This is a genomic window from Candidatus Planktophila sulfonica, assembly GCF_002288065.1.
GTDB classification, from domain to species: domain Bacteria; phylum Actinomycetota; class Actinomycetes; order Nanopelagicales; family Nanopelagicaceae; genus Planktophila; species Planktophila sulfonica.
Genome location: NZ_CP016773.1, coordinates 1,195,617 through 1,307,457 on the forward strand (window position 1 = coordinate 1,195,617; position 111,841 = coordinate 1,307,457).

At 48.0% G+C, this 111,841-nt stretch carries 115 protein-coding genes, 8 tRNA genes and 1 other RNA gene (2 of these 124 only partly in view); 38 read left to right on the top strand and 86 right to left on the bottom strand.

Translation table 11 applies throughout. From position 1 onward, the window contains the following. The 9 genes in view from folB to A1sIA56_RS06150 are tightly spaced (at most 54 nt apart) and all read right to left on the bottom strand, a layout consistent with a single transcriptional unit that may run on beyond the window. Positions 1–176, bottom strand: the start of a protein-coding gene (gene folB / locus A1sIA56_RS06110) for a dihydroneopterin aldolase (protein WP_095674012.1). 181 nt of this gene lie to the left of the window's left edge; the window shows 176 of its 357 coding nt (coding positions 1–176); its start codon is at positions 174–176; its stop codon lies off the left edge, out of view. Then, entirely contained in the window at positions 173–928 is a 756-nt protein-coding gene (gene folP, locus A1sIA56_RS06115; protein WP_095674013.1) for a dihydropteroate synthase, read from the bottom strand. Before folP ends, folB begins: the two co-directional genes overlap by 4 nt. Positions 929–934: 6 nt before the next feature. After that, positions 935–1,546, bottom strand: a complete 612-nt coding sequence (gene folE, locus A1sIA56_RS06120) for a GTP cyclohydrolase I FolE (RefSeq protein ID WP_241389359.1) — start codon at positions 1,544–1,546, stop codon at positions 935–937. After that, positions 1,539–3,629, bottom strand: coding sequence for an ATP-dependent zinc metalloprotease FtsH (gene ftsH / locus A1sIA56_RS06125; protein WP_095674014.1), 2,091 nt, complete (start codon positions 3,627–3,629; stop codon positions 1,539–1,541). The genes folE and ftsH overlap by 8 nt, the downstream gene beginning before the upstream one ends. A gap of 8 nt (positions 3,630–3,637) precedes the next feature. Continuing rightward, the gene (gene hpt / locus A1sIA56_RS06130; protein WP_095674015.1) at positions 3,638–4,189 is read right to left on the bottom strand and encodes a hypoxanthine phosphoribosyltransferase; all 552 of its coding nucleotides are present in this window, start codon (positions 4,187–4,189) and stop codon (positions 3,638–3,640) included. Between the two features lie 19 nt (positions 4,190–4,208). Continuing rightward, the gene (gene tilS, locus A1sIA56_RS06135) at positions 4,209–5,171 is read right to left on the bottom strand and encodes a tRNA lysidine(34) synthetase TilS (protein ID WP_095674016.1); all 963 of its coding nucleotides are present in this window, start codon (positions 5,169–5,171) and stop codon (positions 4,209–4,211) included. 9 nt (positions 5,172–5,180) lie between these two features. Continuing rightward, entirely contained in the window at positions 5,181–6,383 is a 1,203-nt protein-coding gene (locus A1sIA56_RS06140) for a C40 family peptidase (protein ID WP_095674017.1), read from the bottom strand. A 54-nt stretch (positions 6,384–6,437) separates the two neighbouring features. Beyond that, the gene (locus tag A1sIA56_RS06145) at positions 6,438–7,229 is read right to left on the bottom strand and encodes an ABC transporter permease (RefSeq protein ID WP_095674018.1); all 792 of its coding nucleotides are present in this window, start codon (positions 7,227–7,229) and stop codon (positions 6,438–6,440) included. Next, positions 7,226–8,134 carry an ABC transporter ATP-binding protein gene (locus tag A1sIA56_RS06150; protein ID WP_095674019.1) on the bottom strand — a complete coding sequence of 303 codons (909 nt, stop codon included), beginning with the start codon at positions 8,132–8,134 and terminating at the stop codon, positions 7,226–7,228. Before A1sIA56_RS06150 ends, A1sIA56_RS06145 begins: the two co-directional genes overlap by 4 nt. Positions 8,135–8,192: 58 nt before the next feature. Here A1sIA56_RS06150 and metZ point away from each other — a divergent pair, with 58 nt between their 5' ends. Continuing rightward, positions 8,193–9,416 carry an O-succinylhomoserine sulfhydrylase gene (gene metZ / locus A1sIA56_RS06155; RefSeq protein WP_095674020.1) on the top strand — a complete coding sequence of 408 codons (1,224 nt, stop codon included), beginning with the start codon at positions 8,193–8,195 and terminating at the stop codon, positions 9,414–9,416. On the opposite strand, the gene A1sIA56_RS06160 is transcribed toward metZ, so the two are convergent. After that, positions 9,398–10,267 (bottom strand): heme o synthase, encoded by an 870-nt coding sequence (locus A1sIA56_RS06160; protein ID WP_095674205.1) that lies wholly within the window; start codon positions 10,265–10,267, stop codon positions 9,398–9,400. The genes metZ and A1sIA56_RS06160 overlap by 19 nt on opposite strands. 99 nt (positions 10,268–10,366) lie before the next feature. Between A1sIA56_RS06160 and A1sIA56_RS06165 the strand changes: the two genes are divergently transcribed. Beyond that, positions 10,367–10,825, top strand: a complete 459-nt coding sequence (locus A1sIA56_RS06165) for a hypothetical protein (protein WP_150121997.1) — start codon at positions 10,367–10,369, stop codon at positions 10,823–10,825. Here A1sIA56_RS06165 and A1sIA56_RS06170 read toward each other — a convergent pair. Together A1sIA56_RS06170 and A1sIA56_RS06175 are read right to left on the bottom strand one after the other, a co-directional pair. Next, entirely contained in the window at positions 10,822–12,021 is a 1,200-nt protein-coding gene (locus A1sIA56_RS06170; RefSeq protein WP_095674022.1) for a D-alanyl-D-alanine carboxypeptidase, read from the bottom strand. The two genes, A1sIA56_RS06165 and A1sIA56_RS06170, sit on opposite strands and share 4 nt — an antisense overlap. An 8-nt stretch (positions 12,022–12,029) precedes the next feature. Next, positions 12,030–12,374: a hypothetical protein gene (locus tag A1sIA56_RS06175; RefSeq protein ID WP_095674023.1), complete on the bottom strand. Its 345-nt coding sequence runs from the start codon at positions 12,372–12,374 to the stop codon at positions 12,030–12,032. Between the two features lie 48 nt (positions 12,375–12,422). On the opposite strand from A1sIA56_RS06175, the gene A1sIA56_RS06180 reads away from it, so the two are divergent. After that, positions 12,423–13,073, top strand: a complete 651-nt coding sequence (locus A1sIA56_RS06180; RefSeq protein ID WP_095674024.1) for a TrmH family RNA methyltransferase — start codon at positions 12,423–12,425, stop codon at positions 13,071–13,073. Here A1sIA56_RS06180 and A1sIA56_RS06185 read toward each other — a convergent pair. Beyond that, positions 13,070–14,032, bottom strand: coding sequence for a tetratricopeptide repeat protein (locus A1sIA56_RS06185; protein ID WP_095674025.1), 963 nt, complete (start codon positions 14,030–14,032; stop codon positions 13,070–13,072). The genes A1sIA56_RS06180 and A1sIA56_RS06185 overlap by 4 nt on opposite strands. Before the next feature lie 168 nt (positions 14,033–14,200). On the opposite strand from A1sIA56_RS06185, the gene A1sIA56_RS06190 reads away from it, so the two are divergent. The 4 genes from A1sIA56_RS06190 to A1sIA56_RS06205 all read left to right on the top strand — a co-directional run bounded on the left by A1sIA56_RS06190 (position 14,201) and on the right by A1sIA56_RS06205 (position 16,739). Beyond that, positions 14,201–14,878 carry an energy-coupling factor ABC transporter permease gene (locus A1sIA56_RS06190; RefSeq protein WP_095674026.1) on the top strand — a complete coding sequence of 226 codons (678 nt, stop codon included), beginning with the start codon at positions 14,201–14,203 and terminating at the stop codon, positions 14,876–14,878. After that, positions 14,875–15,177: a PDGLE domain-containing protein gene (locus tag A1sIA56_RS06980; protein WP_095674027.1), complete on the top strand. Its 303-nt coding sequence runs from the start codon at positions 14,875–14,877 to the stop codon at positions 15,175–15,177. The genes A1sIA56_RS06190 and A1sIA56_RS06980 overlap by 4 nt, the downstream gene beginning before the upstream one ends. A 92-nt stretch (positions 15,178–15,269) precedes the next feature. After that, positions 15,270–15,992 carry a cobalt ECF transporter T component CbiQ gene (cbiQ, locus tag A1sIA56_RS06200; RefSeq protein WP_095674028.1) on the top strand — a complete coding sequence of 241 codons (723 nt, stop codon included), beginning with the start codon at positions 15,270–15,272 and terminating at the stop codon, positions 15,990–15,992. Positions 15,993–15,995: 3 nt separating this feature from the next. Further along, positions 15,996–16,739, top strand: a complete 744-nt coding sequence (locus tag A1sIA56_RS06205; protein ID WP_095674029.1) for an energy-coupling factor ABC transporter ATP-binding protein — start codon at positions 15,996–15,998, stop codon at positions 16,737–16,739. Here A1sIA56_RS06205 and A1sIA56_RS06210 read toward each other — a convergent pair. The 3 genes from A1sIA56_RS06210 to A1sIA56_RS06220 form a co-directional block, all read right to left on the bottom strand. Then, positions 16,716–17,615: a DMT family transporter gene (locus A1sIA56_RS06210; RefSeq protein ID WP_095674030.1), complete on the bottom strand. Its 900-nt coding sequence runs from the start codon at positions 17,613–17,615 to the stop codon at positions 16,716–16,718. The genes A1sIA56_RS06205 and A1sIA56_RS06210 overlap by 24 nt on opposite strands. Positions 17,616–17,633: 18 nt before the next feature. Further along, a tRNA-Lys gene (locus tag A1sIA56_RS06215) sits at positions 17,634–17,706 on the bottom strand. 29 nt (positions 17,707–17,735) lie between these two features. After that, positions 17,736–18,701, bottom strand: coding sequence for an L-threonylcarbamoyladenylate synthase (locus A1sIA56_RS06220; protein ID WP_095674206.1), 966 nt, complete (start codon positions 18,699–18,701; stop codon positions 17,736–17,738). 39 nt (positions 18,702–18,740) lie between these two features. Between A1sIA56_RS06220 and A1sIA56_RS06225 the strand changes: the two genes are divergently transcribed. From A1sIA56_RS06225 to A1sIA56_RS06245, 5 genes are all read left to right on the top strand, one after another. After that, positions 18,741–19,880, top strand: coding sequence for a glycosyltransferase (locus tag A1sIA56_RS06225; protein ID WP_095674031.1), 1,140 nt, complete (start codon positions 18,741–18,743; stop codon positions 19,878–19,880). 14 nt (positions 19,881–19,894) lie between these two features. After that, positions 19,895–20,602 carry an SIMPL domain-containing protein gene (locus A1sIA56_RS06230; protein WP_095674032.1) on the top strand — a complete coding sequence of 236 codons (708 nt, stop codon included), beginning with the start codon at positions 19,895–19,897 and terminating at the stop codon, positions 20,600–20,602. Positions 20,603–20,679: 77 nt separating this feature from the next. Beyond that, a tRNA-Glu gene (locus A1sIA56_RS06235) sits at positions 20,680–20,752 on the top strand. Between the two features lie 36 nt (positions 20,753–20,788). Beyond that, positions 20,789–20,862, top strand: a tRNA-Asp gene (locus A1sIA56_RS06240). Positions 20,863–20,928: 66 nt separating this feature from the next. Further along, positions 20,929–21,002 (top strand) — tRNA-Phe (locus A1sIA56_RS06245). Between the two features lie 14 nt (positions 21,003–21,016). On the opposite strand, the gene A1sIA56_RS06250 is transcribed toward A1sIA56_RS06245, so the two are convergent. The 18 genes from A1sIA56_RS06250 to fbaA all read right to left on the bottom strand — a co-directional run bounded on the left by A1sIA56_RS06250 (position 21,017) and on the right by fbaA (position 37,277). Continuing rightward, positions 21,017–21,307 carry a DUF167 domain-containing protein gene (locus A1sIA56_RS06250; RefSeq protein WP_223298431.1) on the bottom strand — a complete coding sequence of 97 codons (291 nt, stop codon included), beginning with the start codon at positions 21,305–21,307 and terminating at the stop codon, positions 21,017–21,019. 14 nt (positions 21,308–21,321) lie between these two features. Further along, positions 21,322–21,513, bottom strand: coding sequence for a DUF5302 family protein (locus A1sIA56_RS06255; RefSeq protein ID WP_095674034.1), 192 nt, complete (start codon positions 21,511–21,513; stop codon positions 21,322–21,324). Between the two features lie 9 nt (positions 21,514–21,522). Beyond that, positions 21,523–22,563 carry an MraY family glycosyltransferase gene (locus tag A1sIA56_RS06260; RefSeq protein ID WP_095674035.1) on the bottom strand — a complete coding sequence of 347 codons (1,041 nt, stop codon included), beginning with the start codon at positions 22,561–22,563 and terminating at the stop codon, positions 21,523–21,525. A 29-nt stretch (positions 22,564–22,592) separates the two neighbouring features. Then, a complete protein-coding gene (locus A1sIA56_RS06265; protein ID WP_095674036.1) occupies positions 22,593–22,790 on the bottom strand; it encodes a BldC family transcriptional regulator in 198 nt (65 codons plus the stop codon). Between the two features lie 140 nt (positions 22,791–22,930). After that, the gene (locus A1sIA56_RS06270) at positions 22,931–23,746 is read right to left on the bottom strand and encodes a DUF8083 family protein (RefSeq protein ID WP_095674037.1); all 816 of its coding nucleotides are present in this window, start codon (positions 23,744–23,746) and stop codon (positions 22,931–22,933) included. After that, complete coding sequence (locus A1sIA56_RS06275) at positions 23,743–23,919, bottom strand: DUF3073 domain-containing protein (protein ID WP_095674038.1); 177 nt, start codon at positions 23,917–23,919, stop codon at positions 23,743–23,745. Before A1sIA56_RS06275 ends, A1sIA56_RS06270 begins: the two co-directional genes overlap by 4 nt. Before the next feature lie 42 nt (positions 23,920–23,961). Continuing rightward, positions 23,962–25,350 (bottom strand): hypothetical protein, encoded by a 1,389-nt coding sequence (locus A1sIA56_RS06280; RefSeq protein WP_095674039.1) that lies wholly within the window; start codon positions 25,348–25,350, stop codon positions 23,962–23,964. A gap of 5 nt (positions 25,351–25,355) precedes the next feature. After that, complete coding sequence (gene purM, locus A1sIA56_RS06285) at positions 25,356–26,414, bottom strand: phosphoribosylformylglycinamidine cyclo-ligase (RefSeq protein ID WP_095674040.1); 1,059 nt, start codon at positions 26,412–26,414, stop codon at positions 25,356–25,358. Further along, the gene (purF, locus tag A1sIA56_RS06290) at positions 26,414–27,901 is read right to left on the bottom strand and encodes an amidophosphoribosyltransferase (protein WP_095674041.1); all 1,488 of its coding nucleotides are present in this window, start codon (positions 27,899–27,901) and stop codon (positions 26,414–26,416) included. Before purF ends, purM begins: the two co-directional genes overlap by 1 nt. Then, positions 27,898–28,194, bottom strand: coding sequence for a sterol carrier family protein (locus A1sIA56_RS06295; RefSeq protein ID WP_095674042.1), 297 nt, complete (start codon positions 28,192–28,194; stop codon positions 27,898–27,900). The genes purF and A1sIA56_RS06295 overlap by 4 nt, the downstream gene beginning before the upstream one ends. Positions 28,195–28,199: 5 nt before the next feature. After that, positions 28,200–30,431, bottom strand: a complete 2,232-nt coding sequence (purL, locus tag A1sIA56_RS06300; RefSeq protein WP_095674043.1) for a phosphoribosylformylglycinamidine synthase subunit PurL — start codon at positions 30,429–30,431, stop codon at positions 28,200–28,202. Continuing rightward, positions 30,431–31,099: a phosphoribosylformylglycinamidine synthase subunit PurQ gene (gene purQ / locus A1sIA56_RS06305; protein ID WP_095674044.1), complete on the bottom strand. Its 669-nt coding sequence runs from the start codon at positions 31,097–31,099 to the stop codon at positions 30,431–30,433. Before purQ ends, purL begins: the two co-directional genes overlap by 1 nt. A gap of 5 nt (positions 31,100–31,104) precedes the next feature. Then, complete coding sequence (gene purS, locus A1sIA56_RS06310) at positions 31,105–31,350, bottom strand: phosphoribosylformylglycinamidine synthase subunit PurS (protein ID WP_095674045.1); 246 nt, start codon at positions 31,348–31,350, stop codon at positions 31,105–31,107. 32 nt (positions 31,351–31,382) lie between these two features. Further along, complete coding sequence (locus A1sIA56_RS06315; protein ID WP_095674046.1) at positions 31,383–32,264, bottom strand: phosphoribosylaminoimidazolesuccinocarboxamide synthase; 882 nt, start codon at positions 32,262–32,264, stop codon at positions 31,383–31,385. After that, positions 32,261–33,682 carry an adenylosuccinate lyase gene (purB, locus tag A1sIA56_RS06320; RefSeq protein ID WP_095674047.1) on the bottom strand — a complete coding sequence of 474 codons (1,422 nt, stop codon included), beginning with the start codon at positions 33,680–33,682 and terminating at the stop codon, positions 32,261–32,263. Before purB ends, A1sIA56_RS06315 begins: the two co-directional genes overlap by 4 nt. Continuing rightward, positions 33,683–34,927, bottom strand: a complete 1,245-nt coding sequence (gene purD, locus A1sIA56_RS06325; protein WP_095674048.1) for a phosphoribosylamine--glycine ligase — start codon at positions 34,925–34,927, stop codon at positions 33,683–33,685. A 3-nt stretch (positions 34,928–34,930) separates the two neighbouring features. Continuing rightward, positions 34,931–36,214 (bottom strand): adenylosuccinate synthase, encoded by a 1,284-nt coding sequence (locus A1sIA56_RS06330; protein WP_095674049.1) that lies wholly within the window; start codon positions 36,212–36,214, stop codon positions 34,931–34,933. A 28-nt stretch (positions 36,215–36,242) separates the two neighbouring features. Further along, positions 36,243–37,277: a class II fructose-bisphosphate aldolase gene (gene fbaA, locus A1sIA56_RS06335; RefSeq protein WP_095674050.1), complete on the bottom strand. Its 1,035-nt coding sequence runs from the start codon at positions 37,275–37,277 to the stop codon at positions 36,243–36,245. A 378-nt stretch (positions 37,278–37,655) separates the two neighbouring features. On the opposite strand from fbaA, the gene acs reads away from it, so the two are divergent. Further along, positions 37,656–39,614 carry an acetate--CoA ligase gene (gene acs, locus A1sIA56_RS06340; protein ID WP_095674051.1) on the top strand — a complete coding sequence of 653 codons (1,959 nt, stop codon included), beginning with the start codon at positions 37,656–37,658 and terminating at the stop codon, positions 39,612–39,614. Here acs and A1sIA56_RS06345 read toward each other — a convergent pair. From A1sIA56_RS06345 to nth, 3 genes are read right to left on the bottom strand one after another with little or no spacing between them, the layout of a single operon-like run. Next, positions 39,598–40,068: a CvpA family protein gene (locus tag A1sIA56_RS06345; RefSeq protein ID WP_095674052.1), complete on the bottom strand. Its 471-nt coding sequence runs from the start codon at positions 40,066–40,068 to the stop codon at positions 39,598–39,600. The genes acs and A1sIA56_RS06345 overlap by 17 nt on opposite strands. Further along, the gene (locus A1sIA56_RS06350; RefSeq protein ID WP_095674053.1) at positions 40,065–40,589 is read right to left on the bottom strand and encodes a TlpA disulfide reductase family protein; all 525 of its coding nucleotides are present in this window, start codon (positions 40,587–40,589) and stop codon (positions 40,065–40,067) included. Before A1sIA56_RS06350 ends, A1sIA56_RS06345 begins: the two co-directional genes overlap by 4 nt. Further along, positions 40,586–41,284 carry an endonuclease III gene (gene nth, locus A1sIA56_RS06355; protein ID WP_095674054.1) on the bottom strand — a complete coding sequence of 233 codons (699 nt, stop codon included), beginning with the start codon at positions 41,282–41,284 and terminating at the stop codon, positions 40,586–40,588. Before nth ends, A1sIA56_RS06350 begins: the two co-directional genes overlap by 4 nt. Before the next feature lie 17 nt (positions 41,285–41,301). On the opposite strand from nth, the gene A1sIA56_RS06360 reads away from it, so the two are divergent. Further along, positions 41,302–41,985 carry a Crp/Fnr family transcriptional regulator gene (locus A1sIA56_RS06360; RefSeq protein WP_095674055.1) on the top strand — a complete coding sequence of 228 codons (684 nt, stop codon included), beginning with the start codon at positions 41,302–41,304 and terminating at the stop codon, positions 41,983–41,985. Positions 41,986–41,999: 14 nt separating this feature from the next. Here the strand turns inward: A1sIA56_RS06360 and A1sIA56_RS06365 are convergent, their stop codons facing one another. Genes A1sIA56_RS06365 through A1sIA56_RS06370 form a run of 3 tightly spaced genes read right to left on the bottom strand, consistent with a single transcriptional unit; the run spans position 42,000 to position 43,070 of the window. Continuing rightward, complete coding sequence (locus A1sIA56_RS06365) at positions 42,000–42,458, bottom strand: RidA family protein (RefSeq protein ID WP_095674056.1); 459 nt, start codon at positions 42,456–42,458, stop codon at positions 42,000–42,002. Beyond that, positions 42,458–42,610 carry a Sp36 family protein gene (locus tag A1sIA56_RS06965; protein WP_017954825.1) on the bottom strand — a complete coding sequence of 51 codons (153 nt, stop codon included), beginning with the start codon at positions 42,608–42,610 and terminating at the stop codon, positions 42,458–42,460. The genes A1sIA56_RS06365 and A1sIA56_RS06965 overlap by 1 nt, the downstream gene beginning before the upstream one ends. A 1-nt stretch (position 42,611) precedes the next feature. Then, positions 42,612–43,070: a GatB/YqeY domain-containing protein gene (locus A1sIA56_RS06370; RefSeq protein WP_095674057.1), complete on the bottom strand. Its 459-nt coding sequence runs from the start codon at positions 43,068–43,070 to the stop codon at positions 42,612–42,614. A 30-nt stretch (positions 43,071–43,100) separates the two neighbouring features. On the opposite strand from A1sIA56_RS06370, the gene A1sIA56_RS06375 reads away from it, so the two are divergent. Next, positions 43,101–43,922 carry a metallophosphoesterase gene (locus tag A1sIA56_RS06375; protein ID WP_095674207.1) on the top strand — a complete coding sequence of 274 codons (822 nt, stop codon included), beginning with the start codon at positions 43,101–43,103 and terminating at the stop codon, positions 43,920–43,922. Here the strand turns inward: A1sIA56_RS06375 and gmd are convergent, their stop codons facing one another. The 7 genes from gmd to ffs all read right to left on the bottom strand — a co-directional run bounded on the left by gmd (position 43,923) and on the right by ffs (position 50,910). Next, positions 43,923–44,906, bottom strand: coding sequence for a GDP-mannose 4,6-dehydratase (gene gmd / locus A1sIA56_RS06380; protein WP_095674058.1), 984 nt, complete (start codon positions 44,904–44,906; stop codon positions 43,923–43,925). Continuing rightward, complete coding sequence (locus A1sIA56_RS06385) at positions 44,903–45,835, bottom strand: GDP-L-fucose synthase family protein (RefSeq protein ID WP_095674059.1); 933 nt, start codon at positions 45,833–45,835, stop codon at positions 44,903–44,905. The genes gmd and A1sIA56_RS06385 overlap by 4 nt, the downstream gene beginning before the upstream one ends. 19 nt (positions 45,836–45,854) lie before the next feature. Then, positions 45,855–46,949 carry an aspartate-semialdehyde dehydrogenase gene (locus tag A1sIA56_RS06390; RefSeq protein WP_095674060.1) on the bottom strand — a complete coding sequence of 365 codons (1,095 nt, stop codon included), beginning with the start codon at positions 46,947–46,949 and terminating at the stop codon, positions 45,855–45,857. Beyond that, positions 46,946–48,217: an aspartate kinase gene (locus tag A1sIA56_RS06395; RefSeq protein WP_095674061.1), complete on the bottom strand. Its 1,272-nt coding sequence runs from the start codon at positions 48,215–48,217 to the stop codon at positions 46,946–46,948. The genes A1sIA56_RS06390 and A1sIA56_RS06395 overlap by 4 nt, the downstream gene beginning before the upstream one ends. A 90-nt stretch (positions 48,218–48,307) precedes the next feature. After that, the gene (recR, locus tag A1sIA56_RS06400) at positions 48,308–48,901 is read right to left on the bottom strand and encodes a recombination mediator RecR (protein ID WP_095674208.1); all 594 of its coding nucleotides are present in this window, start codon (positions 48,899–48,901) and stop codon (positions 48,308–48,310) included. Between the two features lie 11 nt (positions 48,902–48,912). Then, complete coding sequence (locus A1sIA56_RS06405; RefSeq protein WP_095674062.1) at positions 48,913–50,733, bottom strand: DNA polymerase III subunit gamma and tau; 1,821 nt, start codon at positions 50,731–50,733, stop codon at positions 48,913–48,915. An 80-nt stretch (positions 50,734–50,813) separates the two neighbouring features. Then, positions 50,814–50,910, bottom strand: an RNA gene (ffs, locus tag A1sIA56_RS06410) — signal recognition particle sRNA small type. 72 nt (positions 50,911–50,982) lie between these two features. Here ffs and A1sIA56_RS06415 point away from each other — a divergent pair. The 4 genes from A1sIA56_RS06415 (at position 50,983) to A1sIA56_RS06430 (ending at position 52,790) form a co-directional block, all read left to right on the top strand. After that, positions 50,983–51,067, top strand: a tRNA-Ser gene (locus A1sIA56_RS06415). Between the two features lie 74 nt (positions 51,068–51,141). Continuing rightward, complete coding sequence (locus A1sIA56_RS06420; RefSeq protein ID WP_095674063.1) at positions 51,142–51,690, top strand: hypothetical protein; 549 nt, start codon at positions 51,142–51,144, stop codon at positions 51,688–51,690. 97 nt (positions 51,691–51,787) lie between these two features. Then, positions 51,788–52,285 carry a hypothetical protein gene (locus A1sIA56_RS06425; protein ID WP_150121999.1) on the top strand — a complete coding sequence of 166 codons (498 nt, stop codon included), beginning with the start codon at positions 51,788–51,790 and terminating at the stop codon, positions 52,283–52,285. 4 nt (positions 52,286–52,289) lie between these two features. Continuing rightward, positions 52,290–52,790: a hypothetical protein gene (locus tag A1sIA56_RS06430; protein WP_095674065.1), complete on the top strand. Its 501-nt coding sequence runs from the start codon at positions 52,290–52,292 to the stop codon at positions 52,788–52,790. Between the two features lies 1 nt (position 52,791). Here the strand turns inward: A1sIA56_RS06430 and A1sIA56_RS06435 are convergent, their stop codons facing one another. After that, on the bottom strand, positions 52,792–54,210 hold the full coding sequence (locus A1sIA56_RS06435; protein ID WP_095674066.1) for an NAD-dependent succinate-semialdehyde dehydrogenase: 1,419 nt from the start codon (positions 54,208–54,210) through the stop codon (positions 52,792–52,794). Positions 54,211–54,303: 93 nt separating this feature from the next. Between A1sIA56_RS06435 and A1sIA56_RS06440 the strand changes: the two genes are divergently transcribed. After that, positions 54,304–56,643 carry an amino acid permease gene (locus tag A1sIA56_RS06440; protein ID WP_095674067.1) on the top strand — a complete coding sequence of 780 codons (2,340 nt, stop codon included), beginning with the start codon at positions 54,304–54,306 and terminating at the stop codon, positions 56,641–56,643. Here A1sIA56_RS06440 and tadA read toward each other — a convergent pair. Continuing rightward, a complete protein-coding gene (tadA, locus tag A1sIA56_RS06445) occupies positions 56,632–57,087 on the bottom strand; it encodes a tRNA adenosine(34) deaminase TadA (RefSeq protein WP_223298486.1) in 456 nt (151 codons plus the stop codon). The genes A1sIA56_RS06440 and tadA overlap by 12 nt on opposite strands. Positions 57,088–57,089: 2 nt before the next feature. Further along, positions 57,090–57,611, bottom strand: a complete 522-nt coding sequence (locus tag A1sIA56_RS06450) for a tRNA adenosine deaminase-associated protein (RefSeq protein ID WP_095674069.1) — start codon at positions 57,609–57,611, stop codon at positions 57,090–57,092. On the opposite strand from A1sIA56_RS06450, the gene upp reads away from it, so the two are divergent. Genes upp through A1sIA56_RS06465 form a run of 3 tightly spaced genes read left to right on the top strand, consistent with a single transcriptional unit; the run spans position 57,610 to position 60,242 of the window. Then, positions 57,610–58,248: a uracil phosphoribosyltransferase gene (gene upp, locus A1sIA56_RS06455; RefSeq protein WP_095674070.1), complete on the top strand. Its 639-nt coding sequence runs from the start codon at positions 57,610–57,612 to the stop codon at positions 58,246–58,248. The genes A1sIA56_RS06450 and upp overlap by 2 nt on opposite strands. Then, positions 58,249–59,625 carry an NAD-dependent malic enzyme gene (locus A1sIA56_RS06460; RefSeq protein ID WP_095674071.1) on the top strand — a complete coding sequence of 459 codons (1,377 nt, stop codon included), beginning with the start codon at positions 58,249–58,251 and terminating at the stop codon, positions 59,623–59,625. It begins immediately after the preceding gene. Continuing rightward, complete coding sequence (locus tag A1sIA56_RS06465; RefSeq protein WP_095674072.1) at positions 59,625–60,242, top strand: DedA family protein; 618 nt, start codon at positions 59,625–59,627, stop codon at positions 60,240–60,242. The genes A1sIA56_RS06460 and A1sIA56_RS06465 overlap by 1 nt, the downstream gene beginning before the upstream one ends. Here the strand turns inward: A1sIA56_RS06465 and A1sIA56_RS06470 are convergent. Together A1sIA56_RS06470 and A1sIA56_RS06475 are read right to left on the bottom strand one after the other, a co-directional pair. Next, positions 60,190–61,146, bottom strand: a complete 957-nt coding sequence (locus A1sIA56_RS06470; RefSeq protein WP_095674073.1) for a DMT family transporter — start codon at positions 61,144–61,146, stop codon at positions 60,190–60,192. The two genes, A1sIA56_RS06465 and A1sIA56_RS06470, sit on opposite strands and share 53 nt — an antisense overlap. A gap of 12 nt (positions 61,147–61,158) precedes the next feature. Continuing rightward, positions 61,159–62,931, bottom strand: coding sequence for an ABC-F family ATP-binding cassette domain-containing protein (locus A1sIA56_RS06475; protein ID WP_095674074.1), 1,773 nt, complete (start codon positions 62,929–62,931; stop codon positions 61,159–61,161). 24 nt (positions 62,932–62,955) lie between these two features. Between A1sIA56_RS06475 and A1sIA56_RS06480 the strand changes: the two genes are divergently transcribed. Next, positions 62,956–64,230, top strand: coding sequence for a kynureninase (locus A1sIA56_RS06480; protein WP_095674075.1), 1,275 nt, complete (start codon positions 62,956–62,958; stop codon positions 64,228–64,230). Next, positions 64,227–65,021 (top strand): tryptophan 2,3-dioxygenase, encoded by a 795-nt coding sequence (locus tag A1sIA56_RS06485; RefSeq protein ID WP_095674076.1) that lies wholly within the window; start codon positions 64,227–64,229, stop codon positions 65,019–65,021. Before A1sIA56_RS06480 ends, A1sIA56_RS06485 begins: the two co-directional genes overlap by 4 nt. Here the strand turns inward: A1sIA56_RS06485 and A1sIA56_RS06490 are convergent. Both A1sIA56_RS06490 and A1sIA56_RS06495 read right to left on the bottom strand, forming a co-directional pair. Further along, on the bottom strand, positions 65,018–65,590 hold the full coding sequence (locus tag A1sIA56_RS06490) for a nitroreductase family protein (RefSeq protein ID WP_095674077.1): 573 nt from the start codon (positions 65,588–65,590) through the stop codon (positions 65,018–65,020). The genes A1sIA56_RS06485 and A1sIA56_RS06490 overlap by 4 nt on opposite strands. 42 nt (positions 65,591–65,632) lie before the next feature. Further along, the gene (locus A1sIA56_RS06495) at positions 65,633–67,054 is read right to left on the bottom strand and encodes a glycosyltransferase family 28 protein (protein ID WP_095674078.1); all 1,422 of its coding nucleotides are present in this window, start codon (positions 67,052–67,054) and stop codon (positions 65,633–65,635) included. Between the two features lie 169 nt (positions 67,055–67,223). On the opposite strand from A1sIA56_RS06495, the gene A1sIA56_RS06500 reads away from it, so the two are divergent. After that, positions 67,224–68,630 (top strand): aspartate aminotransferase family protein, encoded by a 1,407-nt coding sequence (locus A1sIA56_RS06500; protein ID WP_095674079.1) that lies wholly within the window; start codon positions 67,224–67,226, stop codon positions 68,628–68,630. Here the strand turns inward: A1sIA56_RS06500 and A1sIA56_RS06505 are convergent, their stop codons facing one another. The 6 genes from A1sIA56_RS06505 to A1sIA56_RS06530 form a co-directional block, all read right to left on the bottom strand. Continuing rightward, a complete protein-coding gene (locus tag A1sIA56_RS06505) occupies positions 68,631–69,377 on the bottom strand; it encodes an ROK family protein (RefSeq protein ID WP_095674080.1) in 747 nt (248 codons plus the stop codon). It lies immediately after the preceding gene. Beyond that, positions 69,374–69,664 carry a putative quinol monooxygenase gene (locus A1sIA56_RS06510; protein ID WP_095674081.1) on the bottom strand — a complete coding sequence of 97 codons (291 nt, stop codon included), beginning with the start codon at positions 69,662–69,664 and terminating at the stop codon, positions 69,374–69,376. Before A1sIA56_RS06510 ends, A1sIA56_RS06505 begins: the two co-directional genes overlap by 4 nt. 17 nt (positions 69,665–69,681) lie before the next feature. Next, entirely contained in the window at positions 69,682–71,943 is a 2,262-nt protein-coding gene (locus A1sIA56_RS06515; RefSeq protein ID WP_095674082.1) for an AAA family ATPase, read from the bottom strand. Further along, positions 71,940–72,587, bottom strand: coding sequence for a hypothetical protein (locus A1sIA56_RS06520; protein WP_150122000.1), 648 nt, complete (start codon positions 72,585–72,587; stop codon positions 71,940–71,942). Before A1sIA56_RS06520 ends, A1sIA56_RS06515 begins: the two co-directional genes overlap by 4 nt. A gap of 145 nt (positions 72,588–72,732) precedes the next feature. Further along, positions 72,733–72,805: transfer RNA gene (locus A1sIA56_RS06525), tRNA-Arg, on the bottom strand. Between the two features lie 84 nt (positions 72,806–72,889). After that, on the bottom strand, positions 72,890–74,326 hold the full coding sequence (locus A1sIA56_RS06530) for a GuaB1 family IMP dehydrogenase-related protein (RefSeq protein ID WP_095674084.1): 1,437 nt from the start codon (positions 74,324–74,326) through the stop codon (positions 72,890–72,892). Positions 74,327–74,372: 46 nt separating this feature from the next. On the opposite strand from A1sIA56_RS06530, the gene A1sIA56_RS06535 reads away from it, so the two are divergent. After that, positions 74,373–75,593 carry a beta-N-acetylhexosaminidase gene (locus A1sIA56_RS06535; RefSeq protein ID WP_095674085.1) on the top strand — a complete coding sequence of 407 codons (1,221 nt, stop codon included), beginning with the start codon at positions 74,373–74,375 and terminating at the stop codon, positions 75,591–75,593. Here the strand turns inward: A1sIA56_RS06535 and A1sIA56_RS06540 are convergent. The 6 genes from A1sIA56_RS06540 to A1sIA56_RS06565 form a co-directional block, all read right to left on the bottom strand. Further along, positions 75,590–76,195 carry a GNAT family N-acetyltransferase gene (locus A1sIA56_RS06540; protein WP_095674086.1) on the bottom strand — a complete coding sequence of 202 codons (606 nt, stop codon included), beginning with the start codon at positions 76,193–76,195 and terminating at the stop codon, positions 75,590–75,592. The genes A1sIA56_RS06535 and A1sIA56_RS06540 overlap by 4 nt on opposite strands. Positions 76,196–76,197: 2 nt before the next feature. After that, entirely contained in the window at positions 76,198–77,028 is an 831-nt protein-coding gene (locus tag A1sIA56_RS06545) for a class II fructose-bisphosphate aldolase (protein ID WP_095674087.1), read from the bottom strand. An 8-nt stretch (positions 77,029–77,036) separates the two neighbouring features. Further along, complete coding sequence (locus tag A1sIA56_RS06550) at positions 77,037–77,831, bottom strand: DeoR/GlpR family DNA-binding transcription regulator (protein WP_095674088.1); 795 nt, start codon at positions 77,829–77,831, stop codon at positions 77,037–77,039. Next, the gene (locus A1sIA56_RS06555) at positions 77,828–78,682 is read right to left on the bottom strand and encodes a carbohydrate ABC transporter permease (RefSeq protein ID WP_095674089.1); all 855 of its coding nucleotides are present in this window, start codon (positions 78,680–78,682) and stop codon (positions 77,828–77,830) included. Before A1sIA56_RS06555 ends, A1sIA56_RS06550 begins: the two co-directional genes overlap by 4 nt. After that, a complete protein-coding gene (locus A1sIA56_RS06560) occupies positions 78,682–79,560 on the bottom strand; it encodes a carbohydrate ABC transporter permease (RefSeq protein WP_223298434.1) in 879 nt (292 codons plus the stop codon). The genes A1sIA56_RS06555 and A1sIA56_RS06560 overlap by 1 nt, the downstream gene beginning before the upstream one ends. Before the next feature lie 138 nt (positions 79,561–79,698). Then, positions 79,699–80,934 carry an extracellular solute-binding protein gene (locus A1sIA56_RS06565; RefSeq protein WP_095674091.1) on the bottom strand — a complete coding sequence of 412 codons (1,236 nt, stop codon included), beginning with the start codon at positions 80,932–80,934 and terminating at the stop codon, positions 79,699–79,701. Positions 80,935–81,108: 174 nt separating this feature from the next. Here A1sIA56_RS06565 and A1sIA56_RS06570 point away from each other — a divergent pair, with 174 nt between their 5' ends. From A1sIA56_RS06570 to A1sIA56_RS06585, 4 genes are read left to right on the top strand one after another with little or no spacing between them, the layout of a single operon-like run. Beyond that, positions 81,109–81,990, top strand: coding sequence for an SIS domain-containing protein (locus tag A1sIA56_RS06570; protein WP_095674092.1), 882 nt, complete (start codon positions 81,109–81,111; stop codon positions 81,988–81,990). A 14-nt stretch (positions 81,991–82,004) separates the two neighbouring features. Next, complete coding sequence (locus tag A1sIA56_RS06575; RefSeq protein WP_190277001.1) at positions 82,005–82,907, top strand: ROK family protein; 903 nt, start codon at positions 82,005–82,007, stop codon at positions 82,905–82,907. Next, positions 82,907–83,998, top strand: a complete 1,092-nt coding sequence (locus tag A1sIA56_RS06580) for an N-acetylglucosamine-6-phosphate deacetylase (RefSeq protein WP_095674094.1) — start codon at positions 82,907–82,909, stop codon at positions 83,996–83,998. Before A1sIA56_RS06575 ends, A1sIA56_RS06580 begins: the two co-directional genes overlap by 1 nt. Beyond that, positions 83,995–84,417, top strand: coding sequence for an ester cyclase (locus A1sIA56_RS06585; protein ID WP_095674095.1), 423 nt, complete (start codon positions 83,995–83,997; stop codon positions 84,415–84,417). Before A1sIA56_RS06580 ends, A1sIA56_RS06585 begins: the two co-directional genes overlap by 4 nt. Positions 84,418–84,486: 69 nt before the next feature. Here A1sIA56_RS06585 and A1sIA56_RS06590 read toward each other — a convergent pair whose 3' ends face one another. The 7 genes from A1sIA56_RS06590 to A1sIA56_RS06620 form a co-directional block, all read right to left on the bottom strand. Further along, complete coding sequence (locus tag A1sIA56_RS06590) at positions 84,487–86,502, bottom strand: bifunctional metallophosphatase/5'-nucleotidase (RefSeq protein WP_095674096.1); 2,016 nt, start codon at positions 86,500–86,502, stop codon at positions 84,487–84,489. A gap of 76 nt (positions 86,503–86,578) precedes the next feature. Continuing rightward, positions 86,579–87,853, bottom strand: coding sequence for an FAD-dependent oxidoreductase (locus A1sIA56_RS06595; protein ID WP_095674097.1), 1,275 nt, complete (start codon positions 87,851–87,853; stop codon positions 86,579–86,581). A gap of 103 nt (positions 87,854–87,956) precedes the next feature. Continuing rightward, positions 87,957–88,412: a hypothetical protein gene (locus tag A1sIA56_RS06600; protein ID WP_095674098.1), complete on the bottom strand. Its 456-nt coding sequence runs from the start codon at positions 88,410–88,412 to the stop codon at positions 87,957–87,959. 8 nt (positions 88,413–88,420) lie between these two features. After that, the gene (locus A1sIA56_RS06605; RefSeq protein ID WP_095674099.1) at positions 88,421–89,098 is read right to left on the bottom strand and encodes a hypothetical protein; all 678 of its coding nucleotides are present in this window, start codon (positions 89,096–89,098) and stop codon (positions 88,421–88,423) included. 63 nt (positions 89,099–89,161) lie between these two features. Further along, positions 89,162–89,250, bottom strand: a tRNA-Ser gene (locus A1sIA56_RS06610). 51 nt (positions 89,251–89,301) lie between these two features. Further along, complete coding sequence (locus tag A1sIA56_RS06615; RefSeq protein ID WP_095674100.1) at positions 89,302–90,531, bottom strand: FAD-binding protein; 1,230 nt, start codon at positions 90,529–90,531, stop codon at positions 89,302–89,304. Between the two features lie 2 nt (positions 90,532–90,533). Continuing rightward, a complete protein-coding gene (locus A1sIA56_RS06620) occupies positions 90,534–93,863 on the bottom strand; it encodes a proline dehydrogenase family protein (protein WP_095674101.1) in 3,330 nt (1,109 codons plus the stop codon). A gap of 74 nt (positions 93,864–93,937) precedes the next feature. Between A1sIA56_RS06620 and A1sIA56_RS06625 the strand changes: the two genes are divergently transcribed. Next, entirely contained in the window at positions 93,938–95,392 is a 1,455-nt protein-coding gene (locus A1sIA56_RS06625) for an aminopeptidase P family protein (protein WP_095674102.1), read from the top strand. A gap of 64 nt (positions 95,393–95,456) precedes the next feature. Here A1sIA56_RS06625 and A1sIA56_RS06630 read toward each other — a convergent pair whose 3' ends face one another. Further along, on the bottom strand, positions 95,457–97,076 hold the full coding sequence (locus tag A1sIA56_RS06630; protein ID WP_095674103.1) for an alkaline phosphatase PhoX: 1,620 nt from the start codon (positions 97,074–97,076) through the stop codon (positions 95,457–95,459). Positions 97,077–97,227: 151 nt separating this feature from the next. On the opposite strand from A1sIA56_RS06630, the gene A1sIA56_RS06635 reads away from it, so the two are divergent. After that, the gene (locus A1sIA56_RS06635) at positions 97,228–97,800 is read left to right on the top strand and encodes a Rieske (2Fe-2S) protein (RefSeq protein WP_095674104.1); all 573 of its coding nucleotides are present in this window, start codon (positions 97,228–97,230) and stop codon (positions 97,798–97,800) included. A 3-nt stretch (positions 97,801–97,803) separates the two neighbouring features. On the opposite strand, the gene A1sIA56_RS06640 is transcribed toward A1sIA56_RS06635, so the two are convergent. The 11 genes from A1sIA56_RS06640 to A1sIA56_RS06690 form a co-directional block, all read right to left on the bottom strand. Next, a complete protein-coding gene (locus tag A1sIA56_RS06640) occupies positions 97,804–98,142 on the bottom strand; it encodes a fluoride efflux transporter FluC (RefSeq protein WP_095674105.1) in 339 nt (112 codons plus the stop codon). Beyond that, complete coding sequence (locus tag A1sIA56_RS06645; RefSeq protein ID WP_095674106.1) at positions 98,139–98,516, bottom strand: CrcB family protein; 378 nt, start codon at positions 98,514–98,516, stop codon at positions 98,139–98,141. Before A1sIA56_RS06645 ends, A1sIA56_RS06640 begins: the two co-directional genes overlap by 4 nt. Further along, entirely contained in the window at positions 98,495–98,836 is a 342-nt protein-coding gene (locus A1sIA56_RS06650; RefSeq protein WP_095674107.1) for a phage holin family protein, read from the bottom strand. Before A1sIA56_RS06650 ends, A1sIA56_RS06645 begins: the two co-directional genes overlap by 22 nt. Further along, a complete protein-coding gene (locus A1sIA56_RS06655; protein WP_095674108.1) occupies positions 98,836–99,594 on the bottom strand; it encodes a succinate dehydrogenase/fumarate reductase iron-sulfur subunit in 759 nt (252 codons plus the stop codon). Before A1sIA56_RS06655 ends, A1sIA56_RS06650 begins: the two co-directional genes overlap by 1 nt. Then, the gene (locus tag A1sIA56_RS06660; RefSeq protein WP_095674109.1) at positions 99,594–101,489 is read right to left on the bottom strand and encodes a fumarate reductase/succinate dehydrogenase flavoprotein subunit; all 1,896 of its coding nucleotides are present in this window, start codon (positions 101,487–101,489) and stop codon (positions 99,594–99,596) included. Before A1sIA56_RS06660 ends, A1sIA56_RS06655 begins: the two co-directional genes overlap by 1 nt. A gap of 15 nt (positions 101,490–101,504) precedes the next feature. After that, positions 101,505–102,305, bottom strand: a complete 801-nt coding sequence (locus A1sIA56_RS06665; protein WP_095674110.1) for a hypothetical protein — start codon at positions 102,303–102,305, stop codon at positions 101,505–101,507. Positions 102,306–102,472: 167 nt separating this feature from the next. Further along, positions 102,473–102,555, bottom strand: a tRNA-Ser gene (locus A1sIA56_RS06670). A gap of 49 nt (positions 102,556–102,604) precedes the next feature. Beyond that, a complete protein-coding gene (locus A1sIA56_RS06675; RefSeq protein ID WP_095674209.1) occupies positions 102,605–103,417 on the bottom strand; it encodes an HAD family hydrolase in 813 nt (270 codons plus the stop codon). 14 nt (positions 103,418–103,431) lie between these two features. Then, entirely contained in the window at positions 103,432–104,700 is a 1,269-nt protein-coding gene (serS, locus tag A1sIA56_RS06680) for a serine--tRNA ligase (protein ID WP_095674111.1), read from the bottom strand. Next, positions 104,697–105,539 carry a prephenate dehydratase gene (gene pheA / locus A1sIA56_RS06685; protein WP_095674112.1) on the bottom strand — a complete coding sequence of 281 codons (843 nt, stop codon included), beginning with the start codon at positions 105,537–105,539 and terminating at the stop codon, positions 104,697–104,699. Before pheA ends, serS begins: the two co-directional genes overlap by 4 nt. Before the next feature lie 3 nt (positions 105,540–105,542). Beyond that, on the bottom strand, positions 105,543–106,238 hold the full coding sequence (locus A1sIA56_RS06690; RefSeq protein ID WP_095674113.1) for a glycerophosphodiester phosphodiesterase: 696 nt from the start codon (positions 106,236–106,238) through the stop codon (positions 105,543–105,545). 36 nt (positions 106,239–106,274) lie between these two features. On the opposite strand from A1sIA56_RS06690, the gene A1sIA56_RS06695 reads away from it, so the two are divergent. After that, positions 106,275–107,051, top strand: coding sequence for a PP2C family protein-serine/threonine phosphatase (locus tag A1sIA56_RS06695; protein WP_095674210.1), 777 nt, complete (start codon positions 106,275–106,277; stop codon positions 107,049–107,051). After that, positions 107,048–108,595, top strand: coding sequence for a protein kinase domain-containing protein (locus A1sIA56_RS06700; protein ID WP_095674114.1), 1,548 nt, complete (start codon positions 107,048–107,050; stop codon positions 108,593–108,595). The genes A1sIA56_RS06695 and A1sIA56_RS06700 overlap by 4 nt, the downstream gene beginning before the upstream one ends. Here the strand turns inward: A1sIA56_RS06700 and A1sIA56_RS06705 are convergent, their stop codons facing one another. Then, positions 108,596–109,225, bottom strand: coding sequence for an aminodeoxychorismate/anthranilate synthase component II (locus A1sIA56_RS06705; protein ID WP_095674115.1), 630 nt, complete (start codon positions 109,223–109,225; stop codon positions 108,596–108,598). Between the two features lie 28 nt (positions 109,226–109,253). Between A1sIA56_RS06705 and A1sIA56_RS06710 the strand changes: the two genes are divergently transcribed. The 3 genes in view from A1sIA56_RS06710 to A1sIA56_RS06720 are tightly spaced (at most 27 nt apart) and all read left to right on the top strand, a layout consistent with a single transcriptional unit that may run on beyond the window. Then, on the top strand, positions 109,254–109,520 hold the full coding sequence (locus tag A1sIA56_RS06710) for a cell division protein CrgA (RefSeq protein ID WP_095674116.1): 267 nt from the start codon (positions 109,254–109,256) through the stop codon (positions 109,518–109,520). Positions 109,521–109,547: 27 nt separating this feature from the next. Next, complete coding sequence (locus A1sIA56_RS06715; protein ID WP_095674117.1) at positions 109,548–110,777, top strand: alpha-hydroxy acid oxidase; 1,230 nt, start codon at positions 109,548–109,550, stop codon at positions 110,775–110,777. Between the two features lie 17 nt (positions 110,778–110,794). Beyond that, positions 110,795–111,841, top strand: the 5' portion of a protein-coding gene (locus tag A1sIA56_RS06720; RefSeq protein WP_095674118.1) for a (Fe-S)-binding protein. The gene runs 987 nt beyond the window's last position; only the first 1,047 of its 2,034 coding nucleotides appear in the window; it begins with the start codon at positions 110,795–110,797; its stop codon lies off the right edge, out of view.

Consider the following 111,841-nt stretch of genomic DNA (forward strand, 5'->3'; position numbering starts at 1 on the left):
TCAGCTAATGAGCCGTAATCAATCGTCTCGGCAAGATTATCTGACCTGCTTGGCTTAGAAAGATCGAGTGAAATTTCAAGATCAACAAAGAAATCTTGACCATTCTTTGCTTCATGATCAAAGACTCCGTGATATCCAAAGCCCCAGATACCTTTTAAGGAAATCTTGTCGCTCATGAGGTAATCGCTTCCTTATTCGCCTTCACGCCATGAACTCTAACTGCCCAGATACCTTTGCCGACAAGCGATTGAGTGACCTGTACCGTCGCTTCTTCGCGATCATCAGGCGTATCGCCACCAAGAAAACGTTTACGTGAATGCCCAATGAGCACTGGGTAGCCAAGCGCAATGAATTCATCGATACGGTTAAGGATTTCCCAGTTATGTTCAGCATCTTTTGCAAAGCCAATGCCCGGGTCAAGAATGATGTTCTCTCGCTTAATGCCAGCAGCTAGCGCCTTATCTAATTGAATTGAAATCTCTTCAATCACTTCGGCTACAACATCTGAATAAATCGCCTTTGAATTCATATCTTTAGAGTGTCCACGCCAATGCATAAGCGTGTATTTGCAGCCTAATTGGGCGACTGTTGAAAACATCTCTGGGTCGGCGGCTCCTCCGCTGACATCATTCACAATCGTTGCGCCTGCTTCCACACCTAACTTGGCAGTTGATGCACGCATGGTGTCGATACTGATGACCACGCTCTCTTTGGCAAGTTCTCGAATAACAGGAATCACTCGCGCTTGTTCTTCTTCGGCAGATACACGATCAGCACCGGGACGCGTTGATTCTCCCCCAATATCGATAATGTCGACGCCATCTTCAATCATCTCGCGGCCATGTGTGATTGCGAGATCTGTATCAAAATGAAGGCCACCGTCGGCAAATGAATCCGGTGTGACGTTGAGAATTCCCATCACCAACATGTGCGGTTATCGATTCGTAATAAGGCTAATTGCTTCTGCGCGAGTTGTTGCATCGCGGAGTACTCCGCGTACCGCAGAAGTTGTTGTTCGAGCTTGAGACTTTCGAACTCCGCGCATCGACATACATAAATGTTCGCAGTCGATTATGACAATGACGCCCATCGGTTTCAAGATCTCAACAAGTGCATCTGCAATCTGCGTTGTAAGTCGCTCTTGCACCTGCGGGCGACGGGCAAAGAGATCAACGAGACGTGCCACTTTAGAGAGCCCAGTGATTTTTCCGCTGGGGATATATCCAACATGAGCAACGCCATGGAAAGGAGTGAGGTGATGTTCGCAATGAGAGAAGACTTCGATATCTCGGATGATGACGAGCTCTTCATGGCCGATATCAAAGGTAGTTGTGAGGACATCTTCTGGCTTCTGCCATAGTCCCTCGAAATTCTCTTTAAATGCGCGAGCAACTCGTGCTGGAGTCTCTTTCAATCCTTCGCGTTCTGGATCTTCTCCGAGTGCAAGAAGAAGCTCGCGAACAGCTTTTTCGGCGCGCTCCTGATCATATGGGTGTGATGCTCTTCCATCACTTGGACCCATTGATACAGAAGAAATCTCACTCACTAGGTGTGGCCTTCTTTACGCGACGATTCTTACGTGGAGCATCTTCAGCAGGTGCAACTACACGTTCAGGAATATCAATCGGTGGCTGTGAAGAAGGGATTCGAGTCGCTGACCCTGTCCATGCTGGGCGAGTAGGCCAAGACTTTACCTTTGCAAAGATTTCTGCGATCTCTTCCTTATTGAGAGTTTCCTTCTCAAGGAGTTGAAGAACCATCTCATCAAGAATTGTGCGGTTAGCTTCAAGAATGTCGTAAGCCTCTTGATGCGCAGTTCCAATTAAGTTGCGAATCTCTGCATCAACAACTGCTGCAACGTTTTCAGAGTAATCACGCTGGTGGCCGTAATCGCGACCCATAAATGGTTCTGATGCATCTGAGCCAAGCTTGATTGCACCAATCGCTTCAGTCATTCCGTATTGAGTAACCATGGCACGCGCCAGTGCTGTTGCCTTTTCAATATCATTTGAAGCACCCGTTGATGGATCGTGGAAGATTAGCTCTTCTGCAGCGCGCCCACCCAATGAATATGCCAATTGATCAAGCAACTGATTGCGAGTAGTTGAGTACTTGTCATCATCTGGAAGAACCATTGTGTAACCAAGTGCACGACCACGAGGCATGATCGTGATCTTATGAACAGGGTCTGTATGTGGAAGTGCGTGTGCAACAAGTGCATGTCCTGCCTCGTGATACGCAGTAACGCGACGTTCTTCTTCAGACATCAAACGTGACTTACGTTGCGGACCAGCCATGACACGATCGATTGCTTCATCAATCTGTGAGTTGTTAATTGTCTTCTGGCCTTCACGAGCTGTGAGCAAAGCTGCTTCATTCAATACATTTGCGAGGTCTGCACCTGTAAATCCTGGCGTGCGACGGGCATATGCAACGAGCTCAACATCCTTAGAGATTGGCTTGCCCTTTGCATGGACCTTGAGAATATCTTCGCGGCCTTTGAGATCAGGACGTTCAACTGGAATCTGTCGATCAAAACGACCTGGGCGCAAGAGCGCTGGATCAAGAACATCGGGACGGTTCGTTGCAGCGATAAGAATTACTTGGCCATTTGCTTCAAAGCCATCCATCTCGACGAGTAACTGATTAAGAGTTTGTTCGCGTTCATCGTGACCGCCACCCATACCTGCACCGCGCTGACGACCCACTGCATCGATTTCATCAACGAAGACAATTGCAGGTGCATTTGCCTTAGCTTGATTAAAGAGATCGCGCACGCGAGCTGCACCAACACCGACAAACATTTCGACAAAGTCAGAACCTGAAATTGAATAGAAAGGAACTTTTGCTTCGCCCGCAACGGCACGCGCAAGAAGTGTCTTACCTGTTCCTGGAGGGCCGTAGAGAAGTACGCCCTTAGGAATCTTTGCACCTAAGAGTGCGTACTTGGCAGGGTCAGCTAGGAAATCCTTGATCTCTTCTAGTTCAGCAATTGCTTCATCAGAACCTGCAACATCGGCAAAGGTATTTTGTGGAACATCGTTATCTTGCAACTTCGCACGTGATTTTCCGAAGGAGAAGACGCGATTTCCGCCTTGAGCCTGGCTCATCATGAGGAAGAAGAGGAATCCAATAATCAGAATTGGTCCAAATGAGAACAAGAATGTTGTGAAGAATGATTGCGTTGGAACATCAACGCTCCAGCCTTTTGCTGGTGGGTTAGCTGTTAGCGCATCAACAAGAGTTGGTTCTTGGCGCGCCACATACGAAGCTTCAACTTTCGTTGAACCCTTAATGGTGTTGCCATTTGAGAGCACCAAGCGAATCTTCTGAGACTTATCGACCAGCACTGCGGATTCAACTTGTGAGCGAGAAATCGCATCAATTGCCTGTGAAGTTTTGATCTCTGTGTAGCGACCCGATGCAGAAGAGATTTGGCCGAAGATTGAGACACCAAAGATTGCAACGATGATCCAGAAAAGTGGCCCACGGAAAATCTTCTGCGAGCGAGTAAGAGGAGCCTTCTTTCCGCCATCTTTCGCAGGTGAGTTCTGACCCTTCTTAGATGTTGCCTTCTTCAGCTTATCCATCGGGTTATTTGATTTCTTCTGTGGTTCGAGGGAAGTCATAAATATCCTTATGAGTACATGTGCTTTGCAAGCACACCGATAAATGAAAGGTTGCGATACTTCTCATCGAAATCGAGACCGTAGCCAACAACAAATTCCTTAGGAATATCGAAGCCAACGTACTTCACATCAACTTCAACTTTTGCAGCCTCAGGCTTACGAAGGATTGCAAGAATTTCAACAGATGCTGCGCCGCGAGAGAAAAGATTTGATTTAAGCCATGAAAGTGTCAGACCGGTATCGACGATATCTTCGACAATCAGAACGTGGCGTCCGGTGATATCGCGGTCGAGATCTTTAAGAATACGAACTACGCCACTTGATTTTGTTCCGGAACCGTAAGAAGAGACAGCCATCCAATCCATCTCAATATGAGTCTGCATTGCACGAGTGAGGTCAGCCATCGCCATGATTGCGCCCTTGAGAACTCCAACAAGAAGAACGTTCTTATCTTTGTAATCTGCATCAACGCGAGCTGCAAGTTCTGCAATCTTTGCTGCAAGTTGCTCTTCTGTTGCGATTACCTTTTCAACATCGGTTCCGACTGCTGCTAAATCCACGTGGTCTGCTCCTCGATAGTTAAGGCTGGGCTAAGAGCGAAAGTCTGCCCGAAATTCGCTCAACCTTCACACCACCGGGAAGGCTGATAGCCCCTTGGCCCCTCCATGACGTGACGAGCGCCTCAACTGCGGCTAAATGATCGGCTGTAATTGAGCCTGATGGGGCTCCGGCAGCGTAAATAGCCGCCCTCAGGATACGTGAGCGAATAGCTCTCGCCAGGCTCGCTAAATGCTCGCAGTCGAGTTGAGCTGGGTCGAGCTCTGTCATTTCTTTCTGGGCAATCTCATCAAGGGCATCGGCATCATCGCGCAATAAAGATGCGCTCCTTGCAAGTGCGGCTGAAATTCCAGGACCTAACTTCTCTTCCATCACCGGAAGAACTTCGCTGCGAACTCTTACTCGAGAAAATTCTGTATTGCCGTTATGCGGATCGTTCCAGGGGTCAATCCCAATCTCTTTACATGCAGCAACTGTCTCAGCACGAGTAATTCCTAAAAGTGGACGTAGATAAATTCCATTCTTCATTGCCATTCCAGAAAGTGATCGTGTTCCAGATCCACGAGCTAATCCAAGTAAAACTGTCTCAGCTTGATCATCACGTGTGTGACCTAAGAAGATTTGCGTTGCCTTCTCTTGCGCAGCGCACGCAGCAAGAGCTTGATAACGTGCATCACGAGCGCCAGCTTCGAGGCCGGACTGAGTAGTGACCACAACTTTGCGAGTAATAACTTTCTCATAACCCATCCTCTTTAACTGAGCTTCTACCTTTTCCGCTTGAATATTTGAACCGCTTTGCAATTGGTGATCGATAGTTACACCAATCGCGGTGATTGCATTTGCTTGCGATTCTTTAAGAATTGCATATGCCAGTGCAAGTGAATCTGCGCCTCCAGAAACAGCAACAAGAACTGTGTCGCCTGCTTCGAGGGATGCAAGGTATGGCTTTACTGCGTTGCGGATAGCAACGGTTGCATCAGTCATGAGTGAAGATTAGACCCGACCACCGAAAGGCATAAGCCCCTTAACGCTATAGATATTGGAGTAGAGCAAGCCCTTACCCTTTGAATTCGCCTCCCACATCATTCCTTCGCCTGCATAAATAGTGATGTGGTGGATAGTGGAGATAGTTCCCTTATATGAATAGAAGAGAAGATCGCCCGGCTGAAGTTGAGTGAGTGGTACATGCTTTGTATAACCTGAATACAGAGCAGAGTTGAGGCGATCCCAGTTTGGCCAGCCCAGACCTGCTGATTTATATGCAGCATAGACAAGACCTGAACAGTCGAATGAGTTTGGCCCTTGGGTTCCCCAGATATATGGCTTGCGCGCAAGAACCTGCTTCTTCGCAAATGCAACTGCTGCTAATCGTTGCGCTTCTGTTGTGCGAATTGTAGAACGGCCCTTAAAGCCGCGATCTGGCCAAACTTTCGCCTGATTAATTGTTGTCGTAGCAGTTGTTGCTTGGCTCTCTTCCAAGAGCGCCAACTGACGTTGCTGTTCCAGAGTAATTCTTACATTTCGCGCACTCGCTAATTCACGAATCAACTTATCTTGAACTGCTCGAAGTTTATTAACTTCCTTTTGTTGTAGCGCTTGAGCGGCATCAGCAATCTTCTTCGTTGCTTCTACCTTTGCAGTAGCGACAACTTGAATGGCGCGCGCTTCATCTGCCTTCTTCTTTGCAGCCTTTGCAATAATTTCTGCAGCCTTGTATCGCTCGAGCGCTGTCGTGTTGCGCGCACCGAGAGTATTAAGTGTTGAAAGTTGATCAACAAGATCCTGCGGACCATTAGCGCTCAACAAAGGTTGGATATCGCTCATGCTTCCGCCAAGAATGTAGGCATCTGCGGCAAGCTTTCCGATAACTCGGTGAGCTTCAGCTACGGCCTCGGCAGTTTCGGCTGCGTACTTGGCCGCTGCAACTGCTTGCGCTGTTGCGATATCTAACTCTTTCTTCGCTTTGAGATAGATAGCCCTAGCTGTATTTGCCCGAGCTGTTAATTGCTTAAGTGTGAGATTGGCTGCCGCTAACTTTTTTGCTGCCGCATCTGCAGCTTTCTTCTTCGCTGCTTCTGCTTGCTTCGCTGCCTCGATTTCGGCAAGCGTTGGCTTGGGTTTTGCGATTGCAGGGGTCGAGGCAAGAGTCAGGCTTGCAATGATTGCAAGGCAAATAAAGCTCTTTCTCCGACGCATTGTTGAAGAATAATTGAGCCCCCACTCTTATTGCGGGGTATCAGGTGAGTGTCGCTAGTTAGCCACATCTCTCCGCGAAAAGAGCACGGTCGCAACAAGTGCTCCGACCAATACATAGGAAGTTCCCAGAGTTAACGCATGCGAATATGAAATATCTGCGCTACCGCCCTGAGCAATCATGCTTAGTTGGTTGCCAGGCATCCATTCTAGGAATACTGGCTTCACAGCTCCTAAGAGATTTTCAATGATCAGAATCCATAGGACACCGATTGAGATTGCAGAAATTGGTGAGCGAAGGAGAAGGCCAAGGACCATTCCCACGATTCCGAAGTAGACGACAGAGATTGTTACGTTAACTAGGGTCTTTCCAATTTCGGTATATCCATCGGATGTAAACCAAAGCTCTGTAGAAACTTTGGCGCGATCAGATAAGAAGTAAGAGATTCCAATACTTACTGCAGCTGAAATAAGAATCATGATGAGGGCAAATATTTTCATCGCAATGAGCTTGCCGACGAGTATTCGAATACGACCTGGTTGGCGAACCAAGATATTTCGCAAGGTGCCGTATGTGTACTCCTGCGCAGTCTGAGCTGCAAAAACGCAGAGCGCAATGATTCCGAGTAACCCACCTACTGATGCAAATCCATAAACAGAACCGCCTGCAAGTTCGAGCACTTCACGGCCAATTTGTCGTCCACGGTCTCCATTTCCTTGCTCGGAATCAATCATCAAATACAGGAAGGTGGATGTGAGCCCAGTAAAGAAGAGGGCTGCGCCGATAGTTCCTAGGAAGAGAGTTGGACGGCGCAATTTTCGCCATTCTGCGCGAACAATGCGAATCATTTCTTTTCTCCTGTCATCTCAAAGAATGTCTCTTCGAGGTTAGGCATCTGCGGCGATAGCTGGGTAATCAAAATCCCTGCATCAAAGGCTTTGCGATTGAGTGTTCCTGCCCAATCTGCTGGCCCCTCGATATGTGCAACTTCAGAACGGATAGTTGCTTTATGACCATCAGCTTCAGCAATTGCAACAATCTTTTGTAGATCGCTCTGCGAATCTGTTTTCACCAAGATAAATGGCTGTTGCATGAGGAAGAGATCTTGGATTGGGCCTGCAAAAACAACTTCACCTTTTCGCAGCATGACGATGTATTCGCTGATGATTTCAAGTTCAGAGAGCAAGTGTGAAGAGACGAAAACTGTTGTCCCCTGGCTAGCTAACTTCTTGAGTAAATCACGAACCTCTTGAATACCTTCAGGATCAAGACCATTTGTTGGTTCGTCGAGAACGAGAACTTTTGGTTCAGGAAGTAGAGCGGCTGCGATTCCGAGGCGCTGTTTCATGCCGAGCGAATAAGTTTTGTACTTGGAATTTCCGCGACCTTCGAGTCCAACAGTCTTAATCAATTCAGCAACGCGTTCGATGGGATATCCGCCAAGTGTTGCTAGAACTTTGAGGTTTTCTTCGCCGGTAAGTGCTGGATAAAAGGCGGGACCTTCAATCATCGCTCCGACGCGTGAAAGATATTTTTCAGGGTGAGTAATGGATTCACCGAGAACTTCTGCTGTTCCGCCAGTTGGCGTAATAAGCCCAAGAAGCATGCGAATTGTTGTTGTCTTGCCTGCTCCGTTGGGACCGACAAATCCACAGATTGTTCCGAGTGGTACTTCAAAATTCGCGTGAGAGACAGCAAATCCTGAGTCATATTTCTTGCTCAGATCCTTTACGGATATCGCTAATGAGGTCATGCGGGCAATATAGCGGGCAAAACTTAAGGCTTTCTGAATATGGACTTAGGATGTGCTCATGAGCAAAGAGGTATGGGGCTATCACGAGCACCCAAAACGTCGCGAACCGGATTGGGAAGTCAATTCTCAAACTGCTGCAGTTCGCGAAGGTCTTGCTCGCTCTGGTTTCGGTGAAACTTCTGAAGCTCTCTATCTCAATAGTGGTTTTACTTATGCTGATTCGCAAGAAGCTCTTGATTCCTTCACGGACGAGACAGATCACTTCCTTTATAGTCGATTTCATAACCCAACGGTTGCTATGTTTGAAAAGCGCCTCGCAGCAATCGAAGGCGCGGATTACTGCGTAGCCACTGCGTCAGGTATGGCAGCAATGTTTGCATCTCTTGCCTGCCTTGTTGAAGCAGGCGATCACGTTGTGGCTTCTGCTTCTATGTTTAGTTCTTGCCACGTTGTTATTACAGAAATCCTTCCTAAGTGGGGCGTTACTTACGAACTTGTGAAAGCAAATGACAATGCAGCGTGGGAAAAAGCTCTCTCAAAGCCGACAAAGGCTGTCTTTATCGAAACTCCAAGTAATCCATTGATGGAGATAGTTGATATTCGCGTTGTCTCAGATCTTGCTCATAAAGTCGGCGCAACTGTCATCGTGGATAACGTCATGGCTTCTCCTGTATTGCAGAAGCCCCTCGAGCTCGGTGCAGATGTAGTCATGTACTCAGCAACAAAACATATTGATGGTCAAGGCCGTGTATTAGCTGGTGCACTTCTTGGCTCCTTCGAATACATCAATGAGAAACTCATTCCATTCATTCGCCACACGGGTCCATCACTGAGCGCATTCAATGCATGGGTGCTTGTTAAGTCACTTGAAACCATGGATCTACGCGTTACTCGTATGTGCGAGAACGCTCAGGCCATCGCTGAATTCTTGGAGCCACGTAAAGAAATTAAGAGCGTCCGCTACCCAGGGCTGGCATCTCACCCAGATCGCGCAGTCATTGCTAAGCAGATGAAGGCTGGCGGAACGACGATTGGTATTGAGTTTGCCGGCTCTCAGAAGGATGCATTTAAATTTATGGATGCTCTTCGAGTCATCGATATCTCAAATAACTTGGGCGATAGCAAGTCGTTGATTACTCACCCAGCTTCGACAACACATCGCCGACTATCTGTTGAGACTCAAGCAGAGATGGGCATTACGCCATCTGTTTTAAGGCTTTCAGTAGGGCTTGAGCACATTGATGACTTGCTAAGAGATATAACTCAAGCGCTTAGTAGCTGAGCAACAACTAGCAATATCGAGAGCAAGCTCAAGTAAGTGATGGACCAGTGGAAAATTCCTGCCGCCACTTTATTGTAATTATCTGAATTCTCTTTCAGTGCAAAGAGTTGGAAGGTAAAGACCGCACCAAGTAGAACTGTTGTGCACAAGACCCATACAGGCAGCTCGGCAAGTTGAATCATCGCTGTTGAAGAAATAACCATTGCAATCGTGTGAAACCACATCTGTCCGATCACTGATGATTGCGAAGAAACAGAAGGCAACATCGGAATTCCTGCAGCGGAATAATCATCTTTATATTTGATTGCAAGTGCCCAAAAGTGCGGTGGAGTCCAGAAGAAGACCACCATAAAGAATGCAACTGGAACCCATGTCAGAGATCCTGTAACTGCAGCCCAACCAATCAGTACAGGCATACAACCTGCTGCCCCACCCCACACAATATTTTGAGATGTATTTGGCTTGAGAAGAATTGTGTAGATCACTACGTAGTAGAAAATTGCTAACGCCGTGAGCAAAGTGGCAAGCGCTGTAGTAAAGATTGCGAAGATTGCGAGCGAGAGAATTGATATCGCTGTTGCAAAGAGAGTTGCGTGTTTGCGTGAAATTGCACCTGTGACAATTGGGCGCTTAGAAGTACGCACCATCAATTTGTCTGTGTCGGCTTCGATCACCATGTTGAAGGCGTTTGACGCCCCCGCTGCGAGTGTTCCACCGACCAGAGTGGCAGCGACTAGGCCAAAGGAAGGAAGACCCTTTTCAGCCAAGACCATAGCGGGCAGTGTTGTGATGATTAAGAGCTCAACTACGCGTAATTTCATCAAATCGATATAGGCGCGGAGGGCTGACACGCGCTTAGGGTACCCATAATTGCCAGGGAGGATGAGGTCGATTCTCAGCACCCTTTAAGGATGCTCTTCTACCTTGCTCTTAATGAAAGGGGTCACACAATGACACCGAATACGACACCAGATCCGTCACCAAAACCAGAATGGTTTGAACTTACTGAGAATCAAACTCCATCAGCGGGTTTGCGCAAGGTAAATAAGGTTCTTCCAATTACCACTCTTGTGGTTGCTGGCGGTCTACTTCTTGGTGGTTCATTATTTGCAAACGCTAATAATGAAAGTTCGATCCCTACAGAAAATTCAGTAGCAACTCAATCTGCTGTAGCAAGTGCACCGGCACCAACTGCTGCGAGTGTTTCTAATAACTCTGCGGCGGTAACTCCCGCCAAGCCAACCACAGTAAAAACTGTAACCGGCGCCAACGGACTTCCGATGCCCGTTGTAACAAACGTTCCTCAACGTGGCGATGACGACGATGATGAACACGAAGGACGTAAACGCGGCGATCGTGAGAGAGATCATGACGATGATGATCAAGATGAAGATGAGGACGACGACTAAGCCGTTGTTACAACCTCAACTGCTACAACCTCGGCAGGTTGAACCGGGAAGATAGGAAGTAGCGGAGCCGCGACTTTGCCAAGTATGCGGTCCACGGTTGAACGTGCAAATTTCTCAGCGCGTGAACTTCTATTTAAGCGATCTGCGATGATAACGAAGACATACTCACGATCACCTGCTTCGACATAACCTGCAAGATTTGTTGTTCCGTTCAATGTTCCTGTCTTTGCTTTAACTAAACCAATAGCTTCTGGCGCAGTGTCAACAAATCTCTTCTTAAGTGTTCCAGTGATTCCACCGATTGGAAGTCCACTAATGAGCGGGGCAAACTTTGCATCGGTGCGTATCTTCGCCAACAAACGGGCGACTTGAATCGCTGTAATTCGATTCTCATGTGAAAGGCCACTCGCATCGCGGGCTAAGAGGCCCTTGCTATCTACTCCCAAGCCAGTCAGAACCTCGTCAAAAGTTCTTGCTACACCTTCATTATTGAGCGGATAGCCAGCAGCTTGAGAGGCAAGGCGGGCGATGCGCTCAGTTAATAAATTATCGCTCCATGTCAGAGCAAAGGCCAACATTTCCTGAAGTTCAGGAGACTGTGAAGAGAGAATTTCTTCTCCAGAAAGTTCTAGAGCTTTCTCACTCGATACCCGCTTCATCGCGGCCTTTACTCCGCGCTTTGCAAAGAAAGCTTTGATGTTGGCTACATCTTGTGAATACAGATCAGAGTAATAAATTGTTGAGTTGCGGATAGAACCAGGGTTCGCCTCTTGCAGTGCTGATAGTGCGTTGTATTCAATCCGCGGAATAGATGTGCGGCCCATCTTCTTAGCTACTGAATCGTTCAAGCTCATCCAGGGGTCGAGTGATCCATGGATCACAATGCTCTTCTCATTGACTCCAACCCAAGCCGACGTTGTAAAGCGTTCGGTTGGATCCATGTAGGTCAGTGCGGCAGCTGCGGAATAGATTTTTAATACAGATGCAGGTTTGCGAGGAGAGTATGCGCTCTTCTCAAATACAACAGCGCCTGTCAGCTGGTCAATGACTGCAACTGATGGATTAGCAAGTGCTGAACTTGCTGTCAGTCTTTCAAAGGTTGCGGCAACGCTTAGCGGGTCAACTGCCGAAGCTTGAATGGGAGAAATATTTGGGATGGCAAAAATAAGACATGCCAATATCCCAAACTTCTTCATGAATTCAATTACCAGACGTATGCAATAAGAATGTTCAGAACTGTTAATCCGAGCATTGCGGCCCAGACTGAATTCTTAAGTACTGGCTTCTTTAGATTCTTATAACCAAGTGTCAAAATCACAGCGATAACCAATCCTTTGACCCCAAATTTGCTGTGGTTTGCAGCCTCTTCGTGAGCCTGATCCCACAGACCAACCATGACCACTGCGGCAACGAGGGCGGTAAGAGAAGCGTGGACAACGCCAGCACTTAACTTCTTTGGATTCTTATTAGCCTGCAAGAGCAAGAGCACAAGAATTCCAACTACGCAGAGCAGGTGGATGCCAAATGCGATGTGATAAACGATCTCCATGATGACTCCTTATTGGTAATGCCACTGCCTTAAGTTTAGAGTGCATCCATGGAAATCAATACACCTGCAGTCATCGGACCGGGTGAATTTTTCCCTGTTGTCGGAGTCGGGCCTCACGAAAAGCCATGGCCAACCGGCGCTCAATATGATCCTGAACTTCTTGAAAATGGCGATCGTAGAAATGTCTTGGACCATTACAGATATTGGACAGTTGAAGCAATTGTTGCCGATCTCAATACCAAGCGACATAAACTTCAGATTGCAATTGAGAATTGGCAACATGATTTAAATATCGGCTCCATAGTTCGCACAGCTAATGCATTTAACGCTTCTTATGTACATATTGTTGGCAAGCGCGACTGGAATAAGCGCGGAGCCATGGTGACAGATCGATATCTCACCGTTTTACATCATCCAACAATCGCAGAATTTGCTCAGTGGTGTGCAGAAAATGAAACACCGATTATTGGAATCGACAATGTTCCAGGTTCAAAGCACCTTGAAGGTGCGCAACTTCCAGAGAAATGCGTTCTTCTCTTTGGCCAAGAGGGCGCAGGCATGTCTGATGAAGGCATCGCTATCTGCGAAGTTCTCTATGCAATCGAGCAATACGGGTCAACGCGTTCCATGAACGCATCTGCAGCCGGTGCAATAGCTATGTACCACTGGGCTTTGCAACACCTGCCCCGCAAGATTTAATCGTTTAAAGTAACAATCGCATCCGTTTCAGGATCATCTGCGAGAGCTTCTCGTACAGACTTGAGGCGTCGTTCAACTTCATCGGCCTCTTCCATTCGACCAAGTTGGCGCATAACAGCAACCATACGGTCTTCGATATCGAGGATGAACTCAAAATCTTTTGGTTCATCTTCGGCAACTATCTGCAGAACGCCATCGAGAGTGGAAAGTCCGTCTTCTAGCTTTCCTAGAAGGATTTCAGCTTTTCCGAGTTCAAAAAGAGCAAAAGTTTCGCGGCGGTGATCGTGCGCAGTTTCAAAGACATCAATTGATTTCTGCGCCGCTTCGAAGGCTTTCTCGCCTTCTTTAAGTTCGTTGTAGCAAGATGCAATCTTCTGGTCGCAGCGAGCAACGTGGATGATTTCTTTCTCGAGCTTAAACATCTTGCGCGCTTCTTGGAAACAGATGACTGCTTCGGAGTAATTCTTCAGTTCGCGCTGTGCGCATCCGATGAGGTGCATATCGTTTGCTGCGCCGATGTTATTTCCATCAACGAGATGTTCTTGTGAACATTCGTACATGGTTTCGATTACCTTTTCGTAATTCTTTGAGGCGTACCACCATTCGCCGAGAGTGCAGGCGAGTTCAAGAGCGATAGGAGATTTGTTCTCACGCAAAATAGAAACTGCTTTGCTCATTGCAGTTGCTGCTTCATCCATACGCTTTAACTGATTGAGGTTGTATCCAATTGCAGAATATGCCTGAGCTAATCCTTCACTTGGCGCTGATGCTCCGAGTTCAGAGAAGATATCTCGCGCAGTTTCAGCGAGCGCGAGCGCCTCGTCATATTGGCCGCGAGCAAAGATGCGCGCAGAAAGTTCGTAATAAGTATTTGCTCGTTCTTCACCGTGGACTTCGGGGATTCGATCCCAGAGCATCTCTTCAGTTACGAGCTCGTCCTGGCCTTCGTCATCACTCATCAAAAGACCTCCCCTTGCTTCGTTCTAGCGCTTCCTACTAGGACTCGAGATTCACACACACTAGACCTAACGCCCAGGATGGGGCCGATATTTCCCTGCGAGAGGCGTGAGAATCTAGTCTTCTGCCTTCCAGATGCAGATGCAAATGATTTGCATTAACCTTCTTCCATGCATATTCCTGATGGGTTTATCGATATCCCTACGTCGACCGCCTTTGCCGCCCTTGCGGCAGCCGGAGTCGCTCTCTCAATTAAGGGAGCGAAATCGACTCTCGATGAGAAGACAGCTCCTCTTGCAGGACTTACTGCGACATTTATCTTTGCAGTTCAGATGCTCAACTTCCCCGTCGCTGCAGGAACTAGTGGCCACTTACTTGGAGGCGCACTTGCTGCCGTTCTTGTGGGGCCGTATGCGGCAACGCTTTCACTTACCGTCGTTCTCTTAATGCAAGGTCTCCTCTTTGCAGACGGTGGATTAACAGCAATTGGTCTCAATGTATTTAACATGGCGATCATCGGAGTCTGGGCTGGCTATGGCGCGTTCTTGCTTCTTCAAAAGATTTTGCCGTCATCAAAATTCTCCACAACGATTTCTGCAGGGTTAGCTGGATTGCTCTCAGTCCCAGCAGCTGCAGCAGGATTCGTATTGCAATACTCAATCGGTGCAAATGCAACATTCTCGGTCTCTGCAGTTTTGACAGCAATGATTAGTACTCACGTTCTTATCGGAATCGGTGAAGCGCTCATTACAGCTTTTGCAGTTGGCGCAGTTCTCGCGAGTCGTTCTGATTTGGTTTACGGATACAAGGGCGAGAAGCAAGCTCTCGAAATCAGGAGCGCATCGTGAAGAATAAAAACTTTCTACTTGCAGGCCTGCTTGCCTCTCTCTTGCTAGCTGGCGTCGCATCTTTCTATGCATCTTCTAGTCCTGATGGTCTTGAGAAAGTTGCAGAAGATATTGGATTTATCGATTCAGCAAAAGATCATGCAAATGCTGATGGCGCTCTCGCAGATTACGGAGTGAAGGGAATCGATAACCCTCGCTTCTCAACGGGTGCTGCGGGAGTTATTGGAGTCTTAGCTACAGGGGTTATTTCAACTGGCTTATTTATGCTGGTCCGCCGTAAGTCAGGTTCAGAGAAATAAAGCCGCATACTCAGGATTTAGATCTCGTTCACACCCACGGCCACCACCACGGCCACGATGTGGGTGAAAGGCTTTATCTACACAGACACTCTGTGACTCATCTACTTCCATCACACATCAAAATCCTCGCGGTTCTGGCCTTTATCTTGGTCGCAGTTTCTACTCCAATTACGCGTTGGCAGACTTTTATCGCTCTCTTTGCATTGGTGATTGCCGCTGCGTTCTTCAGCAAGATTCCTCTGCTTCTTCTCTTCAAGAGAGCACTCATCGAAATTCCATTCGTCTTCTTCGCAATCCTTATGCCTTTCTTTGGCGAAGGTGAGCGTTTTGAAATCGCCGGTATCCAGCTCTATCGCGAAGGTCTATTGGCCGGTACTTCTATCGTTGCCAAAGGAAGTCTCGGGGTACTTGCGGCAGTAATCCTTTCTACGACGACAACTGCGCGTGAAATTCTCCGTGGACTTGAAAGACTTAAATTGCCGACAGTCATGGTGCAGATTGCATCTTTCATGTTGCGCTACGTCAACGTAATTAGCGATGAGATGGAGCGCATGAAGATTGCGCGCGAATCTCGTGGATTTATCGCCACCGGAATTAAGCATTGGAAAGTAATCGCCACATCTGCGGCTGCTCTCTTTATCCGTTCTTACGAACGCGGCGAGCGAGTTCACTTGGCGATGCTTTCACGTGGTTTCGATGGAAATTTGCCGTCGCTTGGAAATCCTGTAGTTACAACTCGTCAGTGGTTTACCGCTCTATCTCTACCTGGAATTGCACTATCCACATCACTTCTATTTCTTGCGATCGGTTGGTAAAGCATGAACACAACACCAAGTCTGCAGATTTCAAATCTCGCCTTTGCCTACCCAGATGGCAACCAAGCGCTTTACGGCGTGAACCTCACAATCAGTAAGGGTGAGCGAGTAGCCCTTCTTGGTCCTAACGGTGCCGGTAAGACAACGCTTGTCATGCATATGAATGGAATTCATCCCACGATGCAGGGTGAAGTCAGAATTGCGGGCGAGCTCGTTGATGCAAAGAATAAAGAGACGCTCAAGCAGATTCGCGCCAAAGTAGGAATCGTTTTCCAAGATCCAGATGACCAACTTTTCATGCCGACCGTTGGCGAAGATGTTGCTTTCGGTCCATTCAATATGGGACTTCGTGGAGATGAATTAAGTGCAGTAGTTGATGAAGCTCTGAGCCAAGTTGGAATGCTTGAATTTAGAGATCGCCCACCTCACCATCTCTCATTCGGTCAGCGTCGTCGCGTGGCTGTTGCAACCGTGCTGGCTATGAAGCCAGAGATTCTTGTTATGGATGAGCCTTCTTCAAATCTTGATCCAGCTAGCCGCCGCGAATTGGCAGAGATTGTTCGATCATTAGATGTCACTATCGTCATGGTGACGCATGATCTTCCTTATGCACTCGAACTCTGCGAGAGATCAGTGATTCTTTCCGGTGGAATCATTGTTGCTGATGCACCTACGCGAGAAATTCTTACCAATGCCTCACTCTTGGCATCGCATCGCCTCGAGCTACCCGTTGGATTTACGCTGTAATAACTTGATTCGCTCTTGAGCAATCGCAGCGCCCAGCAATACCACTAGAGCCCCAACTGGTTCATGCCAGGTTACTTTCTCATTCAAGAAGATAACTCCCACAATCACCGCAACGAGCGGTGTTAAGTAAGTGACGCTACTTGCAATCGCACTTCCTGCAATCTCCATCACTCGGAAGTTCCAGAGGTATGCGAAACCACTTCCAAAGACACCAAGCCCGAGCATTCCAAGAAGCGGGCCAATTTTGTATTCGTCTTTAGCGATTCCATCAAAGAGATAGAAAGGCAGAAGCGTTGCTGCGGCCAAAGTTAGTTGGGTCGCGACAATCGATTCTGGCTTTAATTTATAAGGCATAACAAATCTGCGGGTATATGGATATGAGATTCCATAGCAAGCAACCGCAGCTAACAGAACGAGGATTGCCCAGAGCGGGTTATCTCCCAATCCTTTCCAAGCTCCGAGAACTGTAAGTACTCCGAGGAAGCCGATGAATAATCCGAATATTTGGAAGGCCTTTGGCTTCTCTTCGCGATTAACAACCAAGATTGCAATCAAGGTCATCAGCGGTGTAACTGCATTGATGATGCCTGCAAGAACTGATGTCACTTCTGTTTCAGCAAGAGCAAAGAAGATTCCAGGAATTACATTGAGCAGCAGAGCCACGATCCATAGGTGAAAGAGAACCTTGCGATCGGTTGGTAGTCGGAAACCGCGAAGCTTTGCAACAATCAAGAGCGTTGCCGCACCTAGGGCGCATCTTCCGAATGCGACTCCGAAAGGAGTCAGGAATTCAAGACCGAGTTTGATGAAGATAAAGGAACAGCCCCAGACAATTCCTACAGCGATATAAGTAGGAATCCAGGACTTATTTTTCATAGCGAGAAGATACAGGTGTGGGCCCTGTCGGGCTCGAACCGACGACCCACGGATTAAAAGTCCGTTGCTCTACCGACTGAGCTAAAGGCCCCAACTAAATAACTGGCGCAGTCTACTACCTCAGCGACCACGGCTGGCACGCAGTAATCGGTCGCGAATTGCCACAGAGATATCGTCACCAGAAGGCTGGTGCACGACAACTCGAGATAACGATTGCTCATCCGCGCTTCGAAGAGATGTGTAGAGAACTCGTGCAAAATCTTCATTGCTCTGCGGCGAAGATAAACGAATTACACCATCAGGTGTCGGAGTTGAAGCGAGTGCAATAAATCCATCGCCATTTTCGGGAGCGATATCAAGAACCACCTGCGCATTAGGTGAGTAGTGATTCTCCAGTGATCCACTGACGCGAATTTCCGTTGCATCGTATGAAATATCAATCCCTGTGACAGCCTCAATCATCTCTTCTGTGATTGCACCGGGGCGCAATATCTTTGGACTTTCTGTTGTGCAATCGATAATCGTTGATTCAACTCCAACTAGCGATGGTCCACCTTCAAGTAAGACATCTTCAGGCGCTAAGTATTGCGATAGTTCATCGCTGACTGCTTGGGCAGTTGTTGGAGAAACATGGCCAAAGCGATTAGCACTTGGTGCTGCAACTCCCTTGCCACCAAGTTTCTTAAATTCGCTCAGAAGTGCAAGTGCAATCACATGGTTAGGAACACGCAGTCCCACAGTGTCTTGTCCCCCAGTAATGAAATCTTGAGCAAGGGCAGAGCGCTTGAGAATCAAAGTCATTGGGCCTGGCCAGAAATTGCGAGCAAGTGCGATTGCATAATCTGGGATGTCATCTGACCAATCAGCGATATCTTGCATATCGCCAACATGAACGATGAGCGGATGATCTGCAGGGCGACCCTTTGCTTCATAAATGCGAGCAACAGCAGATGCATTGGTGGCATCAGCACCTAATCCGTAGACAGTCTCGGTTGGAAATGCGACCAGGTGGCCTGCCTGCAAGGTCTGGGCGGCGCGAGCCATCGCATCGGCTGTGCACTTAGATACGAATTGCCCGCTAGTCATAAGTTCAATTATCCAGCCTTTTTGCGAGAAGATAACCACATGGCTGAGCGCATCAAAGTTATGCAGATCATCGCCCGCATGAATGTGGGTGGTCCAGCCGTCATTGTTGCCGAGTTAATGCGCGGCCTTGATTCCTCACGATTCGAACAAGTTCTTATCACCGGTTACTGCGATGAAACAGAAGCTGATTATCTGGATGAAGTTGCTACCGATATCAAGGCAACTCGCATTGCAGGTCTTGGTCGCTCGGTTTCGCCGATTGCCGACTTAAAAGCATTTATTGGATTAGTACAGAAGATTAGAACTTTTAAACCCGATGTCATCCATACCCATACAGCTAAGGCTGGCGTGCTTGGTCGTTTGGCTTCGATCATTGCAGGGCGTGGAGCGACTCGTATCCATACCTTCCATGGCCACTTACTTCACGGTTATTTTGCAGGGTGGAAGACCTCACTTGTTATCGCCATTGAGAAGTTCTTAGCAAAGCGCACTCACTTTCTTGTTGCCATTGGCAATGAAGTAAAGAACGACCTGATCCATGCTGGCATTGGAAGTGCAGATCAATACAGTGTCTTCTTCCCAGGACTACCAGCGCCTCACACTGCGAGCAAGTCAGAACTTCGAAAGAACCTCGAGCTAGACCCAGCCACTATTTACTGCACCTTTGTTGGCCGCCTCACTCAGATTAAACGCCCTGATCGTTTACTCGATATCTCAGCTGCAATGGTGAAGCGAGAAGTTGCTATCCATTTCTTAGTTGCCGGCGAAGGCGAACTCTTTGAGAGTTCGAAGGCTCGCGCTGCTGCAGAGAACTTGCCCGTTACCTTCCTAGGCTGGCGTAAAGATATTGATGACTTATTTGCAGCCAGCGATATCGCAATTCTTACCAGCGATAATGAAGGTATTCCGCTGACTTTGATTCAAGCGGCGCAGGCAGGGCTTCCAATCGTTGCTCCAGCTGTTGGATCGATTTCAGATATTGTCGACAACGATAAAACAGGCTTCCTTACTTCACCTCAACCAGGTGGAATGGCTAGTGCGTTAAGCGCTCTAGCGACCGATTCAGAGCTGCGAAATCGACTTGGTTCTGCGGGCAAAGCGCATGCTCATGAGTATTTCTCGCTAGAGCGAATGCTCCGAGATCACACAGAAATCTATAACCGCTCACACAATAAGTAAGAGATAATAGGTTTATGACAACTCGTAAACGTATCTCCGTAATTGCCCTTTTGATGACTGTTGCTGCGGGAGTTCTAAGCCCTGCAGCTGAAGCAGCAGCAACTCGCTACATCACAGTCTCAGCACAAGGCGTCGTAAAAGTTGTCCCAGATGCAGTTCGAATCAACGCAACTGCTACCGCTGTAGCTGCAACAAGCAAAGAAGCCCTTGCTGCAACAGCAAAGACTGCAACAGCAGTTCGTGCGGCACTTAAGACAGCAAAGATTGATACAAAAGATATTGCCACTCAGAGCGTTACGGTCTATCCGGAATATAAGTACACCAATGACGGTGGATCTACTCTGACTGGATACCGCGGTTCACAGTCATTTACCATCACGGTTCGCGCTGCTGATACAGCAGGCGCACTCGTTGATTCACTCGTTGCAGCCGGTGGCGATAATTTGCAGATCAATGGCGCAACACCATTCGTACTTGATTCAACAAAATCACTCGAAGCAGCACGAGCTGCTGCAGTAAAGAGCGCTAAAGCAAAAGCATCTTCCTATGCAAAGTTAATGGGAGCAAAGCTCGGCAAAGTTAATTACCTCATTGAGAATTCTGCTCCTACAAATTACACACCTGTGATGGCTGTTGCTAAAGCAGAATCTGATGCAACGGTGATTGATTTAGGTCAGCAAGATGTGACCATTGCCGTCACAGTTCAGTGGGCTCTGCTCTAAAACTGCCCGTTTTCTAGGGTCTTTTTCGCGAGTTTGGTCGTGCACGCTTAAGAAGGTACGATTTGCGAGCCTCAAACGTCCCCATCGTCTAGGGGCCTAGGACATCGCCCTTTCACGGCGGTAACACGGGTTCGAATCCCGTTGGGGGCACTCGAGGTAGCAAGAAGTACGGCTTTGATTTATCAAGGCCCGGTAGCGCAGTTGGTTAGCGCGCCGCCCTGTCACGGCGGAGGTCGCGGGTTCAAGTCCCGTCCGGGTCGCGAAAGAAGAGAGTGTCCACACGCTCTCTTCTTTTTTTAACATAGCAATAACTACAACTACATATTGGCTCGGTAGCTCAGTTGGTACGAGCGCGCGACTGAAAATCGTGAGGTCGACAGTTCGATCCTGTCCCGAGCCACAAGTGCTTCTTCATTACAGAAGTTTGGGTTCGCCCATTAACTCTTCAAGCTTTGCTTGGAGAGTTTTTTTATCTCCATCGACTAATAACCGTTTATCGCGACCCAGTTCGCCAAAGACAATTGTGAAATCACGGGCTCGCAGATTAAAAGCGCTAGCTAACTCTTTTATAACTGCTTGATTGGCTTTGCCATCGACTGCAGGAGCTTGCACTGCAACGATTAATCGAGGGGGTTCTCCAACGCTTCCGCCAACTTTATTTCGCGAAGCGTTTGGTCGAACTCTAATTTCAAGAAGAAATGGCACTGCTAGAAGAAAATTTAGCCTGCAGAACCTGAGCCAGATGGTCCGGCCTTACGCTGAACTTGTGGAGCTCCACCGCTGCGTTGTCCGCCGCGAATCTTTGATCCTGATTCAGAATGTGTTTGAGTGCCTGGAGCGCCCTTCTTATTCTTCTTTGCTTCAAGGGCAGCAAGCATTCTTGCTTTCATGTCATCATTCTTATCGGCCATGGTGAGAGTCTACCCCTCAGATGGAATTCGTAAGAAGAAAATCAGTTTTGCAACCCACACTGTTGCTCCAAAGATGATGAGCGGCAGACCGTATGTATCCGGCCATGTATAGATTGCAAGAGCGATAAAGCCGTAGAAGGCCGCTAAACCCCACAGCGTGAAAGCTGTGATGCGCCGGTTTAGACCTTCGCGCATTAGGCGATGTGACAAGTGATCGCGTCCACCTTGGAATGGAGAGATGCCGCGATAAAGGCGTGAAATAACGGCGACGGTGGTGTCGAGAATCGGTGTTGCCATTAAGAAGAGCGGAATAGCAAGTGATTTATAGGAAGGAATTACTCCAGGGCTTAAACGAATCGTGAGCACCGAGATGATGATTCCAAGGAAGAGAGAGCCCGCATCTCCCATGTAAATCTTGGCAGGGTGGCGGTTCCAGATAAGAAAGCCTGCAGTTGCGCCTGCTGTAACGATTGCAAGTGCGCTGACCAAAATCTGTTGGCGGTCATAGGCGATAAAGAAGAGGAAGAAGGTAATAACTGCAACTGTTCCTGCTGCTCCACCATCGTGGTTATCGAAGAAGTTAATTGAATTACAGACGCCGACGATCCAGAGAACGGTGATCGAGTAGTTAAGTAGGTGGTTATTGAAGGCAAATCCCATTGTGTCGGTAACGGTCAAAATGACTGCAACGATGATTCCAGTGAAAGTCTGAGCAACGAGACGAGGCCATGGTTCAAGACCTTTGAGGTCATCCCAAAGCCCCATCGCTGAAATTGCAATTGCAGGTACAAGAACAAAGCTTGCAAGTTTCAAGCTATCAATTGAGAAATCGACGGCAAGGATTGATCCGTAGGATGCAGAAACGATTCCGATAGCAATCGCAACTCCACCTAAATAAGGAACTGGCTCCTTCTGAGCTTTGCGAGCAAGTGTCGGTGCATCGACTGCGCCAACACGCAAAGCGACATTACGAATTGGCGGAGTAATGAGTCCAACAAAAACGAGTGTCAGAAAACCGAGTAAGAAAAATTGCTCAATGGAATAGGTCATAGTGAAAAGTTCATCTAGCTAAATAGGTATTAGTTCTGTGCCTTGAAATAATTTGCGCGAAGATCATCGACTTCAGATTTACGATAACGACGGTGGCCACCCAATGTACGAATCGAGGTGAGCTTTCCTGCCTTTGCCCAGCGAGTAACTGTCTTGGGATCAACACCAAAGAGATCAGCGACTTCGCGTGGGGTAAGGAGTACCTCTGCATCAGGCAGACGATTCATAAGCTCTCCCACTTAATTCACTCATCGGATGCGGGACTGAAATGTCCGTTTTGCTCCGTAATGACGGGAAGTATTCCTCACGAAATCACCTGTGGCAATACCGCCGAAGATGAAATCCAAAATGAAATTATCTAGGAGCGCTAAATTGCTGATTCGAAGGCTTGAACTGCGCGCCAGCGGGAAACCAAGCGCTCATAACCCTGACCTGCGATTGAACCATCGCCGGCTGAGAGCCCAGACAAACTAAATGCAACATCTTCAATGGATGAATCATCATTAATCCCATCAAGGCCTTGGGCACGAAGTGCTGAATCGAGATAACCGGCCAGCCCACCGTAATCGAGTTCGACAAGTGATTCAGGGTGGAAGAGTTCAAGCCAATCGATCATATTTTCAATCTCTTGCTCGACAGGACCTTGTCCAAATGCACCAAGAACAGTTTCATGAGACTCGAGTGCACGTTCGCGTGCCTTCGACATTGTGGTGCGAGCAAAAGAATACGGTCCATCTTCATCTACTCCGCGCACTCGTTCATCGGGAGTAAAAATCGAGAACCAGCGAGGTGGAACAACCCAATTCTCAGTGATGATGTGCGGCACGCGATCTTCAAGTAGATCAACGCCAGTTGTAATTACCTCTTCGAGTGAAGATGGAATAAAGAATGGCGTGATGGAAGATGGGAGTGAATCTTTAAAATCATCAAGAGCTGCCCAGCAACGAGTTGCAGTAGACCACGGCGACACATAACGAGTTCCATTGATATCAAGAACGTGTGCACCATCAGGGCGAACGGCTGGAGGTTCAGGAAAAACTAAACGACGAAGTGCGAGCGCCTGCTCTTCTTTTCGAGAGTCGATTGATGCATCGATATTCTGCCAACGAATTCGGTCGACAGGTTCGAATGCTGAAAGGGGTTCGTAAATTCGCAGTGATGCGACATACGGCGTTGGTTTCACGCGCGTGGAATGTAATTGCCTTCAGCAAAAGGATCGTCATCATCCTGATTCTGCTGATTAGGGACATCTCCGTGGAGTTCCTTAGTAAGGCGATCGAGGTCCATGTCCTGAGAGTTGTACTTCAAATCGCGAGCAACCTTGGTCTGCTTAGCTTTTGCACGGCCGCGGCCCATGGGCGACCTCCTTACGAATAGCTGATGTGCCAGGCGCGTAGGTTATCGCGCCTGAGCGCTGGACTCCAAAGCAACGGCAAATGAGCCTGTTTTGACCCGATGACGGAGGGCGAAGTAGCCCAAGACCTGCAGAAAGACGCTCAGAGACATCGTAGGGATGCGGAAACGGTGATCTCCAATCGTTCCCATGGATACGAGCCACGAGATGACGACAGGGATAGCAGAGGCATATGCCAGGTTGGCATAGATGCCCTTCATGGAACGGAGCCAGAAGAATCCGATGAAGAAGAGAGAGATGCAACCGATGACCCAGAAGAATGAAATTCCGCGGCCAATTGATTTATAGACAAGGTCGTTGCCGGATTGGCTGCCCTTGGCGATATTTACAATCGGATTGACCTTAAGCCATGGATTGCGCGCCATCGTTCCGTTACCAAGTGGGCCAGACCAAGGTGTCCAATAGAACCAAGCCTTGTTAATAAAGAGGCGGATTGATTTTCCAGGGTTGCTTGCATACCACTTGATCACACACTTCACGACATCGTTATCAGTAACTGCAGTTGCTGGCGCTACTGGCTCGCAAGGAACATCAGGACCAGTGTGTGCGTATCCGCCTTGAGTTTCATCGCCTGCACCGATGCGCATTGTGACGCCCAAGTTTGTAGAAATAACTGACTTATCAATCGACTGAATATTTCGCTGAATCATGATGGCAGGTGCAAGAGCCATGATTCCAACAACGCCGACAAGAATCAGTGCTTGTGCTTTACGGCCCTTAGTGATGAGCGCCCACAAAACTGCAATAACGATTGAGGTAAGAATCCAGCGGGGCTGCATAAAAGTTGCTAGCGCTGAGAAGAATCCTGCAGAAATAACGCGGAGAATAAATTGGCGATCATGCGCACTTTGTCGTGACTTCATAATCAAGCCGACAACCATCAACATACATGCAGCGATAGGGCTTTCATATCCGACGGCCAATGAACTGAGTGAGAGCGTTGGATTGAAGGCGAGTGCAAGGCCAATAAGGAACATATATGGCTGCAACTTGGTGCCACGTAGCTGCTTTACAAAGTAATAGCTTGCGTATGCGTAGAAAATAGATTGGGTAAATGAAATAAGGAAGATGACATGAGCAAGTGAAATCTTTGTGAGGATCCAGATAAGAATGGGATAGCCAGCTGGCCAGTAAGAAAGAATGCTCTTATCGCTGAAATAACCTTGCTGAAGTAAGCCATCGACGCCACTTAAGTAGTTCTCACCATCTGCGCCTAACCACCCACCCAACATCGCACCATCAGTCCCACGGATATTGGACATGATGATCAGTTTGATGAAGAAGGCGAAGACAGGAATGGCGATGAGATAGAAGCTGATCTTCTTTGCAGATGATGCCTGCTTCCTAGCTGCGACCTTGGACTTACTTGCCATGAAATTTACCCCTTGTAGTCAGATACCAAGTATGAACGAGCAGCGTCCTTATCTCCAGAAGGCTCAACGACGCCAGCAATCCAAGCTGACATGCCTCGCGCTGCCAATGAGCGAATTACTAAATCTCCGATAGCTGGGTCGACGACAGCCGACATTCCAATGCCACAGTTCCAGGTGCGTTCCATATCTTCTTGTGGGACAGAAGCAACATCTGCCAAGAACTTAGTTGCGGCCGGAAGCGCCCAAGTAGAACGATCATATTTCGCGGTAAGGCCTGCAGGGATAACTCGTGCAGTGTTGTCAGCAAGTCCGCCGCCAGTGATGTGGCTAAATGTACGTAACTTCTCGCCCTGCGCCTTGATGAGTGCAAGACAGTCGAGTGAGTAAATCTCAGTCGGGGTCAGAAGAATCTCACCGAGTGACTGTGAGAAACCTTCATAAGTCTTTGAAAGGTCAAGTTTCTGAGAGCTGAGAATGTGGCGAATTAATGAATAACCATTTGCATGGAATCCACTTGCTGGCATTGCGATGATGAGATCTCCGGCCTTAACGCGATGAGCGCCAAGTTGTTTATCTGCATCTACTGCGCCAGTTGCAGCTCCTGCGATATCAAATTCATCTTCTGCAAGAAGTCCGGGGTGTTCTGCAGTCTCGCCACCAACAAGTGCTGTTCCAGCTTTCTGACAACCACGCGCAATTCCAGCGACGATATCTGAAATGCGCTCAGGGATCACTTTTCCAACAGCGATGTAATCAGTCATAAAGAGTGGTTCTGCGCCACAAACAACAAGATCATCAACAACCATGGCAACGAGATCTTCACCGATGGTGTCGTACTTACCCATTGCACGTGCAATCTCTGTCTTTGTTCCGACGCCATCGGTTGATGTTGCAAGTAGTGGTTGCTTCATCTCTTTCAGTGCTGATGCATCAAAGAGGCCAGCAAACCCACCAATGCCACCCATTACTTCAGGGCGTGATGCGCGGGCAATTGAGGCCTTCATCAATTCAACTGCGCGATCTCCTGCATCGATATCAACGCCAGAATCTTTATACGTTGCCATTACTTGTGAACCTTTACTGTGTGAACATCTGTGACTTCAAGGCGCATTTTGCCTTCTGACATATCTGTTGGAATAGCGATTGGGTATTGTCCTGAGAAACATGCACGGCAGAGCTTCTCTTCGGCAACGTTAGTCGCTTCAATCAAACCTTCTTCAGAAACGTAAGCGAGTGAATCAGCGCCAATAGAGCGACGAATCTCTTCAACTTCAAGGCCACTGGCAATGAGTTCTGCGCGAGTAGCAAAGTCGATTCCGTAGAAACAAGGCCACTTCACAGGTGGGGATGAAATTCGAACGTGAATCTCGAGAGCACCAGCTTCACGCAACATACGTACAAGTGCGCGCTGCGTATTGCCACGAACAATTGAATCATCGACAACGATGATTCGTTTTCCTTCGATGATCTCGCGTAGCGGATTAAGTTTGAGGCGAATACCAAGTTGGCGAATAGTTTGTGATGGTTGAATAAATGTACGGCCAACATAGGAATTCTTCACAAGTCCTAAGCCGTATGGGATTCCTGATTGTTTTGCGTAACCAATAGCTGCAGGCGTTCCTGATTCAGGAACGGGTATTACAAGATCTGCATCTACTGGCGCTTCAATGGCAAGGCGCTGGCCAATGCGGCCGCGGACTGCATGAATGCTCTGTCCAGCAATTGTTGTATCTGGTCGGGCAAGATAGACATATTCAAATATGCAACCCTTTGGTTCAGGCTTTGCCCACATCTCAGAGCGAATTCCATCTTCATTGATTGCAAGGAATTCACCTGGTTCGACTTCACGAACAAAAGCTGCACCGACAATGTCGAGCGCTGCAGATTCTGATGCAACTACCCAGCCACGATCGAGTTTGCCGATAACAAGTGGGCGAACACCATGACGATCGCGCGCTGCATACAAGGTGTGTTCATCCATAAAGACGAGTGAGAAGGCACCTTCAAGCTTTGGCAAAACAGCGAGTGCACTTGCTTCAACGTTCTTCTCGTCTTGCAGACCAATGAGCGCCGTCATGATTTCAGTATCTGTCGTTGCACCGCGTTCATTCTTTGGTGTTTCAACCTCAAGTTTCTGCACTAACTCGGCAAGGTCGCCAGTGTTTGTGAGATTGCCATTGTGAGCAAGCGCCAAAGTTCCGTACTTTGTTGGGCGAAGAGTTGGCTGCGCATTGACCCATGTGCTTGAACCTGTTGTGCTGTAGCGGCAGTGACCGATTGCAAGATTGCCAACGAGTGAAGCTAAATCTGTTTCAGTGAAGACCTGTGAAACCAAGCCCATATCTTTATAGACCAAGATGCGATTGCCATCAGATGTTGCGATTCCTGCTGATTCTTGTCCGCGATGTTGCAACGCGTAAAGGCCGTAGAACGTTAACTTTGCGACTTCTTCGCCTGGTGCCCACACGCCAAAGACTCCACATGCATCTTGCGGACCTTTATCGTCTTCAAGAACGTTGTGATTTAACAATCCATCTGGGCGACGGCTCATGGGGTCATCCTAAGCGGTAGTAGTTGGGATAAATCGGCGCGGATGCCAGAAGCGGAGATCAGGCCAGCTGCCATTGCATCTGCCCAACTCTTTTCACCATTGGCAAGTGCCAACCATGTCTGTGCATCCATCTCAACAGTATTCGGTGGAGTTCCGCGAGTATGTGTTGGACCTTCACCGCATTGCACTGCGGCATATGGCGGAATACGAACTTCGATGGCGCGACCAGGTGCACGTTCAGTAAGGAGAGCGAGAGTCTCCTTTACTTCTGCAAGTACCTGTGGATCGCGCATCGAATTTATCCAAACAACTTTGGGAAAGTTTCGGTATGCGCTTTACGAAGTTCAACCAGTGAAATCTTCGCGTCGTTGATAACGAGTGAATCTCCCCCAGTTGTTCCAATCTTTGTCAGCGCAATCTTCTGAGAAGCTGCCTCGCTTGTAAGTGCGGCGGTTCGTGCAGGGTCAATAGCAACGACTACACGTCCTGGGGTTTCGCTCAAAAGTGCAAGACCAACATTGTCGAGTTGCACAGTTGCACCTGTGTTGTAACGCAGAACCATTTCGGTCAGAGTTGCAGCAAGACCGCCCTGACTTAAATCGTGCGCTGCGCTAAAGATCTTCTTTGTGCGGCCAGCAACAAGAAGATCAATCAATCGCATTTCACGTTGAAGATCTGCAGTTGGTGCAATACCGCCACGTTGGTCGTGCATGTATGCCCATTCGCTACCCGCAAGATCATTCTCGGTTTCACCTAATAGGTAGAGATCAAGACCTGCGCGATCAAATGACATTGGAGTGCGTGTACGAACATCATCGATTACTCCAAGAACACCAATGACTGGAGTTGGAAGAATTGCTACTGCGCCTGTCTGGTTGTAGAACGAGACGTTTCCGCCTGTTACAGGAAGACCCATCTCTAGACAGCCATCAGCAAGGCCACGCACTGACTCTGCGAACTGCCACATTACCCCTGGATCTTCAGGAGAACCAAAGTTAAGGCAGTTAGTAACAGCTAGTGGTTTTGCGCCAGCAGTTGCAATATTGCGAGCAGCTTCAGCAAGTGCCAACTTCGCGCCTTCGTATGGATTCAGATATGACCAGTTGGCATTGGCATCTGTGGCAACTGCAACTCCGAGATGCGTCTTCTCATCGATACGCACCATTCCAGAGTCATCTGGCTGCGATTGAATTGAGTTTCCCTGGACATAACGGTCGTATTGATCAGTTACCCAAGACTTATCTGCAAGGTTTGGAGTTGCAGCAAGTTTCAAAACTGTTGCTTTGATTTCATCAGCAGTTGTTGGAAGCGGAACGTTGATAACTTCCTTTGCAACTGCATCGATATAGGCTGGTTGTGCAAGTGGTCGGTTATAGACCGGACCATCGTGGGCCACAGTGCGAGGTGGAACATCAACGATAAGTTCGCCGTTCCAGGTAATTTCAAGATGGTTGCCATCTGTGACTTCACCAATGACCGTGACAGTGACATCCCACTTCTCGCAGATTTCGAGGAAGCGAGCAATCTTGCTTGGTTCGACAATTGCGCACATGCGCTCTTGTGATTCTGACATCAAGATTTCTTCTGGTGAAAGTGATGGATCGCGCAATGGAACCTTGTCGAGCTGAACCTTCATGCCACCTGAGCCACCTGAAGCAAGTTCTGATGTTGCACAAGAAAGACCTGCGCCGCCAAGATCTTGAATACCTACAACTAAATCTTCAGCGAAGATTTCGAGTGAACATTCGATAAGAACTTTCTCAACGAATGGATCGCCAACCTGAACTGCCGGACGCTTTGCAGGTCCCTTTGATTCAAAAGTTTCAGAAGCAAGGACAGATACTCCGCCGATTCCATCTCCGCCAGTCTTTGCCCCGTAGAGAACGACAAGGTTTCCGGCACCGGCAGCTTTGGCAAGCTTGATATCGCTATGTTTCATAACGCCTACGCAAAGAGCATTAACCAAAGGGTTTCCGAGGTAGGTCTCATCGAATACAACTTCGCCACCGATATTTGGCAAACCAAGACAGTTTCCGTATCCACCGACGCCTGCAACGATGCCAGGTAATACGCGTCGAGTATCGGCTGCATCCGCTGGACCAAAGCGAAGTGGATCCATCACTGCGATCGGACGTGCACCCATCGTCAAGATGTCACGAACGATTCCACCAACGCCGGTTGCAGCGCCTTGGTATGGCTCGATAAATGATGGGTGGTTGTGAGATTCGATTTTGAAAGTTACTGCGTAACCCTGACCAACATCGACAACGCCAGCGTTCTCGCCGATACCGACAAGAAGAGCATCGGTCTTAACAGCCTTGTCACCGAATTGCTTCAGGTGAACTTTGGAAGATTTATATGAGCAGTGTTCGGACCACATCACTGAATACATAGCGAGTTCAGATGAAGTTGGGCGGCGACCAAGAATTTCCTTGATGCGCGCGTATTCGTCGGGCTTCAAGCCAAGTTCAGCAAATGGTTGTGAAGCGTCTGGATTTGCTTGTGCTGTTGCAACGGTATCGAGTGACATTACTTCACCATCGCTTTCAGAACGGAAGTAAAGAACCCAAGACCATCTGCTGATGGACCAGTAAGTGAATCGATTGCATGTTCGGGGTGTGGCATCAAACCAACAATATTTCCACGTTCGTTTGTAATTCCAGCAATCAAATTACGTGATCCATTTGGATTTTCGCCAACATAGCGAGCAATGATGCGACCTTCGCCTTCAAGCGCTGCAAGGGTTTCATCATCGCACATATATGCGCCTTCTCCATTCTTTAAGGGAATGAGGATCTCTTGCCCTTGAGTAAATGAAGATGTCCACGCAGTATTTGTATTTTCGATGGTCAGTTTCTGGTCACGGCATAAGAAGTGAAGTTCGTGGTTACGAGTAAGCGCACCTGGTATCAGGTGAGCTTCGGCAAGGACCTGAAAGCCGTTACAGATACCTAGTAGAGGCATACCGCCCTGGGCTGCCTTGATGATTGGCTCCATCACTGGAGAAAAGCGAGAGATTGCACCACAACGGAGATAGTCACCGTAAGAGAAGCCACCAGGGAGGATGACTGCATCTACACCGTGAAGATCTGCATCGTTATGCCACAAAGCAACTGATTCGCCACCGGCATGGCGTACAGCGCGGGCTGCATCTCGATCATCGAGAGTGCCTGGAAAAGTTACAACACCAATTTTCATTGTTATTACTTCTCCACTCGAACTGTGAAGTTTTCAATCACAGGGTTTGAAAGTAGCTTCTCAGCTGCCTTTTCGACATCGGCAAGCTGAGCGGGAGTTGGATCGCCATCGACTTCAATTTCAAATCGCTTTCCTTGGCGAACATCTTTGGCAAAGTTAAATCCAAGACGAGGGAGCGCTGCAGCAACTGCCTTACCTTGTGGGTCAAGAATTTCGGGCTTTAACATCACATCAACCACGATCTTTGCCATTTTTATCTCCCTAGTTGTTATTTTGGAATCTATTAAAACTTGCTACCGGTAATACGTTCAAAAGCTTCTTCATATCGCGCCGCAGTTTTTTCTACAATCTCTGCAGGCAATTCTGGAGGTGTGGATTCTTTATCCCATCCACTTGATGTCAACCAATCACGGACAAATTGCTTATCAAATGATGGTTGCGATTTTCCTGGAGCCCATCCATCGGCCTCCCAGAAACGGGAAGAGTCAGGAGTCAGAGCTTCATCACCCAATGTAATTTCACCAGCCATATTGATTCCAAATTCAAATTTTGTATCTGCCAAGATAATTCCGCGGCTGCGAGCAAAATCAGCTGCTGTGTCATAGAGCTTGATAGTTAAGTCGCGCAGTTCTGCTGCTTGATCTGCGCCAACAATATTGGCAGCGCTTTCAAAATCGATATTGATGTCGTGGTCGCCGATTTCAGCCTTTGTCGCTGGGGTAAAGATGCTTGTTGGAAGCGCTGAGCCATCTAATAACCCTGCTGGGAGTGGGTTTCCGCAGACTGCCTGGTTGCCTTTATATTCAGCAAGTCCGCTGCCCGTCAGATACCCGCGAGCTACGCATTCGATGGCAAACATTTCAAGCGGTTGGACAATGACTGCGCGATCAGAAACTGAAGCAGGGACATCATCGCTAATGATGTGGTTGGGAACGATATCCGCCAAGAGTTCGAACCAGAACAGTGAAAGCTGAGTAAGAATCGCGCCCTTATTAGGAATTGTTGTCGGCAAAACCCAATCGAATGCAGAGATGCGATCGGATGCAACTAAGAGAATTTCACCGGATTCATTTGTATAGAGATCGCGGACTTTTCCTGTGCGAAGGTGCTTCCAACCTTCGATGACTGGTGCTGGCGGTGCGCCAGCTGCGCCGAAGCCGCTCACCGGATACTGGCGGGTTTGTACTGCGCTGCGGCAGGGTGCGCGGAAGTAATCGCGTCGATGCGACTTACAACTCGAGCTACTTGTTGGCGAGCATCGCCAGTAAATTCAATGGGGTTACCAATCAGCGCATCTAGTTCTGCGCGCTTAAATGGAATGCGGTCATCGCCTGCAATTGCATCGAGGAAATTGTTTGGCTTTCCTTCGCGCATACCAAGAGCTGTAGCAACTGCATGTTCTTTAATCGCTTCATGTGCGACTTCGCGACCGACGCCCGCTTTAACAGATGCCATCAAAATCTTTGTTGTTGCTAAGAATGGAAGGTAGCGCTCGAGCTCTGCAGAAATCACTGCGGGGAAAGCGCCGAACTCGTTGAGAACTGTAAGCATTGTTTCGAGCAATCCATCCATGGCATAGAAGGCATCGGGAAGAGCAACGCGACGAACAACGCTGCATGAAACATCGCCTTCGTTCCATTGATTTCCAGCAAGTTCAGAGACCATCGATGCGTAGCCGCGCAAAATAACGGTGAGGCCGTTTACGCGTTCGCATGAACGGGTATTCATCTTGTGTGGCATCGCCGATGAACCAACCTGGCCTGCCTTAAAGCCTTCTGTAACAAGCTCTGCGCCCGCCATTAAGCGGATTGAGGTTGCAAGAGAAGATGGTGAAGTCGCCAGCTGAACAAGAGTTGTGAGTACTTCGTAGTCGAGTGAACGGGGATAAACCTGGCCAGTTGAATCGAGAACGCGATCGAAGCCGAGTTCTTTAGCAATCGCAGATTCTAGTGATTGGTGCGCTTCGGTGGAACCGAGCAAATCGATTGAATCTTGAGCGGTACCAACAGGACCCTTAATTCCACGCATTGGATAGCGGCTCTGCAGAGAAGCAAGACGTTCGTAGGCATAAAGGAGTTCTTCGGCAGCGGATGCAAAACGCTTTCCGAGTGTGGTGATCTGTGCAGGCACATTATGTGAACGGCCAGCAATTGGTTGATCTGAATACTGTGCAGCTTTTGCACCAAGGGCGGCAAGGAGTGCAACTGTCTTATCGTGAACAATTGCCAGACCATCGCGCACCTGAAGCGCCTCAATATTTTCGGTTAAGTCACGGCTAGTCATTCCGGCATGGATTGCTTCATGACCAGCAAGTGCGTTGAATTCTTCGATACGTGCCTTCACATCATGGCGAGTAACTTTCTCGCGTGCATCGATAGAAGCTAAATCAACCTTTGTTAGCACCTTTTCGTAATCAGCGATTACTGCATCCGAGATTGGGTGTCCAAGCTTGGATTGCGCACGAGCAACTGCAAGCCACAACTTACGTTCGGCGATGATCTTCTGTTCTGGCGCAAAGACTTGGCGCATCTCTTTCGATGCATAACGATCAGCTAATACGCTCACTGGTGCATTCTCCCCCATTTAATTGCCCTTCTCGGCGACCGACGCATTAAGCGCGATATCAGAGCGGTAGAACGATCCTTCTAGTTCAATCTGCGAGATTGCGCGATATGCGCGGTCGCGCGCTTCGGTTAAATCAGCGCCTGTTCCGGTGACCGTTAAGACTCGGCCGCCCGTTGAAAGTAGTGCACCGCTGCTATCGCTTGTGCCTGCATGAAATACCTGTGATTTATCAATGGCGGGAATTGATGAAATAGCAGCGCCAGTCTTTGGTGATTCTGGGTATCCCTGAGCCGCGAGAACGACAGTGACGGCGCTTTCATCGCGCCAGTGAAGAACTGCGTCATCCAAACTATCTGTTGCAGCGTTATAGAGAAGGGTTGCCAGCGGAGTAATAAGTCGTGGAATCAGAACTTGAGTCTCTGGATCACCAAAGCGCGCGTTAAATTCAATGACGCGAATTCCATCATCGGTGAGTGCAAGACCTGCATAGAGAAGACCTACAAATGGAGTTCCACGAGCAGCCATCTCGGCAATCATGGGAGCTAAGACTTTTTCATATGTCTCTTCGACGATGTCATCCGGTGCCCATGGAAGTGGCGAGTAAGCACCCATGCCACCAGTGTTTGGTCCTTCGTCGCCATCGTATGCACGTTTGAAATCTTGAGCTGGTTGCATCGGCAAAATATTGCGGCCATCAGAAATTCCAAAGAGTGAAATTTCTGGACCTGCAAGATATTCCTCGATGACAACCCGTGAACATGCAAGCGCATGATCGAGTGCTGCTTGGCGATCATTTGTAACGACAACACCTTTACCTGCAGCAAGGCCATCATCTTTCACAACGTATGGAGCACCGAAGGTGTCGAGCGCCATTTCAATTTCTGATTGTTCGGTGCAAGTGAAGCTGCGCGCTGTTGGAACTCCGGCATCGCGCATTACTTTCTTAGCAAAATCTTTTGAGCCTTCGAGTTGTGCAGCTGCCTTTGATGGGCCAAATACTGCAAAGCCAGCGTCACGCAGTGCATCAGATACCCCATTTACCAAAGGCACTTCAGGGCCTACGACAACAAGATCGACTGCTAATTGCTGTGCGAGTTTGAGGATTGCGTTGTTATCTGTAATTGCAACAGGGTGAAGAGTTGCAAGGGATGCAATACCTGGATTTCCAGGAGCTGCATGAAGTTCAGTGCAACTTTTATCTGCTCTTAGCCCTAGTGCGAGTGCGTGCTCACGACCGCCGCTACCGACTAGGAGGATTTTCATGGCTTAGATGAAATCCTTGACGACAATTGTCTGGGTACGCCCAGGCCCGACTCCGATGGCGCTCATTGGGGCACCTGAAATCTTCTCGAGGAAGGTGATGTAATCCTGAGCGTTCTTAGGAAGATCGCTGATCTTTGTCGCTCCTGAAATATCTTCTTTCCAACCTGGGAGATATTCGTAGATTGGCTTTGCATGGTGGAAATCAGATTGTGAAGCTGGAAGTTCTTCAACACGCTTTCCATCGATCTCGTATGCAACACATACTGGAATCTGTTCCCAGCCGGTGAGTACATCGAGCTTTGTCAGGAAGAAATCTGTGAGTCCGTTAACGCGAACAGCGTAACGAGCGATAGGTGCGTCATACCAACCACAACGACGAGCGCGGCCTGTTGTTACACCGACTTCGCCACCAATAGTGCGAAGTTTTTCGCCATCTTCATCGAAGAGTTCAGTTGGGAATGGGCCAGAACCAACGCGAGTTGTGTAGGCCTTAACGATTCCGATGACGCGATCAATCTTTGTTGGTCCGATTCCGGAACCAGTACATGCACCACCGGCTGTTGGGTTTGATGATGTAACGAATGGATAAGTACCGTGATCGACATCGAGAAGAGTTCCTTGTGAACCTTCAAGAAGTACACGTTTTCCAGCCTTCAAAGCGTTATCGAGCAGAAGCACTGTATCTGCAACGTATGGACGCAAGATTTCGGCATAGCGTAGGTATTCCTCGAGAACATCTTCTACTTCAATATCTTTACGGTTGAAGACCTTGATAAGGACTTGGTTCTTATCGCGAAGTGCGCCTTCGATTTTCTGGCGCAAGATTGATGGATCAAAGAGATCTTGTACGCGAATACCGATACGGTTGATCTTGTCTGCATACGCAGGTCCGATACCGCGACCAGTTGTACCGATCTTTGACTTACCTAGGAAGCGCTCTGAAACTTTATCGATGGTGCGGTGATACGGAGTAATCAAGTGCGCATTAGTTGAGATAACCAACTTGCTGCAATCGATACCGCGTTCTGTGAGTCCCTTAATTTCTTCGAGCAATACACCTGGGTCGATAACAACACCGTTAGCAATTACTGGAACAACGTTAGGAGAAAGAATTCCGGATGGAAGTAAGTGAAGTGCGTACTTCTGATCTCCGATTACAACTGTGTGGCCTGCGTTGTTGCCGCCTTGATAGCGAACAACATAATCAACGCGATCACCGAGCAAATCGGTAGCTTTACCCTTGCCTTCGTCGCCCCACTGAGCGCCAAGAAGTACTAATGCAGGCATGGATAAAGCCTCTCCGACTCGTCGTTAATTACTTAAGAAGTGATGTGCCAGTTGAACGAAGATCTTCGCAAGCAACGCCAACACGTGCAGCGATTCCTGCTTCAGCAGCCTTGCCCCACGCACGTGGATCGTAAGCCTTCTTATTTCCAACTTCGCCGTCAATCTTGAGAACGCCGTCGTAGTTCTTGAAGATGTGATCAACAACTGGACGTGTAAATGCGTACTGAGTATCAGTATCGATATTCATCTTAATTACGCCGTAATCAAGTGATTCGCGGATTTCAGTAAGAAGTGAGCCTGAACCACCGTGGAATACGAGATCCATTGGCTTGCTTCCTGCTGGAAGACCGAGCTTTGCAGCTACTGCATCCTGAAGTGTCTTAAGAATCTTTGGCTGAAGAACAACGTTTCCTGGCTTGTAAACACCGTGAACGTTTCCGAATGTTGCTGCCACCATGTAGCGAGCATTTGCATCGTGTCCAAGTGTTTCAATTGTAAGAAGTGCATCTTCAGGTGTTGAGTAAAGCTTTGCATCGTGCTTTGCCTCGATGCCATCTTCTTCTCCACCGACAACGCCGATTTCGATTTCAAGAACTGTGCGAGCTGCAACTGACTTATCGAGAAGTTCGCGAGCAACCTTCATGTTCTCTGGCATATCAACAGCTGATCCATCCCACATATGTGAGTTGAATAGAGGCTGCTTGCCTTCCTTAACGCGCTGCGCTCCGATTTCGAGAAGTGGACGCATGAAACCGTCGAGCTTCTCCTTTGGGCAGTGGTCAGTGTGGATACCAATGTTGACGTTGTAATTCTTTGCAACAACGTGTGCGAATTCTGCGAGCGCTACTGCGCCATCGACCATGTGCTTAACAGTTGAGCCTGATGCGTATTCAGCGCCACCCCAAGAAAATTGGATGATTCCATCTGATTCTGCTTCAGCGAATCCACGGATCGCACCAATAATGGTCTGCGAAGATGAAACGTTGATTGCTGGGTATGCGAATGCTCCGGCCTTAGCGCGGTCCAACATTGCTGCATAAACTTCAGGGGTTGCTATTGGCATTGTGACTCCCAAATCAGTGACTAGAACTGGTGTAAACGCTCTTGACGCACCATTGGGTCTAAGTGAGGCTTACGCCTAATCCAACCACCTACCCCCGCGTATGAAAAATCGGCACACTCAATACGCGAGGGCGCAGCCCTTTTTGGCCGCTGGGCTGGCCTACGGGTGGAGGTACTTCTGCAGGAAGGCTATGAAGCCTGCGAGTAGGGCTGGGTTGCTCAAGACCTTGAGCAAGATCGTCAAGAATGCTGCGATTGTCATCTCTCTCCTTTCATATTTTCCTATTTCAAGGCGCGAAGTATCTGCAGAAATCGAAATGAACAAATGAACAAAATCAATCACTGTTGATAAATCAGAGTGGGCGGTAATCTCACCTACATGACTTCTGACTCGATTGAGAATCTCTCCACAGAGAGCCGCACCTTTGCGCCTTCTCCTGAATTCACTGCACAAGCAAATGCGCAAGCAGGTCTTTACGGTGAAGCAGATAAAGATCGTTTAGCTTTCTGGGATCAACAAGCTGAAGCGCTGATCTGGGAGAAGAAGTGGGATAAGACCCTCGAGTGGGAATCACCATATGCAAAGTGGTTTGTCGGCGGAAAACTCAATACAACAGTTTCAGCGCTAGATCGTCACGTTACTGAAGGTCACGGCGGCAGAATCGCTTTTCACTTTGAAGGTGAGCCAGGAGATACGCGCACAATTTCTTATGCACAACTCCTTACCGATGTCAGCAAGGCAGCAAATGCACTGACTTCGATCGGAATAAATGCTGGCGATCGCGTTGCGATTTATATGCCGCTTATTCCTGAAGCAGTGGTCGCAATGCTTGCCTGTGCCCGTATCGGTGCAATTCACTCTGTTGTATTTGGTGGATTCTCTGCAGACGCTCTTCTTTCAAGAATTCAAGATGCAGATGCGAAGTTGGTAATCACTGCAGATGGTGGGTTTAGAAAGGGCGCTGCATTTGCGCTCAAGCCTGCAGTCGATGAAGCGCTCAAGGGCGAAACAAACGTTGCGCAAGTACTTGTTGTGCAGCGCACCGGTCAAGAAACTGCCTGGGTCGAAGGTCGCGACTTGTGGTGGCACGATGTTGTTGATCCACAGCACTCAACACATACCCCCGAATACTTCGATAGCGAGCACCCACTCTTTATCTTGTACACATCAGGTACAACGGCGAAACCAAAGGGAATTTTCCACACAACGGCTGGTTATTTAACGCAGGTCGCTTACACACATAAGGTCGTCTTCGACATCAAACCAAAGACAGATGTGTACTGGTGTACTGCAGATGTTGGCTGGATTACTGGCCACTCATACATGGTTTACGGCCCGCTTATTAACGGCGCAACTCAAGTTATCTACGAAGGCACACCTGATACTCCGCATAAAGGACGCATGTTCGAGATCATCGAAAAGTATGGCGTCACAATTTTGTATACAGCTCCAACACTGATTCGCACATGGATGAAGTGGGGAGATGAATTTCCAAATCAATTTAATCTCTCATCACTTCGACTTCTTGGCTCCGTTGGAGAACCAATTAACCCTGAAGCGTGGATCTGGTATCGCCACGTTATTGGTGGAGGCAATTGCCCAATCGTTGACACATGGTGGCAGACAGAAACGGGCGCAATCATGATTTCACCCCTGCCCGGTGTCACTGCTACAAAGCCAGGATCTGCGATGAAACCAATTCCTGGAATCAGTGCAAAGGTCGTCGACGATAAAGGCGTTCCTGTTCCAAATGGACATGGTGGATTCCTTATTCTTGATCAACCTTGGCCATCAATGTTGCGCGGCGTGTGGGGCGAAGATGAACGCTACAAAGAGACTTATTGGTCGCGCTTTCCTGGAATTTACTTCGCAGGAGATGGTGCAAAACTCGATGAAGATGGCGCAATCTGGTTGATGGGTCGCGTTGATGATGTCATGAACGTTTCAGGTCACCGTATTTCAACAACCGAAGTTGAATCAGCGCTTGTTTCTCATGAAGCTGTTGCAGAAGCTGCCGTAGTTGGAGCAGCTGATCCACTTACCGGTCAAGGAATTGTTGCTTTCGTAATTTTGCGCGGTGGCGTTGAACATGCAGATGGCGATGTTTTGATCAAAGAACTTCGTAACCATGTGGCTAAAGAGATTGGCGCAATCGCAAAGCCGCGCCAAATCATGGTTGTAAACGAGCTACCTAAGACCCGAAGCGGCAAGATCATGCGTAGATTGCTGAAAGATGTTGCCGAAAACCGCGCAGTGGGCGATGCAACTACTTTGGCAGATCCGAATGTGATGAAGCTGATTTCAGAAGGTTTGAAATCTTCTAAAGACGAGGATTAGAGAGCGCCTTTTCCACTTCGCGGCGAATATCTGCAATGACTCCGGGTGCATGTTTATTCACCTGGAGGTAGAACTCGCTTTCAGAGACTGCATTCTGTCCTGCGCTCCATGGCGCCCACAACAGAATTGTTCCGATCACGTAGAAGAGAAGAACGTACTTTCCTACTTCAAGTACTGCGCCCAATGCGGAATCGATCAGACGCAGTGGCCCGCGAATCAAGGTGAGCTTCAAGGTCTTCGCTAACTGTGTTCCAACCCAAGCTGCTGCATATGCACCAAAAATAATTGCCACGATGAGCCAGCCGCTCTGGTCATATTTCACAACGAAGTACATCGCAGCAACTCCGCCAGCGATAAAGAAGGCAGTGCGAAGAATCGTTGTCAGAAGCCCATTTTTATATCCATTGAAAAGTGCTCCAACAAAGATCAGCGCAACAATTACATCAAAGATCATTTCACTCCTAAGTACTTAATTGTCGCCATTTCAATTTCCTCAAGAGATTTAAATGGACCGAACTTCTTATAGGCAACTCTGCCCGAAGAATCGATAAACCAAGTAACAGGCACGCCCATGCCAAAAGTTTCACGGGTGGATCCATCTGCGTCATAGAGAATCGGCCACGTAATGCCATGGGTTTCTACAAACTTCTTAACTACTGCAGGGCTCTTCTCTTCTACTGCAATACCAATCACCTTCGCGCCCTTTGGATGTTGAGCCAAGTAATGCGCAAGGTGTGGAAGTTCCTGGCGGCAAGGCTTGCACCACGTTCCCCACACATTGACTATCGCTGGACCGCGAATTGCACTGACTGCAGCCCCTTCGCCCCCACCAAGACATTCAAGTGGCGCATCAGTACTTGGGCTTACCCGAATTGATTCGCATGAAACAACTTCGCCTTTCACCGGAATTGGTTCGGTAAGTGAACAACTCGTAAGTGTGGCGACCGAAAGGAAAGTCGCTAAGAATTTCTTCATCGGAAATCCTTATCTGTCTTCACAAGCAGCTTGGCTTTCTCTTTATCCATCTCACCGATGCCTACCGAAGGACAGATCTTTGCGAGAGGACAGGCGCCACATGCAGGTTTACGTGAATGACAGATGCGACGGCCATGCCAAATCATTCGCTGCGAGAGATTGGTCCACTCTTTCTGCGGAATGAGTTTTCCGACTTCATGTTCAACTTTTACAGGATCCATTGATTTGGACCATTCGAAACGGCGAGAGAGTCGTCCGAAGTGCGTATCGACTGTAATTCCTGGAATATCAAAGGCATGTCCTAAAACTACATTTGCAGTTTTACGGCCAACTCCGGGCAAAGTAATTAACTCTTCAAGAGTTGCAGGCACATGATCATCAAATTCTTCAACTAACTTAATTCCGATACCTTTGAGATGGCGTGCTTTCACATGATGGAAACCAGCTGAGAAAATAAATTCTTCGATCTCCGCAAGGGGCGCCTTTGCATAATCTTTTGGCTTCTTATACTTCTTAAAGAGCGCAGGCGTAATGGCGTTAACTCTCTTATCTGTGCACTGTGCTGAAAGCACAACTGCAACGAGGAGTTCGAGAGGATTCTTAAAATCTAGCTCACAGCGAATATCGGGGTAGGCCTTGGTCAAAATTCGATAGATAGCCCTTGCTTCTCTTCGAGTTTCGCTATCGACGGCCATACGAGTAAACTACCGACGTGCCTCAAGAAGATGAAGTCGTAAGACGCGCCCCTCTCTTTACCGCCCTTGACGATGCGCAAGCGGCGTCTCTGCGCACCTCAATGGATTCAGTAAAGATCAGCAAGGGCGGAATTCTCTTCAAAGAAGGCGATGAAGGCGAGCACGTCTACGTAATCCTCGAAGGAAAGCTCAAGCTTGGAACTTCCAGCGGCGATGGACGCGAAAACCTTCTCTCAATTCTCGGACCCGGTGAAATGTTCGGCGAACTTTCACTCTTCGATCCAGGCCCACGTACTTCAACTGCAACAGCAGTTACCGATGCAAAGCTTCTATCTCTTAGCCACGAGAAGTTAATTCCTTGGCTTAAGGGAAATCCAGAAGTTTCACTTCATCTTTTGGCTCGTCTTGCTCAGCGCCTACGTCGCACAAATGAAGCAGTGGGCGATCTCGTATTTTCAGATGTTCCTGGCCGCGTTGCTAAGGCGCTCATGGATCTTGGAACTCGCTTTGGCAAGAAGACTGATGACGGTCTCTTTGTTCACCACGACCTTACGCAAGAAGAGCTTGCTCAACTTGTTGGCGCATCACGCGAAACTGTAAATAAAGCTCTCGCTGATTTTGCAGGTCGCGGATGGCTCAAGCTCGATGGTCGCGCTGTATTAATTACAGATATTGAGCGCCTCGAAAAGCGCGGGAAGTAATTCCTTAAAAGGAATTACTTAACCTCGACTGTCAGTTCAACTTCGACAGGTGAGTTAAGAGGAAGTTCAGCAACACCAAGTGCACTTCGTGCAGCAACTCCAGCGTCTCCCCAGATATGCATAAAGAGCTCTGATGCTCCATTTGCAACTGCTGGCTGAGAGATAAACCCTGGTGCACCGTTTACATAACAGACGATGCGAACAACCTTGACGATTGAATCTACTGGAGCAACGAGTTCAACTGCAGAGAGTGCGTTAAGCGCACAGATCTTTGCGAGTTCGTAAGCCTCTTCAACTGTTACATCTGCGCCGACTTTTCCAGTCTTTGCGATTGCGCCATCAACCATAGGAAGTTGGCCAGCAGTAAAGACGATATTGCCGGTACGAACTGCAGGAACATATGCAGCTAGCGGCTTTGATGAAACTGGAAGTACTAAGCCCTTTTCAGCGAGCTTTGCGCGAACATCAGTCATTACTTAACCTCACGCTTCATATATGCAACGAGTTGTTCGCCGCCTGGTGCCGGAATAACGGTGACGAGTTCCCATCCATCTGAACCCCAAGTATCAAGAATCTGCTTTGTTGCATGTGAGAGAAGTGGAACGGTTGCGTATTCAAACTTCATATTAATTTCCTCCGGCTAGAGCGGCTTTAACGAGAGATGAAACGAGTGATCCATCTGCCTTTCCTGCAATCTGTGGCTTGATAGCGCCCATGACCTTGCCCATATCGGCAGGTCCTGCAGCACCGGTTGATGCAACTGCAGCAGCAATCAGTGCCTTGATGTCATCTTCTGAAAGTTGTGCAGGCAAATACTTAGCGATTACTTCGCCTTCTGCTTTCTCTTCAGCTGCCTTTTCTTCACGGCCTGCCTTAGCAAACTCTTCCGCTGCTTCGCGACGCTTCTTCGCTTCTCGTGAGAGCACAGTGATGATTTCCTCATCAGTTAAAACGCGCGCTTCTTTTCCTGAAACTTCTTCATTGGTGATTGCAGTCAGAACCATGCGGATGGTGCCTGATACAACTTTGTCACTGCTGCGAATTGCTTCGGTGAGGTCGCTCTTAAGTGTCTCTTTTAAGGTCATGTGCTCATCTTCTCACAGCCCTGTATCTTGTTGCACATGAGCTACGTACTCCGCGAGGCCGAGATGCCTATCTTGCCTCCTGGCCACGACGATATCCGCATCCTGCACTTCTCTGACCTGCACTTAACTCCTGCACGTAAAAAAGAGATTGCAGATATCAAGTCATTTATTTCGCTGAAGCCTGATCTTGTAATCAGCACCGGAGATTTCTTGGCACATAAGAACGCAGTGCCTGTAGCTCTTGATGCACTCGATGCACTGCTTGATATCCCTGGACTCTTTGTCTTTGGCTCCAATGATTACTACGAACCTGTTCCGAAGAATCCTTTGAAGTACCTACTGCCGAATCACGGCAAGCGCGTTCATGGTCCTGAACTTCCATGGCAAGAACTTGATGCAGGCTTACAAGCCCGTGGTTGGAAGAACCTCAATACATCACGCACAACGATCACAATCAATAAAACTGTTATTGAGGCTCGCGGAACCGATGATGCCCACCTTGAATTTGATGATTACTCACTCGTTGCCGGTGAAGCAGGAAAGTGCCACGTAGCAATCGGAGTAACGCATGCGCCTTACTTAAGAATTATCGAAGGAATGAAGAAAGATCACCTCGATGCAATCTTTGCTGGCCACACACATGGTGGACAGGTGCGACTTCCATGGCCCGGTGGATCAAAGGCGCTGACAACTAATTGCGATCTACCGAATTGGCGTGCTCGCGGATTAACTGTTGTCAAAGGTGAACCTTTGCTCAACGTTTCAGCAGGTATGGGTACAGGACCGTTCTCAAGAATTAGAGTTGCCAGCCCACCAGAAGTTTCTCTGGTGACGCTCACTGCAGCTTTTTAGCTACTTCTTCAACGCCTCAATATCGGCATCAACCATAAGTTCTGCAAGCTCTTTCCAATGAGTCTTAGCTTTCCAGCCAAGTGCTTGTTCAGCCTTTGACGGATCTCCGATAAGTGCATCAACTTCTGTAGGACGGATGTACTTTTTATCTGTCTCAACATGGTCTTGCCAGTTAAGTCCTGCGCGTGAAAACGCTGCTTCTGCAAAGTCTTTTACTGTCGCACCAACGCCAGTGGCAACAACGTAATCAGATGGCTTATCTTGCTGAAGCATCAACCACATTGATTCGACATACTCTTTTGCATAACCCCAGTCGCGAACTGCATCAAGGTTTCCAAGGAATAGCTTGTCTTGTTTGCCTGCCTTGATTGCAGCTACTGCGCGTGTGATTTTGCGAGTTACGAAAGTTTCACCGCGGCGTGGAGATTCGTGGTTAAAGAGAATTCCGTTTGTTGCATGCAGGCCATAACCATCGCGGTAGTTAACGGTGCACCAGTAAGCCATCAACTTTGCAGCTGCATATGGTGACTGTGGGCGAAATACAGAAGTTTCATTCTGCGGTGGTGGAGTTGAACCAAAGAGTTCTGATGTTGACGCCTGATAAAAACGAATATCAAGATCTGCTGAACGAATTGCTTCAAGAAGACCAACAGCGCCGACAGCATCAACTTGACCTGTGTACTGAGGCATTGTGAATGAAACTTGAACGTGTGATTGTGCACCAAGGTTGTAGACCTCAGTTGGCTTGATTTCGCGGATGAGGTTGGTAAGTCCAACTCCGTCAATAAGGTCGCCATAGTGCAGGAAGAGCTTTGGATTCTTATCGTGTGGGTCTTGGTAGATGTGATCGATACGTGAAGTATTAAATGTTGAAGAACGACGGATCAGGCCGTGTACTTCATAACCCTTTGCGAGCAAGAACTCTGCAAGGTATGAACCATCTTGACCTGTAACACCAGTAATTAGTGCAACTTTTCTACTCATCGTCTCGCTACTCCCTTTGCAGATGCATCTTTATACCAAGCGATAGTTGATGCAATTCCATCACTTAAAGAAATCTTCGGTGCCCAACCTAGCGATTTAGCCTTCGAAACATCAAGAACCTTGCGTGGAGTCCCATCAGGTTTTGATGAATCCCATGCAATTTCTCCCTCAAATCCAGCTAATTCAGCGACAAGCTCGGCAAGTGCCTTAATTGTCAGATCTTCACCAGTTCCAATATTGATGTGATCAGATGAGTTGTAATTCGAACCAAGATGAACAACAGCTGCTGCCAGATCATCGACGTGAAGAAATTCTCGCTTTGGTGAACCTGTCCCCCATAAGGTTTCAGTCGCTACTTTCTTTTCAGCTGCTTCAACAAAGCGACGGATAAATGCAGGCAGAACATGTGAGCCCTGAAGTTCAAAGTTGTCATTAGGGCCATAGAGATTTGTTGGCATCAAGGAAATCCAAGTGCGGCCATACTCTTTACGGAACGATTTAATGAGTTCGATGCCGGCAATCTTTGCAATCGCATAGGCAGAGTTGGTCTCTTCAAGAGGGCCCGTAAGCAAATACTCTTCTTTAATTGGTTGCGCGCAATCGCGTGGATAGATACAGCTTGAACCCAAGAAGATGAACTTTTCTACATCGGCAGCATGAGCTGCCTCCATGAGATTGCTCTGAATGCGCACATTGTCTGAAAGGAACTCGACTGGAAATGCGTTGTTCGCACCGATTCCGCCCACCTTGGCAGCAGCATCGACAACAAGAGAAGGCTTGGTCTTCTTGAGATATGCCGTGGTGGCATCGCGATCAAGGAGATCTACGACTGAGCGGTTGAGTGCGATGACATCGGCGCCAGTTGCCTGATAGGCCCGCACGATTGCAGAGCCCGCAAGACCAGTTCCGCCCGCGACAACGATTGTCATGGGTGCAGTCTAGTTGCGATTACTTGCTGAATTCAGCAGCAACGAGTTCCGCAATTTGTGCAGTATTTAACGCTGCACCCTTGCGCAAGTTATCTCCACAGACAAAGAGGTCGATTGCCTTTGGATTATCCAAAGACTGGCGGACGCGACCAACCCATGTTGGATCAGTTCCGACTACATCTGCTGGAGTTGGGAACTCCTTCTTCTCTGGGTTGTCATAAAGCATTACGCCTTCTGCCTTCTTAAGTGCAGATTGAGCAGCCTTACGTGTAACAACCTTTGAGAATGTTGCATGCACTGTCAGTGAGTGAGTTGTAATCACTGGCACACGAACACATGTTGCAGAAACTTTGAGCTTTGGCATTCCTAGAATCTTGCGAGATTCATTGCGAACTTTGAGTTCTTCAGATGAGTAACCAGCTTCTTTGAGTGAACCTGCCCATGGGACAACGTTCATTGCAAGGGGTGCTGGGAATGGGCCAAGGTCTGTGATTACTCCACGAAGATCTTTTGCAACTGAACCAAGGTTCTTTCCAGCGACCTTTGAAATCTGATCATGAAGTGCATCAATTCCAGGCTGTCCTGCACCTGACGCTGCTTGGTACGAAGAAACAACAAGTTCCTTGAGACCGAACTTCTTATCGAGTGCGCCCATTGCAACAATCATGGAAAGAGTTGTGCAGTTTGGATTAGAGATAATTCCCTTTGGACGCTTCTTAATGTCTTTTGGATTTACTTCAGGGACGACCAATGGGACTTTCTTATCCATACGGAATGCACCTGAGTTATCGACGACAACAGCGCCACGCTTTGCAGCAATTGGTGCCCACTCTGCAGAAATCTCATCTGGAACGTCGAACATTGCGATATCGATGCCATCGAAAGCTTCTGGTGAAAGTGCAACGACTGTGAGTTCTTCACCGCGGCACATCAACTTCTTGCCTGCACTGCGAGCGGACGCAATCAAACGAATTTCGCCGTAGACATTCTTACGCTTGCTCAAGATATCGAGCATGACAGTTCCAACAGCGCCGGTTGCACCGACTACTGCAAGCGAAGGAAGTTTCTTTGCAGCTTTAGCTTTCTTAACTGGCTTTGTTGTCTTCTTTGTCATCGACCTGTTCCTCCGTATACGACTGCCTCGTTCTGATCTGAATCAAGGCCGAAAGCTGTATGTGCTGCTTGTGCTGCGCGCTCGAGATCGCCCTCGCGGACAATGACAGAGATGCGAATTTCTGATGTTGAAATCATTTCAATATTCACACCCGCTTCAGCCATTGCAGCAAAGAAGGTAGCTGTCACACCTGGGTGTGAACGCATTCCTGCGCCAACAAGTGAGAGCTTTCCGATTGTGTCGTCATATTGAATTGATGCGAAACCAACTTCACCTTGAATCTTCTTAAGAACAGTTGTCGCTTCGGCGCCATCTGCCTTTGGCAAAGTGAATGAGATATCGGTAAGACCTGTCGCTGCTGCAGATACGTTCTGCACAATCATGTCGATGTTGAGGTCGTTATCAGCAAGCGCTTGGAAGATGCGCGCAGCAACGCCAGTGCGGTCAGGTACACCGACGATAGTTACCTTCGCCTCTGACTTATCGTGTGCGACTCCGGCGATGATTGCTTGCTCCATGGTGCCTCCTTCTGGGTGGTTCTCAACTACCCATGTTCCTTCTAGTGGTGAAAAAGATGAACGTACGTGAATCGGTAACTTGAAACGTCGCGCATATTCGACGCAACGCAAGTGAAGAACTTTTGCACCCGCTGCTGCGAGTTCGAGCATCTCTTCATAAGTAACGGTCTTTAATTTGCGAGCTGCAGGAATTGCACGCGGATCTGCAGAGAAGATTCCATCGACATCTGTATAGATTTCGCAGACATCTGCTTCGAGTGCGGCAGCGAGCGCAACTGCAGTTGTATCGGAACCGCCGCGACCAAGAGTTGTAATGTCATTTGTATCTTGCGAAATTCCTTGGAAGCCAGCAACGATTGCAATTGAACCTGCATCAATAGCCTCGCGAATACGACCCGGTGTTACATCGATGATGCGCGCCTTACCGTGAGTTGAATCTGTAATGACTCCAGCTTGTGAACCGGTGAAAGAGAGCGCTTCGAATCCAAGATTGTTAATTGCAATTGCAAGAAGAGCCATAGAAATTCGCTCGCCCGCTGTAAGCAACATATCGAGTTCGCGCCCTGGTGGAATCGGGCTGACTTGGTTGGCGAGATCGATCAATTCATCGGTGGTATCGCCCATGGCGCTGACCACTACGACGACCTGATTGCCCGCCTTCTTTGTTGCAACGATGCGTGCGGCAACGCGCTTGAGCCCCTCGGCATCAGCGACTGAGGAACCACCAAACTTCTGAACAATGAGACCCATGGCTCAATAGTGAAGCACTCTGAATACTCGCGCTACCCGATTAAGGGAAATTCTTAATATATGAGACGGCTTATCGCCCACATAGTGAGACTAAAGGTTGGTTCGACCCTCGAATGCTCGTCCGAGCGTAACTTCATCTGCATATTCAAGATCTCCGCCTACAGGAAGTCCTGATGCAAGGCGTGAAACGTTGATACCCATCGGCTTAATGAGGCGAGCCAAGTAGGTCGCAGTCGCTTCGCCCTCAAGGTTTGGATCAGTCGCCAAGATGATTTCGGTAATTGTTGAATCTGCAAGGCGCTGCATTAATTCGCGAATGCGAAGCTGATCAGGACCGATTCCATCGATAGGGCTGATTGCTCCACCGAGCACGTGATACTTCCCGCGGAATTCGCGAGTGCGCTCGATTGCAATGACATCTTTACTCTCTTCAACAACACAAATCTTCGTGCCATCTCGACGTGGGTCACGACAGATGCGACATTCTGTTTCTTCAGAGACATTGCCGCATTGAGTACAGAACTTCACGCGTTCCTTAACGGTGCGAACTGCTTCAACAAGGTTAGCTGCGATTTCAGAATCTGATTGCAGAATATGGAAAGCAATACGTTGTGCGGACTTTGGTCCGATTCCAGGCAGGCGACCTAAAGCATCAATGAGATCTTGAATCGCACCTTCATACATTCCGGTAGACATTAGTCGTGGTTCGTTTCGCTAATGACTGTTGCACCGAGTTCTGCAGCAAGCAGTGCTGCACCTGAAAGTTGAGTTGGATCTGTTGGCGCTTCTGATGTGCGAACAGCGCGTGCTTCAGGAGTTGAGGTTGTATCGATACTTGGGTCGACGGTGACTTCAATCTTACGATCAAGGCCAACAACTTCGATAAATGCTTGGCGCAGAATCTCTTCTGATTCACTTCGCACGAAAGAATCGCGTGCACCTGCGTTGACGATTCCGATCGTAATTATTTTCTCGTCGACGCCCAGAATCTGTGCACTCGCTGAAAGCAGTGACCAGGTTAAGCGTCGGCGCTTCTTTACATTCTCAATCACGTCAGGCCACAAACGACGAAGCCCAGCGACATCGATACTGTCTATTTTCTTCGGCGACGCCGACTGAGGTGTCTCGGAAGCTTGGCTCGCAGAGCTGGTTGCTTCGCGCCCAACCTCTGCTCCACCAACTTCCTTCGCCACTTTCACAGGAACTTCTCGCGTTGCTTCAGCAGTTACTGGACTCACATAGTCCGCGGGATCAACATTTGCTGCGGCTGGCTTCGAAGAATCTTGAGTAAGGAGAGTATGTGAGCGAAGCGAGTTACTCGACGGCTCAACGATTCGAGAAGTAGGCGTAACAATATTTTCGACCCGCTCCAAACGTTCGATGCGGGCGAGCATGCCGGATTCTGAGGAGTCGCCGATTGGAAGAAGGATGCGGCCGCAGATGAGTTCGAGAATCAAACGTGGCGCTGTTGCACCGCGCATCTGGGTGAGGCCTTCAGCTGCAATGTCTGCTGCACGTGAAAGAGAAGCTTGTCCGATGTTCTGCGCCTGAACGCGCATGCGTTCGAGTTGATCATCCGGAAGTTCGCGCAAGATGCTGTTGGCATTGGTTGCTTCAAGTGCATCAACGATCATCAAGTCACGAAGTCGTTCGAGTAAATCTTGTGTGAAGCGACGCGGGTCGTGTCCTGATTCGATAACGCGATCAACAGTCTTAAATAGCGTTGCACCATCGCGCGCAGAGATTGCATCCATCGCATCATCAAGAAGTGCGCCATCAGTGAAACCAAGAAGTTGAATAGCAATTTCGTAGCTGACGCCATCTTTTCCTGCACCTGCAAGAAGCTGACCAAGAACAGAGAGTGCATCGCGCACTGATCCGCCAGATGCACGGACTACAAGTGGAATAACGCCCTTAGCTACTTTTACGCCTTCGGATTCGCAGACCTTTTCAAGATGCGTTGCAAGTGTGCCGGGTGGAACTAAACGGAATGGGTAGTGATGTGTACGAGAACGAATAGTTGAAATCAACTTTTCAGGTTCAGTTGTAGCAAAGATAAAGATGACGTGTGCAGGTGGTTCTTCAACAACTTTCAATAGCGCATTTGCAGCGCCCGGCCCAAGCTGATGAGCTTCATCGATTATGTAAATCTTGTACTTGCTCTGAACTGGTGCGAAGAATGCTTTGTCGCGAAGATCGCGCGCATCATCAACTAAACCGTGCGTCGCAGCATCGAGTTCAATGACATCGATAGAACCTGGACCATTTGCAACGAGATCTTTACATGACTGGCACTCACCACATGGAGTAGGTGTTGGGCCTTTTTCGCAGTTAAGTGAACGCGCCATAATGCGAGCACTTGATGTCTTGCCACAACCACGTGGGCCGCTAAAGAGATATGCGTGATGTGTTTTGCCTGATTCAAGCGCGTTAGATAAAGGAACAGTGACATGTTCTTGCCCGATGACATCTGCAAATACAGAGGGGCGATACTTTCGATATAACGCTAACGACATCTTTATCTACTCTCGTTAAGGCCGCGATTCAATTCACTTCTAATTGACCGAGACTTACTTATTCACTTCTTTACTAGTTTTCTAGGGACCTCCGGTGCACCCGCCAGAGCGTACCTACCCTTGCTGTATTCCTACCCTGGGGGAGTTCAGCACGGTGACGTCGCACCGGAGATCTGCCCCAATCTTATGTGTCAACGCTGACTTCGAGCACCGCTACCCTTGGGGCGTTGAGGCTCGCGCCTTAGCGCTGGAGGATTCGCATAGCGGCCGAGTGCGCACGCTTGGAAAGCGTGTATAGGGAAACCTATCGAGGGTTCAAATCCCTCATCCTCCGCTCGTTTTATGCCCGGTGACTGAGGGTAACTAGAACTACTGCGGGTAATCAGACCTTTTCGCTTAGTTCCTGAGATGAAAATATTTAAGCGGAAAAAGGGTTCATCAAAGCATGAATTGCTACAACAAATTGGTGTTGGTTCGTATTTTGAAATTCCCAATGACTTCGATGCAGATTCCTGGAATAACTTGAATATTGGAACTTTTAGAAGACATTCTCTCAGGAGAGTACTTCGCCAGAGAATGCGTCGACTTCCGTACAAATTCGGGTTCGAGAAAATCGTAGATAACTTTGCCAGCTCCGTCTACGAGATTGGCCAAGGTGATTTCAATAGCTTTGCAGAAGGGCAACGTTACGCACCAAGGGCGAATTACCTTCTGGAGAACAAGTGGATGTCGATCGCATTTGGAATCTACCAAATTGAGTACACCATCAATGAAGAAATTGGCTTTAGCCACTTCTCTCTAGACCACGGGCTCACCTACATAATTCATATGGAGACGCAACTTACAAAAAATTGGGAACTGAATGTAAAGGCCCTGATAAATCTCTTTCAGGAGACAGAGGAATATCTCCTTGGCACGATAATTGATCGATCCCCGCCCTACACTCCTAATTACTAATAGCCGGAAAATATTGATCGAAATGGTTATATCGCCGCATTCTTAAACTGTGGATAACCCGATTCACTCCAAGCCAGCTTTTATCTACCTTCACTTCATGACTCTCACAATTCCTAAACCGATTCGCATTCTTCCAAAAGTTCCAGGTGTAGCTGTTATTGGTCTCATGGTTCTTCAATATGTTTGGATGGCTGCATCATCCGATCCAAATGTGCATTGTGAATTGAAGGTTCAAAATCCCCATCAATCTACCCATGCTGCTGAATATCTTGGACTTGATGTTGTGAAGCTTAAAATCACATCTGAATGTAACCGTCCACAGAAGTACACCGAAATTACGGCGACAATATACGAATCAAATGAAGGTTTGCCTAAGAAAGTTGCACAATTCCCGAATGAGATTGTTGTAGCCGCCAAACCTCTAGACCATGCTGTCGAATTTGAAAGATTAACGGCGCCTTGCGTGAGAGGCGTGAAGGCGAATTATTATGGGGTTGCGAAGGGGTTCGCTTACCTGGAAGGTGGACAAAAGTTTCCAGTGAAAGGAAAGTCGGGAAAACCCTTTCCTGTTTCTTGCAAGATTAAGGCAAAATAGAGGCATGAGTTACTTTGAAGAGTGTCTAGCCACTGGGCTCTGGTTGACCCCTGAGCAGAGACAAGCTTTATATAAGTATTTACTCTCAGAAAAGTCCGAACTTTATAAAGAATCTGCGCTTTTGCTTTTAACTCGCGGGTCTCTTTCAACACAAATCGCAAATGCAGAAATTCTCTATTCAATAAATCAAAGCAGAGTTTCCTTCGAATGCCGAAAGATTGGTGGCGCTGATTTTTCACAAGAAATTCGGAATATTGAGTTGGGGCGGTCTCTCAATAGGAATATCAAGAAGCTGAAGCAATTTTTTTCACAGTGTGAAGTTGATGCAATAGGCAATTTTCCAGTCCAGGCAAAGATTCCTCAAGATGTCAAAGGAATCAACATCAGCAAATTCCCTTTTTACGATTTAGATTACTATTCCGATGGAAAAGGAAAATTCCTAGGGCTAATCAGGAAATGGAAAGCTGCGGACAAGGAAATTCTCACGAAATTGAGAACGCTTTAGCTCAAATCTCTACACCGATGTATTTAGTCTGCAAGAACTCGTGAACTCCATCGAAGCCACCTTCGCGACCAAGACCAGATTGCTTGACGCCACCGAATGGCGCTGCAGGATCTGAGAGAAGTCCGCGGTTGATGCCAACCATGCCAGCTTCAATTCCTTCAGCGAAACGGATTGCACGCTTTAGGTCTTCTGAATACACATAACTAATGAGCCCGAATTCGGTGTCATTAGCCATTGCGAGAGCTTCTTCATCTGTATCGAAGAGAACAACAGGAGCAACTGGTCCGAAAACTTCATTTGCAAGGATTTTGTCATCTTTTGAAACTTCAAGAACTGTTGCAGGATAGAAAGCGCCAGCGCCATCAGGAGTTGTTCCACCGAGGTGAACCTTTGCGCCTCCTGCCTTCGATGCATCAACGAGTTCAGCAATCTTGTTACGTTCCTTGATGGAAACGCTTGCACCAAGTTGTGTTCCAGCTTCGCGGCCAACGCCCATCTTCAGTGCCGCCATCGCCTTTGAGAATTCTGCGATGAACTTATCGCCGATAGAACGTGCAACATAAATACGGTTTGCAGCGGTGCATGCAGCCCCACCATTGCGCATCTTTGCCATCATCAAACCTTTAACAGCTTCTTCGATATTTGCATCATCGAGAACAACAAATGGAGCATTTCCGCCGAGCTCCATTGAGCAACGAATTACTTGATCAGCAGCTTCTTTGAGAAGAATCTTCCCGACAAATGTTGAACCAGTGAATGAAAGGTTCTTTACTCGTGAATCGTGAAGCACCTTGCTAATTGCAGGACCTGTCTGTGCAGGAAGGATCACGTTGAGAACTCCCTTTGGAAGTCCGCATCGTTCAAGGATGTCGACGATGGCGAGCGCAGTCAGCGGTGTCTCACCTGCTGGCTTTAAAATCATTGTGCAACCAGCTGCAACTGCAGGACCAATCTTGCGAGTAGCCATACCTGCAGGGAAGTTCCACGGAGTAATAAGGAGTGAGACACCAATAGGTTGGTGAGTTACGAGAATGCGCTTATCTCCTGATGGAGCCATACGGAAATCACCAGAGATGCGAACAGTCTCTTCAGCAAACCAACGGAAGAATTCTGCGGCGTAATTAACTTCAGCCTTTGCATCCGGTAGCGCCTTACCGTTCTCCTTCGAGATGAGTTCAGCTAAGTAATCAGCTTCTGCAATCATCATTTCAAATGCTTTGCGCAAGATTTCACTGCGAATGCGAGGAGCGGTCTTTGCCCATGAGGCTGCGGCACGGTCAGCGGCATCAACGGCTGCGAGGTTCTGTTCATCGCTAGAAGTAGCAACTTTGGCGATAACTGAGCCATCGCTGGGATCGATAACGTCTAAAGTCCCGCTTCCATCGACCCATTGGCCATCTATATATAACTGTGTGCGCATAAGATAAGCATACTTACGAGAATTCAATGGGTCACCTAAAATGGTTACCTGCGTAGGCGTGATGCATTAATTGCAACGCCAAAGGGAGTAGTTGTGGCTAAGTCTTGGACTGATGATGCACCCCAGCCTGTAGCACTTCAGGATCACGCACATGTGAAAGATCCGTTCTCGTACAAGGTAAAGCGCTTCTTCCTTGGCGGCGCATTGAACCGCCACTCACTTGGACACCAACGCCTCAGCAAGCGATACGCGCTCGGAATTCTTTCATCTGACTGTATCTCATCTTCGGCTTACGGTTCTGAACAGATTCTCATTGCACTCTTGCCAGCATTCGGTCTCGCCGCATTCGCAATCTTGATGCCGATGACTGCAGTTGTATTAGCAATTCTTGTTCTCATTACTTTGTCTTACCGAAATGTCATCGAGGTCTATACAAAGACCGGTGGCGCATACATTGTTTCGCGCGATAACTTCGGGCCAGTTGTTGCCCAAATCGCAGCTGTTGCATTGATGCTCGATTACATCGTTACTTTGGCGATTCAATCTGCCGCAGGTGTTGCAGCAATTATTTCTACATTCCCGACTCTTGAACCTTTCAAGATGCCGATGATTTTTGCCGTGATCATTATTTTGACCTACGGAAATCTACGTGGCGTTAAAGAAGCAGGAAAGGCATTTGCGTTCCCTACTTATTTCTTCGTCGGTTGCATGTTTATCGTCTTCGGAATGGGTCTCTATCGCCTAGCCAATGGCACTCTCCCAGTTCTTGATACAGATCTTCCTGGCGCTGTGCCACTTGGACAAGAGCAGGGTCTTCTTACATTTGCTGCAATCTTTATTCTCTTGCGCGCATTCGCTAACGGTGGATCTTCTCTCACGGGCTTGGAAGCAATATCAGATGGCGTTGCTCTCTTTAAGACTCCAGAGCATGTAAATGCAAAGCGCACCTTGGTCGTCATGAGTACGCTGCTTGGAACTCTTGTTCTTGGCGTCTCTTACTTCGCACACCATATTCATGCGATGCCATATGAATCAGGCGTCCCAACTGTTATTTCACAGATCGCAAAGGCTGCTGTTGGAACCGGTGCATTCGGTTCCTTTATGTTCATCATGGTTCAGCTCGCAACAATGCTTATTCTTTTTGCTGGCGCAAACACCACCTACAGCGCATTCCCATTGCTCGTTAACTTCGTTGCTACCGATGGCTACCTGCCACGTCAGCTAACTAAGCGCGGTCACCGCCTAGCTTTCTCAAACGGAATTCTTCTTCTCGCAGTAGGTGGAGCAGTGCTCGTTGCGATTACTGCTGGTTCTGTTGAGCACTTGGTTGCTTTCTACGCACTCGGTGTATTTACAGGATTCACTCTTGCTGGCTTCGGAATGACGCGTTACTACTTGCGAACCAAGCCTTCACAATGGCGTATCAAAGTCTTCATCAACGCATTCGCTGGTTCTGTCTCTCTCGCAATCGTCATTATATTCTCGGTTGTTAAATTTACCGAAGGTGCTTGGTTGGTTCTTGTTACTGCGCCAATCATGGTTGTCTCATTCCTTCGACTTCGCCGCCAGTATTCACGTGAACAAGAAGCGCTTTCAGTGAAGACATCACAAGAGCGAGCAACATCGATGGCTCGTCACGATGTCACCATCTTCGTAGATAGTGTTGATATCGCAACTGTTGGTGCAGTTCGCTACGCACGGAGCTTGAAGCCACATAAAATCAAGGCCGTTCACTTTGTCATCGATGATCGTCGCGCTGAAGAAATTCAAGAAGCTTGGGCAAAATCAGATGCTCTCGAAGATGTGCAACTCGATCTCATCGATTGCCCTGATCGCCGTATTGCAAACTCAGCACTCGATTACGCAATTCGTAAGACTGAGAAGCCCGATATCGAATTAACAATTCTTCTTCCGCGTCGTTCTTACTCACGCGTCTTAGGCCGTTTGCTTCACGATCAAACAGCTGAAGAGATTGCAGCACCGATTTCACAGCTAGAACGTGTGGTTGCAACCATCGTTCCATTCGACGTGAACCGCATTACTTCAGGCAAGAAGTTCATTGTTTCCAAGGAGAGCCCAGTTGCAGCGACAGCGCTTGCTCCTGAAAAAGCAAAGCCGGCACAGGTTGCGCCACAAGTATTCGCACCTATTACTCACTACGCAGAAGATGTGACACCAATCGGCAAGATCGAATGGCGTAAGCGCTCAAAGGTTCATGGTCGAGTTACCTCGATTTCAACTGCTCCACGTGGTTCTGCGCCAATGCTTCAAGTAGAAGTGTGGGATGAAACAGGTGGAATCACTCTCAACTTCCTTGGCCGCCGTGAAATTGCGGGCCTTGAAGTAGGTATGGAGCTTCGTGCTGAAGGTATGGTCGGTGAAGAAGATGGTCAGTTAACTATCTTGAACCCATCGTACGAACTACTTATCTGAGAAGAACTCTTTCAGTAAAGCAGCGCACTCTTTTTCGAGCACTCCCGAGGTTACTTCAACCTTAAAGATTGATCGAGGATCTCGTAGAACATCCCATACAGAACCTACGGCGCCTGCCTTTTCATCCCAAGCACCAAAGACCAGATGAGAAATTCGTGATTGTGCAATTGCACCTGCGCACATGGCGCATGGTTCGAGTGTCACGATGAGCGTGCACCCATCAAGACGTGAATTCTGAAGTCGCGCAGCCGCGTTACGAATTGCAACTACTTCAGCGTGCGCAGTTGGATCGTTATTGGCTTCGCGCTCGTTGAAACCTTTGCCGATAACAACGCCATCCTTATTTATGACTATTGCTCCGACGGGTACATCACCCGTTGCAAAAGCTGATTTCGCGATGGCAATTGCTTGCTGCATCAGCTCTTCAGAGTTATGAGTGGAAATTTCTAGGACTCCAATAGCTCAGTTAAAGCGTCACCAAATCCTAAGCGATTTGCAATAGCTTCAATCTGTTCGTCAGGAAAGAGATCAGCATCATCGCAGAGCGTTGAGAGCTCCATGCTGTGCATACCTAAGTCGGAAAAAATATCTAGGTCTCCGGCTGGAAGTGGTTCGTCTTCTTCTTCAGGTTGATCAATATCTGCAAGCTCAAGAAATTCTGCTGCAACTTCATAATCGATTGCGCACGTAACATCGCTAATAAAAAATTTAACGTGGGTTCCGAGAACTCGAATCGCAAGGAAGAATTCGTCATCAATTGCAATCAGTGCAACTGCGCCACCATTGGTCTGCTGCTTCTTAAGTCGGTCAACGATGTGAGTTAGGTCATCAGGATCAGGCAAGGACGCAATAGACCAGCGGCCGTCTTCATGCCACGCCTCGATTGCGAAGTCCTCGGTTTGCTCTGACACATCTCCCATATTGGCACTCATTGAAGTGGAAAGAAAGCCCTGTAAGGTAGATGACATGAAAGTCCACGTTGCAAATCACCCATTGATTTCTCACAAACTCACAGTTTTACGTGACGAAAGAACAGATTCTCCAACGTTTCGACTTCTTGTCGAAGAGCTCGTGACACTCCTTGCTTACGAAGCAACTCGCGAAGTTCGCACCAAGACTGTAAAGATTAAAACTCCCGTAACTGAAACTACTGGGCTCAAAATGGCAGAACCTCGCCCAGTTGTTGTTCCAATCTTGCGTGCAGGACTTGGAATGCTCGAAGGAATGGTGAAACTTCTTCCGACTGCTCAAGTTGGATTCCTTGGAATGGTTCGCGATGAAGAAACTTTGAAGGCGACTACTTATGCAAATCGCCTTCCTGAAGATCTATCAGGCCGCCAATGTTTCATTCTCGATCCAATGCTTGCAACCGGCGGAACTCTTGTCATGGCAATCGATTACTTGATCGAACGCGGTGCAAATGAAATTACCGCAATCTGTCTTCTCGCTGCTCCTGAAGGAATCAAAGTTCTAGAAGATCAATTTAAGGATTCAGGCGTGCCAATTACATTGGTAACTGGTTCACTCGATGAGAAACTCAATGAAAAGGGTTACATCGTTCCAGGACTCGGCGATGCCGGCGATCGTCTTTACGGAGTTGTGTAAATGGCATCAACGTCACCCGGATACGGAATCACAATCCGTGTCGAAGGAGCGCCTGAACTTCATCCAGTAGCACTCATTACAACGACGATTACCAATGCTGGAGCGACAATTACTGCGCTCGACGTTGTTGAATCACTTCTCGATAAGGTCGTGGTTGACGTTACCTGTGACACCGTCGACGCCGATCACGCACAAGAGATCCATAACGCTCTTTCAGCTCATCAAGGTCTCACTGTTCGCAAGGTAAGTGACCGCACCTTCTTGCTTCACCTAGGCGGCAAAATTGAAGTTAACTCAAAGGTTCCATTAAAAACTCGCGATGATTTATCGCGCGCTTACACACCTGGTGTCGCTCGTATTTCTCAGGCAATCGTTGATGACCCGTCAGATGTGCGTCGCCTGACCATGAAGCGCAATACCGTCGCTGTGGTTACCGATGGATCAGCGGTTCTGGGCTTAGGAAATATCGGCCCTGCAGCAGCGCTTCCTGTGATGGAAGGTAAAGCTGCCCTCTTTAAGCGCTTTGCCAATGTTGATGCGTGGCCTGTCTGTCTTGATACACAAGATGTCGATGAAATTGTCCGCACCGTGCAATTGATTGCTCCTGTTTATGGCGGAATCAACTTGGAAGATATCTCTGCACCTCGTTGCTTTGAAGTCGAACGTCGCCTTCGCGAACTTTTGGATATTCCTGTTTTCCACGATGACCAGCACGGAACTGCAATTGTTGTCTCGGCAGCTCTTCGTAATGCACTGAAACTTGTGAAGAAAGATATTTCACAGGTAAAGATCATTATGAGCGGCGCAGGTGCAGCTGGCACTGCAATTGCACGCCTCTTGGTTCTTTCAGGTGCAACCAACATCATCGCCTTCGATAAAGATGGCGTGATCTCTAAAGATTCACAATCTGAAGATTCAATGCGCGATTGGTTCATCGAAAACTCTAATAAAGCTAACTTCAAGGGTTCAATCCACGAAGCCATGGCAGGAGCCGATATCTTCATCGGTGTCAGCGCACCTAACGTCCTTAATGAGGCAGATGTCGCCTCAATGGCTGAAGGTTCAATTGTCTTCGCACTCGCCAATCCAGATCCTGAAATTGATCCAGCAATCGCGCGTAAATATGCAGCAGTTGTTGCGACAGGTCGCAGCGATCATCCAAACCAAATCAATAATGTTTTGGCATTCCCTGGAATCTTCCGTGGTCTTCTTGATGCGCAAGCGCACAAGATCACAGATAAGTTGCTCGTTGCAGCAGCCGAAGCGATTGCAGATTGCGTGAGCCCTTCACAGCTCAACACTTCATTTATCGTTCCAAGCGTCTTTGATCCCAACGTGGTCACACAGGTCGCAGCTGCAGTGAAAAAGTCGGTGTGATGAATTTTTCTCCACTTGAACTTGCTGCGTCCTTTGATGAGCAGTTCACAGCCCTTGCTCCATTTATCTTCTATGTAATCATCGGCGCCATTGTCTTTGTTGAGACCGGCCTTCTCTTTGGTTTCTTCCTACCTGGTGATTCAGTCCTATTTAGCGCTGGTTTAGTGGCTGCTACCAAGGGCGATATCAATATCGTCATCCTTGTCTTTGTCATTCTCGCTGCTGCCTTCTTTGGAGACCAGATCGGCTTTGTATTGGGCCGCGTAATCGGACGCCCTTATTTAGATAAACGGAAGTCGCCGTACGTGCAGAAAATGATTGCTAACTCTGAGCGCTTCTACGAGCAGACCGGATGGTGGGCAGTCGTTGCAGCTCGCTTCTTCCCTTGGATTCGCACCTTTGTCCCACCTATCGCAGGTGCTTCAAAGATGAATTACTACAAGTTCTTATCTGCAAATGCCCTCGGTGCAATCTTGTGGGGCGCTGGAATTACTCTGGCTGGTTATTACGCAGCTTCAATTCCTTGGGTAAAGAATTTTTCTTACGGAATTGCCGCTTTCTTTATTACTGCGTCAATCGTTTCCGCGATTGTGAATTATTCACGCCGCCAACGATAACGCCCAAGTAAGTCATAGCGATTCCAACGACAAGATAGATTGAAATCTGAACTCCATCTGTCGGTGAAAAAATATCAATCAGCAGCGATCCAACTAGTTGTCCACCAACGCTAAAGAGCGTAAAAGTTAAAACGCCAAGGTGTTGAACAATCATCGATGCCATCGCAATATAGATAACCCCAAGCACTCCGCCGGTGTACATCCACCATGGACCTGCCGGAAGCGGTACGACTTTGCTAGAACCGAAAATTAAAGTGGCAGCAAGGAAAATTACTAAGAACGTTGTTCCCATTGTGAAATTGAGAAATGAAGTTGCATAACTTTGGTGTGAATGCTCATTAATCTTCCCATTAAGCGAACGCTGAACTCCAACGAGTGCACCCGCTAGACAACCGAGTAATACTGCAACGATTGATACATCATGAGCATCAAGGCGATCAAAGACAGAGACAAAGACAGCGAAGACGGTAAAGGCTGCAGCTGCAATACGTCGCGGAGTGATGTGCTTCTTTCCCCCACCTGTAAGGCCAATGCGATCCACAACAAGAGATGCTGCGGTCTGGCCTGCGATTGAAGCCACAGAGTAAATGGCAACGCCTATTAGAGGCACGATATGGGTTTGAACCGCTACAAAACTGCCGCCCAGCATTCCGGCAAAAAGCGTCCAGGCAGGTAGCTCTTTGCGAACTACTGATGTTCGAATATTTCGAACGCCTTCTTTAATCGAAGAGCTAAAAATTGCGACGATCGCGATAATGGCTAAACCTGAACCAAATGAGACCAGCGCAGCTTCGATGCCATTGCCTAAGCGATGTGAGAGCTCACCATTTGCGCGCGCTTGAAAAGAGATCATCACAGCAGTGAGCGCTGCTAGAACATCGAGGCGCTGCGTCTTTTTCGACATATTCAAATCCTATTAACTTTCGAGGGCCAGAGTTATCTCTAGCCACTCTTCTTCTCGCATTGCGAGCTCGGTCTGTACCTTTTCGACCTCTGCAGCAATCTCAATCAACCTTTCGGGGTTGAAGCTTTCGGCCTCTTGCTCTTTCAAAAGTTCAGCTAGACGTTCCTTGCCCTTTGCCACTTGACGCTCTACGCGAGTGAGGTCTTTCTTCAACTGGCGTTGTTCGGCCGCACTTGAAGTCGACGAGGACTTACTTCCACTGGAAGCAGAAGCGCTTATCGATGCTGCTCGCTGTTCGAGGTATTGATCAACTCCTCGAGGTAAATCGCGGAGCGCTTTATCGCCGAGCAAGCCCCAGAAACGATCACAGACTCTTTCGAGGAAATATCTATCGTGGGAAATCACAATCAAAACTCCGCCATAACTGTCGAGTAGATCTTCGAGTTCGGTAAGCGTTTCAATATCGAAATCGTTCGTTGGTTCATCGAGCAAGAGCACGTTAGGTGAATCCATCAGCAAGCGGGTTAATTGCAGACGACGACGTTCACCACCTGAAAGATTTCCAACGGGAGTCCACTGTGCATCGCGATCAAAACCAAGTCGTTCGCAGAGTTGTGAAGCAGAAAGCGTCTTTCCTTTGCCGATCTCAACATGTGTAGCGACCTTTTCAACTGCTTCAAGTAGGCGCCATGTTGGGTCTAACTCGTCGAGATGCTGCGTAAGGAAAGCTATTTTCACTGTTATTCCGGTGACTAGCTTTCCTGCAGCTGGTTGTAACTGGCCAGCCAAAGTGCGCATCAACGTTGTCTTTCCTGCGCCGTTGATTCCAACGATTCCGATGCGGTCTCCAGGACCGATGTTCCATGTCAGATTATCAATCAGCTCTTTATCGCCAGCTTTAATCAGCGCGTGATGAAGTTCAAAGACTGTGTTGCCAAGGCGGTTAAGAGCGAATTTCAATAGCTCGGTTGAGTCACGGGGTGCTGGTTCTGTCGAAATCAATTCATTAGCGGCATCTACGCGAAACTTTGGCTTTGTTGTTCGCGCAGGAGCTCCGCGACGAAGCCAGGCAAGTTCTTTGCGGATCAAGTTGTTGCGACGCGCATCCATGGCATTTGCTTGGCGTGCGCGTTCTGCCTTTGCCAAAACGAAAGCTGAGTATCCACCGTCATACTCTTCAACTTTTCCAAGGACTACTTCCCAGGTGCGGTCAGTTACTTCATCGAGGAACCAACGATCGTGAGTAACAACCAGAACAGCTAGGTCTCTGCGGTTCTTCAGGTGTGCGGCTAACCAGGCAACGCCTTCCACATCAAGGTGGTTGGTTGGTTCATCAAGCAGAATTAAATCCAAATCATCAATAAGCAACTTTGCTAAACCAACGCGACGCTTTTCGCCTCCTGAAAGAGATGCGAATGTTCGCTCGAAGATGTGGTCATCGAAGCTGCCAAATAGCCCAGTAAAGATTTCACGAATTCTTGGATCACTTGCCCAGTCATGTTTTTCGCGATTACCAAGAACTACATCGCCCACTGTTGATTGAGGGGCAGCGCTATCAATCTGCGAAAGAATTCCGATTCGCGCTGAATTTGATTTTGTGACGCGGCCTTCATCAGGGTCTTCAACTCCTGCAATGATTTTCATTAAAGTTGATTTTCCGGCGCCGTTACGACCAACAATTCCGATGCGATCGCCTTCAGAGACTCCAAGGGATACCTTCTCTAGAAGTGGGCGAATATCAAAGGCTTTAGAGACCTCTTCGATATTCACTACATTGCGCGCCACGGTAGGAGAGCGTACCTTTGAACTATGAAGGTCACTGACCGCGCATATGCGTTAGAGCTCGATAAGAACGATCCGCTTGCTTCGTATCGGAGCAAATTTGTTATTACCGACCCCAATCTCTGTTATCTCGATGGAAATTCACTCGGTCGCCTCCCCCATGCAACCGTTAAGGCGGTCAGCGACTTTGTATCCCACGAATGGGGCAATGAGGTCGTTACCGGTTGGAGCCACTGGATTGATGAGGCTCAGGTAGCCGGCGATCTCTTGGGTCGTGCCTCACTTGGCGCAGCAGCGGGTCAAGTACTTGTCTGCGATACAACATCGGTTAACTTCTATCAGCTCTGCCTTGCAGCAATTAATGCGCGCCCTGGCCGCAAGACAATCATTACCGATGCGGCAAACTTTCCTACCGATCGATACATCCTCGATGGAATCGCAAAGCAACTTGGCCTCAATCTCGTCATCATTGATAACGAAGATCCAGCGATTGCAGAGAACGAACGCATCACTGCAGAACTTCTTGAGAAGTACATGTCAGAAGATGTTGCTCTCGTAACTTTTGAAGTCATTCAGTATCGCTCAGGTGCGCGAACAGATATTCAATCAGTCACTGATTTAGCTCGTTCTTATGGCGCCTACGTTGTCTGGGATGCCAGCCACGCGACAGGTGCAATCGAGATGAACTTCGATGAATGCGGTGTCGATCTCGCCGTTGGGTGTACATATAAATATGGAAATGCCGGTCCTGGTTCTCCTGCTTGGTTATATGTAAATAAGCGTGTGCAGAAAGAACTACAAGTTCCTATCCAGGGTTGGTTTGGAAATGAAGATCAATTTGGAATGGGTCCTCACTTTGAAAAGGCAGAAGGTATCCGTGGATTCCAGATTGCTAGCCCATCCATTATTGGTATTCGTGGCGTGCAAATAGCCTTCGAAATGATTGAAGAAGCTGGCATTGATGTCATTGCCTCAAAGGCAGCAATTGGTACTCAAATGATGATCGATCTCTTCGACGAATGGCTTGCACCTCTTGGCTACACACTTCTTACATCTCGTAATCCAAAAGAACGCGGTGGTCACATCTCTATTGGGCATCCCGATGCCGCAAAGATCTGTGTAGCACTTCGTAAATTTGCAAACGTAATTCCTGATTACCGCACGCCTAATGCGATCCGCTTAGCGATTGCTCCATTGCCAACGTCTTACGTTGAAGTTTGGGATGGTTTCCAGCGCATCCGCGATCTGACTGAAACTCGTCAATATGAAAAGGTTGAAGGATCGGATTCACGAGTTACATGAGCGAAAACTACGATTCAGCCCTTACCTACACTTCATATCTCGCAGTAGATGACTTACTGAAGTTACAGACGCCGCTTTCCGATGGTCCTGAGCATGATGAGATGCTCTTCATCATCATCCACCAGACCTACGAACTCTGGTTCAAGCAACTGATTCACGAGTTCCAACAAGCACAGCGCGCATTAGAAGATGGCAATACGCATTATGCCCTTTCAATTCTTGGACGCATTCGCACCATCATGAAAGTCTGTGTGGCACAGGTAGATATTCTCGAGACGATGACGCCACTGCAATTCAATGCTTTCCGGGGTTACTTGTCATCATCAAGTGGTTTTCAATCTTCGCAATTTAGAAAAGTTGAAGCGATTCTTGGTCGTCGCGATAGTCGCATGGCTGGCCACTTGCCGCCAGATATGCAGGCAGAGATTGCAGAAATTACTTCTCATAACTCCATTTGGGATTCTTTTTTGGATTACCTAACAAAACGTGGCTATTCGCTGCCAGCTGATGTAACTGGCCGCGATAAATCAATCGCCTACATTTCAAATCCAGCGGTACAAGATGTTCTGCTTACAGTTCACCAAAGTGATCCAGAGAGTGCGATGGTCTCTGAGCGCTTGGTAGATATTGATGAAGGTATTCAGGAATGGCGCTATCGCCACGTAAAGATGGTTGAGCGCACAATTGGCCACAAGATGGGCACGGGCGGATCAAGCGGTGTTGAGTATTTGGCGAGCACTCTCTTCAACCCAGTCTTTAGGGATCTCTGGGAGATTCGTTCGCGCTTCTAAGCAGGCAGTCCTTTTACGACAATCTCGTTAAGAGGCAGACGCTGACGTGGTGCGAGTTCGCGTTCAAGCAGTGGACCGCTTAACTTCTCGGGCGCATCTTGTGTGCCCACAGCAATAACTACAACGGGGATTAGCTCTGGTGCGATGGAAAGTTCTTCTTGCGCAATTGCCTTATCGAAGCCTGTCATCTGGTGAGCAATAAGTCCGCGATGGTGAGTTTCGACAACGAGTTGTGACACAGCCAAGCCACAATCGAATTGGTAATCAGCATGAATAGAGCCATCGTTCTTCGTTGTCTTGCCTGCGACCAGAATTAATGCGGAAGCGTTCTTAGCCCAGCTCTTATTGAAATCGCCAAGTGAAGTGAGAATCTGAGCAAATACTTCATCGCCGCGCTTGCCAACAAAGAAGCGCCAAGGCTGGCCATTAAATGCTGATGGCGCCCAGCGAGCAGCTTCGAGAATCGCAGTTAGGTCATCGTTATTGATTGTTGCCGATTCATCAAATGAACGAGGGCTGCGACGAGTCGCAATGATTTCGTGAACTGGGACTGAGGTCTCTGCTTTCATTCGCTGACCTTAAACCTTTACGCGTTAAGACGCACTTTGAAATTACTGCTTCTTAATATTAATTACTTCAATCTTCGTTCCATATGCTTCATCTGCGATCTCTTTGCGTCGCTTGATATATGCATCAGATGCGCCAGTTATGAGGTGCTCGAAGCGTTGATCACCCTTAATGAGTGGGTGCAGCTCTTTCGCTGTGTTCTGTGAACCCCAGATTGGATTTTCTTCCTTAATCTTCTGCACAACAAGATGAGGATGAAGGAATCTATAAATAAGACCCAATCGGCGTAAGCCGATCCAGGCAATATGGCGAAGTCCGCGATTGATATGTACTTGTAGCTGAAGTTGTTGGTATCGCAGCCATGAAGGGCGTACTGGTTCTTCTTGCATGGCTAAGTCGTAGAGAATCTTTGCAATTTCTGCGCCACCTGTTGGGTCTGGTAGTTCTGCGCACTTCTTGCTCAAACGTTCACGTGTTTCTGGCTCTTGTAATTTCTTAACTGTCGAAGTGATATCGCGAAGATCAGCTTGGTTGGCACGTAGCGCAAATCCCATGTCATGACACCACTGGGCGCGAGCTTCTTGATCATCTGTTCCGCGAATATTTGAGACAAATACAGTTGGTACAAGTGCAGGCAGAAGTTCATGCACTCCGTTATATCCGGTTGCACATACGCCAGCATCGAAGGCATGAAGCACTCGTGCAAGCGGGAAGTGGCGTACTACGCGAATATCAAGGCCTTCAGGCGCAAGGGATTTTCCATCTTTATCGAGAGGTTGCTTAGTCAGAATAACCTGGAGATCTTTCCAACCGATAAGACCTGAAAGCGCTGCTGTCATCTTTTCGTTGACATCGCTATCGCCAGTTCCGAGTTGAACAAGAACTGCTGGGCGGTCTAAATCAAGGCCAAGAACCTTGCGCGCTTCATCGCGTGAAAGCGCGGTCTGCTTTTGGTAGAGCGAGACAGAAGAAGTCAGGCGCGCATCTTTACGTGTTGCAGTTGGACCGAAATCGTAGGCACGGGCGTAATCGCCAGGTTCGACAATGTAATCCATCATCTGTGATTGCAGACCTAGAACAAAGCGCTGTGGTTTCTTCTGCCAGAGACCACGACGCACCCATACAAGTGCTAATTTTGAATGAGAAAACTTTGCAGCAATAACACCTGGGTATGGAACCACTCCATCAAATGTCATTACCTTTGCGCCGGTTTCATCAACGAGTGCAAGTAAGCGATCGCGAAGATAGACATCCCACTTATCACGAGTCATCCACATGCGATCGCGGCCAGGAATATATTCGCAACGAATTCCCATGTATTCAGGAATTTCTGCGATGCCACCGGCCATAGAAACGATAATTGGGTTTGCATGTTCCTTTAGTGCAAGAGCTATTGCACTAGCGCGCGCAAGATGTCCCATTCCCACACCATTACTGGTTGCGAGAATAATCGTTGGTTTTTCCATAAGGCTCAAAGGTTATCAATTTTTCATGCGTAAACCACGCGGGAATATCGCTATTAGTTGCAAACTTTTTTGCCTTCGGAGATACTTGGCATGCGTTAATTCGCAACAACAAAGGAGAGTACTTCTCAAACCGTTTCTAAATCAGAAACATTTGCCGTACAGCTTTACAATGACTACACAAACAGCGATTCAATCGCAACACAAAGCAACACATCGTTACGTACCAACAACATCCACTCCAATCTCGCCTGAAAAAGTAGCTTCCGTACTTGCAGCCGAATGGGATCTCTTCACGAAGAACACCAAAGGCTCAGAGCTCGAGAGCAAGCGCGCCTTCGACTCGCTTCCACTTGGCGTGACATCCAGCTTCCAGCACTGGGATCCATACCCAATTTCAATCGTCTCCGCCAAGGGCGCATACATGACCGATGTCGATGGTCGTCAGCTCCTTGACCTCTCAATGGGCTTCGGCGCAATGCTCGCCGGCCACCTCAACCCAGTTGTTATTGAAGAAGTTCAGGCATCTCTGAATCAGGGAATGCTCTTTGTTACTCCTTCACCTACTTCTACCGACGCTGCAGAGCGAATCTGTCAGCGCTTCGGAATCGATCAGGTTCGCTTCACCAACTCAGGAACAGAATCAACGATGTACGCCGTTCGCGTTGCTCGTTCTGCCACAGAGAAGATGGGCATCCTTAAAGTCGAAGGCGGTTACCACGGTAGCTACGATCCTTTTGTTGTCTCAGCAAAGCCACCTCTAAACAAAGCAGGCAAAGCTGAGAAGCCAACTCCATATGTTGAACCAAACTTGGTTCCAGGAGATATCTACGTTGTTCCTTACAACAACATCCCTGCACTAGAAAAGATGTTTAAGAAGAATGCAAAGAAGCTTGCATGTTTCATCGTTGAACCTGTTCTAGAAAACCTCGCCATCGTTCTTCCAGATGCTGGTTACCTCGAGCGTGTTCGCGAACTTTGCGATCAGTACAACGTCGTTCTTATCTTTGACGAAGTAAAGACAGGTCTTACAGCTGGTGCACACGGTGCAGCAATGCGCCTTGGTGTGAAGCCAGACCTTATTACTCTTGCAAAATCAATTGGTGGCGGACTTCCACTTGCTGCTTTCGGCGGCAAGAAGAAGTACATGGACTTCGTTACCAACGGCAAGATGGCGCACTTCGGTACCTTTAACGGTAATCCCCTTGCAATGGCAGGCGTTCGCGCAATCGATCGCATCTGTTCAGATGAAGCACTTGCAACTGCTGAAGAGTTCAACTTGCAGGCACTTACTCGCATCGGCGACATCATTGATGAGTACCAACTTCCAGCACATACAGTCGGTTTCGGAATCAAGGGCTGCGTTACATGGTCAACAACACCTGTTCGCAACTATCGCGATTACAAGGCAACTGACTTCGGTGTTGCAGAAGCACATTGGCTCTTCGCATTGAACCGCGGAATCATCACTCCTCCGGGACTCGATGAGCAGTGGTTGATCTCTTTGGCACACGGCCAGACAGAGATAGATCTACTTGTTGAAGATTTCCGCGACTTTGCTAAAGCTATTCGCGCGTAATTAAAGCTGCCACGCACGAACTCCGCCAGCAACTCCGGCAGAGTTCGGAACGATAACGACGTCATCGCCCATCAGGTTTAAGTCGCGCTGCTGAATGCTGTGTGAATTTCCGCCACCAATGTAAAGGCGATCCCATAGAAATACTGGGCGAAGTTCAGAGACCATCAAACGCACGCGACGTGACCAGAATGTATTTCCCATACGGTGGCGTTCGCGATCGCCAATCCATGTGTCATATGTAGTGTTTCGGCGAACTGTTGCATGTGACATTTCAAAGTGTGGAGAGAGCTTTCCACCGTGGAAGACAGAGAATCCAAGTCCTGTTCCGAGAGTCAACACGATTTCTAGACCTGAACCTGTAACGACGCCAGCACCATGTACTTCAGCATCGTTTAATACCTTTGCTGGCATGCCCAAACGTTCAGCAACAGCAGCTTCGGCATCAAATCCCCACCACTGATCCTTTAGTTCTTGGTTCATGCGTGTGTGCGGACCGGCATCATTGATGTAATGAGGCGTAGCAACGACAACACCGTTACGAATCATTCCTGGCAGACCAACTGTGACGCGAGCAGCCTTTGGAAGAGAGGTGGCGATCTCTTGCACAGTATCGAGAAAACGCTCAGTTGAAAGAGGATATGGAGTTTGCACTCGCGTTGGCGCTGCGTGCATGGTTCCGGATTCATCAAGCACACAGCTCTTAATAAATAGCCCACCACAGTCGATGGAGAGAGTGAATTGGCTCATGAGAGTGAATCCATAACTGTAATTGTTTCGCCGAAAACTAGATCCTTAGCAACTGCCTGCCAGCCCTTGCTGTTCTCATTGACCATATGCGCATCCCATGATGGGCGATCGCTCCAGATTTCCCAGACGTTTACAACGTTCTCTTTCTGGGTATCGCGATAGATATCGATAAATTCGCAACCAGCTTCAGTACGGATTACTGAGATGTGCTTGGAAAGGGCAGAGACAAATTCATCGTATTTACCTGGGCGCACATCAATAGCCACAAAGAGGAAGATTTTGCTCACTGGATAACGATACCTGCTTATCCAATCACTGGTAAATGCACATCAGGGATTCTATGTTCGCGATGAGCTACTACGGATGCGCTGTGATATTTCTCAATTTCAGCTAAGAAATTGGCATCTAGGTATGGACGACCATCGACGATTGAGCCCTGCACACCATCAATAACAGCGGCAACATCCTCCCCTGACATTGTTTTATGTGTCTCAAGCGCATGTGCCAACGCCAGTACTTGATTGCGATTCTCGCGCAAGATTTCTTCCGCTTGAGTCAACAACGTTCCTAAGTTCTCTTCAATGCGATCACTAAGAGCCATACGCATTTGCTTATCTGTGTCATCTTTACCTTTGCCACCACCAGGTGCACCCATCTCAAAACGACGGTTACTTACGTGGGAGGAAATAGTTGAACCCATTCCCCAATGGCCTTCCATCAAAGATGCGATTGTCGTTGCACTCTCGAGGTCTCCTGAAACACCAGATGAGTTATCGCCATCAAAGAACATTCGTTCGCCGGCAAGGGATGCAAGTGAAACCAAAATATCTGATTGGTATTCACTCTTCCAGCGGGTGAATTGATCATCTGGCGGAATACTTGCAACCATGCCTAGGTAATCAGAACCTTTCTCAATGGTTGCAAGATCAATAGACATATGTTGACGAGTGCGATGCGCCATGACTGCATGGCATGCTTCATGAACAGCAACTGCATGTCGCTCACGTTCAATGTATTCAACATCTTCAGATGGTCCAAGCTCCTTCTGCTGCTTGGCTTTGACGATATCTGACCACTCAATAGAAGTACGTCCATTGCGGATAGCCATAATGAGAGCTTCATTGATGGTGTCTTTGATTGTTGCTCCAGTTGCATATGGAGTAATTGTTGCAATCTTGTCGATTTCTTCGGCAGTAAGTGAGTGCGAAACCTTTGATAGGTAACCCTCGTAAGTGCGGATACGACCTGCCTTACTTGGATAACCAACGCGATACATGCGATCGATTCGACCAGGACGTAGTAGCGCTTCATCAAGAGCCTCGGGCATATTTGTAGCCATCACGACAAGAATTCGATACTTCGGAGGATTCTTTGGGCGCATTCCTAGTGTGCGACGCACAACTCTGTTGAAGAAACCACGAGGCTTCTTTAGCCCAGAAAGTTCAGTAAGGAGCGCTTGCAGCGTTCCCATTCCGCCGCCTCCGCCGCCTGCAGCACCACCCATAACAAACTTGTCCCGAGCTAGTGCAGATACTGCAGGTTCAGAAAGATATGCGCCGCCATGACAGTGGCTCTCAAATATTTTTGACTTCTCCATGGTTGAAGTTCGCTGAGGTCCACCTTGCGAAACGATTCCGCGGTTTCCTAGTGAATCTGCTTCATCGAAGAAGACAACTACTCCGCCATAACGCAGAGCCAACTTTCGAAGCTTGCGGAAAAGGCTCTTCACCTTAAGTACGCCAACACCAAAGAACATATTGGTAAATGCACCCGGATCTACGAACACGAATGGCTTTCCAGTTTCTCCCGCCATTGATTCAGCCATGAGTGTCTTGCCGGTTCCCGGAGGACCCCACAAGAGAATTCCCCCTGGAACATATCCTCCATGTTTTTCAATCTCTTCTGGAGTTTCTAGGAAGAGAAGATTTTCTCGGATGCGATTGAGAACGTGATCTTGTCCCCACACATCGCTAAAGCGAGTTCGAATGTCATCAGGGAAGTAAGTATCAACACCACCACGGCTCAAGAACCAGAAGATGGCTGCAAATTGAATGATGACAAAGAAGACTGCAAAGAGAAGTTGTCCAAGAAATGGCAGCGCAGAAAGAAATGCTTTAGGAGCTAAGAAGAGCGCTTTGATTGGAGGTTCGTCATAAATTGCTCCGAGAATTACCGCTAAGAGTGCAACTACCAGTGACCACTTAACTATGCGAGAGAGGCGAAAGCGAGTCCAGTCACTGAGTCGATGAACTTGGCGATCGGTAAATGCAAAGTATTTACTCCAAATACCGTGATAGGGAGCTAATAATTCAGCCAGAAGGAAGTGAATCTGGCGAACCACTTCAATAGCTGCAAGGACAAGTAACCAGCTCTTACTGCGTGCAGTTTCATTAAGTGCATCTTCAACGCTAAGAATTGGATTTTCGGCAAGGCTTGACCATGTGAGAACTAGGTAAGTAATACCGAAGAGAAGTAAGAACTTAACGCGGTCGTAGAACGAGAGATGAATTCGAGTCTTTCGGTCAGTATCGCGCGGACGGCTCGTTACTTTTTGTATCTCGCTCATTTGGCTCCCTCAACTGTGAATGTGCTGACAATCTCTTCAATAGCTTTCTTATTCTTCTGGTAGCACTTTGATAGACACCTTCCAATGAGGATATAAATGGTGGTGCGGTCATTGGACATCAGAGCCGTCTGGTTAAAAGTTTGTTGCTCTCCATCAATCGAGAACCGATAGATGGTTTGTACTCCCCGAGCGCCTTTCTCAACAACTTCGCGATCGGAGAGAATTTCAAAATCAGGCACGCCTAGCTCGGCGCCATCAGCGAGCTGCGTTACAGGAACAATCACATTGCGAAGCGAGTTGTAAGAGAAATCATTAGTTTCTTCCGCAGTTAAATCACGAACTCTGGCGAAGATCAACGGTGATGATGGAGGTTTAAGAGTAAATACTGAGGAAACCTTAACCTTGGTATCAGTTGAGTAAGCCACTTGCCATTTAACTAAAGATTCACGAGATTCTTCAGGATTCTCGGCTGATTTCTTCTCGAACTTACTCAACGCTGCAAAACTAAGACCCTTCCAGTTTTTTGGAACCGAGAAGAAGACGCCATCCTCTTTTGATGCCGGATATAACTGGGAACTTTCACCACAGGCCGAAAGCGATAGGGCCAAGGTCAAAACAAGACCTACGGTGCGGACTCTTCTCATTGCAAGATTCTGCCTGAGAATTGAGAGGTGCGCTAGACGAATTGTGGTAGCAATCCGTGGACTCAGCCTCTTTTTCTCGCTGAGTCGAGCGTGGATAGGCAAAAAGAAAAGCCCCCGGTGTGAAAGGCACCGAGAGCTTAACTTGTGCGCGCGAAGGGATTCGAACCCCTAACCTTCTGATCCGTAGTCAGATGCTCTATCCGTTGAGCTACGCACGCTTATTGAATTGTGTATTGCGAATGCGAATACTACAGGCTTTTTAACGCTCTGAAAAACTGACCTAAATCAGCGTAATTCGCTGCTTATCCACGCCATGACTGGCTGAGTGGGCGCCCCTCTGCATAACCAGATGCAGATTGAATTCCTACGACTGCGCGATCTGCAAACTCTGCAAGGTTATGTGCTCCTGCATATGTACATGATGAACGAAGTCCCGAAATAATTTCATCAATCAAATCTTCAACCCCTGGACGGTTTGGATCAAGGAACATCTTTGATGAAGAGATTCCTTCTTCAAAGAGTGACTTACGTGCACGATCAAATGCATCTTCTTGTGAAGTACGTGCATTAACTGCGCGCTTTGACGCCATACCGAATGATTCTTTATATGCACGGCCTGAGCTATCTCGCATCAAATCGCCGGGTGATTCATAAGTTCCTGCAAACCAAGAACCAATCATTACCTGTGAAGCACCTGCTGCAAGTGCCAGTGCGACATCGCGCGGATGGCGAACTCCGCCATCTGCCCAAACGTGTGCACCTAACTTCTTTGCTTCTGCGGCACATTCAAGAACTGCCGAAAATTGTGGGCGACCAACACCGGTCTGCATACGTGTTGTGCACATTGCACCAGGACCAACACCAACCTTAATAATTGTGGCTCCTGCAGCAACAAGATCACGAACGCCATCTGCAGTCACTACGTTTCCAGCAACAATTGGTACGTTCAGGTTTAGCTTCTTAATAAGCTGTAGAGCTTCAATCATCTTCCTCTGATGTCCGTGTGCTGTATCGACAACAAGCACATCAGCCCCGGCAGCAACTAACTTTGCGGCCTTATCGGCTACATCACCATTGATACCAACTGCTGCCGCGATGCGAAGCTTGTTCTGCTTATCAACTGCAGGTGTATATAAAGTCGCACGAAGTGCGCCTACCTTGGTGATAATTCCAACGAGTTCACCGTTCGCTGAAACCACTGGGGCAACGTTGCGAAGGCGCTCGTTGAGGAATTCAAAAGCTTGGCGTGGATCAAGAGTGTCAGGCATTGTTGTGAGCTCTTGCGTCATTACTTGGCTCAGCTGAGTAAAGCGATCAACGCCAGCTAAATCATCTTCAGTAACGATACCCACTGGCTTCTTGCCATCAACAATGACGATTGCTCCGTGCGCGCGCTTATGGATGAGAGATGCGGCATCAGCAACTGTCTCTTTAAGAGTCAGAGTGATTGGTGTTTCAAAGAATGTGTGGCGTGCTTTGACGGATGCGATGACGTCAGCGACAACAGGGATTGGAATATCTTGAGGAATAACAACCATTCCACCGCGGCGGGCCATGGTTTCAGCCATGCGACGACCGGCAATCGCGGTCATATTTGCAACGACTAGAGGGATTGTTGTTCCACTGCCATCGTTGGAAGTGAGATCAACTTCCATGCGGCTGGTGAGTTCCGAACTACTTGGAACCATGAATACATCGTCATAAGTGAGGTCATAGACCGGCTGGTTGATAAATCGCACGTACTGAAGCCTACCGCCGATAAGGCAGGGGCGACATAATCGCCTCATGATGCGCTGGCGCGGGGCGATGCTCGATATCTCTCGCCATTACTTTGATGCGGCCTTTATCAAGAAGACAATCTCGGCCCTGGCTGCCTTTGATTACAACACCCTTCATCTGCACCTGACTGATGACCAGGGGTGGAGACTCGAAAGCACAGTATTTCCACGCCTTCATGAAGTTGGTTCAGTGCGTAAGCAAAGCCAAAATAACCACGGACTACTTGAGCCTACTTATGATGGCAAAGAACATTCTGGCTATCTGACGCATGCTGATGTCCGCGACATTGTTAGCCATGCACAATCACTTGGGATGCAGGTTGTTCCTGAAATCAATATCCCAGGACATACCGGTGCGCTCTTAGCTGCTTATCCGCAATACGGAATCAATAAGAACAGCGTTGAGGTCAGCGGGCGATGGGGAATCTCGGATTACTTGCTACGTCCATTTCCAGAAACTTTTGAATTCCTTACCAAGGTATTTGAAGAAGTTGCCGAACTCTTTCCATCTGAATATATCCATGTCGGCGGAGATGAATCGCTGATCGATAACTGGCTGCAAGATGCTGAAGTTGTTGCCTTTATGAAAGAAAATGGATTTGCCACTACTAAAGAGCTCTTCATCTTCTTCATGAAGGAAGTAGAGAAGATAATTTCGGCCTTGGGCAAGAAGATGATTACTTGGGATGATGCATTCGCTTTTGATCCCGAGCAGGCAACCCATGCAACGGTTATGTCATGGCGTGGAGCTGCGATTGCTCAAATTGCACTCGACCATAATCGCGAAGTAATTCAAGGGCCTGTATTTCCAACGTACTTTGATTATGCGCAAGAAGTCTCTGTAGATGAACCGCTAGCAATTGGTGGACCCGTAACTCTTGATGATGTCTTGGCTTTCACGCCACTAGCCGGAGTCACTGGAGTTCAATTCCAACTATGGACCGAATACATCCAAACCCCGATGCATGCCGAGTACATGATGTGGCCGCGTGCCGCAGCACTTGCGTATCGTTGTTGGGGTGAAGGCAAGGATTTTGAAAGCTACTTCGAAAAAAGAAAGCCTAAACTCGACGCGCTGGGTGTCACCATTCGCGATTTAGACCCTCTAAAGCGAGCCAAAATCGCACACTTGGGCATAGGTGCTTACTACCGAGGTTTTGATACCGCTTCCATGATGGAAGCACTTGAGAAATCAGCAGTTGCCGGAGAAGTCGCACACGATTTCTAAAGTTTCTTTGCAACTCCGATTTGCCCATCGCGTTCAAAGATCACGTGGTATCCAATTGCCTGATAGAAAGCCAACGCATCTAAATTCTTAGAGCTCAGAATGAGATGAACCCCAACTGACCCAGCGCTTCGGAGAGAATCCTCCATCGTTGTCATCAATTTCTTTCCCCAGCCCTTGCCCTGCATCTCAGCAACAAGGTTGATATGTGCATGGGATGGGAAATCTTCAAGAAATTCGGAAGGTGATTGAAGTGGATTGTGAATCAGATGAGTAAGACGCTCATCTCGGCTCCAGTTTTCTTTCTGAGCCTCATCTGGTTTTGTATAACTCAACTGCTTCTCGGGCCACCATGTAGCACCAGCCACCGTTTCAAAAGAAGTTGTGTCAAGAGTTGCGATGCAATAACCAAGGGCCTGGCCTGTCTGGTTCTGCACAACAAAGCAATGTTCAGGCGATAGATGCAGGTATGGACCAACCCAGATATCACCTAGTAAGTCGGGTTGTTCAAAAATGCCCGTTGCATCTTTTCCAGAGTCTCCTGTAAGAACGCAGATTTCGTAGAGGCGTTCTTGATCTGCCTTTGTAGCTAGTCGAATATCCATATTTACTTCAATAGCGCTAGAAGACGAGCAACTTCTGAGGTAACTGCATCGCGACCTGGGGCGATGTACTTACGAGGATCTACTAGCTTTGGATTAGCGCCAAGTGCTTCACGGATTTCGTGGGTGAAGACGTTATTGAGGTGGGTAGCAATATTGATCTTGCTCATTCCTGCCTTTACTGCCTTCTGTAAATCAGGATCGTTCACACCAGATGAACCATGAAGAACCAATGGCACAGCGACGGTACGAGCGATTTCAGAGATGAGATCGAAATCTAAAGTGGCATCGCGGGTTGTCATGGCATGGGAAGAACCAACGGCCACGGCCAATAAATCAGCACCAGTAGCCTCTGCGAAGGCCTTTGCCTCTAGTGGATTGGTGCGAACTCCTGGGGCGTGAACGCCATCTTTGCCACCGACTTCACCGATTTCGACCTCGAGGGTTGCACCGTAACTCTTGCAGAGCGCCGCCATGCGCGCACTTGCTGCCACATTGTCAGCATAAGAAAGCTTTGAACCATCGAACATCACTGAGTCATATCCAAGATCAAGAGCCTCTTTAACCAGATCTTCACTTTCTGCATGGTCTAGGTGAACCGAAACCGGCACAGATGAAGACTCTGCAATCGCAATCGTTGCAACAGAGATCGGCTTGAGTGCTTTGTGATAGCTGACGCAGTTCTCACTGATCTGCAAAATGACAGGATGCTTTGCTAATTCCGCACCAGCAACGAGTGCTTCAGCATGTTCGAGCAAGATGACGTTAAACGCACCAACTGCTGATCCTGTGCTCTTGGCATCGAGTACTAACTTGCCTGCATTTGTGCGTGACATGGCGCTCCTTAGACAATCACAATCTCGACGCCAAGTGCGCGAAAATCTTTGACAATCTTTGGGTCGATTCCATCATCGGTAATCAGAACATCAATCTCGCTAATTGGGCGAATTGAAGCGAAAGCACTCTTTGCAAACTTTGAGCTGTCGGTAACAACGACAATCTTGCGCGCACGTGCAGCTATCTGGCGGTTAACGCGCGCTTCATCTTCGTGACGTGCAGCAGCGCCAATAACGGAATCGATTGCTTCAACGCCAAGAAAGGCGATATCGATATTTACTTCCTTTAAAACTTCTTCAGCAAATGGACCTGTGAGTTCGTAAGACTGTGGGCGAGCAACGCCACCTGTGACAACAATTTTAATTTGGTGGCGAACAGTTAATTCGGCAGCGATATTTACCGCGTTCGTTACAACTGTAAGCGCTGGCTGAAGTTCTGAAGGATCACCGGGTGCAAACTCAGAACGAGCGACAATCGCGCGAGCAACCGCCGTAGTAGTTGTTCCGCCGTTGATTCCGATGATGTCGTGCCTAGAAACCATCTCGGCCGCGGCTTCAGCGATGCGCTGCTTAACCTCATCTTCTTTAGCAACCTTGTAGGTAAGCGGAAGACCAAGAGAACCACCCGTGGCAACTGCGCCTCCGTGGGTACGGGAAAGCAGTTGTTTCTTAGCTAGCGAATCAAAGTCACGACGAATCGTTGCTGCAGATACCTTGAGAGAGTTAGCAACATCTTCAACTTCGACGCTGCCTTTTTCGACAACTATCTCCAGGATTCTGGATAGTCGTTCTTGTCTACTCACTTCACGCTGCCGGCAGTAAGTCCGCCAACCAACCACTTCTCAATAAGTGCGAAGAGAACGACGACTGGCGCGATAGCAATGAGTGATCCGGCAAAGAGGTACTGCCACTGGACTTGGTAGAAGCCGATAAGTGCGGTGAGACCAACGGTAAGCGGTTCTTGCTCTGGAGAAGAAGTCAGAGTCAGAGCGATGACGAATTCATTCCAAGCCGCAATGAAGGTGAAGATAAAAGCCGTTGCAAGTCCAGGAAGAGATAGCGGAAGAACGATACGGATAAGAGTGGACAAGCGACTACATCCATCAATCCAAGCAGCTTCTTCGACTTCTTGAGGAATACTTGCAAAGAAGCTGGAGAGAATCCAAATAGAGAACGCCATATTGAATGCGGCATAAACCAAGATTAGTCCGAGGTAGGTATTTACAAGATTGAGTTTTGCGATTTCTCGGAAGATACCGATGACAAGCGCTGTTGGTGCAAACATCTGTGTAACGAGTACTAGGAAAAGGAAGACTTTGCGTCCGCGGAAATCATTGCGCGCCACGTAATAAGCAGCAGGTACTGCAATAAACATAACAATCAAGGTGGCAGATAGAGAGATTATGAAAGAGCTCTTGATGAATGTTCCTAGTGGAATCTCTTTCCACACACCAATGAAGTTCTCGAAGGCCCACTTCTTTGGGAAGTAAGTAGGTGGGATAGATGTGATCTCTTCCTTGGGCTTGAGAGCCGTTAGGAGCATCTGGAAGTAAGGCGCGAAGAACAGGAAGCCAAGAATCCACGCAGAGATAGCAAGGCTGACCTTCTTTCCCGTGAAGCGCTTTTGACGCTTAGGAACCACAATGGATGTCATTACTTCTCCTCCTGGCTCTTGGATACCTTTAGGAAGATGCCGATAAAGATCAGAATAATGATGAGGTTAAGTGATGCCATAGATGCAGATTGGCCAATATCTTGATCGCGGAAGGAGATCTTGTAGCCCAGAGTGGTTGTTGTATCAGTTTCATAACCAGGTCCTCCTGCAGTAATTACCCAAATAATTGGGAATGCGTTGAAGATATTAATGAGGTTAATGGCCATGGCAACCAAAAGCGCCGGCTTAATCAGCGGGAACTTAATGAATCTATAGCCTTTCCATGCCGTTGCACCGTCAACGGTAGATGCTTCAACGATGTCATCGGGAATAGTGGAAAGGCCAGCCAAAATCACAAATGATGTAAATGGAATCGAAACAAAGACTGCAACAATCATGAGCCAAACAAATGACTGCTTTGGATCCGCAAGAAAATCTACAGGCTCATCATAGAAATTTAAGTCCATCAAAATCTTATTGAGCACTCCGTAATATGGATCGAGAATCCATTTCCAGATTGTTGAGCTCATTACTACAGATGCAGCCCAAGGAATAATCACGGCCCAGCGAACAATTTTTCGCCCTGGGTACTTTGCATTAAGTAGTTGAGCTACTGGAAGGGAGATGATGATTGTAAAGAAAACGATCCCCACTACCCAGATAAATGTTCGAATCAGCACATTGGGTAGATCCGGATTAGCTAGAAGATTTCTATAGTTTTCTAGCCCGGCCCATCCCTGGGTAATCCCTGAAGAACTGACATCTTGAAATGATGTACGGACCATTTCAAATGCAGGCCACAGTACGAAGCCAAAAATCATAAAGAGCGCTGGGAATATCCAGGGGAGAGCACCGAGACGGGACTTACGTTTCAGCATTTGAGGCATTCGCCCTGATCTCCTTCATTAAAGACAATTCTAATTCTATTTGTTGACAACCGAAATAAGTAGAGCGGGGGCTCGCGATCACTCGCGAACCCCCAACCCGTACTTCATTGTCACTACATATGACAGGTATTACTTAGATGCAGCAAGCGCCTTTGCTTGGAGTGCATCCATGGTCTTCTTTGGATTTACAAGAGCTGTACCGATCTGCTGCTGGATAGCACCCTTAACTGCTGGGAATGCTGCCTGATCTCCTGGGTAGAAGATTGCAGATGGAAGCAACTTAATAAATGGTGCAAGCTTTGGATCCTTTGCAGCAATCGCTCCCGCTGACTTTGTTGCAGGAATGAAGCCGCCTGCAGCCTTAAGGAATCCTGCATAGTTTGTAGGCTCGAAGATGAAGTCCATCCACTTTGTGATTTCAGCCTTGTGTCCGTTTGCCTTGTATGCAGTGAAGTAATCCTGAACACCAAGTGTTACAGGCTTCTTTCCTGGAGCAGCAACGAATGAACCTGAACCAACGTTAATTGCAGCTCCACCATTGTCCTTAAGCCATCCTTCAAGGAAGACTGAGCCGTTAATGAATGCTGCCTTACCTGCAGCGAAGAGCGCCTGTGCACATGCTGTGCGATCACACTTAGCTGGGTTTGGCTGTGTCAACTTCTGATCTGTGAGCTTCTTAAGGAATTCCATTGTCTGGATGTTTTCCTTTGAGTTAAGAACCCACTTGCCGTTCTTAAACATTACGCCGCCGTTACCGCCAGCCCAGATTGCAAATTCAGCTTGCGCTTCTTCTGGTCCGAGTGGAAGTGCATATGGGTAAACGCCTGGAACCTTCGCCTTGATCTGCTTGAGAACCTTCTCAAGTTCGGTCCAAGTTGTAGGTAGCTTTGTGACGCCAGCCTTCTTAAGAATGTCCTTGTTGTAGAAGAGTGCGCGAGCTGATGCTAAGTCTGGAACTGCGTATGCAACGCCGTTGTACTTAGAGTTGTTAAGGAATGTTGGGACGATGTCATCAAGAGTTGCCTTGCTGACTACTTCGTCTGCACGGTAGAGAAGACCTTCAGCAGCTGCTGCTGAGTAGTCACCCTTGTTAACAATGTCAGGTGTCTGACCTGTTGCAACAAGTGTCTTTACCTTGTCATCAATTGTTTCCCAAGAAACAACGTTGACTGAAACTTTAATTGTTGGATTTGCTTTGGTGAATCTTGCTGAGAGGTCATCCCAGAATGGCTGCATGTTTGCGTAATCTGCTGCGACCATCTTTAGTTCGACTGGGTCTGCTGCCTTAGCTGATGTGCCAAGGACAGAAGCCGCGATCAAACCTGTAGCTGCAACGAGTGCGCTGAGGCGAGTCACTTTCTTCATTCGTATAACTCCTGACGGGTTTAGGCCCCGGCAAAGGGGCTTCGTTGGAAGTAGTCGACCACCTTCGGGGGGCTAAATCAATGATTTGCATGTAACTGTTTGGTAACGAACAAATAACGACAAAAACACGCAATTTTCTTGACTTTCGGGGTGAGCTCCGCCTACGGTTGCGCCATGACTACCGCCTTCCATGCAGATGCCGAAATCGCCTCCCAGCCTCAAATCTGGCGCCAGGTAGCCGAATTCGCCCCAAGCGTCTTTAGCAAGCTCCCCAAGAAGGGCGAGCGCGTGGCGGTCGTCGGCTGCGGAAGCTCTTGGTTCATGTCGATGGCATATGCCTCATTACGTGAGGCTGCAGGCCATGGCGAGACCGATGTCTATGCCGGCTCTGAATTTAACTATGAGCGCAAGTACGACCGCATCGTCTCAATCTCTCGCTCTGGAACAACTACTGAAATTGTCGAACTCCTTGGCAAGGTAAAGACTCCTTCTGTCATTCTGACAGCGATTCATAACTCCCCTGTTGAAGATCGCGCAACAGAGACAATCATTATGGATTTCGCTGATGAACAATCAGTTCTACAAACTCGTTGGGCAACTGCGGCCCTTGGTCTGCTCCGTGCTCACCTTGGCTTTGATCTCAACTCAATCGTCAAAGATGCTGAAGAAGCACTTGCAAGCGATATCTCTGATCTCGTTGAAGTTGAACAGATCAGCTTCCTTGGTCGCGGTTGGACAATCGGCCTCGCACACGAAGCAGCGCTGAAGACTCGCGAATCTTCACAGTTCTGGGCTGAGGCATACCCAGCACTTGATTACCGCCACGGTCCTCTATCGATTTCACAACCAGGGCGCGCTGTCTGGGCATTTGGCGATATTCCTGCTGACTTGGTGCGCGATATCAAATCAACCGGTGCACTCTTTGAATCAAGCAAGCTCGACCCAATGGCTCATCTCATCCGTGCTCAGCGTGTAGCAATCGCTATTGCGAAGAAGCGTGGCGTAGATGCTGATAATCCACGCGGTCTAGCACGCTCCATCATTCTCGATAAGTAATTACACTCATCTCTGTGAGCTATGTAGTCGCAGTAGATGTAGGCGGAACCGAGATCAAGAGTGCTCTTGTCGACTCTGATTTCAACGTTATCGCCACAATAACTGCGCCTACTCCTAAAGCAGATTCCACTGGCGCAGAAACAGTCAAAGCAATTGCTGCAATCGTTGCCGAATTCGGTGCGGCACAAAAGGTTGAAGCAGTGGGATTAGCAGTACCTGGCGCTCTCGATGAGCCTGCTGGAACATCTCGTTGGTCCGGCAATCTGCAGTGGAAGAACCTTCCTATTCGCGATCTACTGCACACAGCAATCAATATTCCTGTCGCTTTTGGCCACGATGTACGCACGGCAGCAGTTGCTGAACTTCGCAGCGGCGCCGCACAAGGTGCGCGCAATGCAATCTTTATTCCTGTTGGAACCGGTATCGCTGCAGCGCTAATTATCGATGGAGAGATTCGTTCTGCTGAAGGTTACGCCGGCGAAATCGGCCACGTAAACGTCAATGGTAAATATCCATGCGTTTGTGGCAAGACCGGATGTTTAGAAGCTGCATCATCAACACTTGCAATTAGTAAAGCCTACGAAGCTCAATCAGGAAAAACTGGAACAACAACAGAAGAGATTTTCAAGCTTGTTATCGCAGGCGATGCTGTAGCAACAAACGTTTGGAGCGATGCAACAGCTGCAATGGCTCGTGCTTGCGAATCGCTGATCACAATTCTTGCACCTGAAGTAATCGTCTTCGGTGGCGGACTTTCCAATGCAGGTGAAACATTCCTCAAACCAATTAGAGATTACCTCGATGCATCACTTACCTTCCAACGTAAGCCACGTCTTGAGATTGCACATTACGGATCTAAGGCTGGAACAATTGGTTGTGCCATGTTGGCATTTGATCTCGTGAAGGCGGGTAAGTAATGCATATTCACGGCTCATCTGCAGTTGTCGATGGAAAGTTGCAAGAAAAGGTCTGCATTAAAGCTGCAGACGGTGTCATCACCACAATCACTCTTAACTGCGCGGAAACTCCCGATTCAAACCACACCGGAACGCTAATTCCTGGCTTTGTTGATATTCACTCTCATGGCGGCGCTGGTTTCTACTTCTCTGATCTCTCCCCTGAAAATGTTGCCGCTGCTCGCAATGTTCACTTAACGCACGGAACAACTACTCATATTGCATCCCTCGTCACCGAACCTGTCGGGGTTCTCGAAGAGCAGATTCTGCGCTTAGTTCCGATGGTCAATGCTGGCGTCTTTGAAGGAATCCACCTCGAGGGTCCATATCTTTCACATGCGCGCTGCGGTGCACACGAACCATCTTTATTGCGCTCACCAAAGATCGATGAACTCTCAGCTCTTCTCGATGCCGGTCAAGGTGCAATCTCAATGATGACCCTTGCCCCTGAACTCGATGGCGGCATTGAAGCGATTGAGTATCTGACTTCTCGTGGAGTCACGGTGGCACTTGGCCATTCACAGGCAGATGCGGCAACTACAAAAGCTGCATTTGCAGCAGGTGCAAAGCTGATTACCCACTTCAGCAATGGAATGCCTAAGCCAACAGCCGGTGGCACAACAATCGCTGAGGCTTCACTTGCCGAGAAGAGAATCCCACTTGAAATGATTCTCGATGGAATCCACGTATCTGAAGAGATTCTCAAAGAGGTTCTTGCATCGGGCGATAAGCGAACCATCTTGATTACAGATTCCATGTCGGCAGCAGGTGGCGCAGATGGAAGCTACTCAATCGGTTCGCTCGAAGTAGTTGTCGTTGATGGCGTCGCTCGCCTTACCTCAAATCACTCTCTCGCAGGAAGCACGCTCACTATGAATCGCGCCTTTATCAATCTCCTTGCCGCCAATAACAACATCGCAGACTGCGTCTTTGCCGCATCGACACTTCCTGCAAAGACTCTGGGCCTACATGCCGTTGGTGAAATCGCAGTTGGAAAGAAAGCCCACATTCTTGAATATAAAACTTCAGAAATCAGCGTGGTTGCCTCATGAGTTCACTAGAAGAGAATCGCCAAGCTGCAGCTGATTTCTTTGAACAAATCTGGAATCAGAAAGATGAATCGGCAATTGATCGATTTATCGCACTCGATGCTGCGGGAAATGACCCAAAGTTTGGCGTAGGTCGTGAATCATTCCGCGAACAGTGGAAGAAGTGGCATGCAGCATTTCCTGATCTTCACTTCGATGTCCGTGAAATCATCGCCGAAGGCGATCGCGTTGTAACTCGCTGGCACCTGACAGGAACACATACTGGCGCTGAATATTTAGGTAAGGCAGCATCGGGTGCAAAGATTGCAGTTGATGGAGTTTCTATCGACACCATAAAAGATGGCGTTGTACTTGATGGATTTGACGCTTGGGATTCACTCGGTTTCCGCGAGCAACTAGGAATTATTAAGCCGCTTTCGTAATGACAGCGCGCCATCAAAAAAGAAGGCGCCCACCTCAGTGAGCGCCTTCTTTCTTAAGTGATTGAGCAGTTAAGCAACCTTCTTAATGCGGCCATCTGCTGCAGGAACTTGCGTTACTTTTCCAGCAGCGAGATCTGCCTTGAGGGCATCAACAAAGAGGTCAAGGAGTGCACCCTGAACCTTTGCCTGGTCTGGTGAGAACACATTCACATAACCATCTCCGCCATAAATAACGAAATCGAGCGTTGTGATTGTGTATTGCTTTCCATCCTTAGGAATTGCAGTTCCATCTAGCTTCGTGACTTCGACAATTCGGCTACCAGCCGGCTTTGTTGAATCGAAGCTGAACTTGAAACCTGAAATCTGTGGGAAACGTCCATCACCTGGGTAGTTTCCTCCGACTCCATTTTCAAGCGCCTTCCATAGGTTTTCACCAGTTACTACTGATGTAGCAATCTGATTTCCGAATGGGAAGACTGTGAATGCATCACCTAACGTCACATCAAGCGCCCCTGTCCCAGTGCGCACAAGTGAAGTATTTGCAGGAATGTAAGTCTTTGCAGGGAAGGTATCGCGAATTCCACCACCATTTTGAACCGCGAAATCTGTCTTGTACTTTGCTCGCATGAGATCTGCAATGTAATTACCCATTGGAGTTTCTCCTGATCGTTCTACCGCAGGAGATCCACCGCGTGGGAAGACACCTGAGACAGTTCCAATCTTCACATCAAGCTTTGCTGTTAGTTGATCCTTGTAGCTCTTTACCATTGCAGCAGCCGCAACATCCTGAGTTGTTACTGTGCTAACCACGCCTGTATTGATGGTTGGTGCAGCGGCTTTCAATACATGCTGAATGGATTGGCCAACTACCTTTTCTCGCTTGATACAAATTTGAGTGCGTGTGTACTCAACACCCGCATTTCGAGTTTGACCTAGAACGACTGGAGTTGTTCGAATTGTTCCAGGAGTGACAGAAGCGAATGTCTGGTGGCTATGTCCACCGTAGATTGCGGCTGCTCCCTTAATTTGCGCAGCCAACTCATTGAGCTGACCCTTCGCAGTTCCATCAGCATTTTGTAGCCAACCTTGGTGAAGGAGAGCAATAACAATCTCAGCGCCAGCAGCCTTAGCCTCTGTAATCGCCTTATTTACGCCAGAGACGCCCGGGTTAATTGTGATGGTCTTCTTTTCACCTGCGGAAGTCTTGTAATCGAGGTTCCCTGGGAATACCTGTTCGATCGTTTCAGGAGTATTTGAACCAACTACGCCGACTTTCACACCACCACGTTCGATGATTGTGAAGTTCTTCATCGCCTTGGTGCCAGATTTCAGAACTGCAAGTGATTCTGCGTCATAGTTAGATACAACCCACTGGAAGTTTGAGATGCCAATCATCTTGTTGAGGTGATCTAAATTGCGATCATGTTCATGGTTACCAGGAATTGAAACATCTAGCTTTATTGCATTAAGTGTTTCGATGGTAGGAACTTCTTCAAATTCTGTGGAAATCGGAGGCGCAGCGCCAATATTGTCTCCAGATGAAAGAGCGATGGTTGCTACGTTTGCTTTGCGATCAGCTTCCCAATTGCTTGCAAGTAGTGCCGCCCCGAATGAAGTGCCAACTTCAATGGCTCCGTGTAGATCACTTAACTGAAGGACTTGCACGGCTTTGTTTGTAGGAGAAGCCACTGTCGCAAGTTGTGCAGCGGTGTACGACTTGGTTGAAGCTTTTGGCTGTGAAAAACCATATTCATTGACTGCCTGCACAACAGGTGTGCCGGCTGGTTGACCGATAACTACTGGCATGGTCACAACATTGTTTGCCTTAACGGGAACAAATATTGGGCATGAACCAGCTCCAGCTGACACAACAAAACCAGTTACTCCAGGCTCAACATCAGCACCAGGAGTCCAGCGAACGACGACTCCGCTAGATCCAAGATATGAAGTCACCGCTGTTGGTGAATTTGGAAGCGAATATGTAGCGGAATGCGCGCTTGGAGCCATCGCAAGCCCAGTTGCCGCGACTAACGCGCTTGCGAGAAGAAATGAAAAAGCAGACTTAAATATGGTTGAGGGTTTCATGGCAATATGAAACGCCAATAGCAAGGATACAAAGGGGATTGAGGATTAAATGTAGGTTAACGAATGATGAAAACTTCTAGAGCCCTGCGTGCTTCAACAAATCTTCACGCGCAACTGATTTACGACGCGGCTTTCCAACTGGTTCACCCGCAGCTACTTCAGCTTCATTAATTGCCTGCCAATGCTGCTGAGTTACAACACTGTTATGTGTAATTACATCAGTGACATCACCTGAGTTCTTAGGCGTTCCAAGATCTTCAACCAGAAGCTTCATAACATCGGCTGCATCTGACTTATTTGTGCCGATAACCCCTGAAGGTCCGCGCTTTGCCCAACCAACCACATAGACATTTTCATTTACTCGGCCATCGGTATTGACGACCTTGCCCTTTTCATAAGGAATACCTTCAAGGGATGCAGCCTCATAGCCAATAGCTGTAATGACTAATCCGCACTTAACGCTAAATGTCTCATCGCTTCCGGTCTTCTGGAATACAACCTCTTCAACGCGGTCATCGCCCTTAATTTCTAAAGGTGTGGCCAAGAACTGGAACTTCATCGTACGTTCGTGGCTGGTGGCTTCCTTTTCAGAGATAAGGAGCATCGCATCGAGATTGCTCTTCACATCTTTTTCCGGAGCATCTCCTGCACGCACAAGTGCAGCATCAATATCTGCCTTCTCCATCACAACGTTGGTGTGTTCTAGCTTTGGCAGTTCGCGTAGTTCAGGGGAAGTAAATGCCGCATGCTCAGGTCCACGGCGTGCGCTGATAATGACGTTGCGAACTGCGCTCTGCTTCAGCGCATCAATGGCGTGATCGGCCGTATCTGTTGGATCTAGTTCACTCGGTTCAAGTGCCAACATGCGAGCGACGTCCATAGCAACGTTTCCAGCACCAATAACAACTGCTGTATCTGTACTTAAATCAATTGATTCATCTTTGAAATCTGGGTGTGCGTTATACCAAGGCACAAAAGTCGCTGCAGACATAGACCCAGGAAGATCCTCACCCGGAATTCCAAGCTTCTTACCGAGAGCAGAACCAGTTGCAATAACGACTGCGTCGTACTTCTCTTTCAGTTGCTCAATAGTTAAGTCGCTACCAAGTTCAACGTTGGCAAAGAGTCTGAAGTTAGGTTCATTCGCAACTTTTTCAAATACTTTTGCGACCGTCTTAATCTTTGGATGATCCGGTGCAACACCGCTACGAACTAAGCCCCAAGGAGTTGGAAGGCGTTCAATCATGTCGATGGAGAATTGCAGTTCCTCGGTCTGAAGATTCTGTAACGCTTGCGCCGCAAAGTAACCGGCTGGTCCTGCACCGACGATTGCTACTTTGTATTGAGGCATGGGTGAATAGTATTGGACTCTTCGATTATCAATGGTTCGAAGTAAGTGAATTCAGAGTCCCAACACGGCTATCGCCCGTAAATTACATTTCGATGTTGCCGATTTATTCTTTCTTTGAGCTTTTCTCCGCCAATGAAGCGATAAAGAGAGCCGAGATAAAGTAAAAAGCAACCCAATTTAAGCTCTCACCCGGTGGTGTGCCCTCGGCTGTGACCGACTTGAACTGCCCTGCTATGGCTCGTAGAACAGGATCCATCGCAAGACTTAGCAAAATTAGTGGAGTCAGACCCGGATAGCGAAAAAAGAGAAGAACAAGAAATAGAGCAAGAAGTAATTGTGTTGCGCCCCATTGATGGAAAATGGCGATGATGTTGTCTCCACCTGCGACTGATACATCAATGCCTGCGATGCTATTTGCTCCCCCATCAGATGCGACTAGGTGGATTGTGCTTCGCCCTACTACTGCAATCAAAAAGATTGCCAAGATAACTCGAATAGCTCGATATCCGGAGTACCGAGTTGGATCCTTGGGAAGAATTCTCTGGAAATCTAATCTCATGATTCCTCCTAGAGCGTTGAGCCGAGCTTGCCGAGTTGGATATTGCTTCCTTGTAGATTAACTGAAAGCCCTTTAGAGCTCAAGGAAACCGACTTCAATTTCAACCCCTTCGGAACGCTTAATTCGCGAATGCTCTTGCTCTTGATTTGATTCTGTATATCTGCCGGAAGAGATGAAGAAGGAATCGGATTACCTAAAATTGAGATGCTCTGAAGTTGAAAATAGATTGCATTATTTGAGAATTTCGGCGTTAGTAGGGCTTTGCCTAGGCCACTTGCTCCAACGGAAACTTGCAGAGCATTTCCAACAATTTCTGCATTTTCAAACTCTGCTGATTTGATAATGGTCGCAGCAGGAATAGTTGCTGTTACATTCAACGAGCCCACGAGAGTTGGCTTCGATTTACTGATGTTGTTTGCCGAGATTGCAATTGAAGATTCCACCTTGCTGCCTTTAAGTGAATAACTACCGATATTGATCTCTGCAGACTTGATTGAATCTGAAGTGAGATTCTGTGGCATATCAACCAGTGGAACTGAAGCAGTTATGTCTGAAGCTTTAGGTAACTCGGTATTGATTCGTTTTTCTATGCGCGAGGTCATGAGAGCTTGAGTGGTGAGTGCACCAGCACCAAAGAGAACGAATGCCGATGAAGTGGCAATAAATGCTAGATGTTTTCTTTTCATTCGAGGGAGGGTATAGATACAGGCTGAGATTTCCCATAGAAAGGAACAATTGTGAAAATAGAGCGGAGACGAGGAGATTTGAACTCCTGAAGGGTTTAACCCCTTACCTCGTTAGCAGTGAGGCGCACTCGACCGGGCTATGCGACGTCTCCGAGTTGCAGGTGAAGTCTACCGCGAACGATGGGGCGGTTCACCCTCGGAAATTATGCGAGGAAACGGCGGGTGAATGAATTTTCAAACTTCTTGGTGGGGTCAAGCGCTTCGACGAGGGCTTTGAATTCGCTCATCTTTGGATAGACGCTCTTTAGATATCGAGCATCGGCTGTAAATACCTTGCCCCAATGAGGACGGTAATTAAATGGTCGAAGAGCTGCTTCAACTTTTTCAATCACTGGGTAAATTGCATCATCTTTCTTCCAAGTGAAGTGAATTGCCAAGGTATCTCGCTGATATGCGCCAGTGAGCCAAAGATCATCTGCGGCAATTGTGCGAAGTTCAGTAATCCATAAGAGTGGAGAGATTTCTGCACCTAACTTACTTACGGCCTCAATTGCAGCAGCTGCATCTTTGCGATCGACAAAGAACTCTGTCTGAATCTCTTCACCAACACTTGGAGTGAAATCGAGTTTGAAGTGAGATAAGCGCTCATGCCAGTAACCAGGTTCGCCAAGTTGATCGGTACATGCAACAGGATCAACAGAAGGGATTGGGTGATATTTCTTATCAGCCTTTGCACTTCCGCCAATGCTTTCTGGAATTACTTCACTATCGCGGAATTTGCACCAGAGATTTCCAACCTGATCGCTATCCCAATTAGTGAAGTAGCTGACGCTGTAGGCGGTGCCCATAATCTGATCAAAGCCACGTTGCAGAACATCAAGAGGTATCTCTGGATAAATCACCTGCCGGATTTCAAATGTTGGTTCAATCTTTAACTCGTACTGATAAACAATTCCACCGAGGCCAAGACCTACAACGAGTGCGTTAAATGCTGGGTTTGTACGATCAATATGGCGAAGTTCGCCTTCGGCAGTTACTAGGTCTATGGAAAGCACTTGGTTGGCCAAGTTCTGATTCTTTATTCCTGACCCATGAGTGCCCGTAGAAATCGAGCCAACAATAGATATGTGTGGAAGAGATGCGAGATTATTAAGCGCCCATCCTTGTTGGTGAAGAACGGGCGCAAGTTCGCCGTACTTCAATCCAGCAGCAACGGTGACCGAGTTTGATTCAGGGTTAATCTCAATAGTCTGAGGCATCTTCGAAAGATTAATTGCGTAGCTGCTTGTATTCGCAATCTCATTGAAGCAATGGGCAGTGCCACGTGCGCGCAACTTTGCAGTACTGCGCACTACCTCTTGTAACTCAGCGAGTGACTCTGGCTGCAAGTAACCTCGATCGTTGAAATCAACGTTCTTGCTCCAGTTCTGCATGGTTATTTCAAACCGCTGCAGGCTGGCTTTGGTCCACCGTTTGGATTTCCGTAGCGGTGATATGTAATCGCAACGGACTGTTCGAGCAACCAGCGCGGAGTTTCGATATCTCCACGTTGTGCAATAGGACGATGGTCGACTGAGATTCCGTTATCCATCTCTTCAAGGATCGGTGGCTTACTTGATGCAAGCCAGCGAACGCGTGAGTACTTTTCTTTAACATCACCAAGGTCGGTTGTGAAGATGACATTTGCACCCGTTGTCTCGGCGATGTGGTGAATAAGTGACTTTTCGGCCTGAGTAGTTGATTCATCTACAACAACCACAATAGGCGCCAAATAACGGCGATAGCGCTGGAAGTTCTTCTCAACAATTAGGCCGCTGCGATCAATCGCTTGTGACCCAACCTTTGCCCACCACGTATTAACGCCGTAGATAGCTGCTTCGAGGTTTGTAACTCGCGGCCAGTTGCGAAGTGTGTTTACGTAGTTAAGTCCGCCTGCTTTTGCATTGGGGCCAACTGCGGAACGCTTCCAACCACCAAATGGCTGGCGGTTAACAATTGCGCCAGTGATTCCGCGGTTTACGTAAAGGTTTCCTGCTTCAATGCGATTGATCCACTCTTCGCACTCTTTTTCGTCGAGAGATTGAATGCCTGCAGTAAGACCGAAATCTGTTTCGTTCTGCCAATTGATCGCTGTATCGAAATCAGGTGCTTCGATTACCGCAAGAACTGGACCAAACCATTCGTTGCGATGTGACCAAGACTTAGCCTGCACACCAAGCTTTACACCTGGACGCCACATCAAACCTGCATCATCGAGTTGCTTTGGTTCAACCAACCATGTTTCACCGGCATCAAGTTGTGTGAGTGCGCGAGTGAGTGCATTCTCGGATGGACGAATGATTGGTCCAACAGTTGTTGAGAAATCCCACCCTGCTCCAACATGAAGTGATTCGACAGCATCTTTGAGCTGGCGAACGAATGCCGGGTCGTTGTAGATATGGGTATCAACGATTGCAATTGAAGCTGCTGAACATTTCTGTCCTGCGTGGCCAAATGCTGATTGAACGAGGTCCTTAACTGCAGCATCGATATCTGCGCACGCCGAGATAAGAACAGCATTCTTTCCGCTAGTTTCTGCCATCAAATTGATCTCTGGGCGCCATGAAGTAAAGAGCGCTGCAGTATCGAATGAGCCAGTCAGAATCAGACCATCCATGCCTGGGTTGGTCACGAGATACTTTCCATTCTCATCATCGCGCATAGGCAAGAACTGCAATACATCCTGAGGAACTCCGCCTGCCCATAGGTGGCTGACGATCTCCCAGGCTGTAGCAACAGTCTCTGGCGCTGGTTTCAAGATCACCGTGTTGCCAGCCGCAAGTGCGGCGCAGACTCCACCCATTGGAATTGCATAAGGGAAGTTCCATGGTGGAACAACAAGAATGGTTCCAAGAGGCGTTGATTCACCGAAGTTCTGTGCTGTTGTTGCGTAGAAGCGTGCAAAGTCGATCGCTTCAGCAACTTCTGGATCAGCTTCTGCCACTGTCTTTCCGGCATCGCGTGACATGACTGCGATGGTTTCGGTAGTTGCTTTCTGCATTACCTCAGCAGCTTTAAAGAGAATTGCAGTGCGCTCTTCGATTGTTAAACCGCTCCACTTGTCCTGAGCTTTCTTTGCAGTTTCAATTGCGGTATCTACATCTTTAGCGGAACCAACTGAGTAGTGATACCAAACCTTGCCATTATCCGAAGGATCAGTCCCTTCTTCTTGTTCTTTAGTGAAAATCTCTTTGCCGTTAATGACCAATGGAATCTCTTGGTCCTTGATGGCGCGAACCTTCTTGATTGCATTTGAGACAGCCGCGATAAATTCAGGCTCAGTTGGATCAGCGTTGCGCTCATTTTCAAATGTGGTGCCGGTTGTCATCGCATGTTCAATGTGGCGCAGCGATTCAGTAGTAATTGTGTGGCGCTCTGCAATTGACTTAAGGAAGCGCTCTTCCTGCTCTTTAAACTTTGCAGGGTTCTTTGAGATTTCAAATGCTGCCTTTAAGTAGTTCTCATCTGATGTATTTTCATCAAGACGACGCACAAGATATGCAACCGCTGCAGCGAAATCATCCTTACGAGTTACTGGCGCATACAAAAGAACTGGTTGACCTGCACGAGTAACAGCGAGTGCTTCGGCATTTGCCATACCTTCCAGCATTTCAATATCAATCTGATCAACAACTCCACGAGACTTCGCGACTTCAAGTGCCCATGTCATGTGGAATAAGTTGTGTGAAGCGATACCGATTCGCACGGCCTTTGAATGTTCTGGGCGAAGTGCGGCATCTACGAGACGCACATAAGAGGCGTCTACATCTGACTTTGAGCGATATGGGGCAGAGCTCCAGCCATGAAGTTCGGCTTCTGCGCGCTCCATCGCAAGGTTTGCACCCTTAACGAGGCGAACCTTGATGGTGCCTCCGCTGCGCGCATAACGCGCCTTTGCCCAATCAACCAGCTGAGCAAAGAACTTATGGGATTCGGGAAGGTACGCCTGTAGAACGATTCCGGCCTTCATAGATTTAAATTCCGGTTCATCAAGCACGCGCATAAAAGCGGCCACTGTCATTGGAAGATCGCGGTACTCCTCCATATCCAGGTTTACGAATACACCGTGCTGGATTGCTTCACGATAGAGAATGCGCATCTTTTCAGAGACTCGAGTAATTGAACCTTCGACATCAATGATGATGAGCTGAGCAACAATGGATGAAAGCTTTACCGAAATGTAATTAACTTCAGGGCGGCGCATCATTTCGAGAATAGATTGGAAGCGAAGTTCTGCTTCGTGGTCACCAAGAACAGCTTCACCTAATACGTTGATGTTGAGTGAAATTCCTTTTTCGGTGCGCTTGCCAAGATGCTTCGAAAGTTTCTCTGCTTCAGAAGCAAGGATTAAATCTTTAGAAAGTGCACGCACGCGCTGGTGGACAGCTGCAACTACAGGAGTTGGCAGTACATTCGAAATAATTCCGATTGCATGAAGACCAATTCCATTAAGTGGACCGAAGCCGGTGATGCTCGCTTTCTTGGCTGCGCGACGGAAGATGCGTGAAGAAGATTTAACTGAAGAAATACGCATAACTTCATCAGTCAAAGTAATTGTTGCCTCGATTGCCTTTGGATCTTTAAAGAGGCGGGCAACGCGCTTGCGGTTAGCTTTCTCGCGGCGGTCACGCAACTTATCTGACTGCTCCATTAACTCTTTGGTGCGAGTAATGGCTGTTGTTGCGAGCTTGTCGAGCGCTGCATCTGTCTCAAAGATTGAAGGCATTTCGCAAGGCTATCAAGGGATATTCACCCTTGCAGACCCTACAAATGTGAGATTTATAAGCGTAAGATTGAAATATGAATAACGAAAATGCAGACGTTACGACAGATAAGCCAAAGCGTATTCACGACCAAGCGCCATCAGAGCTCTTCTCGAACTTCATGAAGTCAGGATGGGCGCCATCTGATCTGAGCAACATCGAACCTCTCGAAGTTGTTACATATGCATACTCTCGCCGCCAGGTTTTATCTGCGGCATACAAGGGAATTCGTCTCGTTCTCCCGGCTGGCGGATTTAAAGTTCGCGCCAACGACTCTGATTACAACTACCGTCCTCACAGCGCTTACGTTTATTACAGCGGCGTACAAGGCGCAGATGCTACAGCCGACGCGGTTCTCGTTCTCGAGCCATCTGGTGATTCACACATTACCTATCTCTATATGAACCCTCGCTCTACTCGCGATACCGATGCTTTCTATCGCGATGCAAAGTACGGCGAACTCTGGGTTGGCCGTCGCTTCACACTGGATGAAGCTCAGGCTCGCTACCAAATCAATACTCGTCATCTCAATGAGCTTGAAGCGCTCTTGGCTGATGGAAAAGAGACGCTCACTCTTCGCAACGTAGATCCTGCAGTGGACCCAAAGGTTAAGAAGCACGATCGCGAAGATGAATTCGCAACTTTCGTATCAGAACAGCGCCTCTGTAAGGATGAATACGAACTTCGCGAGATGCAGGCGGCAGTTGATGCAACCGCACTCGGATTTAACGATGTCATCCATGCAATGCCGGCAGCTGTTGAAACCCCCCGTGGTGAACGCGTTCTTGATGGTGCTTTCTATGGTCGCGCACGAATCTTGGGCAATGATCTTGGCTACAACACCATTGTTGGCGCAGGATCACACGCATGTGTATTGCACTGGATCCGCAACGATGGAGATGTTCGTCGCGGCGAACTAGTACTTGTCGATGCTGGCGTTGAAGTTGAATCCTTCTACACCGCAGATATCACTCGCACTTTGCCCGTTGATGGAAAGTTCTCACCTGCTCAAAGAGCGCTTTATATGCTGGTTTATGAGTCTCAATTAGCTGGCTTTGCTGCCATTAAGCCAGGGGTTCTCTTCTCTGAGATCAACAAGGCGTGCCAAGAAGTATTAGCTAAGGGCTTGGCAGATATGGGAGTACTGACAGTTTCGGCAGAAGAATCAATGAAGCCTGAAATCGGATTGCATCGCCGTTGGACTTTGCACGGAGTAAGCCATCACTTAGGTCTTGATGTTCACGACTGCGCACAAGCTCGTAAGGAGCAGTATCTCGATGCGCCTCTTCGCGAAGGAATGGTTCTGACCGTCGAACCAGGTCTTTACATCCAACCTGATGATGAACTCTTCGCTCCGGAGTACAGAGGTATTGGTATTCGAATTGAAGACGATGTTGTTGTTACCGCAGATGGTTGCCGCAATATCTCTGAGAATATTCCGCGTCATCCTGACGAAATCGAAAAGTGGATGCAGGGGATTTTAGGTAAGTAGTTTTAGGCAACAAAAAGCGGGCGTCCTCCCTCAAGGCCGCCCGCTTTCTGTGTCCCGTTACAAGCTATGAAGCAAAAACGGTATTCCAATCAGTGATAGTCATTACGTAGTACTGACCACCTTCGATTGCACCCTTATTGAGCATCGCCTTCTTAGATGCAGAACGCTTTGCTAAATCTGGGCGTGCTGGCTGAAGCGCCTTGGCGCCTGCATCGACAGATGTAACTCCGCCGAGTGTGTGAATCTGAGCATTGAATGCAAGATAAGTATTTGTATCTCCACTCTTAGCAAGGAACTCAGTGACCTCAATAATTCCGGACAATTCTTCATCCTGAGTCATAAACTTTGCACCTGTAGTCGTGAAGTACTGTGGATCAACTTGTGCAACCACAGCCATCTTTGCATCCTTAATGCGGTAAGCAACGACACGAGCCAGTGCTGTGTTATTACCTGGATCTTCCTGAATAAGGACTACACCATTCTTCGTGATGGTCATGTTGTCAGGCTTTGAAAGGTATAGATCTTCGCCACCGTTGAGGAGAAGCTCAAGATTTCCACCTAGAAGTGGGTTCTGAACATCCTTAAATGTGAAGCGCCATAGAGCTCCACCATCGCGTGAGACGCCTGGAAGTGCTGGGTTCTCTTTTGTTGCAACTGGATCCTTATTTGATTCAGTTGTAAGGAAGTAATAAACGTTTGGATTGTTTGGATCGAATTCGCCATCTTCAACACGAGCGAATTCTGTTCCTGCATCACGTGCGCTCTTGGCGTATTCAACAACTCCCTGGTTCCAGTCAATCTTCTTAAACTCTGCAGCAACTGGTGTTGACTTTGCATAAGTTGTGCGGAAGACGTTATCTGAAGCAGCGGTTGGAACGTTAAGGACGTAAAGGTCACCATTTGTAAGGCCTGCCTTTTCAACTGTTGAACCTGTGCTCTGCTTCTTGCCGAGGTACATGTAAACCTGGCTATCTGATGCAGATCCATCTTCGTTTGCCATAACAACTGTGTTCACTCCTGGCTTTGCGCTTGGGATTGCATTCTCGAAAGAAGTCATTCCAAGACGTGGAAGCTGCCATCCGTTGCCATCAACATCGAATGCGAATGCGCGAGATGAATCGCCAGTTTCTTCACCAGTTGTGAAGAGGCCGCCTGCATAGCCGACACCGTTATAGATGAATGCGCCAGCTGCTGTGTAAGAGGCTGAGCAGAATCGGCTGATGCCGTATCCGAATGTTCCTGCTGCGATACCTGTTGGTTCTCCACCAATTGGTGTAGCTGAGTATGAGCCTGTCTTGTAGTTCCAGTACTGAATTTCTTTGATCAAGTTCTCAGCAGATGTAATCGTCTTTGCTGATGGGCTGTAGTTGAACTTGGTGATTGATGTTCCCCAGTTCTTCTCTGTAGAAGCGCTGAGTGCTGAAAGCTTGTCTGTTGTAGATACTTCGTGAACTGAGAGCAGTGTGAAACCGCCCTTGCCGTTTGAGTATGCACCCATTCCGTCTGGAATACCGCGAACGATTGTTCCGGAGATTACATCGCCTGTTGTAGCGATTGGTGTAATCGATACTGCTGGGCTCTTTGAAATAACGTAAATTGGCTTATCTGTTGGCCATGAAGCTGCAGACAGTGAAATTACTGCTGCGCCCGCTGCGATTACAGCGAAAGTCTTCTTCAAAATCATTTGTTCTCCTTGGTTGGAAGTTGATCCTTGGTTGAAGTGAATCTTGCGAAGGCTTATTTCCGGCGAATGGAAGGTGAACTGTTATCTACTACAAACTAAACTCTTCAAGTTCTCGTTTCTATTTCCTTTCTGTTCACTTACGATTTACGACATGAATACTCGCCGTTCTGTTGTGATTAGTCTTGGCATTTCTCTTATCTCTGCCTTAATACCGAGCGCATTTGCCGCAACCGGCCCCACTCTCAAACCAACAAAACTGGGCCAAACAATTGTGTGGAGAGGCAAGAAGTACACCTGCATCAAGCAAGGTAAAAAGCTGGTCTGGGATAAAGGTGTACTGATTCCTGCAAAAGTTACACAGACGCCAACTTCAACGCCCAGCCCTTCACCATCATCTAGCCCCACAAAGAAACCATTGGTGATGGAAGATATCGCTCTAGGTTCCGCTTCTTCTATCTCGGTGGGCGAGAGCAAAATCATGACTAAAGGCAAGTCATATGTAATTACACGAACCTCGAGCGGTCTCATCGCTTTTGATACGACATGCACTCACAATGGTTGCGGAATCGACTTCAAAGCGAAGACGCTGATCTGCCCATGTCATGGTGCGGAGTTCGATCCATTAACGGGATCACCAACTGCAGGTCCCGCGCTCACAAAATTGAAGTCTTATGAAGTAAAAGAAGTCGACGGCCAAATCGTGGTCTTTGATTATCCTTGGTAAGAATCAGGAAGCAAGTAAAAATCCACCGTAAGCGGCAAGTAAGCCGAATACGAGTGATGCAACTAAGTTCACTGCAACAACTTTATACTTCTTAAGTTCATAACCTAAGAAGATATCGATGATAAATGTCGACCAAGTTGTAAATGCGCCCGCAAAGCCAATCGCTAGAAAATCATGCCAATGTTCTGTCGAACTGTATGTAAGACCGATGAGAAACGAGCCTGCAATATTGACTACAAAGGTTCCAACAGGTTTTTCAGTAAATTTCCTAAAGTATTGATCGACCAAAAAGCGCGCTGGTGCGCCTATCGCAGCGCCGAGAATTACTAAGAATGTATTCATCCGTGCACCTTGATGTATTTACGGGCCAATTTGAGTGCAAGAACTACAACAAAGAGAGATGAGAAAAGGTTGAAGAAGAGGAATGCGAGCCCTGCTTCACCAGGTGCAACCGCTTCATAGGTAACTGCCGAGAATGTAGAAAGCCCGCCGCAGAAACCTGGAAGAAGTAGGTAGCGCAGTTCAGTGATTCCGCGGCGTTCCATGAAGACCATTAAGACCATGGCGAGGGCAACCGCAATGATGTTTGCAGTAAGAGTGCCTAAGCCATTTGATGGAATGAGAAGCGATAGCGCGTAACGAGTGAGGGTTCCCAGAACTCCGCCCAGCGAGACGAGCCAGACCGCTTTCAGAGTTAAGCCAGCTTCTTTGTAGATTTAAAGAGAGTTGTAATGACGCTGATGATCAGCGATGCAAAGAGTGCGGACCAGAAACCAGTGACTTCAAGTTTTTCGCTCCATCGCGCAGTTAGCGACAACATCGCTGCGTTCACGACAAAGAGGAAGAGACCAAAAGTTACGATGGAAACTGGAAAAGTAAGCACTTTGATAATCGAACCGAAGAAGCTGTTAATGAGCCCGAAGAGCAGCGCAACCCATAAATAAGTAGTTACGCCGCCATCGACGGTAATGCCAGGTACGACTAGCGTCGCAATCCACATTGAGAATGCGAGTACAGCCCACCTAACGAGCAACATTAGTTGCGCTTTTCTCGCTTCAAAATGCCCGCGAACATACGAGCTGGATCGTACTTAATATCAACAACGCGCTCCTTCATAGGAATGATTGCGTTATCGGTGATCTTGATGTGCTCTGGGCAAACTTCAGTACAGCACTTTGTGATGTTACACATTCCGAGACCATGCTCTTCTTGTGCTGTGCGCTTACGGTTCTTGAGCTTATCGAGTGGGTGCATATCAAGCTCTGCGATGCGAATAAAGAATCGTGGGCCAGCAAATGACTTCTTATTCTCTTCGTGATCGCGGATAACGTGACATGTGTTCTGACACAAGAAGCATTCGATGCACTTACGGAACTCTTGGCTGCGCTCGACATCGATCTGTTCCATACGTGCTTCACCAGGAGCGAGCTCCTTTGGATGTTCGTATGCAGGGATTTCCATCGCCTTCTTGTAATTGAAAGATACGTCTGTGACGAGATCCTTAATTACTGGGAATGCGCGAAGTGGAGTAACGGTAATAGTTTCATTCTCATCAAATGAAGCAACCTGTGTCATACAAGCTAGACGTGGCTTTCCGTTGATCTCCATAGAACAAGATCCACACTTGCCAGCTTTACAGTTCCAACGAACTGCTAGGTCGCCCATCTGTGTTGCCTGAACGCGGTGAATTACATCGAGAACAACTTCGCCCTCGTTGACATCAACCTGTACATCTTTAAGACCACCGTCTGTCGAGTCTCCTCGCCAGATGCGAAGATTAAGTTTGCGCGCCATTAGTTGGAACCGCCTTTCGCAATTTCTTCCGGTGTCATGTACTTCTCGAGTTCGTGAACATCGAAGAGATCGAAGAGCTCCTTAGGCAACATCGGAAGCGGTTGTGCCTTGATGTTGACTTGGTTGCCATCGAATGAAGAGATGTGGTTGACCTGACGCCATGTGTTATTCATGCCAGGGAAATCATCGCGAGTGTGGCCACCGCGTGATTCCTCACGCAAGAGAGCTGACTTCGCAGTTGATTCAGCGACGAGCAACATATTGTCGAGGTCGAATGCCAAGTGGAATCCTGGGTTGAACTTACGTCCACCAGCAACTGCCACGTTCTTACTGCGAGCGCGGATATCGGCAATCTTTGCGATAGCTTCCTCGATCTCAGTACGTGTGCGGATGATTCCGACCAGGTTATGTGTAACTTCCTGAAGTTCTGCGTGAAGTGAATATGAATTCTCTCCGCCCGCGCGACTAAATGGAGCTTCAATGCGATCGGCTGCTGCCTTAATTGTTGAATCAGAGACAGGGTTTGCACCAGCGCTCTTTACGTACTCAGCTGCTCCTGCACCTGCACGACGACCGAATACCAAAAGGTCTGTGAGTGAGTTTCCGCCGAGACGGTTTGAACCGTGCATACCGCCTGCAACTTCACCTGCTGCGTAAAGTCCTGGAACTCCGATCGCTGCAGCTGTATCTGGCTCTACTTCAACACCGCCCATGACGTAGTGACATGTTGGGCCGACTTCCATCGCTTCCTTGGTGATATCTACGCCGGCAAGTTCATAGAACTGGTGCCACATAGATGGAAGGCGCTTCTTAATAACTTCAGCTGGGATGCGCTTTGAGACATCGAGGAATACTCCACCATGCTCGGTTCCACGTCCTGCCTTAACTTCTGAGTTAATCGCACGAGCAACTTCATCACGTGGAAGAAGTTCTGGTGGACGACGGTTGTTGTCCTGATCTTCATACCAACGATCTGCTTCTGCTTCGTTATCTGCGTACTTATCCTTAAATACATCTGGGATGTACTTAAACATAAAGCGTTCGCCTTCAGAGTTGGTCAGGATTCCACCTTCACCACGAACAGACTCTGTTACGAGAATTCCGCGTACTGATGGTGGCCAGACCATTCCTGTTGGGTGGAATTGCAAGAACTCCATATCAACGAGATTTGCGCCAGCCTTAAGAGCAAGTGCATGTCCGTCGCCGGTACCTTCCCAAGAGTTAGAAGTAATCTTGAAAGTCTTTCCTACGCCACCGGTTGCAATAACAACCGCTGGTGCTTCAAAGAGAACTTCTTCGCCAGTTTCGCGCCAGTAACCGTAAGCTCCAGCGATCTTGCCATTCTCTTTAAGAATTTCAGTGATGGTGCATTCAGCAAAGACCTTGATCTTTGATTCCATGTCACCGAACTCGCGGCCATCTGCTTGTTGCAGAGCAACAATCTTCTGCTGCATGGTGCGAATAAGTTCTAGACCTGTGCGGTCACCAACGTGTGCAAGGCGTGGATATTCGTGTCCACCGAAGTTACGTTGTGAAATCTTTCCTTCTTTAGTGCGATCGAAGAGAGCGCCCCAAGTTTCAAGTTCCCAGATGCGATCTGGTGCTTCCTTGGCGTGAAGTTCTGCCATACGGAAGTGGTTAAGGAATTTTCCGCCGCGCATTGTGTCGCGGAAGTGAACCATCCAGTTGTCATTGTCATTGACGTTACCCATCGAAGCAGCTGCGCCACCTTCTGCCATAACAGTGTGGGCCTTGCCGAAGAGTGACTTACAGATGATTGCAACGCTAAGACCAGCTTCACGTGCTTCTACTGCAGCGCGAAGACCTGCTCCACCAGCACCAATTACTAGGACGTCGTACTTATGTTTTTCCAAAACCGAATTTAATGAGCTCATATGAGTCTTTGTCCTTTAGAAGAAGTAGAAGTTTGTCCAGGCGCCAGTTGCAACTTGGCGAACGTAGATATCAGCGAAAGCAACGCCAGCAAGTGAGTACCAAGCAAACTGCTGGTGCTTGTGGTTCATTGCTGAGACGAAAGTCCAGAGCTTGTAACGAACTGGGTGCTTCGAGAAGTGCTTAAGACGTCCACCAACTGTGTGGCGACATGTGTGACAAGACAATGAATATGTCCAGAGAAGAGTTGAGCTCACGAGAAGTACGAGTGAACCAACGCTCATATGTCCCCATTCGCCTTCAACGTTCTTAAATGAAATCACTGCGTCATAAGTAAGGAATACGTTAAATACCAAACCTGCGTAGAAGAACCAACGGTGTGCGTTCTGCAAGATAAGTGGTGCGCGAGTTTCGCCTGTGTACTTTGTATGTGGTTCTGCAACCGCACATGCAGGTGGTGAGAGCCAGAAAGCACGGTAGTAAGCCTTGCGGTAGTAGTAGCAAGTCATACGGAAACCGAGTGGGAAGATCAAAATGATAAGAGCTGGTGAAAGTGCAAAGTTGAAGATTTGTGCGCTTACTGGAGTCCAACCAAAGATTGTTGCTTCAGGAACGCATGCTTCAGATAAACATGGTGAATAGAAAGGTGAGATCAAGTGATCCTTGTAGTAATTCGCACCTTCGAATGCTCTAAACGTCGCATAGATAACAAATGAGAAGAGAACGCCGAATGTAACTGCGGGTTCTAACCACCACTTATCTGTGCGAAGCGTGCGCTCTTTAATCTTGGCGCGCGTTGGAGAAAAAACTCCGGACATATCTGCTCCCCTGAACTCAAAGCGCAGTCTGTGACTGCAATGAGAGAAGTGTGCGCTTCTACGCCGAAAGTCGCTAGGCGGTAACCCACATAGGCCTTATGAAGTCAGCCACAACCCGGGGAAATGCGAAACCCGCCTCAGTGATGAGACGGGCTTTGCCTTACGAGCGGAGGACGTGGGATTTGAACCCACGAAGGTTTCCCTTGCCGGTTTTCAAGACCGGTGCACTCGGCCGCTATGCGAGTCCTCCGTGGGAGAGATTACCCGAAATCGGCTACTTCGAAAAATCGTCTGGAAATTTACGCTGGAAGTTCGAGCAACTGCTCGATGATGATTGCAACACCATCTTCTTCACATGGACCAGCTACACCTTTTGCATGGAGCGGTCCTTCAGGGTGGCCATCTGCCATTGCAAATGATCGACCACACCACTGAAGCATTGAGAAATCATTTGGGTTATCACCGAATGAAACGCAATCAGCTGCATCGATGCCAAGTCGTTCTGCCATCTTTGCAAGAGTTAAACCTTTAGAGACACCGAGTGCAGAAATTTCAAGGAGTGAATCTGAAGGATTTGAGTGCGTAACTGTTACAACGCCTTCAAGTTCAATTCTTGCAATCGCAAGCATTTCATCAGATGAAAGTTCTTGTTGTGAACAACGTGCAAGTAGTTTCAGAGCAGGTGAAGTAATAATCTCTTCAATCTGATCTACGCCGACGTTATCAAGACCCACATCCCAGCGCGGGATGTATGCCTTCTCGCGATGGAAGTAATTATGTGATTCAACTGCAAATGAAATCTGTGGAATTGCTTTACGTAGACGTGTAACCGTTTCTAGTTGTGCATCAACGGGAATCAACCACTCTTCAAGAACCTTGTCGTTGTGAAGGTCGTACAACATTGCGCCGTTTCCACAGATTGCGTTGCCAATACCAAAAGCTTCTTTGATTTCGGGCATCCACCGTGGTGGGCGACCGGTGACAAAGAAAATCTCAACGCCCATAGCGTGAGCCTTCTTAAAGGTATCGATTGTGCGCTGAGTGATATCTCCGTAATGCGCAACGATTGTTCCGTCGAGATCCGTTGCAATTAACTTCGGGCGACGTGCAATTTCTTGGTTATTGCTCACACGAGCTCGAATTTCTTCATTCCAAGGAATGGTTGGAGAGCTGCCGGAACATTGACTGTTCCATCAGCGTTCTGATGGTTTTCAAGAATCGCAACAATCATGCGAGGAATGGCGACCAAAGTGCCGTTAAGAGTTGCAATCGCCTTTGTGCCTTCTGAATCCTTGTAACGAATATTGAGGCGTCGTGCCTGAAATTCGGTGCAGTTAGAGGTACTTGTTACTTCGCGATAAGCGCCCTGTGTAGGAACCCATGCTTCGATATCAAATTTACGTGTGGCAGATGATCCGAGATCACCTGATGCGACATCGATAACGCGGAATGGAATCTCCATCGCTGTAAGGAAATCTTTCTCCCACTGCAGCAAACGCTTATGTTCTTCCTTTGCATCTTCTGGCTTGCAGAAGGTAAACATTTCAACTTTATCGAATTGGTGAACGCGAATGATTCCGCGAGTGTCCTTGCCATATGTACCAGCCTCGCGACGGAAACATGATGAGTAACCGGCGTAACGAAGTGGCAATTTATCTGCAGGAAGAATTTCATCCATATGCATCGCAGCAAGTGGAACTTCAGATGTACCGACAAGGTAGACATCATCTTTTTCAATACGATAAACGTTTTCAGCTGCCTGGCCTAAGAAGCCAGTGCCTTCCATTGCAGCAGGATTTACCAGCACTGGAGGAATTACAGGTGAGAAACCATTCTTGAGTGCGCTCTGGATTGCGTAATTTACAAGTGCGAATTCAAGAAGTGCGCCGACGCCAGTTAAATAGTATGAACGTGAACCGGCAACCTTGGCACCGCGCTCGGTATCAATTGCACCAAGCAACTTACCGAGCTCGACGTGATCTTTTGGTTCGAAGCCATCTTTAGCGAAATCACGTGGCGTTCCGATATGTTCAATCGTTACGAAATCTTCTTCGCCACCAATAGGCGCTTCGGTATCGAGAAGGTTTGAAAGCTGAAGCAATAACGCCTTTGCCTTCTCTTCAATCTCTGATCGCTTTGCATCCGCAGCCTTTACCTTGTCAGCAAGCTCTTTTGCATTGGCAAGAAGTGCGGCCTTTTCATCGCCCTTTGCAGCCCCGACGCTCTTAGAAAGTACGTTCTGCTCTTGGCGCAGAGTTTCGAATTCAGAGACAGCAGCGCGCTTGATTTCATCGATTGCAATGATCTGATCTACGAGCTCAACGTTTTCGCCGCGGCCCTTTTGAGATGCGCGGACAACATCAGGGTTCTCGCGTAGGAACTTGATATCAATCATGAACGCACCTCTCGTGGATAGGAACCTAGGAATCTAATGTCATCGCAGATCGAACGAAGCTCTTCAATCGATTTTCCGACTGGAGCATCGCTGATGTGGCCTTCGACATCAATAATGAAATGGTAGTGACCAAGTTCGCGACCTGTTGGACGTGACTGGATGAATGTCAGGTTTACATCGTGCTTGGCAAATACCTGGAGGATTTCCAGCAGCGCACCAGCGTGATCGATATCGATAAAGACAGCCATCGAGGTGCGGTCGTGGCCAGTTGGTTCTGGAACCCAGCCTGGCTTCTGGGCGCAGATGAATCGCGTGACAGCGCCTGCATTGTCACCAATATTGTCTTCGCGAATTTCTAATCCGAAGTGGCTAGCAGCTGCATTTGATGCAATTGCTGCATCGAGATCGCCTTTGCTCACTGCTTCTGCAGCAGCTGATGTTGAATTAGTAGGAACAATCTCTGCATGTGGGTACTTCGCTGCAATGTATGAGCGGCATTGTGATTCTGCATGCGGATGTGTGCCGATGCGGTTAATTGTTGTCGCACCTGGCTTAATCATAAATGCAAAGGTGACAGGCAAAGTAACTTCGCCAGCGATAGTAAGTGGATCTCCGATAGCTAATTCATCGAGAGTGCGGGCAACAACACCTTCGACGGAGTTTTCAATGGGAACGAGAGCAAAATCAGCTTCGCCTTTACGTACTGCATTTAGTGCTGCAGTGACATTTGCATACGGAACTTTTACATCAGAATCGCATGTAATTTTCGCAAGAGCGGCTTCGGTAAATGTGCCGACAGGCCCTAAATAGGCGAATGTCTGGCTGTCGGCTGCGCTCACTGGTTAAGGATACCTGAGTACCTCGCGGGCATGTGACGGCTTATTTGTGATGAGAATATCGACGCCTAACTTCTCGCAGAGTTTGATATCGGCATCATCATCGACAGTCCATACATTAAGCGAGCGTCCCAGGTTCTTAATGCGTTCGGCTCGAATGGGTTCTTCACGAAGTTCGTTGATACCGGGTCCGATAGACGCTGACGAAGAGAGCTTTGCTTGAAACCATGAAGTGTTCCTATGCATAAGAAAAGTTGTATGAATAGTTGGATCAATTCTCTTCATCTTTTCAATTGCAAACCAACTAAATGACATGACTGCCACTTCAATCTTCTCAATTCCTTTAGTTGCGTGAATCTTTTCTACAACAACTTCTTCAATTCGGTTTCCAGAAATAACAGGGTGCTTAGTTTCAATTAAGACACCCTTCTTCTTACTTACTGCAAATGCAAGAAATTCATCGAGGGTGAGAATCTGCGGGTATGCGCGCGATACCTCTTTATGTGTCATCTCGGCTATCAGCCCAGCGTTGCCTGCCCGTTCGAGCATCGTCGCGTTATGCCAAAGAACCGGCACCTCATCTTTTGTCAGCCGGACATCACATTCAAAGCCGTCGGCGCCTTGGGCTACTGCGCCTTCGTATGCAGCGAGGGTGAGCTCTGGGAAGTCAGCGCTAGCACCGCGGTGAGCATAGATAAGCATGAGACTGACAGTAGCAAAGAGATTAGGCTTATGCGCATGAGCCAGCTCTACTTCGCTACTTCTGCGCGATCTGCAGTTGGCCTTGTCCGCAGCGGCAATGAAGATAGCGCTTTCACATCTCGCAACATCGTTGCAGTTGCCGATGGCATGGGTGGTCACGCAGCCGGTGAAGTTGCTTCAAAGATTGCAATCTCCACTCTTGCTGATTTATCAAAGGTAATTACAAGCCCTGATGTCGATTCTGAATCTTCTGACGATATCTATCTCAACTCTTTTCACACTATTGATCAAGAGTTAAAAGCAGCGGTCCAAGAAAGTCCAGAACTATCTGGAATGGGAACAACTCTTACCTCACTCTTTCTACGCAATAATGAAGTTGCGCTGCTGCACATCGGAGATTCACGTGCCTACAGATTGCGCGGAAATTCATTAGACCAACTCAGCGTTGATCACACTGTTATTCAAGAGTTGCTTAACCAAGGCGCAATCAGCCAATCTGATGTCGCCACACACCCGCAAAGGTCTGTACTCACACAGGTATTGATGGGCGAGGGCAATCTCGACCTTCCGCTCCCTGTATTCGAAGGAAAAGTTAAGGATCGCTACTTAGTATGTAGCGATGGCTTGAGCTCAGTACTTTCCGAGAAAGAGATCAAATCTCTTATCAAGGGCAAGGATCGTGATGAAGCGGTGGGCGCACTTATCGATGCGACATATATCAATGGCGCACCCGATAATGTCACTGTCGTCATTGCAGATCTTGTAGAAGAAGTTCAACCAGATAACATCGAGAAGATTGGAGCTGCACAATGATGAACTCATTGCTTGGCGGCCGTTATCTTCTCGGCCAAATGATTGGCACCGGCGGAATGGCCGATGTCTATATCGCTCAAGATCAGCGTCTTTCGCGTGAAGTTGCTATCAAGATTCTCCGTAGTGATTTAGCTAAAGATCCTGCATTTGTATCTCGCTTCCGCAAAGAGGCTAAAGCTGCAGCCGGTTTGAACCACCCTGCAATTGTTGCTGTCTATGACTCTGGTGAAGAACCAGCCCCATACATTGTTATGGAGCTGGTCTCTGGACACACGCTTCGTGAACTCATTCATCAAGGTGAGCGACTTCCACTAAACCGCGCACTAGAAATTGCTGAAGGAATTCTTGCTGGTCTGGAATATTCACACGATCGACATATCGTTCACCGCGATATCAAACCTGCCAACGTCATGATTACCGATAACGGTGATGTAAAGGTGATGGACTTTGGAATCGCGCGCGCAATGGATGATCTTGGTGCAACGCTAACAAGCACATGGAATGTCGTTGGCACTGCGCAATATCTCTCGCCAGAACAAGCAGTCGGTGAACCCGCAGATTCACGTAGCGATATTTACTCAACCGGTTGCTTACTCTTCGAGCTTCTAACAGGGCAACCACCGTTTACTGGCGAGACTCCAGTCTCGATTGCCTATCAACATGCATCAAGCATTGCGCCGCTTGTACGAACACTGAAGCCAGAACTTCCTGAAGGAATTGAAACTGTTCTAGCCGTTGCGCTTTCCAAGAAACCAGAAGATAGATATCAGAGCGCACAAGCAATGCTCGATGACATCGCAAAGGTTCGCGCCGGTGAAGTTGTCACAACAAAGGTTGCAAAGAAGCCTCTCTTCTCTCGTCGTTCAGCTCTTCTCCTCGGCGGAACTTTCTTCGCCGCCATTGCACTTTCTGTAACAGGCCTCTTAATGAGCGGCGGCGGAAGTAATTCAGGGCCAATGGTTCCGAACGTTGTCGGACTTAGCGAAGAGATGGCACGTGCTCTTCTTGCCGATTATTCAGTCACCATCAAGCATGCACACGATGGCGTGATCCCTAAAGATCGCGTAGCAAGCCAGCTTCCTCTTGCGACAACCAGAGCAAAGGTTGGCTCTTCTGTTGTTCTCACTGTCTCTGATGGTCCGGGAGATGCGATTGTTCCTGATGACCTAATAGGTATGTCACTCATTGATGCGCGCTCTGCACTAACTTCTGTAGGTCTCTTGGTCTCTCAAACAATTGCTTCACCTTCTGATCAACCTCAAGGAACTGTGCTCGATGTAATGCCAGCTGTCGGTTCGGTAACTGAGGCAGGAAGTTCAGTAATTCTCACCATCGCAAGTGGTGAAGTAACTGTTCCAAACTTGATTGGTATCGAAGCGATTCAAGCAAAGACCTTACTTATTCAAGCTGGTTTCTTGATTAAAGAATTTTATGACTACGACTCTGCGCAACCTGCTGGTGTTGTTATTCGCCAGGCGCCAGATGCGGGAACAACGCAGACGATTGGTAAATCAGTGACGATTACTATCAATCGTCAACCTTAATTAAATAGCTTTTCCTACAACTGGAGATAATCCAACTGCACGCTTTGGTGCATCAAGATCTCCACATTTAACAAGCCAGTTAGCAAGCATGAGATGTCCGTGCTCTGTTAAAACTGATTCAGGATGGAACTGCACGCCTTCGATAGGAAGAGTGGCGTGGCGCATTGACATCACAACACCGGATTCAGTTGATCCAGTAATTTCTAGAACTGCAGGAACGGTGTCACGTTCGACTGCAAGTGAGTGATAACGAGTTGCAGTAAATGGTGATGGAAGAGTTGCAAGAACTCCTGCACCGTTGTGAATTACTTGAGAGGTTTTTCCGTGAAGTAATTCAGGTGCGCGAGAAACTGTTGCACCGAATGCTTCGCCGATAGCTTGGTGGCCTAGACAGACTCCAAATAAAGGAATGGAATTTTCTGCACAGAAATTAATCATCGCAATACTGACGCCTGCTTTATCCGGCGTTCCAGGTCCTGGAGAGATCAAGACTCCGTCATATTTAGCGGCCTCATTCGCCTCGACTTCATCGTTGCGAACTACGGTGCATTCGGCGCCCAACTGCTGCAGGTACTGCACCAGGTTGAACACGAACGAGTCATAGTTATCGATGACGAGGATTCGAGCCATGCGGTAATTGTGCTGTAACCTAGGCCCTATGCCAAAGTCGAAATTGCGTAAGAAGGTTCAAGAGCAGCACGCTCACGAAGAACAGCATCACATCGAGGAAGATTCAGCGATCCTCGAGAGCCCATCATGGCTCGCACCTGTGATGGTCGCTAACTTCCTTATCGGCTTGTTCTGGATCGTTGTCTTCTACGTAAGCCAGACTCTCTATCCAATTCCTGGAATTGGTGCATGGAATATGATTATTGGTTTTAGCTTTATTGCAGTTGGTTTCTCACTCGCTACCAAGTGGCGCTAAAGAACAACTAACCGAGAGTCATCTCTAATGGGTAAGAACGTAAAACGTCAGTTCCCAAAACCGTCTGAACTCGCTCCACTTCTTCAATTCTCTCTGCCTACTCTGCGCCGCAAGAAGCGCCGTCTAGAAAAGGCATACACCATCTGGGATCTGCGCGATATCGCAAAGAAGCGGACACCTAAAGGCCCATTTGATTACACCGATGGTTCTGCTGAAAGCGAAGTAAGTCTTGAGCGCGCACGTCAGGCATATCGTGATCTTGAATTCATTCCGAGCATTCTCAAAGATGTATCAACTGCAGATTTAACTCGCACCGCTCTTGGTGAAACTTTCGCAATGCCTCTCGGTATTGCACCAACTGGTTTTACTCGCATGATGCAGACAGAAGGCGAAATCGCCGGTGCACGCGCTGCTGAGAAATTTGGAATTCCTTTCACTCTCTCAACACTTGGCACAACAACGATTGAAGATGTCGTTGCATCTGCTCCCGGTGGTCGCAACTGGTTCCAGTTGTATATGTGGAAGGACCGCGAAGGCAGCATGGCTCTGGTTGAACGAGCAAAGCGCGCTGGCGTTAAAAACTTAGTTCTTACCGTCGATGTACCTGCAGCTGGACAACGAATTCGTGATTACCGCAATGGGCTAACTGTTCCTCCTCGACTAACTGCTGGAACAGTTATCAATGCGATTCCAAGACCAGCTTGGTGGATTAATTTCTTGACCACTCCTTCAATCGAATTTGCATCGATGAAGAATTGGGAAGGCACTGTTGGCGAACTCCTTGATTACATGTTTGACCCAACAATGACCTGGGAAGATCTCAAGTGGATTCGCGAACAATGGGATGGAACCCTGACTGTTAAGGGAATTCAGAACCTTGAAGATGCAAAGATGGCGGCGAAGCTAGGTGCGGATGCAATCCTTCTTTCTAACCACGGTGGCCGCCAGCTTGATCGCGCACCAATCATGTTGCACCTGTTGGCTGATATTAAGAAGGAATTTAAGAAGGATTACGAGATCCATATCGATACCGGCATCATGCATGGCGCCGATGTCCTTGCTGCAGTAGCCCTTGGCGCTCAGTTCACCTATGTAGGCCGTGCTTATTTATATGGCCTTATGGCTGGTGGGCAAGATGGAGTAGAACGAGCGCTAGAAATTATGCGTACGCAGATGGTTCGAAATATGAAATTACTTGGTGTTAATTCACTCGATGAGTTAACTCCGAAGCATGTTCGCTTCCTAAATCGCCAATAACGATTACCCTAGCGTTTATGAAGTTAGCGCTAGCAAGCATTTCTTATCTCATTACGGCAGTTGCATTAGTTCTTCTTGCGATTCGAGTTCGACAACTCATTGCAATTTATAAGAAGCAACAACCTGATCCAACACGTAGCAACGATAAAGCTGCGCGCTTAAAGAATATGCTCACGGAAGTTCTGGGCCACACAAAGATGCTTAAGTTCACTGGCTCTGGAATCGCTCACTGGTTCGTCATGATTGGTTTCGGTGCGCTCTTCGGAACTCTTGTTACCGCTTACGGACAAGTTATTAACCCTGAATTCGCCCTTCCGGTTATTGGTCACTTCGTTGGATACGAATTATTTGCTGAAGCAATTGGCGCACTCACTGGAGTTGGAATTGTTACCCTCATTGGAATTCGCCAAGTAACACGATTCCGCATGCTCAATCGCTTTAGCGGTTCAGGAATGGGTAAGGCGTATTACGTCGAAGCAACAATTCTTGCAGTGGTCTTCTGTGTATTTGCACTGCGCGGCCTTGAAGGCGCACTTGCCGGTGAGACCGAATGGAATTGGCATTACGCAATTTCGTGGCCTGCAGTTCTTGTATTTAACTCAATGTCGACAGCATCTATTGAAAGTGCGATCGTCATCGTTGCAACACTCAAGATTGTTGTTTCAATGACATGGTTTATTGTTATTGCATCAAACCTCACCATGGGAGTTGCCTGGCACCGCTTCTTGGCATTCTTTAATATCTTCTACAAGCGCAATATTGATAAGCCTGCGCTCGGCGCACTTCCAGAAATGCTTTCTAAAGGAAAGCCAGTTAACTTCGAAGATCCTGCAGAAGATGATGTCTTTGGCCTAGGTACACGCGGAGATATCTCGTGGAAGGGCTTGCTCGATATGACCAGCTGTACCGAGTGTGGTCGCTGCCAATCTCAGTGCCCTGCTTGGCATACAGATAAGCCTTTATCTCCAAAACTTCTGATTATGGCTATGCGCGATCACGCCATGGCAAAGGTTGTTGAGACCGAGAACCTTGTCGGCGAAAACGCTCCTATCGCACTCGATGTC

What these genes read in the sequence shown, in the direction of transcription:
- folP (WP_095674013.1), bottom strand. Translation starts at nt 928, where the DNA reads ATGTTGGTGATGGGAATTCTCAACGTCACACCGGATTCATTTGCCGAC.
- ftsH (WP_095674014.1), bottom strand. Translation starts at nt 3,629, where the DNA reads ATGACTTCCCTCGAACCACAGAAGAAATCAAATAACCCGATGGATAAG.
- tilS (WP_095674016.1), bottom strand. Translation starts at nt 5,171, where the DNA reads ATGACTGATGCAACCGTTGCTATCCGCAACGCAGTAAAGCCATACCTT.
- A1sIA56_RS06140 (WP_095674017.1), bottom strand. Translation starts at nt 6,383, where the DNA reads ATGCGTCGGAGAAAGAGCTTTATTTGCCTTGCAATCATTGCAAGCCTG.
- A1sIA56_RS06145 (WP_095674018.1), bottom strand. Translation starts at nt 7,229, where the DNA reads ATGATTCGCATTGTTCGCGCAGAATGGCGAAAATTGCGCCGTCCAACT.
- A1sIA56_RS06150 (WP_095674019.1), bottom strand. Translation starts at nt 8,134, where the DNA reads ATGACCTCATTAGCGATATCCGTAAAGGATCTGAGCAAGAAATATGAC.
- metZ (WP_095674020.1), top strand. Translation starts at nt 8,193, where the DNA reads ATGAGCAAAGAGGTATGGGGCTATCACGAGCACCCAAAACGTCGCGAA.
- A1sIA56_RS06165 (WP_150121997.1), top strand. Translation starts at nt 10,367, where the DNA reads ATGACACCGAATACGACACCAGATCCGTCACCAAAACCAGAATGGTTT.
- A1sIA56_RS06170 (WP_095674022.1), bottom strand. Translation starts at nt 12,021, where the DNA reads ATGAAGAAGTTTGGGATATTGGCATGTCTTATTTTTGCCATCCCAAAT.
- A1sIA56_RS06175 (WP_095674023.1), bottom strand. Translation starts at nt 12,374, where the DNA reads ATGGAGATCGTTTATCACATCGCATTTGGCATCCACCTGCTCTGCGTA.
- A1sIA56_RS06180 (WP_095674024.1), top strand. Translation starts at nt 12,423, where the DNA reads ATGGAAATCAATACACCTGCAGTCATCGGACCGGGTGAATTTTTCCCT.
- A1sIA56_RS06185 (WP_095674025.1), bottom strand. Translation starts at nt 14,032, where the DNA reads ATGAGTGATGACGAAGGCCAGGACGAGCTCGTAACTGAAGAGATGCTC.
- A1sIA56_RS06190 (WP_095674026.1), top strand. Translation starts at nt 14,201, where the DNA reads ATGCATATTCCTGATGGGTTTATCGATATCCCTACGTCGACCGCCTTT.
- A1sIA56_RS06205 (WP_095674029.1), top strand. Translation starts at nt 15,996, where the DNA reads ATGAACACAACACCAAGTCTGCAGATTTCAAATCTCGCCTTTGCCTAC.
- A1sIA56_RS06210 (WP_095674030.1), bottom strand. Translation starts at nt 17,615, where the DNA reads ATGAAAAATAAGTCCTGGATTCCTACTTATATCGCTGTAGGAATTGTC.
- A1sIA56_RS06220 (WP_095674206.1), bottom strand. Translation starts at nt 18,701, where the DNA reads ATGACTAGCGGGCAATTCGTATCTAAGTGCACAGCCGATGCGATGGCT.
- A1sIA56_RS06225 (WP_095674031.1), top strand. Translation starts at nt 18,741, where the DNA reads ATGGCTGAGCGCATCAAAGTTATGCAGATCATCGCCCGCATGAATGTG.
- A1sIA56_RS06230 (WP_095674032.1), top strand. Translation starts at nt 19,895, where the DNA reads ATGACAACTCGTAAACGTATCTCCGTAATTGCCCTTTTGATGACTGTT.
- A1sIA56_RS06255 (WP_095674034.1), bottom strand. Translation starts at nt 21,513, where the DNA reads ATGGCCGATAAGAATGATGACATGAAAGCAAGAATGCTTGCTGCCCTT.
- A1sIA56_RS06260 (WP_095674035.1), bottom strand. Translation starts at nt 22,563, where the DNA reads ATGACCTATTCCATTGAGCAATTTTTCTTACTCGGTTTTCTGACACTC.
- A1sIA56_RS06265 (WP_095674036.1), bottom strand. Translation starts at nt 22,790, where the DNA reads ATGAATCGTCTGCCTGATGCAGAGGTACTCCTTACCCCACGCGAAGTC.
- A1sIA56_RS06275 (WP_095674038.1), bottom strand. Translation starts at nt 23,919, where the DNA reads ATGGGCCGCGGCCGTGCAAAAGCTAAGCAGACCAAGGTTGCTCGCGAT.
- A1sIA56_RS06280 (WP_095674039.1), bottom strand. Translation starts at nt 25,350, where the DNA reads ATGGCAAGTAAGTCCAAGGTCGCAGCTAGGAAGCAGGCATCATCTGCA.
- purM (WP_095674040.1), bottom strand. Translation starts at nt 26,414, where the DNA reads ATGGCAACGTATAAAGATTCTGGCGTTGATATCGATGCAGGAGATCGC.
- purF (WP_095674041.1), bottom strand. Translation starts at nt 27,901, where the DNA reads ATGAGCCGTCGCCCAGATGGATTGTTAAATCACAACGTTCTTGAAGAC.
- A1sIA56_RS06295 (WP_095674042.1), bottom strand. Translation starts at nt 28,194, where the DNA reads ATGCGCGATCCACAGGTACTTGCAGAAGTAAAGGAGACTCTCGCTCTC.
- purL (WP_095674043.1), bottom strand. Translation starts at nt 30,431, where the DNA reads ATGTCACTCGATACCGTTGCAACAGCACAAGCAAATCCAGACGCTTCA.
- purQ (WP_095674044.1), bottom strand. Translation starts at nt 31,099, where the DNA reads ATGAAAATTGGTGTTGTAACTTTTCCAGGCACTCTCGATGATCGAGAT.
- purS (WP_095674045.1), bottom strand. Translation starts at nt 31,350, where the DNA reads ATGGCAAAGATCGTGGTTGATGTGATGTTAAAGCCCGAAATTCTTGAC.
- purB (WP_095674047.1), bottom strand. Translation starts at nt 33,682, where the DNA reads ATGGGGGAGAATGCACCAGTGAGCGTATTAGCTGATCGTTATGCATCG.
- purD (WP_095674048.1), bottom strand. Translation starts at nt 34,927, where the DNA reads ATGAAAATCCTCCTAGTCGGTAGCGGCGGTCGTGAGCACGCACTCGCA.
- A1sIA56_RS06330 (WP_095674049.1), bottom strand. Translation starts at nt 36,214, where the DNA reads ATGCCTGCATTAGTACTTCTTGGCGCTCAGTGGGGCGACGAAGGCAAG.
- fbaA (WP_095674050.1), bottom strand. Translation starts at nt 37,277, where the DNA reads ATGCCAATAGCAACCCCTGAAGTTTATGCAGCAATGTTGGACCGCGCT.
- acs (WP_095674051.1), top strand. Translation starts at nt 37,656, where the DNA reads ATGACTTCTGACTCGATTGAGAATCTCTCCACAGAGAGCCGCACCTTT.
- A1sIA56_RS06345 (WP_095674052.1), bottom strand. Translation starts at nt 40,068, where the DNA reads ATGATCTTTGATGTAATTGTTGCGCTGATCTTTGTTGGAGCACTTTTC.
- A1sIA56_RS06350 (WP_095674053.1), bottom strand. Translation starts at nt 40,589, where the DNA reads ATGAAGAAATTCTTAGCGACTTTCCTTTCGGTCGCCACACTTACGAGT.
- nth (WP_095674054.1), bottom strand. Translation starts at nt 41,284, where the DNA reads ATGGCCGTCGATAGCGAAACTCGAAGAGAAGCAAGGGCTATCTATCGA.
- A1sIA56_RS06365 (WP_095674056.1), bottom strand. Translation starts at nt 42,458, where the DNA reads ATGACTGATGTTCGCGCAAAGCTCGCTGAAAAGGGCTTAGTACTTCCA.
- A1sIA56_RS06965 (WP_017954825.1), bottom strand. Translation starts at nt 42,610, where the DNA reads ATGAAGTTTGAATACGCAACCGTTCCACTTCTCTCACATGCAACAAAG.
- A1sIA56_RS06370 (WP_095674057.1), bottom strand. Translation starts at nt 43,070, where the DNA reads ATGACCTTAAAAGAGACACTTAAGAGCGACCTCACCGAAGCAATTCGC.
- gmd (WP_095674058.1), bottom strand. Translation starts at nt 44,906, where the DNA reads ATGAGTAGAAAAGTTGCACTAATTACTGGTGTTACAGGTCAAGATGGT.
- A1sIA56_RS06385 (WP_095674059.1), bottom strand. Translation starts at nt 45,835, where the DNA reads ATGACAATCGTTGTCGCGGGCGGAACTGGTCTTGCGGGCTCTGCAATC.
- A1sIA56_RS06390 (WP_095674060.1), bottom strand. Translation starts at nt 46,949, where the DNA reads ATGACAAAGAAGACAACAAAGCCAGTTAAGAAAGCTAAAGCTGCAAAG.
- A1sIA56_RS06395 (WP_095674061.1), bottom strand. Translation starts at nt 48,217, where the DNA reads ATGGGTCTCATTGTTCAGAAGTTTGGTGGTTCCTCAGTCGCTGATGCC.
- recR (WP_095674208.1), bottom strand. Translation starts at nt 48,901, where the DNA reads ATGTATGAAGGTGCGATTCAAGATCTCATTGATGCTTTAGGTCGCCTG.
- A1sIA56_RS06405 (WP_095674062.1), bottom strand. Translation starts at nt 50,733, where the DNA reads ATGTCGTTAGCGTTATATCGAAAGTATCGCCCCTCTGTATTTGCAGAT.
- A1sIA56_RS06420 (WP_095674063.1), top strand. Translation starts at nt 51,142, where the DNA reads ATGAAAATATTTAAGCGGAAAAAGGGTTCATCAAAGCATGAATTGCTA.
- A1sIA56_RS06425 (WP_150121999.1), top strand. Translation starts at nt 51,788, where the DNA reads ATGACTCTCACAATTCCTAAACCGATTCGCATTCTTCCAAAAGTTCCA.
- A1sIA56_RS06430 (WP_095674065.1), top strand. Translation starts at nt 52,290, where the DNA reads ATGAGTTACTTTGAAGAGTGTCTAGCCACTGGGCTCTGGTTGACCCCT.
- A1sIA56_RS06435 (WP_095674066.1), bottom strand. Translation starts at nt 54,210, where the DNA reads ATGCGCACACAGTTATATATAGATGGCCAATGGGTCGATGGAAGCGGG.
- upp (WP_095674070.1), top strand. Translation starts at nt 57,610, where the DNA reads ATGAAAGTCCACGTTGCAAATCACCCATTGATTTCTCACAAACTCACA.
- A1sIA56_RS06450 (WP_095674069.1), bottom strand. Translation starts at nt 57,611, where the DNA reads ATGTCATCTACCTTACAGGGCTTTCTTTCCACTTCAATGAGTGCCAAT.
- A1sIA56_RS06460 (WP_095674071.1), top strand. Translation starts at nt 58,249, where the DNA reads ATGGCATCAACGTCACCCGGATACGGAATCACAATCCGTGTCGAAGGA.
- A1sIA56_RS06465 (WP_095674072.1), top strand. Translation starts at nt 59,625, where the DNA reads ATGAATTTTTCTCCACTTGAACTTGCTGCGTCCTTTGATGAGCAGTTC.
- A1sIA56_RS06470 (WP_095674073.1), bottom strand. Translation starts at nt 61,146, where the DNA reads ATGTCGAAAAAGACGCAGCGCCTCGATGTTCTAGCAGCGCTCACTGCT.
- A1sIA56_RS06480 (WP_095674075.1), top strand. Translation starts at nt 62,956, where the DNA reads ATGAAGGTCACTGACCGCGCATATGCGTTAGAGCTCGATAAGAACGAT.
- A1sIA56_RS06485 (WP_095674076.1), top strand. Translation starts at nt 64,227, where the DNA reads ATGAGCGAAAACTACGATTCAGCCCTTACCTACACTTCATATCTCGCA.
- A1sIA56_RS06490 (WP_095674077.1), bottom strand. Translation starts at nt 65,590, where the DNA reads ATGAAAGCAGAGACCTCAGTCCCAGTTCACGAAATCATTGCGACTCGT.
- A1sIA56_RS06495 (WP_095674078.1), bottom strand. Translation starts at nt 67,054, where the DNA reads ATGGAAAAACCAACGATTATTCTCGCAACCAGTAATGGTGTGGGAATG.
- A1sIA56_RS06500 (WP_095674079.1), top strand. Translation starts at nt 67,224, where the DNA reads ATGACTACACAAACAGCGATTCAATCGCAACACAAAGCAACACATCGT.
- A1sIA56_RS06505 (WP_095674080.1), bottom strand. Translation starts at nt 69,377, where the DNA reads ATGAGCCAATTCACTCTCTCCATCGACTGTGGTGGGCTATTTATTAAG.
- A1sIA56_RS06515 (WP_095674082.1), bottom strand. Translation starts at nt 71,943, where the DNA reads ATGAGCGAGATACAAAAAGTAACGAGCCGTCCGCGCGATACTGACCGA.
- A1sIA56_RS06520 (WP_150122000.1), bottom strand. Translation starts at nt 72,587, where the DNA reads ATGAGAAGAGTCCGCACCGTAGGTCTTGTTTTGACCTTGGCCCTATCG.
- A1sIA56_RS06535 (WP_095674085.1), top strand. Translation starts at nt 74,373, where the DNA reads ATGATGCGCTGGCGCGGGGCGATGCTCGATATCTCTCGCCATTACTTT.
- A1sIA56_RS06540 (WP_095674086.1), bottom strand. Translation starts at nt 76,195, where the DNA reads ATGGATATTCGACTAGCTACAAAGGCAGATCAAGAACGCCTCTACGAA.
- A1sIA56_RS06545 (WP_095674087.1), bottom strand. Translation starts at nt 77,028, where the DNA reads ATGTCACGCACAAATGCAGGCAAGTTAGTACTCGATGCCAAGAGCACA.
- A1sIA56_RS06555 (WP_095674089.1), bottom strand. Translation starts at nt 78,682, where the DNA reads ATGACATCCATTGTGGTTCCTAAGCGTCAAAAGCGCTTCACGGGAAAG.
- A1sIA56_RS06560 (WP_223298434.1), bottom strand. Translation starts at nt 79,560, where the DNA reads ATGCTGAAACGTAAGTCCCGTCTCGGTGCTCTCCCCTGGATATTCCCA.
- A1sIA56_RS06565 (WP_095674091.1), bottom strand. Translation starts at nt 80,934, where the DNA reads ATGAAGAAAGTGACTCGCCTCAGCGCACTCGTTGCAGCTACAGGTTTG.
- A1sIA56_RS06570 (WP_095674092.1), top strand. Translation starts at nt 81,109, where the DNA reads ATGACTACCGCCTTCCATGCAGATGCCGAAATCGCCTCCCAGCCTCAA.
- A1sIA56_RS06580 (WP_095674094.1), top strand. Translation starts at nt 82,907, where the DNA reads ATGCATATTCACGGCTCATCTGCAGTTGTCGATGGAAAGTTGCAAGAA.
- A1sIA56_RS06585 (WP_095674095.1), top strand. Translation starts at nt 83,995, where the DNA reads ATGAGTTCACTAGAAGAGAATCGCCAAGCTGCAGCTGATTTCTTTGAA.
- A1sIA56_RS06590 (WP_095674096.1), bottom strand. Translation starts at nt 86,502, where the DNA reads ATGAAACCCTCAACCATATTTAAGTCTGCTTTTTCATTTCTTCTCGCA.
- A1sIA56_RS06595 (WP_095674097.1), bottom strand. Translation starts at nt 87,853, where the DNA reads ATGCCTCAATACAAAGTAGCAATCGTCGGTGCAGGACCAGCCGGTTAC.
- A1sIA56_RS06600 (WP_095674098.1), bottom strand. Translation starts at nt 88,412, where the DNA reads ATGAGATTAGATTTCCAGAGAATTCTTCCCAAGGATCCAACTCGGTAC.
- A1sIA56_RS06605 (WP_095674099.1), bottom strand. Translation starts at nt 89,098, where the DNA reads ATGAAAAGAAAACATCTAGCATTTATTGCCACTTCATCGGCATTCGTT.
- A1sIA56_RS06615 (WP_095674100.1), bottom strand. Translation starts at nt 90,531, where the DNA reads ATGCAGAACTGGAGCAAGAACGTTGATTTCAACGATCGAGGTTACTTG.
- A1sIA56_RS06620 (WP_095674101.1), bottom strand. Translation starts at nt 93,863, where the DNA reads ATGCCTTCAATCTTTGAGACAGATGCAGCGCTCGACAAGCTCGCAACA.
- A1sIA56_RS06625 (WP_095674102.1), top strand. Translation starts at nt 93,938, where the DNA reads ATGAATAACGAAAATGCAGACGTTACGACAGATAAGCCAAAGCGTATT.
- A1sIA56_RS06630 (WP_095674103.1), bottom strand. Translation starts at nt 97,076, where the DNA reads ATGATTTTGAAGAAGACTTTCGCTGTAATCGCAGCGGGCGCAGCAGTA.
- A1sIA56_RS06635 (WP_095674104.1), top strand. Translation starts at nt 97,228, where the DNA reads ATGAATACTCGCCGTTCTGTTGTGATTAGTCTTGGCATTTCTCTTATC.
- A1sIA56_RS06640 (WP_095674105.1), bottom strand. Translation starts at nt 98,142, where the DNA reads ATGAATACATTCTTAGTAATTCTCGGCGCTGCGATAGGCGCACCAGCG.
- A1sIA56_RS06650 (WP_095674107.1), bottom strand. Translation starts at nt 98,836, where the DNA reads ATGTTGCTCGTTAGGTGGGCTGTACTCGCATTCTCAATGTGGATTGCG.
- A1sIA56_RS06655 (WP_095674108.1), bottom strand. Translation starts at nt 99,594, where the DNA reads ATGGCGCGCAAACTTAATCTTCGCATCTGGCGAGGAGACTCGACAGAC.
- A1sIA56_RS06660 (WP_095674109.1), bottom strand. Translation starts at nt 101,489, where the DNA reads ATGAGCTCATTAAATTCGGTTTTGGAAAAACATAAGTACGACGTCCTA.
- A1sIA56_RS06665 (WP_095674110.1), bottom strand. Translation starts at nt 102,305, where the DNA reads ATGTCCGGAGTTTTTTCTCCAACGCGCGCCAAGATTAAAGAGCGCACG.
- serS (WP_095674111.1), bottom strand. Translation starts at nt 104,700, where the DNA reads ATGATTGATATCAAGTTCCTACGCGAGAACCCTGATGTTGTCCGCGCA.
- A1sIA56_RS06690 (WP_095674113.1), bottom strand. Translation starts at nt 106,238, where the DNA reads ATGCTTATCTATGCTCACCGCGGTGCTAGCGCTGACTTCCCAGAGCTC.
- A1sIA56_RS06695 (WP_095674210.1), top strand. Translation starts at nt 106,275, where the DNA reads ATGAGCCAGCTCTACTTCGCTACTTCTGCGCGATCTGCAGTTGGCCTT.
- A1sIA56_RS06700 (WP_095674114.1), top strand. Translation starts at nt 107,048, where the DNA reads ATGATGAACTCATTGCTTGGCGGCCGTTATCTTCTCGGCCAAATGATT.
- A1sIA56_RS06705 (WP_095674115.1), bottom strand. Translation starts at nt 109,225, where the DNA reads ATGGCTCGAATCCTCGTCATCGATAACTATGACTCGTTCGTGTTCAAC.
- A1sIA56_RS06710 (WP_095674116.1), top strand. Translation starts at nt 109,254, where the DNA reads ATGCCAAAGTCGAAATTGCGTAAGAAGGTTCAAGAGCAGCACGCTCAC.
- A1sIA56_RS06715 (WP_095674117.1), top strand. Translation starts at nt 109,548, where the DNA reads ATGGGTAAGAACGTAAAACGTCAGTTCCCAAAACCGTCTGAACTCGCT.